This is a genomic window from Pseudomonas sp. S60, from assembly GCF_016647865.1.
In the GTDB taxonomy this organism is placed as follows: Bacteria; Pseudomonadota; Gammaproteobacteria; order Pseudomonadales; family Pseudomonadaceae; genus Aquipseudomonas; species Aquipseudomonas parafulva.
Genome location: NZ_JACVVH010000001.1, coordinates 115,344 through 209,199 on the forward strand (window position 1 = coordinate 115,344; position 93,856 = coordinate 209,199).

A 93,856-nucleotide genomic window follows, 5' to 3' on the forward strand; every position below is an offset into this window, starting at 1 on the left:
CACCCCCACACCCCAGCAATTGCTGTCGGAGCAGGTCAGGCGCATTCTCGCCGCGCCGGTGTATGACCTGGCCATCGAAACACCGTTGCAGGCCGCGCCGGCCTTGTCTGCCAGGCTCGGTAACCCGGTGCTGCTCAAGCGCGAAGACCTGCAACCGACCTTCTCATTCAAGATCCGCGGCGCCTACACGCGCCTGGCGCGGCTAAGTGCAGCGCAGCGCGCGCGCGGTGTGATCACGGCCTCGGCCGGCAACCATGCCCAAGGTGTGGCACTGGCCGCCTCACACCTTGGCATGACGGCGACCATCGTCATGCCGACCACCACGCCGTCGCTGAAGGTGGAGGGGGTACGCTCACGGGGTGGGCACGTGGTGTTGCACGGTGAGAGTTTCCCCCACGCACTGGCCCATGCGCTGACCCTGGCGGACCGCGGCGGCGCCACCTTCGTGCCGCCGTTCGACGACCCCGATGTGATCGCAGGGCAGGGCACCGTGGGCATGGAGATACTGCGCCAGTGCCAAGGCCCGTTGCACGCCATTTTCGTGCCGGTGGGCGGCGGTGGCCTTATCGCTGGCATCGCAGCCTATGTGAAATACCTGCGGCCGGATGTGAAGGTGATTGGTGTAGAACCGCAGGACTCGAACTGCCTGCAGGCGGCGCTGCAAGCCGGGGAGCGGGTGGTACTGCCACAGGTGGGGGCGTTTGCCGATGGCGTTGCCGTTGCCCAGGTCGGCGCCCACTGCTTCGAGCTGTGCCGGCATTTTGTCGATGAAGTACTGACGGTCGGCAACGATGCGCTGTGCGCTGCCATCAAGGATATCTACGACGATACCCGCTCCATCACAGAACCCTCCGGGGCACTGGCCGTGGCAGGTATCAAGCAGTATGTGGCCCGTGAAGGTATCCAGGGGCAGACGTTGGTGGCCGTTGACTCCGGGGCCAACGTCAATTTCGACCGCTTGCGCCACGTGGCCGAGCGTGCCGAGCTGGGTGAGCAGCGTGAAGCGATCATCGCCGTCACCATACCGGAGCAACCTGGCAGTTTCCGTAGCTTCTGCCAGGCACTGGGCAAGCGCCAGATCACCGAGTTCAACTACCGCTGCAACCCGGGCAAACCGGCGCGGTTGTTCGTGGGGGTGCAGACCCACCCGCAGCACGACCCCCGCGAGCAGCTGCTAGGCGGCCTGCGCGGGCAGGGTTATGACGTGCTTGACCTGACTGACAACGAACTGGCCAAGCTGCATGTTCGCCACACCGTGGGCGGCCATGCCGCGCCAGGCGCCCAAGAGCGTGTGCTGCGCTTCGAGTTCCCGGAGCGCCCCGGGGCGCTGCTGGCGTTTCTGGAACGGTTGGGCAAGCGTTGGAACATCAGCCTGTTCCATTACCGTAACCACGGTGCCGCCCACGCTCGTGTGTTTGCGGCACTCGAAATCCCGGAAGAGGAGCGCGGTGGCTGGCGTTCGGCGCTGGCGGAAATGGGCTACCAGTACTGGGACGAAACCGACAACCCGGCCTACAGGCTGTTTCTAGGCTGATGTAAGGGCGAAGCCAGCGCCGGGGTGGCGGCCTCAGCGCTCGCGCATGAAAAAACCGGCGACAAACTTGCGGAAGGTTTCGGGGCTCTTGAAGTCGGCATAGCGCTTGAAGTTGTCGGCGTCCGGCTCGGGGCCCATGGGCTTCTCCAGCAATGAAACCGAGAGCACACGGTCCTGGTCCGAGGTCATCACTAGTTCATCCATGACCTGGCCGCCGATAACCGGCCGGCGCATCTGCACCTTCACGCCCTTGCCGGCCATCCAGTCCACCAATGCCACCAAGGCCTTGAGCGGTTCACGCTCCTCGTCGCGGTATACGGGGAACAGATGCCTGCGTGACAGCACAGGCACGCTTGCCACGTGGATCAGCTCGTAGAACTGGCTGCCGGGCGTGGCTGGCGAATACAGCACCAGGGCCAACAGTGGGCCGCTGGTGCGTTGCCCGCCCCAGTACAGGTGGTGACCTTGGAAATCGACGCCTTCGACGCTGCGGTTGCTGAACAGCTTGCGGCCCTTGATCTGATCGATGCAGTCGAGCAGCAGGCCGTGCCGCCGGTGGTTGCCGAACACCGTGGCCTCTCGCAGCCGCGCCTTGAGCATCATCATGTGCTTCATGTCCAGGCGGGTTTCCAGGTAGTTGCTGGCCGGTACCCGTTCAAGCAAGGGATAGCGGCTTGCCACATTGCGCAACTGGGCGAATTGCCCAGTGAGGTCCTGTTTGAGGTGGGTGGCATACAGGTTCAGGCCGCTGGTTTCGATCCAGGTCAGCAACAGGGACAGCAGCCGCTGTTGCTCACGGCGGTCCGCGCTCTCGCCGCCGCTGCCTGAGGATGCTGGGCGAAAGTCGCCGATCAGGCGCAGTGGGGTATCCGGTGCCAGCCAGGCCGCCGGCTGCACAGGGGCGCTGTCGCGCTCGGCCGCCTCTTGTTCGTTCTTGGTGAACGGGCACCCCGGGGCGTGCTCGGCAGTGCCGGGGTTGTTCTTGAGAAACAGCGTGCCGGTGTGGCCGTTGAGTGTGACGTTAAGCACCGGCAGCGCATCGCTGCGGCAGTCGCACGCCAGCCAGTGGTTGGCGTTACGCACGTGCATCAACAACTGGTTGGCTTGCAGCAGCCGAGGCCCGGTAAGGCTGCCGCTGGCAAACCCCTCCAGCAGCGCTTCTTCAGCAGGCGTCAGGCTACGCACCTGGGTGGCGGTCTTGTCGATGATGCGCATGCAGCAGCTCCTTGCTCAGAACCTCAAGCTTCAAGCAAAGCGCTGCTGCTTTCAACCGTCAGAAGATGTAATCGGTGGTCAGGAAGCTGGACTGCCGGTTGCGGATGATTTCGCTGATCAGCGCCTTGTTCGCGTCCTGGAAACGGGTGGCGACCAGGGTTCGAATCGAGAACACACGCAGTGCGTCGTGTACCGAAAGCGTACCTTCGGCGCTGTTCTTGCGCCCGTTGAACGGGTAGGTATCCGGGCCGCGCTGGCACTGTGCATTAATATTGATACGCCCAACCTGGTTGGCGAATGTATCGACCAGGCTGCCGATGGTGGCCGGGTCATTGCCAAACAGGCTCAGTTGCTGGCCGTAGTCGGAGTCCAGTACATAGTCGATGACGGTTTGCAGGTCCCGGTAGGGCACCACCGGCACCACAGGGCCGAACTGCTCCTCGTGGTACACCCGCATGCCCGCGCTCACCGGGTAGAGCAGCGCCGGGTAGAAGAACGACCCACGGCTGCGCCCGCCGTGCTCGTTCAGCACCTGGGCGCCGTGCGCGGTTGCATCGGCTACCAGTTCGTTGAGATACGCCACCTTGCCCGGCTCAGGCAACGGCGTCAGCGCCACGCCCGGTTCCCACGGCATGCCGGCCTTGAGGTCGGCCAGCTTGCGCTTGAATTTATCCAGAAACGCCTCGGCCACGTCCTCATGCACGAACAGTATTTTCAGCGCGGTGCAGCGCTGACCATTGAATGACAGGGCACCGGTAACGGCTTCTTCCACCGCATTGTCGAGGTCGACCTGAGGCAGCACGATGCCGGGGTTCTTGGCGTCCAGCCCCAATGCCGCGCGCAGGCGATGGGGCCGTGGGTGCAGCTTCTTCAGGTCGCTGGCCGCCTTGTGGGTGCCGATGAACGCGAACACGTCGATCTTGCCGCTGGCCATCAGCGCACTCACCGTTTCCCGGCCACGGCCGTAGATCACGTTGATCACCCCTGGCGGGAAGCTGTCGCGGAACGCCTCCAGGAGCGGGCGGATCAGCAGCACACCAAACTTGGCTGGCTTGAACACTACCGTGTTGCCCATGATCAGCGCCGGGATGAGCGTTGTGAAAGTTTCGTTCAAGGGGTAGTTGTAAGGCCCCATGCACAACGCTACGCCCAGCGGCGCCCGGCGAATCTGGCCCAGCGTGCCCTGTTCCAGTTCGAAGCGGCTGGAGCGGCGGTCGAGGTCCTTGAGGGCATTGATGGTGTCGACGATGTAGTCGCAGGTGCGGTCGAACTCCTTCTCGGAGTCCTTGAGGTTCTTGCCGATTTCCCACATCAGCAACTTGACCACGGCCTGGCGCTGTTCGCGCATGCGCGCAAGGAACGCTTCGACATGCTGGATACGCTCGGCCACGCGCATGTTCGGCCACTTGCCGCGACCCTTGTCGTAGGCATGGACGGCGGCGTCCAGGGCGGTAAGTGCGGTATCGGCATCCAGCAGGGGGGCGCTGCCCAGCATCACCTGGCGCTCTTGGCTGCCTTCCTTGAGCCACACCGGGCTGTAGACGGTGTTCAAGGGGCCGTCCCAGCGCCTCAGCTCACCGCCGACCAGGTAGTCCCGTTGTTCCAGTGGGGCACCCAGCCGCCAAGCGTCCGGTATGTCCTCCAGGCGGGGGAAGAGTGAATCGAGCAGACGTTCCATGGTTGCTGCACCTCATGTTCGTGACGGCGTTGCGTACGCCAGGTGAAACGATTCAGTTCGAGCATGCGCTGGCTGGCGAAAAAAAACCAGTGTGGCCCAACTTGGAGCATTGTGCCTGCGGGGCGAGCGCCCCGCAGCGCCGGGGTGTTACAGCGGCAAGTTGAACAGATCGATTGCGGGGCGGCCCAGCCACTGCTCGCGCAGCGCAGGGTGGGTGTCGATCAGGGTAAGTCTGCGCCAGAATTCGGCGTGCGATTGCTGCGGGTGTGAAAGAAACGGCTCGGTGTCGAGCAATGCCCGCAGGTCGCGGCGGTATTGCAGCGGCAGGCGTTGCCACACCGCCGACTCGGCGGCGCCGGTGCCGTCGAAGAAGTCCAGATAATCGCTTTCGCAGACCATCAGGTCGACATGGTGAGACGCATTGTAAGCCTCGATCTGCGCCACCACGGGCGCGCTCAACCCCTCGCTTTCCAGGCGCAGAGTATCGGCAATATGAGTCGGCAGTTCGAAGCCTTCAGGTAATTGCGCCAACTGGTTGTCCGAGAGGTCCAGTACGAAGGGTTCGATCATCTGTTCCAGGCCGCGTGGCAGGTCAGTCAGCGCGCACCCTGAAAGGAACAGTGTCTTCAGCTCAGGGTGCAGGCGCAGGTCGGGTGCGCGCAGCAGTGGGTTGTCGGTGAGGTCGAGCACGGTCAAGCCGGTGTAGCGCTGGAAGGTCTGCTGGCATAGGTCGTCCCAGGTTACCCGATTGCTGTCCAGGTCCAGCCAGCGCAACGCTTCAGGGTGCGTTACCAGGGGGAGATGGTCGAACCGGCAGTCTGTGAGCAGCAGCCGCGTGAGGTTGGGGAAGTGCTGGCAGAACACAGTGGGCAGGTGCTTGAGGGAGCGGTTGCCGCTTAACGACAGGTGCTCGATATGCGTGAAGCCTTCGCCCAGCGGCATGCTTGCCAGGTCATCGTGCTGGAGGTCCAGCTTTGACAGATCGAGGCTGAAGAGCCTGCCTCCGCCTTCGAGCGGCAGGCGTGTCATGCGTCGCCAGGCGTTGATGAGCGGCTGGACCGCCAAGTGCCGTTGATGGGGGCGGAGGGGGTTGGGGCGTGCCCATTCGGCCAGCTCGGCACGCAGGGCCACCAGCCGCTCTTGCAGCGCGCGCAAGCGTTCACTGGTAGAGCGCATATCGTCGAGGTCGTCATCTTCCTGGTCTTCGCTCAACCAATCGGCGATCTCGGCATCGGTGGCCTCGGGATAGATTCGCCGGAAGGCCGCCGCCAGTGAGTGGGTTTGGCGGGGGGCCGGCGGCAGCGGGTCGAGGGGGCGCCCACCGCGCAACCACCCCTGAGGCACGGCGGGTTGCCGGGGCACCCTGCCCAGCCGTCGCAGCAGGTCTGCGCGGTGCTCGCTGGCCCAGGCCAGTACCGTCTGGCGCAATGCATGGGGGTTGCCTAGCTTGATGCCCAAGCGGGCGTGCAGCGAGCGCGGCAGGGCCTGTTCGATCGCTCGGCAGAGGTCAAGGCCCTGCGGCATGGGGGCCGGGCGCTCGCCCAGGTAGGCCTCATAGCCTTCGGTGGATTTGATTACCCGAGCCAGGGTGGTGGCGTGGCCGCTGCCGACGGCGTCCAGCACAGGGCCCTGCGGCCCCCCGGCGCGCAGCTCCAGGCGCAGGTCAGCCGGCCACGCGGGCAGGGCATCCAGTGCGCTGAACAACAGCCGTTCGCTGTCCGCGCTGGCACGCGCGGGCAGCAGCACGCCCTCCAGGCCCCGCACCAGCGGGAGCTCACTGTGCACGTCTGCGACCTGCTGCCGGATAGCCGCCGGGAGCGTCTGAGCCTGCTCCCAGGCCGCCCGCTCAGCCGGCCCCAAGGGTTTCAGCAGACGCCTGGCCAGGGCCGGAGAAAGCCTGGGGTAAGCTGCCAGCAACGGTTCGCAGGCTAGGTCATTTGCCGACAAGCCGTTGTAGCGTTGGTCAAACAGCCCAGGTTGGGCATCAGCGCCCAAGGCCTGTAACTCGTCTTCGATCTGCATGCGCTGCAGCACATCCAGCAGTAGCGCGGGCGCCGGCTGGCCCAGAAGGTGTACTCGGCGCAGGTGCTCGGCATCGACACCGCACAGGTTGCAGGCTTGTTCAATCTGTTCGGCAGTCAACCCTGTGAGCGGCTCACCGAGCCTGCGCACCAGCGTGGTCAAGGACCAGTCGCCAGGTTGTTCGTGCTGACCCCGCCAGGCGCCTTGACGATTGTGTTCAAGCGGGGGCTGCCAGGCCTCAGGCGTTTCGGGGTGGATGATGCGCCATTGCTGTGTCTGCGGGTCCAGCTGATGTTCGTAGAGGTGCCCGTCCATACGGAAGAAGTAGCGCCCCTCATGCAGGTACTGGCCCTGAGGGTTGGCCTGCAAGCCAGCGGGCAGCTCGACAGGGCTGCGATAGGGTGCCAGGTCCTGGTTCCACAGTTTGTAAGTGCCGTCGGCAGTGCGTATTTCCTGGAGGTTGGCCATCAGTGGCCCGTTGAACAGCTTTGGCAAGGCGTGACCTGCTGCCCCCAACCCGCCCAGCAATGCCAGGTTCACGCCCAGGTTCTCCAGGTGCTGGAGCGCCTGGTGACGGTCCCCAGCTTCCCAGGCTTCATACCCCTCGAACGCCTCGCCCAGCAGTTGGCAAGCCGTTACGGCCATCATGGCGGTGCCCACCACCGGTATGAAAAAGCCAGCAACGTTGAGCAGGTCCAGGCCAATGGCTTCCCACTCCTGCAAGCGCCGCGCCCGAGCGCTGGCATCGGCATCTGCGGTGGGCACGGCCAGCAGCCTGGCTTCATGCTTCATACGCGCCAGCTGTTGGTCACAGCCGAAGCCGAATGGATCCGTTTCGATGCGCTGACGAGTCGGCCGCAGGTCGGCATCGGCAGCACGCTGCCACGTCGCGTTCGGGGTGCTTACGCCAGTGGCGTCGAGGTTCTGTTGCAGCACGTCAAGAAAATGCCCGCAGGCATCGCGCACCACATAGGCGGTGAAAGCGCTGCGCGCATCAGGCTCCAGTAGCAGCGTTGCCAGTGCTTCGTGCACGGCTTGCAGGTCGTTGCACTGGCGTAGGGCAGGGGTGTGGTTGGGCAGGAACAGGCCCAACCCGTCACGCCCCAAGTCGATCAACATCACCTCGTGCAGCGTGACCCCGAACAGCGCCAGCTGCCAGCATTGTACCGGCCCACCCGCCAGCAGCCGGGTCACGGTGTCGACGCTGTCGCCGCTCAGCAGATGTCGCATATGGGCCAGGCCGGCCGCCAGGCGCAGGCGTGCTCTGAACACTTCGGCCATCAATGCCCTGACCTGGGGCTGGCCGAAGGAGTGCTGCAGGTGCGCCTGATAGGCGCCGCCCAGGTCCTGTTCACGGCAATGGGCGGCGAAGGTTTCCGGTGCAAGGGGCAGGGGCTGTACCTGGTAGCGCTCGGAGTCCAGCATGAAGTGGGCGGCAGGCGTCTGCATGCCGATGATCGCCGACCCCCGCACGCGAATGGGTGTGACCTGGATGTCGGCGCTCAGGGCCAGGGCGCTTGGCGGTGTGAAGGTTTCGTCATCGGCAAAGTTCTGCAGTGCTGCCTGCAGCAGGCTGTCGCGCCGGTGGCTGAACAGGTAACGCAGGCCCACCCAGTGCCAGCGGCGTTCCACCCGTAGCAGCTCACAGTGCTCAAGCGGTGCTTGTAGCCCTTGGCGGGCAAGGTAGGCCTGCAGTGCAGGCTGTGCGAATTCCACCACCTGCTTGACGCCCCGAAGTGACCGGGCCAATGCTGCCTGGGCCATCAGCAACCGCCGATGGCTGGCGTTCACCACCTCCCGCAGGTCCGGGCTGGCATTGTTGAACCAGTCGCTGTGTTGCCAGGGGGCCAGTTGGCTTTTGTGCAAGGCAGCCCACTGGTCGGGGGTAGTGTGCTGGGCCCAGGCCGGTAACTGCCGTTCGCCTTGCAGGTGAGATAAAGACATGGGTTAGCTCCTTCATGAGAAGGAGGCATCAAACGGTATTTATCGGCCACCAAGTGGTAATCGGGTATTGCCGGGCCTATAGCCAATAGCCGATATAACACGGTCGTTGGGCAGGAAATTTGGCGCCATTAAACTTCTTGGGCTGCGGCAACAACTTTGCTTGCCAAAGTGTTTATCCGCATCTTAAATTGTTTCTACAGGTGATGATAAATAGCCATTACCGCTTTATTAATCAATGGTTTAGATGCTTAAAGCGGATTGTTCTCTTTTTCCGATAGGCCGCAGGGCACCCCACAGGACCTCGAAGAAGAAATGAAAAAGACGTTGACGGCTGTAGCGCGTCGCCATTTATCACCCTCTCTGCGCTACGACTTGCGGCTGTGGGCCAGTAAAGCTGGCGAGGTAGTGGCGCGCGCCTGTTTCTGGCGCTGGGAGATGAGCCGGTTCCGCCTGCAGCCTACCAGCCCGTACGAAATTCTCTACATTGGGCGCAAGCAGCAACGTGAGATGGCCAAATTGTTGATAGGCGGCAAAGGCCACGTGGCGCGAGCCGTGGATGGCACCCCCCAGCGCGATGCCGGGCAGGTGGTAGTGGTCAGCGAAATGCCGACAGCGGGTGCCTTGTCAGTGCCGCATTACCTCAGCGCAGTGGTGCCACTCGGGCGGGCGCTGGAAGATATTACTGCGCGCTACGACAGCGAGCTGCGGCGCAGCATTCGCAAACATCGCCCGTTGTATGCAATGCGCCAGGCTGCAACGGATGAGGAAATCGCCATGGCGGACCGCGAACTGTTGCGGCCGTACGCCACGGCGCGGCAGGGCATTCATGCGGCGCAGTTTCCCACCGAAGAGGTGTTTCGGATCGCCAAGACGGTCGGCAGGCTCGACCTGATCACCTTGGGTGACGAGGTCATTGGCTGCCACCTGGGGTGCGAAGTGGTGCGCGACGGCAAACGGTATTGGAGTACGCTGCGGTTCGGCTATTGCGAAGCGGTTTTCTCCGACGCCAAGCGGTTGCGCGAAGTGAACTCGATCACCACCTTCATGGCCCTTGAATGGGCGTTGGCCCAGGGCTTTGATTATTACGACATCGGCCTTTGCCTGGCGCGACCAGACGATGGGTTGTTGAAGTGGAAGCGCCGTCGTGGCGGTGATATCGATTCATTGGGCAACCACGCCTACCTGTTTGTACGCCTGCCCAAAAAAGGTACCGCAGACTTCCTGTGGGAAACGCCCCTGTTCGCGGTGGAGGGGAACAAGTTGACCCTGCACCTGGGCCTGCCCACTGGCGCCAGCGCCGAGCAGGTTGCCAGCCGCTACCACGAGATGGTGTTCGGCGGCCTGCACAAGATTTACCTGTACGGCCGCGAAGAAGCCGTACAGGGCCTGGAGCAGGCCCTGCAGAACCGTTATGCCAATCTGCAAAGCAGCCCTGTGATGCAAAGGGTGCTGTGTAATTGAACTCACGCCACCAGGCAGCACAATGAATCTGGGTGCTGCGGCGGTTCCTGAACTGTTCCGCTTCGGAGATGCTTCATGGCAGGCGACCTATCGCAGCACGATGCAGTGCCGGTAACCCGGTATGCTGGTTGGACTCTTGCTGCCTACCGGTACATGGCGCGCAAACGGTTGAGCCAAGCCCAGCCCCTGGATATCAAGGCGGTTGCCGCGAAACACTGGGACATCGCACCGGCTGAAACAACAGTGTCGCCACCGGCGCTGTTTTTGCCCGGCCAGCTTGAACGGGTGACCGGCTGGGAAGGCAAGCGTTTCTATCCCTATGTGCACCCGGCCAGGACCATGCAGGGCGGCATCGAAACAGAGCAGGGGCCAACCCGTGGCTATTTGTTGAAAGATGTCTGGCTGGTGGACGGGGCGTTATATAAAGGCCGGGCCAGCCACTGGCTGTCACTCAAGCCCTCGACGTTTCCCACTATCAGGGTAGAGCATGAACTGGACCGGGCAGCCATCTACTGCACGCAAAATGGCAACACCTGGTTCGGCACCTGGTTGATGGAGGATTGCCCCACCTATGCCCTGGCCTGCGATGAAGGCGTACCGGTCACCACCGCGCCGTCCACCCGTTACCCCCTGTTCACCCAGACGTTGGCGTACGAACACTGGCTGGGCATGCAACCTGCCCGCTTGCGCAGCGCGTTTTTCCGCGAACTGGTTCTTTTCGACGACCAGAGCAACAACCACAACCGCCACGCCCGGTACCGCGCCATGGGCGACAAACTGCTCGCCCACGTGCCGCACACGCCACACCCTGGGGTTTTTCTGCTCAGGGGTGGTGATGGCGAACGGCGGATGTTGCGCAACGAACTGGAAATCGCCGAGCACCTGCGCGCCACTCGCGGTTTCCGTATCGTCAACCCGCTGCAATGCGACGTGCCAGGTATCGTCGCCGCGTGCGCAGGTGCGCAAGTTGTCATCGGCGTTGAAGGCAGCCAGTTGGTTCACGGCGTGAATGTATTGCAGGCCGGCGGTTGCGTGCTGGCCTTGCAGCCGCCGAACCGTTTTGTCAGCTACTACAAGTACCTGACCGACCGTGATCATCAGTATTTCAGTTTTGTAGTGGGTACACCTGATGGAGACGGGTTCACCATTGACATCGATGAAGTCGAGCGCACGCTCGACCTGTATCAGGCGCGCAGGGTGTAGTATCGCGGCACGCGAGGGTAGAGCCTGCCTTGGCATCAGTTGCTAAAGGTTTGTAATAGTTTTGCGCTAACTGAAAAACCTGCTGTGCTTGTAGGATTATTTTCCCTAATTGTTATCCAGGTCATCAATGAGCACCTTCGTGGCGCCCCACACTCTCCGGCCTTCCTGGCCCTGCTTTACCTTTTCTGTTGCCCTTTCCCACGTGAGTATCCGCTAATGGAATGGCTTGCCGATCCCACGGCCTGGCTAGGCCTGCTGACGCTTATCGTGCTTGAACTGGTACTGGGTATCGATAACCTGGTGTTCATTGCCATCCTGGCAGACAAGCTGCCCCCTCATCAGCGCGACCGCGCGCGGGTCATTGGCCTGAGCCTGGCCCTGATCATGCGCCTGGGCCTGCTGGCCAGTATTTCCTGGATGGTCACCCTCACGGCGCCGTTGTTCGAAGTGTTCGACAAGAGCTTCTCGGGCCGTGACCTGATCATGCTGTTCGGTGGTGTGTTTCTGTTGTTCAAGGCCACCATGGAACTGCACGAGCGGCTGGAGGGCCATGTGACCCAGGCCAGCGGGGCTGCCCGGCATTCGGCTTTCTGGCCGATCGTCGCGCAGATCGTGGTGCTCGATGCGGTGTTCTCGCTCGATGCTGTGATCACGGCGGTGGGTATGGTGGAACACCTGTCGGTGATGATGATCGCGGTGATCTTCTCGATCGGCATCATGATCGTCGCCAGCAAGCCGCTGACACGCTTCGTCAACGCGCACCCCACGGTGATCATGCTGTGCCTGGGCTTCCTGATGATGATCGGTTTCAGCCTGACCGCCGAGGGCCTGGGGTTCCACATTCCCAAAGGCTACCTGTACGCGGCCATTGGCTTCTCGATCCTGATCGAACTGTTCAACCAGTTGGCCCGGGCCCGCCGCAAGCGCAGCCTGCAACAGCACCGGCCGCTGCGTGAGCGTACCGCGCACGCCGTGCTGCGCCTGTTGGGCGGGCGCCGCGTGGAAGCGGACGAAGTGGGTGAGGAAATCGCCGACCTGATCGAGGGCGGCGAGGAGCAGGTGCTGTTCGACCGCCGCGAGCGGGTGATGATCAGCGGGGTACTGAACCTGGCTGAACGCCCCATTCGCACGGTGATGACGGCACGTGCCGAAGTCGACCTCCTCGACCTGGCCCAGCCGGCTGACGCCATTACCCGCGCGTTGGTCCATTCGCCTTACTCGCGCTTGCCGCTGATCCGCGATGGCCGCGTGGACGAACCGCTGGGCTTTGTGCACAAGAAGGAGCTGCTCAAAGAGTTGCTGTCTGGTAGCCAGCCGGATCTGGAAGGGCTGGTGCGGGCGCCGTTGAACCTGCTGGAGAGCTTCAGCATCCTCAACGCGCTGGAGCAGATGCGTGGCAAGTCCACTCACATCGCGTTCGTGGTCAACGAGTTCGGTGACTTCACCGGCCTGCTGACCATGACCGATATCCTCGAATCCATCGCTGGCGAGTTGCCGGACGCCAGCGAAGTCGAAGGCCCGGGCTTTGTCCAGGACGGTCAGGGTTTTGTGATCAGCGGTGCAATGAACCTCAGCCAGGTCCACGCCCGCACCGGCTTCAGCGCCCGGGCCACCGAGGACTACCAGACCCTGGCGGGGCTGGTCATGAGCTTGCTGGACCGCCTGCCCATGGTCGGCGACCGCCTGGCATGGAACGGCTGGACGCTGGTGGTCGAAGCCGTGGAAGAGCGGCGGGTACGTCAGGTACGGCTCATACCGAGCGACGACGCTGACGCATCAGGTGCTTGAAGCCTTCAAGCACCAGCACCAGCACCGCCGCCCAGACGGGCAGGTAGGTGAGCCACTGGTCCGGGCCGATGGTTTCACCCAGCAGCAAGGCTACGCCCACCAGCAACACGGGCTCGACGTAGCTGAGCAGGCCGAACAGGCTGAACGGCAGTAGCCGGCTGGCCAGTACGTAGGCGATCAGGGCCGAGGCGCTGATCGCCCCAAGTACCGGAATGAGCAGGTACAGGCCCGGGTGAGCCTGCATGTCGGCACTGGACAGCGGCCCCTGGGCAACGAAGTACAGCGCCCAGGGCAGCAGCAGGCACATGTCGCACCACAGCCCACCCAGGTGGTCTGTGCGGCAGCGGCGGCGCAGCACGAAGTAGATGGGGTAGCCGATGACCACAACCAGGGTTTCCCAGGCGAAACTGCCGTGCTGGTAAAACTCGTGTACCACGCCGAGCGCGGCGCAGCCCACCGCTATTTTCTGCAGCCGCGACAGTTGTTCGCCATACACCATGCGCCCTGTCAGCACCATGGCCAGCGGCAGCATGAAGTAACCCATCGACACCTCCAGGCTGCGCCCGTGCAGCGGTGCCCAGAGAAACAACCATAGCTGCACGCCCATCAGCCAGGACGTGCCCAACATGCCCAGCAACAACACTGGTGTGCGCCGCACGCGGCCGAGCAACTCGCCCACCCTGGCCCAGTCGCGGGAAATCAGCATGAACAGGGTAAGGCATGGCAGCGTCAACAGGGTGCGCCAGCCGAAGATCTCCTCACCATCCAACGGCTTGAGCAGGGACGTATAGAAATACATCACGGCAAACAAGCAGGATGCCATGACCGATGAAACAATTCCTTTTGACACGAGTGCCTCGAATACAGGATGGGAGCGGTGGAATCAGCCGCGCATGATCTCAGGGGCCGCGCCTTGCGGCAACCGGGTGGGGCCAGGTTGTGCGGCCAGGGCTTCCAGAAATTGGTCGGCGGGCATGGGCCTGGCGAACAGGTAGCCTTGCTGAAAGTGCGCGCCATGGCGCGCCAGATAGTCCCGCTGCGCGGGGGTTTCCACGCCTTCGGCCACGATACCCAGCCCCAGCTTGGCCGAGAGCTCGATGATGCTGTCCAGAATGTGCACCGACAGTGCGTCACCGCCGATCAACGCCACGAAGCTGCGGTCGATCTTCAGGTAGTCGACCTTGAATTGGCGCAGGTAGTTGAGGCTGGACTGGCCGGTGCCGAAGTCATCCAGGGCAATCATCACGCCCATGTCGTGCAGCTTCTCGAACAGTTCCAGGGTGGCGGGGGTAGGCTCGATCAGCTTGCGCTCGGTCAGTTCCAGCGTCAGGGTCACTCGACCAGGCGGAAAATGTTGCAGGAATGTGCGGCAGTCCTCCACTAGGCCAAGGTCGCGGCAGTGATCGGCGGTGATGTTCACGCCGATATGGAAGCCGTCCTCCATGAGCCCGGCATAAGGGGCCAGGCCTTGCGCCGTGTGCATCATCAGCGCCCGCGTCATGGCCACGATCTGGCCACTGTGTTCAGCGTAAGGAATGAACAGATCAGGGCTCACCAGCCCCTCCTGCGGGTGGTTCCAGCGCATGAGTACTTCAACCCCGGCCCATCGGTAGTCCCCTTGGCGTACCACTGGCTGGAAGTAGGGCACGAACTCATCGGCCTCCAGCGCCCTGCGCAGTTCGGCCCGTGGTGAGTTGGCCCGGCGGATCTGCCAGTGGCAGGCAAGGCCGGCACCTACGCCAAACACCAACAGCAGCCCGAGCAGGGCCAGGTAGTGGCTGCGCAACAGACGGCCCTGTTGATCGGCGGGGTAACCCCCTGCCACGCTGAACGGGTAGCGAGCCGAGCCCAGCACCACGTAGGCCTTGGCCGCAGGTGCAGGGGCGCCCCGGTGGACTGCGCCGTCCTGGCCCATCCACGCATCGCCCACGCGCAGGATCAGGGCCTGGTCCGGGCCAATCAGGCGCAATACCGTGAGCAGGTGCTCACCATCGACGGTGCTGATGACGCCTTGGTCACCATCGCTTGCGCGGTACAGCAGCAACGGATGGTTGGGCGTTACCGAATTGCCGGTCATCAGCCACAATTGGCCGTCGGCGTAATCGTCAGGGTTGACGCGTTCGTCGTAGTCCCCGAGCAATGATGTGCAATACAGCCGGTTGTAGCGGAACAGGTTGGTGGAGCGCACGTAAGCGTTGCGGGTTACTTCGGCGCGCAAGCGCAACTGCGCTTGTGAACATGGGGTGCTGGCCAGGGGCAGAAGTGTATGGGCAGCGCTCGACAGGCTGTCGAGGATACGCTCGATGTGCACCATGGCCTGTTGAGTGGTGGCTTGGCTGCTGGCCTGCATCTCGCGCTCGACCTGCCAGCTCATCACCGCGAACCCGCACAAGGCCGGCAACGCCCCTACGAACCAAGGTAACAACGAACGCCAGCCGAAGCCTGGCCGGGTTTTTCGGGTGAGGGGCATGCTCTGGCCTATCCGCGCGGCAGTCTCAAGAGCATAGCCTTGGTCTGCCTGGCTGAGGAACCAGATGGCGACAAAAGATTTTACGCTGTGTAGAATCGATTTACGAAAAGAACAATAAATCCTTCCACACCGGAAGGATCAAGCCCCCCGGAATGCGTCGCTATGTCAGACCATGGGTTCAGATTGATCATCGGTGATTTCCTCGCCCGCAGCGTGCGGGGCATCCCGTGCTCACCGCCTTTTTCATTCCACATCACTGGCAATTAATACTTTTCGCTGCAGATGAGGACACGAACATGGCTGATATCTTCGAAAACCCGATGGGCCTGATGGGCTTTGAGTTCATCGAGCTGGCATCCCCGACCCCCGGCCTGCTTGAGCCGGTTTTCCAGATGCTGGGCTTTACCAAGGTCGCGACCCACCGCTCCAAGGATGTGCACCTGTACCGCCAGGGCGACATCAATCTCATTTTGAATAATGAGCCCAAGAGTGTTGCATCGTATTTTGCCGCCGAGCACGGCCCATCGGTGTGTGGCATGGCGTTCCGGGTTCGCAATGCGCACCAGGCCTATGCCCGCGCGCTGGAACTGGGTGCGCAGCCGGTCGAAATCGAAACCGGCCCTATGGAGCTGCGCCTGCCTGCCATCAAAGGCATTGGCGGGGCGCCGTTGTACCTGATCGATCGTTTCGAAGAAGGCAGCTCGATCTATGACATCGATTTCAACTTCATCGAAGGAGTCGACCGCCACCCTGCGGGGGCGGGCCTGAAGATCATCGACCACCTGACCCACAACGTTTACCGCGGGCGTATGGCCTATTGGGCAGGCTTCTACGAGAAGCTGTTCAACTTCCGCGAAATTCGCTACTTCGACATCAAGGGCGAATACACCGGCCTCACATCCCGCGCGATGACGGCGCCTGATGGCATGATCCGCATTCCGCTCAACGAGGAATCGTCCAAGGGCGCCGGGCAGATTGAAGAGTTCCTGATGCAATTCAACGGTGAAGGCATCCAGCACGTCGCATTTCTCACCGACGACCTACTCAAGACATGGGATGCCTTGAAAGGCTTCGGCATGCGCTTCATGACAGCCCCTCCGCAGACTTACTACGAAATGCTGCAAGAGCGCCTGCCTGGGCATGGTGAACCGGTGGATCAGTTGCAGGCGCGCGGTATTCTGCTCGATGGGGCCGCAGAGTCTGGCGACAAGCGCCTGCTGCTGCAGATTTTCTCCGAAACGCTGCTGGGCCCGGTGTTTTTCGAGTTTATCCAGCGCAAAGGCGACGACGGCTTCGGTGAGGGCAATTTCAAGGCACTGTTCGAGTCCATCGAGCGTGATCAAGTGCGCCGAGGTGTATTGAGCACTGACTGACCAGGGCCGGGGCTGGGCGCTTAGTGGTGGCCCTCCGGGGCTTCCAGCGTTCTGCTCCGAACCCGTCCAAGCGCGAAGTAAATCACTGCGCCGGTCATGAGCCCAACCAGCATCAGCGAGGGCAGAATGTTGAGCATCGATTCGCGGATCTCGCGCGCGGTGTAGCCCGCTGCGTAGCCCCCGACAACCCGGTACTCGTACTGGGCCGAATCAGCCTGACGGTTGAACTCGCTGAGCGATGGGCGCATGCCGCTCAGGCTGTCGCCATTGCTCCACAGGTAATGCTCATTGAAATCCAGCATCAGCGTCAGGCCGTCCTGAAACGCGCTCAATTCCGTTCGCAGTTGGGTGGTATAAACCGTGGCGACCACGCCATGGCGACCCTGGGGCAGGTACAGGTTCACCAAAAGGTGGTCATTGCGATCCTGCAACGTACTCGAAAGCGTCACCAGCCGCCCAGGTGAGGCGAGGGTAGAAAGTACACTGAGTGGATCGGACGTGGTACTGCAGTAGGCCTGGCCATCACTGACCAGTGTCAGTGACCTCAGCATGGACCGGCTGGCAACTTGGTCCAGCAACGCCTCTTTGACCTGTTCGCAGGTTTGCCCGGCCAGTGGAAGGGCCCTTGCCGCTACCTCATGCACGCGGTCCAGTGCCTGGTCAACGCTGAAAACCGCCTCTTGCACGGAGATGGCGGCATTCTCCGCAAGTTTTACCTCTACCTGGTAGATCATCACCAACAGGCCCGAAAAAACAGGCACCAGGCCTACGGCCATCAACAGCACCAGTTCCAGCATGCTGCGCCCGGCGTTCATGATTCTGTGCATGGTGAGGTGGGCCCCCGGCCTGTTGCTGATCGACATGAGCAGCCAAACGTCGAGCCTAAGTGTTCATGGGCGTACAGGCTGTAGGGCAGCCGCCTACAGCCTAGGGGAAAGCGGTGAGTGTTCGGTTGTGATCTACCCCAGGTGCGTGCGTCAATTCTTGCGGGTGCTGTGCGCGGGCCGGCAGCAGGATCACAGCCTTTGGGGGAGGGTGGGGCCACGCTGTGCTAACGTCAGTACTGCAGGCAAACGAGCCCTTGCGCGCGCTTGGCGCCGTGGACGCCTTCGGCCCACCCAGTGGAGTGATGATAGTGGTTGCAAAAGACAAGCCGCGGGCGGCTGCGGCGAACCCGGTACAGCAGGCTCAGCGCGCTGCCGCGGCTGCTCTGGCACAGGTGTCGATCACTCAGTTCGACTGGTCGCGCACATCTCTGGGGCCACTCCCACGCTGGTCGGCGTCGCTGCGCATTGCAGTGGACATGGCGCATTTGTCCCCGTTTCCCTGTGCAGTGGTGTGGGGGCCAGACATGACGGTTGTCCCCAACAATGGCTACTGCGCCCTGAGGCCAACCGTTGACGCCCAGGGCAAGGCGTTCGACGCGGTGTGGGCTGAGGTGTGGGACGCCGTAGGCCCTTGGGTATTCGACGTACTCAACGGGCGCAGCAGCTTTGTCGAAGACCCGCCCGTGCGCATCAACTGTGGGGAATGTGCCGAACAAACCTGGTGCACGTTCGGGTACACACCCTTGCATGATGAGCGCGGCGAGGTTGCTGGCTTTTTGCATACGGTGGTCGAAACCACGGCCAGCATCGAAGCGCGCGATCACTGGCGCAGGCTTGCAGAGGGTTTTGAGCGCGATATCCAGCGCCACGCGGCCGAGCGCGAACAGATATGGCAACTGTCGCACGATGCCATGATGACCCTGACCCCTGATCTCAAATTGCATGGCGCCAACCCGACCTGGTTCCGCATCCTCGGCTGGGCCCAGGAACACGTGCAGGGCATGCCGATCCTGGAGTTGGTTCACCCAGCCGACCGCGCCGAGGTGCAGCTGGCAGTGGACGGCCTGCTTCAGCACAGGCATGCGGACCAGGTGGAGACCCGCCTGCGCCACTGCGATGGCCACTATCACTGGTTTACCTGGCGCGCGCGTTTCGAGGCAGGCTTGATGACCGTGGTGGGGCAGGACATTACCGAGCACCACGAACTCGCCATGCGCCAATCCGAAGCTTTGTTACGCAATAACGAACGCATGGAGGTGGTCGGCCAGTTGGCGGGTGGCATGGGTAATGAAATGAACAACCTGCTGGCAGGTATCGGCGGTAGCCTCGAACTGTTGCAGAGCCGGCTGAACGAGAGACGCCTTGAGCGGGTAGACGACTACGTCAGGGTGGCGCGTGATTCGGTGCAGCGTGCAATGGAGTTGACCCACCGCCTGCTGGCCTTCTCCCGCGAGCGGCCGCTGGCCCCCAAACCCATTTATTTCAACCGCCAATTGCGCCAGAGTGAACCGCTGCTGGCGAGCACCCTGGGCGCGGAGATAGGCCTGAAATGGCAGTTGGATGTTGCACCGTGGGCGGTGAATGTTGACGTTCCCCAATTCGAAAACGCCTTGATCAACCTCTGTGCCAATGCACGTGAAGCCTGCCTCGGCCGTGGCAGCGTTACGGTGCGTACCGTCAATGAGCGGCTGACGGCGTGGCTCCCCGACGAAACCGGGGTGCCACCCGGTGATTACGTGGCATTGCACATCGAGGACACCGGGCACGGCATGCCGGCGCGAGATGTGGCCAGGGCTTTCGAGCCGTTTTTCACCACCAAGCCCATGGGACGTGGGTCTGGGCTCGGTTTGTCCATGGTGTACGGTTTTGTCCGTCAATCCGGAGGGTATGCCTGGATCGAATCATCGGTGAATGAGGGCACCAAGGTTTGCATGCTGTTCCCGCGGAGTCTGCATGCCATTGCTCAGGAGCAACCGCATCTGGGCCGGTCGGTGAGCCGGGCCAGCGGCGAGCGGGTACTGCTTGTCGATGATGAACTGAATCTGCGTGCAGTGATGCGCGAGTACCTGACCGAGCGTGGTTTCGACGTGACGGACGTGCCCGACGCCAATACGGCACTGGAGCGGTTTCATCAGGGTGACGTGTTTGACCTGGTGATCACCGATATCGGTTTGCCTGGCGGCTTCAGTGGTAGGCAGGTGGCCAAGGCGATACGGATGGAGCTGCCACAGCAGAAAATCCTGTTTATCACCGGCTACGCCCAACAGCAGGTCGAGCCGGAGTTTCTCGAGCAGCCGGGCACGGCACTGATGAACAAGCCGTTCATGCTGGCTGAACTCGCCGATAAGGCCCTCGGCATGCTTGATACCTGAGGGCGCTCAGGGCCTTCCGAGAATCTGAATCACGTAGGCTTGCAGCTGTTGCAACTCGAAGGGCTTGCCAATCAGGTGCATGCCTGGGCCCAGAAACCCTTCACGAGCCATTGCCGTTTCTGCATAGCCTGTGATGAACAGCACGGGCAGTTGCGGGTCCGTACTGCGCGCGATCTCCGCCAACTGCCGGCCGTTCATGCCGGGCAAACCTACATCGGTGATCAACAGGTCCACGGGTTCCCCCGAGCGCAAGCGGCTTAGCCCCTCAGCGGCGTTGCCTGCGGTGCAGCAAGAGAACCCTTCGTCCTCGAGCGCCTGGCATAACAGCTGGCGAACATCCGGGTCATCTTCGACCACCAGTACGTGGTGACCGCCGCTAGGTTGCAGTGTCTGCGCCGATTCTGCATGGCCAGGATCACGCTCAAGGTAGCGGGGTAGATAGAGGCCTACCTCGGTACCGTGCCCAACCCGGCTGCGCAGCGTTGCATGGCCATGGGACTGCTTGCTGAAGCCGTACACCATTGATAAACCCAGCCCAATGCCCTGGCCGATGGCCTTGGTGCTGAAAAAAGGTTCGAAGGCATGTTCCAACGTGCTTTGGGCCATCCCCTGGCCATCGTCGATGATGCGAAGGTGAACATAGTCGCCCGCGCTGAGGGTGCCGGCAGGAAACTGACCGGCCTGGACATGCTGGTTGGTCGCCTCGATGCGCAGCCGGCCACCACTGGGCATGGCCTCACAGGCGTTGAGCAGCAGATTGTCGAGGGCTTCCTGCAACTGCTGGCCATCCACTTCGACCGGCCAAAGGTCGTCGGGTACATCGGTGAACAGCGTCACAGCTGGCGGCGTGCTCACATTTCGGGGCTGATGCTGGAGCATGGCGTGCAAATCAACACGCTGGCTGTGCAAGGACTGCCGCGAAGAAAATGCCAGCAGACGGTGGGTAAGGCGGGCCGCGCGTGTTACCGCATCGCGGCCCATCTGCACCACACCGCCCAGGCCTTCACGGCGATCTTGCTTCAAGCGGCGGTCAATCAGCTCGAAACTTCCGCCTATGCTGGTGAGCAGGTTGTTGAAATCATGGGCGACGCCGCCTGCCAGTTGGCCGATGGCTTCCATCTTGCGCGCCTGATGGCGCGCGAAGTCGCTGCCAGATGTGGCCTCGGGTGCAAGTGCATCCTGGGTGTCGAGCCGCAGCTGCAAGGCGCGTAATTGGTCCCGCGCGCTGTACTGCTTTTTGCGGTGACGTAACGCAGACTGCGTGACGTGCAGCAGTTGGGCTGCTGCAAAGGGCGAAATCAGCGGGATCAGGTTGCCCGTAGGATGGTTGGGTTGCCCGCCCAACGACGCCTGGTTCTCTAGCACCAGGACGATTGGCAGGTCTGACCAGCACGGTTGTTCATCAATGAATGCTTGCAGCGGCAGGCAAGGCCCCTGCACAAACGCCTGCTCGGCAATGATTGCCAAGCCAGCCCCTTCAGCCAGGCAGGCGTGCAAATTCGCCAGGTCCACTGCGCACAGGCTGTCGATACCGGCCGAGGCGAGCAAGCGTGAAGTTTCCGCAGCCACAGGCTGGGGTGCCAGTATCAAGGCACGATGGTCTAGCGCCGGTGTACTGGCCAAGATGGCTCTCCTGAAATGGCAGCCCGATATGCTCTCGACCTTGTGCCAGAGGGAGGGTTCAACAAAACAGTCGGATTGCTATAGCCCTTGTTGCAAGAACGGGTCGTCAGGGTTCTGCCGCTCCAGCTCGGCCAGTAACACCTGCACATTTTGCAATTGCCCTGACTCTTTCCAGTACTTGATCAGCAGCAGGCGGGCGCGGCGGTTGGCCGGCTCACGGGTGAGTACGGCCTCCAGTTGCTTCTGCGCCGCATCATGTTGCTCCAGGTCGTGCAGGGTCACGGCGAGCGTGTAGCGGTAGTCGGCATCGTCCGCATCGAGCTCCACGGCGCGTGACAGGGCCAGCAGGGCGTATTCGCGTTGCTCGTGACGGATTAGCCAGAGGCCAAGCTCGTGCTGCAGGAAGGCTGAGTCAGGCCTCAGGGCCAATGCCTTACCCAGCACCTGGCGTGAGGCGTCGTGCTGCCCTTGCCGTTCCAGCAGGCGGACTTGGGTAGCCAGGGCGTCGAGGTCATCGGGGGCGGCGGCCAGCGCGCGGTCGATGGCTTTGCCCGCCTGGGCGTAGTCGGCCTCGTGCAGGTAAAGCCGTGCCAGGTGTACCTGGGCATCGACATCTTCCGGTTGTTGCTCCAGTACCTGCTGGTATTGCGCCACGGCCTTTTGCAACGGGCCGAAATACAGGCCGATGGCATCGGGGTCGAGGCCTACCAATGCATCCACTGCAGCGAAGCGGACGCTTTGATCGCCGTCCTCCAGCAGCGGGCCAAGCACCAGGCTACGCTGTGCGGCGGGCAACAGCCGGCGGATACCCGCGATGGCTGCCCGCCGTACCATCGGCTCATCATGCTCCAGGTCTGTGCGGGCGAGTTTCAGCGCCTGCGGCGACGGATAATTGGGCAGCTCGGTATAGAGTGCGGCACGGCGGATGGGCTGCAGGTCATCCCGTTGCAGTTGCTGATACAACACACGTGCCGCCCCCGGTTGACCGTCATGGGCCTGGCGCAGGGCTTTCACATAGCTGTGAGCCGGCAGCGAGGGTTGCGCAGGCTTCACGTCGCGCCACAGGTAGCCAAACGAAGCCACCACCACGATCAGCAGTAGCAGGGCGATCAGGTAGCGGTTGCGTCTGGGCATCGGACGGTCCGTAGCGGCGGAAGGGCAGAGCTTGGGCCAGCAGATTGGGAAATGCAACCGCGTCCCGAGAACAGGAGCCATTGGCATTGGGTGCGCACGCAACACTGTAGGAGCGAGCGCAGCTCGCGATGCGCCGCGCGAGCGGCGCTCAATCAAATCGCCGCAGACTCCGTTGCAACGACCACTCACGGCACACCCAGCAAAAAAAGCCCCGCAGACACAAGCCGGCGGGGCAAACGCTGGCTGGACGAGCCAACCAAAGGAGCCTGGAACAGGGACCTCAGTGTGCGCTGGCGAGCGTTTCAGGTTGCCAGCCGCCACCCAAGGCCTTGTAGATGGCGACAATGCCGCGGTACAGGTCGACTTCACCCAGCGCCTGGGCATCTTCGGCGCTCAGCCGTTCGCGCTCGGCATCGAGCAAGACCAGGTAGTCCACCGTGCCTTCGCGGTAACGGATCGAGGCCAGTTCCGCAGCCTTGCGGCTGGCGTCGCTCTGACGCATCAGCGACAGCAGCCGCTGCTGGGTCTTGTCGTAATCGCTGAAGGCGTTGGCCGACTCTTCAAGGGCCAGCAACACCTGTTGCTCATAGTTGGCCAAAGCACCCTCGGCGTCGGCCTTGGCACCCCGCAGCCGCGCACGCACGCTGCCCAGGTCGAACGCGGCCCAGGTGATGCTCGGCCCAAGCGCCCAGGCGTTGGCCGCCGACGAGCCGATCTGCGAGCCCCGGGCCGCGGTGAACCCCAGGAACCCGCTGAGGCTGACCCGCGGGAACAGGTCGGCGGTGGCAACGCCCACGTTGGCCGTGGCAGCGGCCAACTGGCGCTCGGCACTGCGGATATCCGGGCGCCGGCGCAGCAACTCGCCGGGGTCGCCCACCGGCAGGGCCTTGGCGATGGCAGGCAGCGCCTTGGGCGCCAGGTCGACGCTGAGCGCTTCGGGGCGTTGCCCGAGCAGCGTGGCAATGCGGTGCCGTGCCCGGGCCTGTTGCGCCTGCAGTTGCGGTACGCTGGCTTCCACACCGGCCAGGCGGGCATCGGCACGCACCACATCCAGCTCGTTGCCCACCCCCGCATCGCGCAGGGTTTCGGTGATGGTGCGTGATTGCTGCTGCGTCTTGAGGTTGGCCAAGGCGATCTTTTCGCGCAATTGTGCCCCGCGCAACTGGCCGTAGGCATCCACCAGCTCGGCAATCAGGCTGACCTGCAACTGTTGCAGGTCTGCGGCTGCCGCCGCCTCCTGCGCCTGGCTGGCTTCTATCTGACGCTGGATGCGGCCGAACAGGTCAAGTTCCCACGCCATGTCCAGGCCCAGGTCATAGCGCTCGGTGTTGACCCGGCGCTCCGTCTGGCCTGGCACCTGGCCTTTGCCAATCTCACTGCTGGCGCGGCTGGTGACCACGGGGAAGGGGTCGTTCTCGGCGTCCTCACGGATCGAACGCGCAGCCTTCAGCCGAGCAAAGGCTACCCGCAAGTCGCGGTTGCCCTGCAACGAAGCCTGAACCAGCTGGTTCAGCACCGGGTCGTCGAACTGCTTCCACCACAGGGTTTCGAAGCGGCTGCGGTCATAGCCCTGGGCCTGGCCGTCACCCGCCAATTGCGCAGGGGCTGTGGCCGGGGCGTTGTAGTCCGGCCCCACGGCGCAGGCTGCCAGGGCCAATGCCAACAGGCTTGGGGTCAAGGGTTTGAGCAGGTTCATGCGTGGCTCTCCAGCGAAGGCGCGTGCTGGGCCTTGCGGGCCTGGCGACGTTCGACGAAACGGCGGATCAGGAAGAAGAACACCGGGGTGAGGAACAAGCCGAACACCGTCACGCCGATCATCCCCGAGAACACTGCCACACCCATGGCATGGCGCATTTCCGAGCCGGCCCCGGAGCTGAACACCAGCGGCACCACACCCATGATGAAGGCGATCGATGTCATCAGGATCGGGCGCAGGCGCAGGCGGCATGCTTCGAGCACGGCTGCCAGCGGGTCGAGGCCCTTGGCCTGTTCGTCCTTGGCGAACTCGACGATCAGGATGGCGTTCTTGCAGGCAAGGCCCACCAGTACGATCAGGCCGATCTGGGTGAAGATGTTGTTGTCACCGCCCGACACGATCACCCCGGTGATGGCCGACAGCAGCGTCATGGGCACGATCAGGATCACCGCCAACGGCAGGCTCCAGCTCTCGTACTGGGCGGCAAGCACCAGGAAGGCCAGCAGCACGCACAGCGGGAACACAAACAACGCCGTATTGCCCGACAGGATTTGTTGGTAGGTAAGGTCGGTCCATTCGTAGGTCATGCCGTTGGGCAGTTCCTGCTTGAGCAGTTTTTCGATGGCCGCCTCGGCTTGGCCCGAGCTGTAGCCGGGGGCTGCTGCGCCATTGATCTCGGCGGTGATGAAACCGTTGTAATGCATCACCCGATCAGGCCCGGATGTGTCGCTGACCTTGAGGAACGTGGCCAGCGGGATCATTTCGCCCAGGTTGTTGCGCACCTTAAGCTGGCCGATCTGCTCCGCATCCAGGCGGAACTGCTGTTCAGCCTGGACGTTCACCTGGTAGGTGCGCCCGAAGCGGTTGAAGTCGTTGGTGTACAGCGAGCCCAGATACACCTGCAGGGTGTCGAAGATATCGGTGATCGCCACGCCATGGGTCTTGGCTTTTTCCCGGTCGATGGCCGCGTCCACCTGAGGCACATTCACCTGGTAGCTGGTGAACAAGCCCGCCAGCTCTGGCACGTCGTGGCTCTTGGCGATGATGTTCTGGGTTTCTTTGTACAGTGCTTCATAACCCAGGTTGCCGCGGTCTTCGATCTGCAGGCGGAAACCGCCGATGGTGCCCAGGCCTTGTACCGGCGGTGGCGGGAAGATGGCGATGTAGGCGTCCTGGATGTCGGCGAACTGGGCGTTGAGCGCAGCAGCAATGGCTGCAGCAGACTGGCTCGGGTCCTTGCGCTGGTCGAACGGCTTGAGCGGCGTGAACACGATGCCGCTGTTCGGGCTGTTGGTGAAACCGTTGATCGACAGGCCAGGGAAGGCCACCGAGTCGGCCACGCCGGGTTGCTTGAGGGCGATTTCGCTCATGCGCTTGATGACCGCTTCGGTGCGGTCCAGGCTGGCGGCGTCCGGCAGTTGGGCGAACGCCACCAGGTATTGCTTGTCCTGGGCGGGCACGAAACCCGTCGGGGTCGACGAGAAGCCCAGGTAGGTCAGGCCCATCAGCCCGGCATACACGAACAGTGCAATGCCACTGGAGCGGATGACCCGGCGCACGCCGCCCACATAGCGGTGGCTGGCACGGTCGAAGAAGCGGTTGAACGGCGCGAACAGCCAGCTGCCCAGCAACCTGTCGAGCAGGCGCGAGAAGCGGTCCCTGGGCGCATGATGTTCCTTTAGCAGTACCGCAGCCAGGGCCGGAGACAGGGTCAGGGAGTTGAACGCCGAGATCACGGTGGAAATCGCGATGGTGAGCGCGAACTGTTTGTAGAACTGCCCGGTGAGGCCGGAAATGAAAGCGGCAGGCACGAACACTGCGCACAGCACCAGCGCAGTGGCGATGATCGGGCCGGTGACCTCGCTCATGGCTTTCTGGGTGGCCTCCAGCGGTTTCAGGCCCAGGCCGATGTTGCGCTCGACGTTTTCCACCACGACGATGGCGTCGTCCACCACGATACCGATCGCCAGTACCAGGCCGAACAGGGACAACGCGTTGAGCGAAAACCCGAACAGGTGCATGACGGCAAACGTACCAATCAGCGAAACCGGTACCGCCAGCAGCGGGATGATCGAGGCGCGCCAGGTCTGCAGGAACAGGATCACCACCAGTACCACCAGCACCAGCGCTTCGAACAGGGTGTGCACCACCGCCTCGATGGAGCCGCGGACGAAGACGGTTGGGTCGTAGACGATGCTGTAGTCCATGCCCTCGGGGAAGTCTTTTTTCAGTTCGGCCATCTTCGCCCGCACCTCGTCCGAGATGTCGATGGCATTGGAGCCTGGGCGCTGGAAGATCGGGATGGCGACCGCCGGCTGGTTGTTCAGCAGCGAGCGAAGGGCGTACTGGCTGGAACCGAGCTCCACCCGGGCGATGTCCTTCAGGCGCGTGATTTCGCCGTCCGCGCCAGCGCGGATGATGATGTTCTCGAACTCTTCTTCGTTGACCAGCCGGCCCTGGGTGTTGATCGACAGCTGGAAGCTGGTGGAGCCCGGTGCGGGCGGTGCGCCCAGCTGGCCTGCCGCCACCTGACGGTTCTGCTCACGGATTGCGGCCACCACGTCGCTGGCGGTCAGGTTGCGCGAGGCGGTCTTGTTCGGGTCCAGCCAGACGCGCAGTGAGTAGTCACCCATGCCAAACAGCTGCACGTCGCCCACACCACCCAGGCGCGCCAGTTCGTCCTTGATGTTGAGGATGGCGTAGTTGGACAGGTACAGCATGTCGTAGCGGTTGTCCGGTGAGGTCAGGTGCACCACCATGGTCAGGTCCGGGGACGCCTTGTCCACGGTAATACCGATGCGGGTCACTTCTTCTGGCAGCTTGGGCTGGGTGCGGGTCACGCGGTTCTGCACTTGCACCTGAGCGTTGTCCAGGTCGGTGCCCAGGGCGAAAGTGATGGTCAGCGTCAGCTTGCCATCGGCGGTGGACTGGGAGGACATGTACAGCATGTTCTCCACCCCGGTGATGGCCTGCTCCAGCGGCGCCGCGACGGTTTCGCCGATGACCTTGGGGTTGGCACCGGGGAAGTTGGCGCGCACCACCACCGTGGGCGGCACCACTTCGGGGTATTCGCTGATCGGCAGCTGGAACAGTGAAATCGAGCCGGCAATCAGCAGTACCAGCGACAGCACCGCGGCGAAGATAGGCCGGGTGATGAAGAATTTTGAGAAGTTCATCGGTGTGTTCCCTTAACCGCGCGGCGCTTGGGCACTGGCAGCTTTAGCGTTATTGCCTGCCACCTTGGGCGCGGGGTTGCTGGCTTCCAGTGCCTGGCGCTGCTGGGCGAGTGCAGCCAGCGTCTGTTCGCTGGCCATCGGCGTCTCCTCTGGCGTTACCTGGGAGCCCGGGCGTACGCGTTGCAGGCCCTTGACCACGATGCGGTCGTCCTTGCCCAGGCCACTGCGCACGATGCGCAGGCCTTCGAGCTTGGGCCCCAGTTCGACGGCGCGGTACGCTGCCTTGTTGTCCTTGTCCATGACCAGCACGAACTTCTTGCCAAGGTCGGTACCCACGGCTTCATCGTTGATCAGCACAGCATCGTACTGGGCACTGCCCACCAGCTTGAGCCGGGCGTACAGCCCCGGGGTGAAGCCGCCGGCCTTGTTGTCGAACACCGCGCGGCCACGGATGGTGCCGGTGCGCGGGTTGACCTGGTTGTCGACGAAGTTCATCTGGCCCAGGTGTGGGTTGCCGTTTTCGTTGGTCAGCCCCAGGTACACCGGCGTGGTCTGGCCGCGCTGGCCGTCGCGGGCCAGCTGGGTGTACTTGAGGTAGACGCGCTCGTCGGCATCGAAGTAGGCGTACACCTTGTCGGTCGAAACCACACTGGTGAGCGGTGTGACATCGGCGGTAACGATGTTGCCGGCGGTGAATTCAGCGCGGCTGACCCGGCCACTGATGGGCGCGGTCACGCGGGTGAAGCTGAGGTTGAGGCGGGCCAGGTCGAGCTGCGCCTGGATCGCGTCGACCCCGGCACGTGCCTCGGCGGCCGCGCTGCTGCGCGACTCGGCCAACTCCGCAGAGATGGCGTTGCTGTCACGCAGCCGTTCGCCGCGGCGGGCTTCGTTGGCACTGCGAATGGCGGTGGCCTTGGCCTGTTGAACCTGGGCCTCCAGGCGCCGTACTTCGGCCTGGAACGGCCGTGGGTCGATCTGGAACAGCAGGTCGCCCTTGCGTACCTGGGCGCCTTCGGTGAACGCCACCTGGTCGATCTGCCCCGATACCCGTGGGCGTATTTCGACGGTTTCCGGCGCTTCCAGGCGCCCGGTGAACTCATCCCACTCGTTGATCGGCTGTTCGATCACCTTGGCGACGGTGACCTTCGGCGCAGCCGGAGCCTGCGCGGTGTCGGGGGTACGACCGCACGCGCTGACCACCACGACTGCCAAGGCAGTGAGGGGCAAGCGCAGGGATTTGAGTGATGGTTCCATGGAGAACTCCGCCAACCTATTAGTAATGGGCGGAGTGTGAGTGTGTTGCGCGTAGGGCACGAATCGAACGGGCTGAACTTTATTATCACGGCGAATGATAGGCGGGGCTCATTCACCGTGATGCAACCCATTGTCAGGGTTTGGCAGCACCCTGGCCGCTCTTGCCTGCACCTTCCGAACCGGTGGCATCCATGCCCGGCAAGTCGCGGTTGTCGTTCTGTATGGCAGGCGGGCTGTCCGGGTCATGGCCTTGCAGGCGAGGGTCGGTGTCGGTAGGCACGGGCTTTTCAATCGGGTTGAGCGTGCTGTCCACGCCAGGTTTGGGCGCTTGGCTGTGCGGGTCGTCCGGGTACGTGGGGCCGGTGCCAGCGGCGAACGTCAACGGCGAGGCCAGCAATGCGACCAGCAGGATGCTCGAACGGGTCATGACAGTCTCCTTGGCTTAGGGCAGGGCGGTTACGCAAGGTTTGGCCCTGCCCACGGCGTCAAGGTGCCATTACCCCGATCAACGGTCACACCACCAGCGACAGCAACATGATGAAGATAATGCCGACGACCGACAGAATGGTCTCCATCATGCTCCAGGTCTTGAAGGTTTCCGCCACGGTCATGTTGAAGTACTGCTTCACCAACCAGAAGCCCGCATCGTTCACATGCGACAGGATCAGCGAGCCCGCGCCCGTCGCCAATACCAGCAGCTCACGGTTCACCCCGGGTACGAGGTCGATCACCGGCGCGACGATGCCGGCCCCGGTGATGGTTGCCACCGTGGCGGAGCCAGTGGCGATACGGATTACCGCCGCTACCAGCCAGGCCAGTAGAATCGGGGAGATTTCGGCCTGCACGGCCATCTGCCCGATCACGTTGCCCACGCCGGTATCCACCAGCATCTGCTTGAAGCCGCCACCGGCACCCACGATCAGCACAATGGCTGCGGTGGGCGCCAGGCTGTGGTCGAGCATCTTCATGATCTGCTGGCGGTTGAAGCCGCGGGCCGAGCCGAAGGTGTAGAAAGCCAGCAACAGTGCCGCCAGCAGCGCGGTAATGGGGTGGCCGATCAGGTCCATCCACTGACGCACGATATGCTCGGCTGGCAGTACCACGTCGGCGAAGGTTTTGAGCAGCATCAGCACCACCGGCAGCAACACGGTGATCAGGGTCACGCTGAAGCTGGGCAGGTTGCCCTGGTCGGATTCCTTGGCAATCTGGTCCATCAGCTCCTGGGATGGCTGGCCCGGGATGTAGCGAGAGATGAAGTTGCCGAACAGCGGGCCGGCGATGATGGCGGTCGGCAGCGCTACGATCAGGCCGTAGAAGATGGTCTTGCCGATGTCTGCATGGAAGATGCCGATGGCCAGCAGCGGGCCCGGGTGCGGTGGGACCAGGCCGTGCACCACTGACAGGCCGGCCAGCAACGGGATGCCGATCTTGATCAGCGAGACCCCGGAGCGCCGCGCCACGATGAATACCAGCGGTATCAGCAGCACGAAGCCGATTTCGAAAAACAGCGGGATGCCCACCAGGAAGGCGGCGAACATCATGGCCCAATGCACGTTTTTCTTGCCGAAGGCGCGGATGAGGGTCTGGGCGATCTGGTCAGCCCCCCCGGAGTCGGCCATCAGCTTGCCGAGCATGGTGCCCAGCGCCAGCACAATGCCGACGAAACCCAATACGCCGCCAAAGCCGTCCAGGAACGACTTCATGACCTTTGCCACCGGCATGCCGGAGGTCAGGCCGAGAAAGCCTGCGGCCAAGGTAAGGGCGACGAAGGGGTGAACCTTGAAGTGGGTGATGAGCAGGATCAGCCCGACGATGGTGACCAGCGCGTCGAGCAGCAGGAAGGTATCAGTAGCCAGTCCGAACATGATGTGAAGGCCTCGGTCTTATCGTTGTTTTGGCAATGCTGTTGTTGGATCAACCCTTTGGCGAGGGTGGGGTAGCGCTGTCTCTGGTGATCAGGCAAACGCCGCGTCAGGCGCTTTGCGCCAGTACCTGATCACCGCAGCGCTTTAGCCAGGTGTCTACGGCTTCGGCCAGGGCGGTGATGGGTTGGGTGGCATCCAGTGCCAGCGTGCGTGGCTCACCGTGGGGCGGCTCAAGCGCCGCGAACTGGCTGTCGATCAGGCTGGCGGGCATGAAGTGCCCGGGGCGCGCCAGTACCCGTTGTTCCGCTTGGGCGGGCGACAGTTCCAGAAACACGAACACCAGGCCCGGCATGGCTGCGCGCAAGGTGTCGCGGTAGCGCTGTTTGAGCGCAGAGCAGGTCAGGATGGGCCGCTCGCCTGCCTGGGCGCTGGCTTGCAGTTCTTGGCCCAGGCGCACCAGCCAGCCTGCGCGGTCATCGTCATCCAGCGCAATGCCGGCGCTCATCTTGCGAATATTGTCGGCGGGGTGGAAGGCGTCGCCCTCGATCAGGCGGCCGCCGCTTCTGGCAGCAATAGCAGCGCCAATGCTGCTTTTGCCGCAGCCGGCCACTCCCATTACCACAATGGCGGGCAGGGAAGAGTTCATCAGTACCTCCTGCGGGGTGAGATAGCGCTGTCTCGTCGAGGACGAAACGCAACCTCCCCGGTGTTATTGGTCTTGTGCAAACGCAGTATGGACGCCCATCTGCAAGCGCGTGTGGCGCGATGGCCAAAGACACGTTGCCTGCTTCTTGGGACAGCGCTACCTTAGAGGCCGTTCCCACTCCTTGCAAGTAGTAAAATTACAACATCATGTCCCGCATTGGCTCCCGCAGCACCGGCCGTCCCACCCTGGCAGAAGTGGCCAGGCTTTCCGGGGTTTCCCCGATTACCGCATCCCGTGCCCTGCGTGGGGTCAGTACCGTGGCGCCAGAGCTGGCGGCCAAGGTTGCTGCTGCTGCTGCCAGCCTGGGTTATGTGGCAAACCCGGCTGCCCGTGCTTTGGCGTCGGCACGCAGCCAGTCGGTGGTGGTGCTGATCCCGTCGCTGTCCAACCAACTGTTCATCGACACTTTGGAGGCCATCCACGAGGTCATGCGCCCGCGTGGGCTCGAGGTGCTGATCGGCAATTACCACTACGACCTGGCCGAAGAAGAAAACCTGATCCGCAACTACCTGGCCTACCAGCCGTGCGGCATGTTGCTTACAGGCTTCGAGCGCAGCGAGCCTTCCCGCCAGATGCTGGCGGCCAGTGGGGTACCTTGCGTGCACATGATGGAACTCGACGAAACGTCAGAGGCATTTTCCGTCGGTTTCTCGCAGCAACAGGCTGGCCGGGCAGCAGCGCGCCACCTCATTGAGCGCGGCCGCACCCGGCTTGGCTTCATAGCGGCCCAACTGGACCCACGGGTGATGCAGCGCGCCGAAGGTTTTCGCCAGGCCTTGGCTGAAGCCGGCCTTCACGTAGCCGAACGGGAGGTGCTGACGCCTGAGCCGTCTTCCATCGCGCTGGGCGGCGAGCTGTTCAGCCAGTTGCTGGAACAGGCGCCGGATGTCGACGGTATCTTCTTCTGCAACGACGACCTGGCGCAGGGCGCGGTGCTGCAGGCGCTGCGCCAGGGCGTGCAGGTGCCCCAGCGAGTGGCCATGGTCGGCTTCAATGACCTGCCGGCGTCCGCGCACATGGTGCCCAGGCTCACGTCCATTCGTACCCCTAGAGCTGCCGTTGGTCGGAGCGCTGCCCAGGTATTGCTTGCGCTGCTTGATGGCAAAGCGGTGGCGCCAAGCCAGCAGGACTTGGGCTTCGAGCTGATGGTGCGCGAAAGCACCTGACGCCCATGGCGGCGCATGGGCCTCACGCGGTGCAAACGGCGATCTATGCTCTGAACACCGAGCGGAAAGGAGGCCGGGGTATGTTCGATTTCCATCGCAAGTCCGACCTGGAAGAAATCCAGCGCAGCCACCAGGCACTGGCTGATGCCAAGGCCAAACTCGCCGCCATCAGCCAGTGCATGGCAATGATCGAATTTACCCCTGACGGCATCATCATCGATGCCAACCCGCGCTTTTGCCACGCCATGGGCTATGACGCCGAAGAGCTGCGCGGTCGCCACCACCGGTTGTTCTGCGCGCCCGATTATGCCGACAGCGCGCAGTACCGGCAGTTGTGGCATGACCTGGGGCAGGGCACGCCTGTCAGCGGCACCTTCGAGCGTATCGACAAGCAGGGCCGTGAGGTATGGCTTGAGGCCAGCTACATGCCTGTGCTCGATGCGCAGCAACAGGTAGTGAGCGTGGTCAAGGTGGCCGCAGACATCAGCCAGCGCGCAGCACTGGAACATGAGCGCGAACGTTGGCTGAACGCCATAGGCCGGTCGATGGCCGTGATCGAGTTCACCCCGGCAGGCCGGGTGATGCAGGCCAACCAGAACTTTCTCGACACCATGGGCTACACGCTGGACGAGGTGGTGGGCAGGCATCACGGTCTGTTCTGCCTGCCGGCTGAACGCGAATCCCCTGCTTACCGTGAGTTCTGGGCATCGTTGAACCGTGGCGAGTACCATTCCCATCGCTTCGAGCGGGTCAGCAAGTCGGGCCAGACGGTGTTCCTGGAGGCGTCCTACAACCCGATCTTCGACAGCAAGGGCCGCTTGTACAAGGTGGTGAAGTTTGCCAGCGACATCACCCATCAGGTCAGCACCCAGCAGCGGGCGGCCGATGCCGCTCATGCCAGTTCCGTACAGGCCGATGCCTGCGCGCGCAAAGGCACCGAGGTGGTACAGCAGGCGGTGCAGGTCATCGAACACATCTCCCAGGAGCTGAACCAGGCGGCGCGCAGCCTGGATGCCGTGAGCAAGCAGTCGGATGAAATCGCCCAGATCGTGCTGACCATTCGTGGCATTGCCGACCAGACCAACCTGCTGGCCTTGAATGCTGCCATTGAAGCGGCGCGCGCCGGTGAGCATGGGCGCGGCTTCGCCGTGGTGGCCGACGAGGTACGCAACCTGGCGGCCAGGACCAGCCAGGCCACCCTGGAAATTGTCGATGTGGTGAGGCAGAACCGTGAACTGTCAGGTATCGCAGTGTCCAGCATGCAGTCGAGCCTTGAACGCACCGGCCATGGCGTTGCCCTGGCCAACGAGGCGGGCACGGTGATCATGGAGATTCAGCAAGGCTCACGTCACGTGGTGGATGCCATCGACGAGATCACCTCGACATTGCAGTTGCACTGAGCGCGCTGCCCAGTTCATCCAGCAGGGTCTGCAGGCTGGCTTGCAGCAGTTGTTGCTGCTCGCGTGTGGGCTGCCCGTTGGCCACAGCCTGCTCCACCGCTTCGCAGCGAGCCACCACGGTGCGCACGCGGATCATCTTGGCGCCACCTTTTATCCGGTGAACCAAGGCCCGCAGCGAGTCGTCGGCGGCGTCGGGCGCCAAACCGCGCAACGTGGCCAGGTCCTCGGCTACGCTCTGGGACAGTTGCTCGAGCAGATGACGGGTCAGCTGGGCGTCATTGCGGGTCAGGTGGTGCAGTTCTGCGAGGTTGAAACTATTGCCAGAGGTGCTCGCAGGGGGGGGGCGTGACAGCGGCGTCGGCCTGGGGGAGGTGGGCTTTCAAGGTGCGCAACCCGATGGGTTTGAACAGGCAGTCATCCATACCGCTGGCCAGGCAGCGCGCCCGTTCCTCGGCCTGTGCGTTGGCGGTCACGCCCACGATACGGCAGGGTGGCAGGCCGCGCTCGTGCTCCATGGCGCGGATGCGCTGGGTAAGTTCATGGCCATCCATCACCGGCATGCTGCAATCGGTGATCACCAGGTCGAAGTGTGCTGCCTGCCAGCGCTCCAGCGCCGCTTCACCGTTTTGCGCCAGGGTGACGCGGTGGCCCAGCGTGCGCAGTTGCCTTTCGAGCAACAGCAGGTTGGCGGGGTAGTCGTCGGCTACCAGTACGTCCAGGGGAGCGCCGCTGCTTTCGAGCGCCAAGTGCGTCGGCTCCGATGCTGTCGGCGCAGCGCACGCCGGCAAGGCCAGGCTGACCTGCACCTTGGTGCCCACGCCCTCGACGCTGTGCAGGGCCAACGTGCCACCCATCAGTTCTGCCAGTGCCTGGCTGATCACCAGCCCCAGGCCTGCACCCTGCTGGGCACGTGGCCCGTCGGCCTGGACAAAGGCGTTGAACAGGCGGGCCTGGTCGGCAGGGCTGATGCCGATCCCTGAATCGCGTACGCACAATTCGACCTGCACCTGGCCTTCTGGAGCTGAGCCCGCCAGCACCAGGCTGGTCTGAACCTCGCCGCGCTCGGTGAACTTGATGGCATTGCTGAGCAGGTTCGACAGCACCTGCTTGAGGCGCAGCGGGTCGGCCGACACCCACACCGGCAGCGGCGGCAGGGCGCCGTGCAAGTGCAGCCCCTTGGCCCTGGCGTTGCCTTCGAACACCCTCAGTGTGGCCTGTACCAGCTCGACCAGGTCGGTCGGCACCGGCTGCAGGCTGATATGCCCCGACTCGATGCGCGAGATGTCCAGAATATCGCCGATCAGCGCCAGCAGGCCCAGGGCCGAGTCGTGGGCAGTTTGCAGGGTCTGGGTATCGCAACGCCCGTCTCGGCTGTCTTCCAGGGCCAGCTCCAGCAAGCCGATGACGGCGTTCATTGGCGTGCGGATTTCGTGGCTCATGGTCGCCAGGAAGGTGCTTTTGGTCTGGCTGGCCTGTTCGGCTTCTTCCTTGGCGTGCCGCAGCTGCTCCAGTAGCCCGCGGCTCAGGGCCAACTGGGCCTGCAAGGCGTGCTGTGCCTCGGTGCGCTGGTTGATCAGCTTGCGCAGGTAGCTGTTCCAGAACACTACCCCGGCCAGCAATAGGGCGGCCAGTACCAGCACTTGAAGCGCTAGGTCACGGTAGTTGCGCCATGGGCTGTCACTGACCAGCGTGCTGGTACGCCAACGGTTGATCAGCCGCTCAAGTTCCTCGGGTGGGATACTCAGCAATGCCTTGTCGAGGATAGCCTGCAACCGCGGCTGATCCGGTGCGACCGCAAACGCGGCAATGGCCGGGTCTTCGTCCAGGACGCTGGCTATCTTCAGGCGGTTCTTGAACACGTGACTGATGTAGTAGGCCGCATTGATGTGGCTACTGAGTGCCACGTCCGCAGCACCTTTGATCAGTGCTTCCATGAGGTCGAGCGGGCTGTCCAGCTCGATCAGCGTGGCGTGGGGGTAGCGGCGTCGCAGCATGTCGCGCTGGGGTGAGCCCCGCACCAGGGCGATACGCTGTTGGCCAAGGTCCTTGACCCGCGACGAGGAGGCGTCATCAGCGCGGGTGATCAACACCCGCGGGCTGACCAGGTAGGGCCGGGTGTAACGCAATTGCCGGGATCGCTGCGCGCCATAGCCCAAGGCCCCGATCATCTGCGCCTCACCGCGTGCCAGCCGTTCGACGATATCCTGCGCCGATGCACCCTCGACAGGGTTGAACTGCAAGCCGGTACGCAGGCCGATCTGCTTGAGCAGCTCCAGGGTGATGCCGGTGGGGCGTTGTTCGGCGTCGTTGAACGTCAGGGGGGCCAGCGCCGGGTTGATCAACACATCCACAACGGGGTGGGCGATGATCCAGGCTTCCTCTTCGGCAGACAGGGCGCTGAGGTGGCGCTGCAGCAGCAGGCTGGTGTTGCCGCTGCTCCAGCGCCGCAGGATGTTCAGGCGCTCACTCTCGCCAATACGCGCCAGGGCTCTGTCTACCAACTGCCGCAGGTGGGGTGTGTCGCGGGCGATGGCAAAGGAAAACGCCTCGGGAATCACCTGGGAGAAGTGGTCAATTTTCAAAGTGCCTTGAAAGGTCTTGCCGATGAGAAAGTCAGTACTGATGGCGTCGCCCAGGTAAGCATCCGCCTCACCCAGCTCCACGGCAGCCAGCCCGGCCTGGGTAGAGCGATACAGGCTCAGCTGCGCAGTGGGGTACAGTGCCCGCACGCGGTTGGCCGGCAGGTAATGGTCTACCATGGCAAGGCGCAGGCCAGCCAGGTCGGGCGTGTCCTTGAGGTTGCGGCCCTCACGGGTGACCACCACGGGCAAGTCGTCGGCGTAAGGTGCGCTGAGGCTGAGCTGAGCATCGGCGGCCTCAAAGCCGTTCGAGCTGCCCAGCAGGTCGATTCGCCCGTCGTGCAGCGCAGCGATGGCTTCGTGGCGGCTGTCGAAGCGCAGCACCTCGATAGGCGCGCCCAATTGCTCGGCGATGATGCCGGCGTAGTCTGCGCTGATGCCTTCATAGTCTTGCGGGCTGACGTTGATCTCGAATGGCGGATAGTCGGGCCTTGAGCTACCGAGGACGATACGCTTGCGCTGCTGCAGCCACTGGCGTTCTTCATGGGTAAGCGTCATGGGTGGCGTGACGCTCACCGAGCGGGCCAGCAGCTGGCGGGTTTCGCTGGCGGCCAGCAGCCAGCCGGGGCCGGCCAAAGCGAGCAGCAGCAGGGCGCCAGCCAGCAGTCGTTTCATGGCCGCCCGCCGCTCAGTAGACGCTGTTGCGTTTGGCCAAGTCGACCATTTCAACCAGCGACTCGGTCTTGAGTTTTTCCATGATGCGGCCCCGGTAGGTGCTGATGGTCTTGGCGCTGAGGTTCATGCAACTGCCGATGTTCTTGTTGCTCTCGCCACGGGCCAGGCGCCGCAGCACTTCCATTTCGCGGTTTGACAAGCTGGCCAGGCGTACCGGCTCGCTTTCCAGCGAGTTGCTGTTTACCGACATCTGCGGGAATGTTGAATAGCCCTTCACCAACGCCTTGAGGGCGAACAGCAGGGCGTCGTGGTCTTCTTCCTTGGTCACGAAGGCACCAATGCCGGCATCCAGGCAGCGCCGTACATACAGATCGGTAGCCTGGCCCGTCAGGACCATGATCTTGGGCACCGGCTCGATGGCCTGCAGGCGCTTGATCACCTCCATGCCATCCAGGCCGGGCAAGCCGATGTCGAGGATGACCACGTCAGGCTTCAGTTCACGGGCTACCTGCGCCACTTCACTGCCATTACCGACTTCGCCGATGACGTGGAAGCGTTCACGCTCAAGGAGCATGCGCAGGGATAGCCTGACGATGGGGTGATCGTCGACGATCAGCACGGTAGTCATTAGGAAAACTCCTGTGAGGGTGTGGTGCATTTCCTGGAGCACCCAGGAATACTTCTGCAAGTGAGTCAATCAGAAGCGCAGCAAGATACGACCATTACGGAAGTTTGGTAATGCCGAGTATAGAAGTGTTGATAAACCTTGGCCGTGCTGTCGAAAAATCCTACAAAACGAGGCGGCGGCGCGCGCCCAGGCAGGCGCTGGAGCCTACCTGCCGGTCTCAGGCGCAAGCCGGGTGATGTTTATTGACGCGCAGGGTGGAGGCCGGGTTGTTCGCCAATGCCTGGCCCACCCTTGCAGGGCGGCTGAGCAATTGCCCGCCGCAGTTGGGGCAGCGGTGTTGCAGGCGGCCTTCGGCGCAGCCGCGGCAGAACGTGCACTCGAACGAACAGATAAACGCGTCAGTGCTGTCACCGGGCAGGTCGACGTCGCAGCATTCACAGTTGGGGCGCAAGTCCAGCATGGGGGGAGGGTCCGGTAACAGGAAGGGGTTGGTCAGTCTGCTACCGGATTGCAGTGCCTTGCAACACTCAACCCGCTGGGCGATACAGGTGTGCGTGCCCGGCGCGATACAGGGCGGATTCAGCGAACGGCGTTTCGCCCAGCACGTGGCCGACCAGAATCAGCGCGGTACGGCGGAAACCCTTGGCCGCCACACCTGCGACGATGTCCGCCAGCGTGCCACGTACCCAGTCCTGGTCGGGCCAGGTAGCACGGTGCACAACCGCGACGGGGCACTGTGGCCCATAGTGCGGCACCAGCAACTCGACAATACGCGCCAGGTGCTTGACCCCAAGGTGAATGGCCAGCGTGGTGCCGTGGCGTGCAAGGTCTTCCAACTGCTCCCCGGCCGGCATCGGGGAGTTTTCACCAAAGCGGGTCAGAATGACGCTCTGGGCAACCTCTGGCAGGGTCAGTTCACACCCCAGCAGCGCGGCGCTGGCCGCAGTGGCGGTTACGCCGGGGATGATCTGATAGTCGATGCCCAGCGCCTGCAGATGACGGATCTGCTCGCCGATGGCGCCATACAGGCTTGGATCACCGCTGTGCACCCGGGCCACGTCCTGGCCCAGGGCGTGGGCTGCCTGCATGGCCGCGATGATCTGCTCCAGGTTCAGCGCAGCGCTGTTGATCACGGTTTCGGCTTGGTGACCTTCCAGCACGGCTGCAGGCACCAGGGAACCGGCGTAGATGATCACGGGGCATTGGCGGATCAGCCGCTGGCCCTTGACTGTGATCAGTTCCGGGTCGCCGGGGCCGGCGCCGATGAAGTAAACCGTCATGAAAATCCTTGGATGTAAATAGATGAACAGGCTAGCCTGCGATGGCCAGTGTTGCCGGGCCCATGACCCGGCGCGGCAGCAGTAGCTCGGCGTGCCCTGCCGCCTGGCAGGCCAGCGCCAAGGCCGTGCTTTCTGCGACCCCCCAGCAACCGCTGTGGGTATAGGCAGCGGCTGAGCGATGGCTGAGCAGCGGCTCGTAGGCCTGCAGCTGCACCGCAGGGTACAGCACCAGTGGCAGGCCGAGGCGCTCGGCCAGCTGGTGCAGGCCGGGTTCGCCAGCCTTGAGCGCGATGCTGGCGATGCCGCGCACGTCGCTCAAGGCGAGGCCCCGTTCGGCAAGGCCGGCGAGCAGAAGCGCCTGCAAAACGCCCACCGGGCACCCCCGCCGGCAGCCAAGCCCCGCATACAGTGCGGGCATCAGGCCTGGCTGTGGCGGCGGTACAGCCACGCAGTGAGCAGGCCCAACGCCAGCCAGAACGCAGCGTTGGTCAGCCACGAAGCCAGTTTGAACTGAGCTTCCAGCGCCTCGGGCGCCAGGCTCTCGTGCACTTCGGGTTGCGGTGCACCAATCAGGTGGGGCACTGCCAGCAGCACCACGCCAAATACCTTCAGCAGCCAGTGGCGGGCGAACACTACCAGTGCCAGGCCCAGGGCTGTTGCGCTGGCGGCGCCAACCCACCAGGCCTGGCGCTGGCCTAGGTCCGCTGCAGCGGTGCCCGGCAGTTCTGGCGGCAGGCCTAGCGTGGGTGCCAGGCAAAACACCGCAAAGCCGGCCAGGCCCCAAAGCGCACCGGTGCCAACACGCTTGGGCTCCCGTAGGCTGTAGAGGGCTGCGAGGATAAGAGCGAAGCCCACTGCGACCACAAGGTTGCCACCGGTGGTAGACAACACTCGCTGCCAGCCATCTTCCGGCGACCAGGCCTCAGCACTGTGTTCGTGCGCCGCTGCGCCCTCGCCATGGGCGTGCTGTTCGGCGGGGGCGGCGGTTTCGTAGGTTTCGGCCTGCAAGATGAGCGGGCTGACCCAGAAGCTTTGCAGCAGGGTGAGCAACAGGGCCGCAAGCAACCCGCTGAAACCCGCGGTACGGGCGATACGCGTGATCATTGGCGGTTACTCAGTGGCAGGGGAAGGCGGCGCTGTGGCGCGTATCGTGGGCAGCGTTGTGTACGGCTTCGATATGCGAAAAGCCAGCAAAGTAGACCAGGCAAAGCCCCAGCAGGCTGGCGCCTACCGCAACTGCAATGCGCTGGCTGAGTGTGACGGGGGTGGCGATACTTGGGGTGTTGGCGCTGGTGACGGGCATGACGCGTTCCTCTGCTTTTTGTGGGCAACGGGCAAGCGCGGCAGCCCCGGGCGGCGCCCAGGGGTATGCGACAGCGCCCGCCCACCGCGGGGTGTTCATAGGCGCAAGGCCGGTCTCCGGGCTGGCGAGGAGGAGGTTGGCTCCTTGAAAACGTCACCTTCCCATGCCAAGGGTGATGGCACAGTGGTACAGACGCTTCGCTCGCTTACCGTTGCGGGGGCAGCACCGGCTTGGTCAAAGCCCTGTTGCAGGCCTGTGACGCACCGGTTTCCCGTTTCACCCCCATAGGGGCACCTTGACGCAGGGCACTAGAAAAGCACGAGGTGGGCCAGCCGTCAATTGCCTGTCAAACCGGCAAGCCGTCACGGACAAACGCTTGCAGTTGCTCTCCCTCCAGGCGGTAGCGCACCCACTCATCCTGCGGCTGAGCGCCCAGCGATTCGTAAAACTTGATGGCTGGCTCGTTCCAGTCCAGCACGCTCCATTCCAGGCGGCCCCAGCCATGGGCCACGGCCTCCCGGGCGATGTACCTGAGCATCTGCTTGCCGGCACCGTCCCCGCGCTGATCCGGGGTGATGTACAGGTCTTCGAGGTAAATGCCGCTGCGCCCCAGCCAGGTGGAATAGCTTTGGAAATACACGGCAAAGCCAATGGCCCGGCCGTCACGTTCGCCGATCAGGCACTGCACGGTGCTGTGCTCATCGAACAGGCTGCGTTCAATGTCCTGCAGGGTGGCCAGCACTTCGTGCCGGGCACGCTCGTATGCCGCCAGTTCGGTGATGAACGTCAAAATCTGCTGCGCATCGGTGCGCACCGCCGGGCGAATAACCACGCTCATGGTGAATACCCCTGTTTCGAAATTGGCAATACAGTGAGGTGTATCTCATTAATTAAAGGTAACTGTACCGGTCGCTCGGGTGGCGGACTCCGGTAGTGTGACGGCATACCGCACCTACTGGAATGCCTGGCCATGTTTGCCTCTGTCGACCTGCTCGCTGCTTTTATCCTGTTCGCCTTCGTTTCGTCCATCACCCCGGGACCCAACAACACCATGTTGCTGGCCTCCGGGGTGAACTTCGGCGTGCGCCGCACGATTCCGCATGCCATGGGGGTAAGCATCGGTTTCATGGCGATGGTGCTGGCGGTGGGGCTTGGCCTGGGCGAAGTGTTCAAGGCGTGGCCATCCCTGTATACCGTGCTGCGCTACGCGGGTGCGGCCTACCTGCTCTACCTGGCCTGGAAGATTGCCAACGCTGGGCCTGTGGGCGCAGCGGCCAGGCAAGGGAGTAAGCCATTTGGCTTCTGGGCAGCTGCTGCTTTCCAGTGGGTCAACCCCAAAGCCTGGGTGATGGCGGTGGGCGCGATTACCACGTACACACCCGCTCAAGGCTACGTCACCAACGTGGTAGTGATCGCGGCGCTGTTTGCGTTGGTGAACTTGCCCAGCGTCGGCATCTGGGTGATGTTTGGCAGCGCGTTGCGCAGCGTGTTGCAGAACCCGCGCTGGCTGATGCTGTTCAATGTCCTGATGGCCCTGCTGCTGGTGATTTCGCTGTACCCACTGCTGTTTGTAGAATCGGCGTTTCACTAGCACTACAGGTAGCGCGCCGCGATGCAACTGATTCCATGGTCCCATCAATGCGACGAGGGCTTCACCCTGCGTGGCTGGCGCACAGAAGCCAGTGGGCGACCGCTGTTGCATTTTCTGCACGGCAATGGCTTTTGCAGCCTGGCTTATCAACCCATGCTGGCGCGCCTGGCCGGCCATTTCGACTTGTGGCTCAGTGACGCGCAAGGGCACGGCGACAGCGACCACGGTGGCGTGTTTCGCGGTTGGAACCGCACCGCTGCGCTGGCCGTCGAGGCCTTCGAATGCGGGCGGAGCGAGTATGGCGAGGTACCCCGCGTGGCCCTCGGGCACAGTTTTGGCGGCGTGCTTACCAGCCTGATGCTGGCGGCTGAGCCCCAGCTGTTCCAACGCGCTGTATTACTGGACCCAGTACTGTTCAGCAAGCGCATGTTGGCTGTGCTGGGTGCAGCAAGGGTGGTCGGCCTGCACCGTCACCACCCCATGGCACGCCAGGCTGCGCGGCGGCGCAGTTTCTGGCCTGACCGGCCTTCGGCGCATGCTTCGCTGCAGGGCCGGGGTATTTTCAAGGGTTGGCACGATGCAGCGCTGCAAGCCTACATCGACCATGCCTTGGGCGAATGCGAGAAGGGCGTGGTGCTCAAGTGCAGGCCCAGCCGCGAGGTGGAGATCTTCAGCTCATTTCCTCGGCGCTTGTGGCCAACCTTGTTACGCATCGCCGTCCCCACGCGCATTCTGTACGGGGAACATACCTACCCCTTCGTGCCGGTCTCGGCAAACCGGCTGGCGAGCCTCAACAGCCACGTGAGTGCTCGGCAAGTGGCGGGCGGGCATTGCTTCATGCAGGAAGACCCAGGCAATGCTGCTGACCTGGCGACTGGTTTTTTACTCGGCACTGTCCCATAGGTGGGACGATGCATGCCATGGCGGCAGGCTACTCAGCTATAGGCACCATTGCTAAGGTGTTCTCAGCCAATGAGGACCTCCCCATGAAAACGATTCTCGGTATCCACCGCAGCCCCCAACCCCACTGGGTGGGTGACGGTTTCCCGGTGCGCAGCCTGTTCACCTACGACAACCTGGCTAGCCGTATAAGCCCGTTTTTGCTACTGGACTATGCCGGCCCTCACACCTTTTCACCCACCCAGGTCCGGCGCGGGGTGGGTGAGCACCCTCATCGTGGCTTCGAGACGGTGACCATCGTGTACCAGGGCGAGCTTGAGCACCGTGACTCGACGGGGGCTGGCGGCTTCATCGGCCCCGGTGATGTGCAGTGGATGACGGCCGCAGACGGCATCATCCATGAAGAGTTTCATTCGCCGCGGTTTGCGCAAACGGGTGGAACGCTGGAGATGGTGCAGCTGTGGGTAAACCTGCCGGCCCGTGACAAGCGCGCGGCAGCGGGCTACCAGACCCTGTTGGCGCAGGATATCCCGGTGGTGCCGCTGGGCGGCGAATCCGGGAGCCTGCGCGTGATCGCCGGCAGCTACCAGGGCGCTTTGGGCCCTGCACGCACGTTCACGCCGATGGATGTATGGGACATGCGCCTGCAGGCAGGGGCGAGCGTCACGCTACCCGTCGCCGCTGGCCGCAATGCAGCGCTGGTGGTACTGCAGGGCACGGTCACCATCAACGGGGCGCAACAGGCGGGGCCCTCGAGCCTGGTGCTGTTTGATCCGGCAGGGCAGGATCTGCAGCTTGAAGCAAGAGGAACTGCAAGCGTTCTGCTGCTCAGTGGCGAGCCGATCGACGAGCCGATTGTGGGTTACGGCCCGTTCGTGATGAACAGCCAGGCCGAGATCATCGAGTCTTTCGAGGCTTTCCAGGCCGGCAAATTCGGGCAGATGCAGGGCGATCGCGGTGGTGCCTCGCATTGATGCACCGCTCGTCGCAGGGTGGTGATTCTGCCCGAACCTAACCTCACCCCAGGGGTTCTTCAGCTAAGGTGCTAGATGAACCCCTGCATGCTCATCACTGCAGCGCATCGACGTTTGGCCAAAGATGCTCATTATCAATTGGCGCTCAGCCTGATACAGGCGTACTTACATTGAACAGGCCATCGCCAGAGAGGGTCGTACCATGTCGTTGATAGGCGTTTCGATGCTGGAAATGCGGCAGATGATCGAGCATGCCTGCCTGCCAGATCGTTGTGAAATCAGCTGCGCTGACGGTAATAACCTGACCATCCGCCTTGCCCAGGGCCAGAACTTCGAGCGCGGTGTGAGCCTGAGCGGTGTACCGCTGCACAGTCTCAACAGCTGCCGCGACCTGGTGAACTTGGTTGGGCAGCTGCATGCGCTGCGCTGCAAAAGCTCTGCGCGGGCGAAGGCGACTGCCTGATCACGCCCGATTGATGTACGCGCTTTAGCCGTTAGCGCAGCTCCAGCAGCAGGTTCAGGCCGCCGTCCCCGCATTTGCCTTTGTCGCGCACTACGCCATGGTAGCTGCGCCCGTCCAGCATGAATGCAACGCTGTGCGCCCTGTCGACCTTGTCTGGCAGCGGCGGGCAGATGTGCATGCGCAGCGCAGGTCGCCCTTGGAGGCTCAGCGGTGCCAGCTGGCACTGGCACTCCACACTCAGCGCCACGGGGCCGAACAGCGTGTCACGCACGTAATCCAGTTGCAACGATGCATTGGGGGCGCGGCCTGGCATCTTCATGGTCGGGTGCCTCTGGTGGAAAGTGGCGGGACGGCGTGATGCTGGGTCATGACAGTCTCCTGTGAGCTGACGATGGTGCCTGGTGGCACACGTTTCGGCTAATGCACTATCCACAACCCGCCTTGCGGAAGGTCAGGTTGATCCGGCGCTCGCCCATGCGCGGGTGAACCCCGGGCTTGATCGGCAGCACGCCGTGAAAGCGTAGACGGTCTTCTCCGCCCCAAACCAGTACATCACCATGGCTAAGCGGGATGCGCTGAGTCTTGTCAGCCCGTTGTTGTCCCCCGAATAGAAACACGGCCGGAAGCCCCAGGGAAACCGACACGATAGGCTGATCGAAATCGCGCTCGTCGCGGTCCTGGTGCAGGGTGAGGCGGGTGCCTGGCTGGTAGTGGTTGACCAGGCATGCGTCTGGAACGAACCCGTCGAAGCCGGCAACAGCCGCGCTGCGCGAGGCAAACGCAGTGAGCACATCGGGCAATGCTGGCCATGGCTGGCCACTGACGGGGTCGGTGGGGCTGTAGCGGTAGCCTTTGGCGTCACTGACCCAGCCCAGTTCACCACAGTTGGTCAACGCCACCGCCATGTGCAGGCCGCCCGGAGTGCGCATGTGCCGGAACGGCGCAGCCCTCAGTACCGGGCGCAGGGCGTCCAGCATCGCCTCCAGGCCGGGCAGGGCGAAGCCTGGCAACAGCACCGTATGGCTGGCCAGGCGATGCGGCTGTGGGCCGAACAGGTCAAGGTCGGACTGAATCATCAGGGGTCAAATCCCTCCGCCGAGTCAATATCGCGGTTTCATGCAAACTTATTGGTGTCAATTCGACATTAAACTCAAAATGTTTCTGAACGCCGTTCGTCAGTGAGCGGTCTTGATCATTGGGCCCGGCCGAGGCCGCTTACCGATGATGAGGATTAGAAATGTCTGAGCACGTACCGGACAACCCCCGCAGGGACTTCCTGCGTAAGACCTTGACCCTGATACCTGTGGTAACGGTCGCCAGTACCGGCCTGGGCCTGGGCGCCAGTGCGGTGATAGCCGAGCCAGCTCGCAGCCCCAACGTGCCAGAAAAAACCGACGCCGCCCAGTACCAGCCGGCATTTTTCACCGTGGACGAATACGCCTTCCTCCAAGCCGCGGTGAGCCGCCTGATCCCGGCCGACGAGTTGGGCGCCGGCGCCCTGGAGGCCGGTGCCGCCGAGTATATCGACCGGCAGATGGGCACCCCCTATGCCAGCGGGGCCTTGTGGTACATGCAAGGCCCCTTCAATGCAGACGCCGCACCCGAGCTGGGTTACCAGTTGCAGCTCAACCCGCAGCAGATCTACAGGCTAGGCATCGCCGGTGTGCTGGGCTGGTGCAAGGCCCAGTGCAGCAAGCCGTTCCATGAACAAAGCGCTGCCCAGCAGGACCGTGTGCTCGCCGCACTGGAGGCGGGCGACCTGGTGTTGCAGGACGTCCCTGCCAAGGCCTTCTTCAGCCTGCTGTTGCAGAACACCCGTGAAGGCTTTTTCTGCGACCCCGTGCATGGCGGTAACAAAGGCATGGTCGGCTGGAAGCAGATCGGCTTCCCCGGTGCCCGCGCCGATTTCATGGACTGGGCCGAGCGCAACGAGCGCTACCCGTTCCCACCGGTGTCCATTCGTGGGGAGAGGGCCTGAACCATGGCAAACACGTTGAAGAAAGTGGATGCGGTGATCGTCGGGTTTGGCTGGACCGGCGCCATCATGGCCAAGGAACTGACCGAGGCAGGGCTGCAGGTGGTCGCCCTGGAGCGCGGCCCAATGCAGGACACCTATCCAGACGGCAATTACCCCCAGGTGATCGACGAGCTCACCTACAGCGTGCGCAAGAAACTGTTCCTGGACCTGTCCAAGGAAACCGTCACCATCCGCCACACGGTCAACGACGTAGCCTTGCCGTACCGGCAACTGGGCGCTTTCCTGCCGGGTAAAGGGGTAGGCGGTGCCGGGCTGCATTGGTCCGGTGTGCACTTTCGTGTAGACCCGATCGAGTTGCGCATGCGCAGCCATTACGAAGAGCGCTATGGCAAGTCGTTCATTCCCCAGGACATGACCATCCAGGACTTCGGCGTTACCTATGAAGAACTGGAGCCGTATTTTGATTTTGCCGAGAAGGTCTTCGGCACCTCTGGTCAAGCCTGGACCGTGAAGGGCGAAGTGGTAGGGCGGGGCAAGGGGGGCAACCCATACGCCCCAGACCGCTCCAACCCCTTCCCGCTGGTGTCACAGAAGAACGTGGTATCCGCCCAGCTGTTCCAGCAGGCCACCTCGGCGCTGGGCTATCACCCCTACAACCTGCCGTCGGCCAATACCTCGGGCCCTTACACCAATCCCTATGGCGCGCAGATGGGACCGTGCAACTTCTGCGGTTTCTGCAGCGGTTACGTGTGCTACATGTATTCCAAGGCCTCACCCAACGTGAACATTCTGCCAGCGTTGCGCCAGGTGCCTAACTTCGAGCTGCGGGCCAATGCCCACGTGCTGCGGGTGAACCTGGACGACAGCAAGCAACGTGCAACCGGCGTGACCTACATCGACGCCCAGGGCCGTGAACTGGAGCAACCGGCCGACCTGGTGATCCTGGCCGCGTTCCAGTTCAACAACGTGCGCCTGATGCTGCTGTCCGGGATCGGCAAGCCTTACGACCCTGTGAAGAACGAAGGTGTGGTCGGGCGCAACTTCGCTTACCAGAACATGGGCACGGTCAAAGCCTTTTTCGACAAGGACGTGCACACCAACAACTTCATCGGTGCAGGTGGCAACGGTGTTGCCATCGACGACTTCAATGCCGACAACTTCGACCATGGCCCCCATGGCTTTGTCGGCGGCTCACCCATGTGGGTGAACCAGGCAGGCTCGCGGCCGATTGCCGGTGTCGCCAACCCCCCGGGTACACCTGCCTGGGGCAGTGCCTGGAAGAAGGCCACCGCCGACTACTACACCCACCAACTGTCGATGGACGCCCATGGCGCACATCAGTCCTACCGGGGCAATTACCTGGACCTGGACCCCAGCTACCGCGATGCCTACGGCTTGCCGCTGTTGCGCATGACCTTCGACTGGCAGGACAACGACATTCGCATGAACCAGTTCATGGTCGACAAGCTGAGCAAAATCGCCCAAGCGATGAACCCTAAATCCATCGCCGTGCTGGGCAAGCAGGTGAAAGAACATTTCAACACTGCCAGCTACCAGACCACCCACCTGAACGGTGGTGCGATCATGGGGACCGACCCCGCCACCAGTGCACTGAACCGCTACCTGCAATGCTGGGATGTGCACAATGTATTCGTCCCGGGCGCCTCTGCGTTCCCTCAGGGCCTTGGCTACAACCCGACCGGGCTGGTGGCCGCGCTGACGTACTGGTCCGCCCGGGCCATTCGGGAGCAGTACCTGAAGAACCCCGGCCCGCTGGTGACGGTTTAAGGAGCGATGAACATGAACAGAATGTTGATCGCGACTTTGCTGATGGGCACCGGGCTTTGCGCCCAAGCGGCGCAGCCCGACCCGCAACAGGTGCAGCAAGGTGAATACCTGGCCCGCGCGGGCGACTGCGTGGCCTGCCACACGGCCAAGGGCGGCAAGCCATTTGCGGGCGGGCTGCCTATGGAAACCCCCATCGGCACAATCTACTCCACCAATATCACGCCGTCGCCCGAGGGCATCGGCAGCTACTCCTTCGAGGACTTCGACCAAGCGTTGCGCCGCGGCATCGCCAAGGACGGCAGCACGCTTTACCCGGCCATGCCGTACCCGTCCTACGCGCGCCTGACCGAAGACGATATGCAGGCGCTGTATGCCTATTTCCAGCACGGCGTGCAGCCGGTGGCCGAGCCCAACAGGGACAGCGACATCCCCTGGCCGCTGAGCATGCGCTGGCCGCTGGCGATCTGGCGTGGCCTGTTCGCCCCGGATGCCAAGCCCTGGCAGGCGGCCCCGGCCAGTGACCCGGTCATCGACCGCGGGGCGTATCTGGTCGAAGGCCTGGGCCACTGCGGCGCGTGCCACACCCCACGGGCGCTGACCATGCAGGAAAAAGCCCTGAACCCGCAGGAAGGTGAGGCGTTTCTGGCCGGTAGCGCGCCGCTGGAGGGCTGGATTGCCAAGAACCTGCGCGGTGACCACAAGGATGGCCTGGGCAGTTGGAGCGAGGCCCAGCTGGTGCAGTTTCTCAAGACCGGCCGCAGTGACAACAGCGCGGTATTCGGTGGCATGAGTGACGTGGTGGAGCACAGCATGCAGTACATGACCGATGCCGACCTGACTGCAATTGCCCGTTACCTGAAAACCTTGCCGCCAAGCAACCCGAACGACAAACCGCATCAATACGACAGCAAGGTGGCCGATGCCTTGTGGCAGGGCGATGACGGCAAGGCAGGTGCTGCGGTGTACATCGACAACTGCGCGGCTTGCCACCGCACCGACGGCAAGGGCTACACCCGCGTGTTCCCGGCACTGGCCGGCAACCCCGTGGTGCAGACCGCCGATGCCACCTCGCTGATTCATTTGGTGCTCAAGGGTGGCACGCTGCCGGCAACCCATACGGCACCCTCCAGTTTCACCATGCCAGCCTACGCCTGGCGGCTGAATGACCAGCAGGTGGCGGACGTGGTCAACTTCATCCGCACCAGTTGGGGCAACCAGGCAAGTACCGTCAAGCCCGGCGATGTAGCTGACCTGCGCACCAGCGACATGCGCCAGACATCAGGCGATGACCTGGGGCAGGTGACGGACCACTAGGCCCTGCCGAGGTGTGACCCGACAGATGGCAGATTGACGAATGAGCCGGTTTTTGGTGTATTGAAACCGGTTTCATCGCCCTAACAATAACGATCAGGAACTGCCATGACCGACGCGCCTGCCCATGCCCGCGAACGGGTCACCATCAGCGAAGTCGCCCGTGTTGCCGGGGTCTCCAAGGCAACCGTGTCGCGTTATATCGGCGGCGACCGGCAGTTGCTGGCCGACGCCACCGCCGCGCGGCTGGCCCAGGTCATCGAACAGCTGGGCTACCGGCCCAACCAGATGGCCCGTGGCCTGAAGCGGGGCCAGACGCGGTTGATCGGCATGCTGGTTGCCGACATCCTCAACCCGTATTCAGTGGCCGTGATGCATGGCGTTGAAACCGCCTGCCGCCAGCACGGCTACAGCCTGGTGGTGTGCAACACCAACCGTGACGACGAACAGGAGCGCCATCATCTGCGGGCGTTGCAGTCGTACAACGTCGAGGGGCTGATCGTGAACACCCTCGGCCATCAGCCTGGCGAGTTGCTGAACCTCATGCGGGACATGCCCATGGTGCTGGTGGACCGACAACTGCCCGAGCTGAAGGTGGACCTGGTTGGCCTGGACAACCTCGACGCCGTGGAGCAGGCCATCGCGCACCTGCATGCACGCGGCTACCGGGACATCCTGGCCGTCACCGAGCCGCTGGACGGTACCAGTTCGCGGGCGGAGCGGGTTCAAGCCGTCGGCACCTCTGTCGGTCAACGCCCCGGCATGCGCCAGCAGGTCCTGCACACAGGCCCTGGCCTCGATGCGGGGCTCGCAGCATTCCTTGCGCAGAGCGGCCATGGCCCGCAGGCCATCTTCACCTGCAACGGCGTCGCCACCCTGGAGGTCACTCGCAGCCTGCGTGCTGCAGGCCGTGATCTGTTTGCCGACGTCGGCCTTATCGCCCTGGACGACCTGGACTGGTACCCATTGGTCGGCAGCGGCATCACGGCCTTGGCCCAGCCCACCGAACGCATCGGCATGGCGGCGTTTGACAGCCTGCTGGGCCGGCTGCAAGGCGACAGCGGCATCGCCAGGCGCATCGACTTCAAAGCCTCCTTGCTGATACGAGGCTCGACTTCCCCACGCTAACTACCGGCAGCCTCCGCTACGGCGAATACTGCTGGCGAAAAATGAAACCGGTTTCAAAAGGACAATAACAATGCACCCGATCCCCGTTTCCATCAGCCTCTCCAGCTACGGCGCGGACTATGTTCGCCAGCGTGGCCAGGAGCAATTCATCGATCTGCTGGCACGGGCCGGCGCCCGACGGGTGGAGTTGCGCGAGGAGCTGTTCTCCTGCCTGCCAGACCCACTTGCCCTGGGCGCCGTCATCGCCGCGGCCGGCCTGGACTGCGTGTATTCCACGCCGCTGGAGCTGTGGGCGCCAGACGGCCTGCCCGATACACGAGTGACCCAGAAGCTGCACATTGCGCACGAACTGGGTGCAGCAGCGGTCAAGGTCTCCCTGGGGCATTACCACACCGGCTGCGACCTGGCGGCCTTGCGTGAGCTGGTGCCAGCGCAGGGGCCAATGTTGCTGGTAGAAAACGACCAGACTTCTCAAGGTGGCCGCATCGCAGCGCTGCTGGCGTTCTTCCAGCGGGCGGATGAAGCTGGGCTCGGGGTGGGCATGACTTTCGACATCGGCAACTGGCAGTGGCAGGGCGAAGCCGTGGAACAGGCTGCCAGCCAGCTGGGCCGCTGGGTGCAGTACGTGCACTGCAAAGCCGTTCGACAGCTTGCCGACGGCCGTTTGGCCGCGGCACCACCGCAAGTGGCTGACCTGCAGGCCTGGGACCGGCTGCTGGCGCAGTTCAGCCCGGGTGTGGTGCGTGCCGTGGAGTACCCACTGGTGGGCGATGACCTGCTGCAGGTTACCCGCGACCAGGTGCGCCATCTGGCCGTACTGGGGCTGGGCGCACGGGCCGAGGAGGTGAGCCATGCTTAAGCAGGATGTGCTGTGCTTTGGTGAAACCATGGCCATGTTCGTGGCCGAGCAACTGGGCGACCTCGCCAGTGTCAGCCTTTTCAACAAGCGTATTGCCGGGGCCGACAGCAACGTGGCCATTGGCCTGGCACGCCTGGGCTTCAGCGTACGATGGGTGAGCCGGGTAGGGGATGACTCGTTGGGCCGCTTTGTGCTGGACAACCTGCGCGGCGAAGGCCTGGACTGCTCGGACGTACAGATAGACCCGGCTCACCCCACTGGCTTTCAGCTCAAGGGCCGCTGCGACGATGGCAGTGACCCCGCAGTGGAGTACTTCCGCCGGGGCTCGGCGGCCAGTCACATGACCCCGGCCCTGCTGCAGCCGGGCTGGCTGCAGGCCCGGCATGTGCACGCTACCGGTATTCCGCTGGCCCTGTCCGAGGGCTGCCGCAGCCTGTCGCACACGTTGGTGGATGCCATGCGCAGTGCCGGGCGCAGCGTCTCCTTCGACCCCAACCTGCGCCCTTCGCTGTGGCCGGACCTGCGCACCATGGTGCAGCAGACCAATGCACTGGCAGAAAAGGCCGACTGGGTGCTGCCGGGCCTTGAGGAAGGCCGCTTGCTCACCGGCCAGCAGACCCCGGCCGACATCGCCGGCTTCTACCTGGACCTTGGCGTCGAGCTGGTGGTGATCAAGCTGGGGGACGCAGGCGCCTATTTCCGCAGTGCCAACAGCGAAGGCCAGGTCGCCGCCGTGCGCGCGCCCCAGGTTGTGGACACCGTGGGTGCGGGTGACGCATTTGCCGTCGGCGTGCTCAGCGCGCTGCTGGAAGGGCGTGACATCGGCCAGGCGGTTGCCCGTGGCAACTGGTGCGGCAGCCGCGCCGTGCAGTCGCGGGGCGATATGGAGGGCCTGCCCCGGCGCCACGAACTGGAGGCCTACGAACGGCTGCCACAGCCCTGAAGTTGCCCCAACCAATCACCTGTCGCGACAAAAACAACAAGCTCAGGAGAACCACCCCATGAACAGCAAAAGCCTGGCCCCACGCCGTTGGTGGTACATCATCCCCATCGTGTTCTTCACCTATAGCCTTGCTTACCTAGACCGCGCCAATTACGGCTTCGCAGCTGCCTCAGGCATGGCCGATGACCTGCGCATCACCCCCGTGCTGTCGTCGCTGCTGGGGGCACTGTTTTTCCTCGGGTACTTCTTTTTCCAGGTGCCTGGGGCCATCTACGCCGAGAAGCGTAGCGTAAAGAAGCTGATCTTTGTCTGCCTGATCCTCTGGGGCGGGCTCGCCACGCTCACGGGCATGGTCAGCAACGTCTACATGTTGATCGGCATCCGCTTTCTGCTGGGCGTGGTCGAGGCGGCCGTGATGCCGGCGATGCTGGTGTACCTGTGCCACTGGTTCACCCGTGCCGAGCGCTCACGGGCCAACACGTTCCTGATGCTGGGCAACCCGGTGACCATCCTGTGGATGTCGGTGGTTTCGGGGTACCTCATCAAGCATTTCGACTGGCGCTGGATGTTCATCATCGAAGGCCTGCCGGCGGTGATCTGGGCGTTCTGCTGGTGGCACCTGGTGGACGACCGCCCGGCCCAGGTCACCTGGCTGAGCGACACGGAGAAGCGCGACCTGCAGCACGCACTGGCTGCCGAGCAGCAGGGCATACCGCCGGTGAAGAACTACCGTGAGGCGTTCCGGTCGCGGCAAGTGATCATCCTGTCGCTGCAGTACTTCTGCTGGAGCATCGGCGTATACGGCTTCGTGCTGTGGCTGCCCTCCATTCTCAAGCAGGCTGCCAACGTGGATATCGTCGAAGCCGGCTGGCTGGCCTCGGTGCCTTACCTGGCGGCGGTACTGGCCATGGTGGGTGTGTCGTGGGCATCGGACCGCCTGCAGAAACGCAAGTGCTTTGTGTGGCCACCGCTGCTGATCGCCGCCATTGCCTTCTATGGCTCGTATGCACTGGGCAGCGAGCACTTCTGGTTGTCGTATGGGTTGCTGGTGGTGGCGGGTGCCTGCATGTACGCACCCTACGGCCCGTTCTTCGCCATCGTGCCGGAAATTCTGCCGGCCAACGTGGCCGGCGGCGCCATGGCCCTGGTCAACAGTATGGGTGCGCTGGGGTCGTTCGGCGGCTCGTGGTTGGTGGGTTACCTGAACGGCGCCACAGGCAGCCCGGGCGCTTCGTACCTGTTCATGTGCGGTGCACTGCTGTGCGCCGTGGCACTCACTGCGGCCCTCAACAATTCAACCACCTCCGGCCGGGCCAAGCGTCAGCGCCCGCGGCTGGCGATGAACCACTAGGAAGCGATCATGAACAAGCGCATCGTGCTGTACAAACGCCTTTCACCAGACCTGCTCGCGCGGCTTGGGCAGCACGTGGAGGTGACCTTCGTAGACTTGGCCCAGCCCGATGGGCTGGCCAGGCTGCGCGAGGCATTACCGGGCGCACAAGGGCTGTTGGGCGCAAGCTTGCGCCTGGATGCCAGCCTGCTGGACCTCGCGCCCGACCTTGAGGTGATTGCCAGCGTGTCGGTAGGGGTGGACAACTACGATATCGCTGACCTCGATCGGCGCGGGGTAATGCTCACCAACACCCCGGACGTACTCACCGAAACCACTGCAGACACGGGCTTTGCGCTGATCCTGGCGACAGCCAGGCGCGTGGTGGAGCTGGCCAACTGGGTGCGCGAGGGCCACTGGCAGGCCAGCCTGGGGCCCGCCCATTTCGGCTGCGACGTGCACGGCAAGACGCTGGGTATCGTGGGCATGGGGCGTATTGGCGAGGCCCTGGCTCGGCGCGCAGCGGCGGGTTTCGGTATGCGCGTGGTGTATCACAGCCAGCGGCCCAAGCCTGAGGTGCAGGCGCGATACAACGCCCATCGGCGCGACCTGGACGCGCTGCTGGCCGAGGCCGACTTCGTGTGCCTCACCGTGCCGCTCAGTGCCAGTACCGAAGGGCTGATCGGTGCGCGGGAGCTGGCCCTGATGAAGCCTGGGGCCATTCTGGTGAACATCTCCCGGGGGCGCGTGGTGGACGAAGCAGCATTGGCCGAGGCGTTGCAGGCCGGGCGTTTGCGCGGCGCCGGCCTGGATGTGTTCGTGCACGAGCCATTGGCGGCCGACTCGCCGTTGCTGAAACTGGACAAGGTAGTGGCCACACCGCATATCGGTTCGGCCACCGAAGAAACCCGCCAGGCCATGGCCCGCTGCGCGGTAGACAACCTGCTCAGCGCGTTGCGGGGCGAACGGCCAGCCAACCTGGTGAATGGCTAAGCGTCGGGCCCTGGCTGTGACGGGCTTGGCGGGTCAGCGGCAGTTGCCGGCCTTGCGATAACCGGCGGCCTGCGCCTCGCCTTCGCTGGCGAAGTTCACCTGGTTCTTCGACGCGACCTGGTGATAGCCCGGGCAGCCAGAGGCCAGGTGATACACATGGCTGTTGCGGTTGCCAAGCACCGCGCCGACTGCGACGGCACGGGCCTGGCCTGCTGGCTGGCGCGCTGCTGGCACAGCCTGTACCACGCCATCGCCCACGGGCTGGTAATTGGCGGTCCACTGGCGTTCGCCAGTCACGAACGGGTTCGCGTGCCCCATGATTGCGGCAATGCGCCGGTCACGTTCCTTTTCCCAGGCCGAAACCGGGTGTTGCTTGTCCCAGGCCATCAGCAGCTGCTGTTGCTGGCGCGACATGTTCAGCCGGTAGCGGTCGAACATGTAGAACGTGGTGCGTGCTACCAGGCCTTTCACTTCATCGCGGGGCTCGGCGGCGCGCTGCACGAAGTCGACCTTGGTGGTGCACCGCCCGTACTCGCCGGCGTTACCGGCGACCACGCCATAGTTGAAATTGCTGCGGTCGCCGTTCACTTCACCCACGGCCGGGTACAGGTTGAACAGGTCCGCTTCCATGGCGCGGAATACCGGGTCGGTGTCTACGCAATGCTCACGGCCGCCGTTTCTCCAGCACTGGCGCTGGTTGCCGAACGTGTAGGCAGGCACGATGTGCTCCCACTCGGTACGCTCGGCGCGGTTCTGCTGCTTGCGTGTCTGGTAGCCGCAGGAGGCTGCGTCGATGCGCCCGCCAGACTTGCCCACCCAGGTCCACTGGCAGCCACAGTACAACTCGCCCATAGCGCTGCTGGCCTGGTCCATATAGACCCGCTGTTTGGCCACAACCTTGGCTTCGGTGAAGGTGGAGGGCGGGTTTGCCCAAGCTGTGAAGCTCAGAAGCAGCAGTAGGTTCAGGGCGTAACGCAATGATTTCATGGCTAAACAACACGCGGTTCTAACAGGGGCGCGCATTGTAATGCTTTATGTCTGGCTGAACAGCCCGCTAGCCGCGAGGCGCAGCGGGCCCTGTGCGCCAGGCTTATTTAAACCCGGTTACCCCGTGGGGCACGTAAGGGGCCTGCAGGCGCGCGATGTCATCCTCGCCAAGGTGCAGCGCCAGCGCGGCCAGGGCGTCATCCAGGTGCGCGGGCTTGGAGGCGCCGACGATCGGCGCCGACACACCGGCCTTGCCGAGCACCCAGGCCAACGCCACCTGTGCCATGGGCACCCCGCGTTCCCCGGCTATCTGCTCGACCACGTCGATGACCCGGCCGTCCTCCAGCTCGGTTTTTTCATAGAACGACTGGCCGGAAATATCGGTGCGCGTGCGTTCGGTCTGCTGGCCATTGGGCCGGGTCAGTCGGCCGCGTGCCATGGGGCTCCAGGGCATCAGGCCAACACCTTGGTCGAGGCACAGCGGGATCATTTCGCGTTCTTCTTCGCGGTACAGCAGGTTGAGGTAGTTCTGCATCGACACGAACCGGCTCCAGCCGTGGCTGGCCGCCACCTGTTGCGCCTTGGCGAACTGCCAGGCGTACATCGATGAGGCGCCGATGTAGCGGGCCTTGCCGGCCTTCACCACATCATGCAGGGCTTCCATGGTTTCCTCGATGGGCGTGTGGTAGTCCCAGCGATGGATCTGGTAAAGGTCGACATAATCGGTACCAAGGCGCTTCAGGCTGGCGTCGATGCTGGTCATGATGGCCTTGCGCGACAGCCCTTGCTCGTTGGGCCGGCTGGCGCCTTGCCACATGTTGGCGGGGTAGAACACCTTGGTGGCAATGACGGTTTCGTCGCGGCGGGTGAATTCCTTCAGCAGCTTGCCCACGATCACTTCCGAGGTGCCGGCCGAGTAGCTGTTGGCGGTGTCGAAGAAGTTGATGCCTTGTTCCACCGCGTGGCGGATGATCGGCCGGCTGGCCTCTTCACCCAACGTCCAGGGGTGGGTGCCGGCATCTGGTTCACCGAAGGTCATGCAGCCCAGGCACAGCCTAGAGATGTCCAGCCCGGTGCTACCCAGCTTCACGTATTGCATCGTTGTCTCCTTCAGGGGCGCTAATGAGGGGGTCAGCGTACCGACATCGGGCCTGGGGGCAAATCCCGCAGAGGTGCAGGTCTAGCCTGCAAAAATTCACAAGCGCAGCAGCGGCTTCACCTGCTGCTGCAGAAAGTCCGTAACGGCTTTGATACGTGGCGTAGCACGCACATCTTCATGCACGGCCAGCCAGATTTCGATGCTCATGGTCTGGTCGGCGCGGCCCGCCTCGGACAAACTCTGCTCCTGAGCCATGAACGCGGGCAGGCAGGCGATGCCAATGCCGCCTGCGCAAGCCTGTGCCTGTATGCGCAGGTCATTGCTGCGCAGGGCAAACGGATGGCCTACCGCCTGGTGGTCCAACCATTGCTGCTGCGGTGCGCTAGCCTGGGACTCGTCATAGCCGATGTACCGTCTTGCTGCGCCACTGGCCAGATACGCTGGCGAGGCATACAGCCGGTAGTCCAGGCGCCCCAACAAGCTGACTACCAGGGTGGGTTCCACTGGCCTGGCCAGCACGATACTCACGTCTGCCTCGCGACGTGCCAGCGAGGCGCGGGATTTGCTGCCTACCAGCTTCAGCCGCAACTGCGGGTAACGCTGGTAAAGGTCACCCAAGCGTCGCGCGACGATGCTGCCAAGCAGAGCAGGGGGAGCCGACAGGGTGACCTCGCCTTCCACGGCCTGCTGGCCAGCACTGGCGAAATGCTCCAGCGCAAATGATGACATGGCCATCTGCTCGGCCAGCTCCCCCACCCGTCGACCTTCCTCGGTCAACGCGTACGCGCGCGGGCGCCTGTCCACCAGCTTGAGGTTGAGTGAAGCCTCGAGCGCAGCAATGCGCCGGGCAACCGTGGCGGGATCGACACCCAGCGCTCTGGCGGCAGCCGACAAAGAACCGGTGGTGGTGAAGATGGAAAAATAGCGCAGGTCTTCCCAGTCAAACATAAAGGCTCGGTGATTGAGGGGGGGTAGTCGAGGTTAACGGCTAACACTAAAAAGAGAAAACACCCCAGGGCATGGCGCTACGCCGTCGGCACGCGCACACCGGTCTTGACGTTGCTCATGGAAACCAGCGTATTGAAGCGCTTGACGTTGTTGTTCTCGAAAAACAGCTCACGGGTGAGCTGGGTGTACTGCTCCATGTTGCGCACCAGCAGGATCAGCACGAAGTCATAGGCACCCGTGACGTAGTAGCACTGCTGCACCTGAGGGCAGGCCAGGAAGGTGCGCTTCATGGCATCGAGCAGGTCCAGGCGCTCGTTCTCCACCTCAACCTCGGTGATCACGGTCAGTACGTAGCCCAGTTGCACGGGGTCCACCTGGGCCACCGTTGCTGTGATCACGCCATCGGTGGTCATTTTTTTCAGGCGGCGGTTGACCGCGGCCGAGGACAGGTTGACTTGGGTGCCCAGCTGCATTTGCGAGGTGGTAGCGTCTTGCTGTACCGCATCGAGCAAGGCGAGGTCGAAGTGATCGAGGGGCATGATGCGCGTCCAGGGCAAACTGAAGGTAATGCGTAATGAAAGTGCGTCAAGCACTCGATAATCAAGCTTTTATTGCACTGGCAGTGAATAGAATCTCCCCATTCGGATAAATGATCCTTATGGGCGGAGAACGGTATGGACACGGAACCTGCACTGCGCCTGGATGGCGCACTGCTGCTGCGGCAGCTTCACGCGCTTGGCCAGGTGGGCGCGGACCCTTACCAGGGCGGCCGCACGCGCATCGCGCTCACTGATGCAGACAAGGCCGGGCGGGACATGCTGGTGGGCTGGATGAAGGCCCTAGACCTGCACGTGCAGGTGGACCGCATTGGCAACATCTTTGCCACCTTGCCTGGGCGCGGCAAAGGCGCCGGGCAAGCGCCGTTGATGATGGGCTCGCACATCGACACGGTCACCAATGCCGGCGCCCTGGACGGTTGCTACGGCGTGCTGGCGGGCCTTGCGGTACTGCGCGCCTACCGGGTGGCTGGGCGGCTGCCCGAGCGCCCGCTCACCGTCGCGGCGTTCACCAACGAGGAGGGCGTGCGCTACCAACCCGACATGATGGGCTCGCTGGTGCATGCTGGGGGGCTGGCGCTGCAGCAAGCGCTGGACACCAAAGGCAGTGACGGTACTCGCCTTGGCGACGAACTGGCACGCATCGGCTACGCGGGCCAGCTTGAGCCAGGGGCGATCGCTGCCCATGAATATGTCGAGCTGCACATCGAGCAAGGCCCGATCCTGGAGGCAGAAGGCGTTCAGATTGGCGTGGTGGAGCGCCTGCAGGGTATTTCGTGGCAGCAGGTGCAGGTCAAGGGCCACGCCAACCACGCCGGTACCACCCCCACCGCATTGCGGCATGATGCCGGGTTCGTCGCCTGTGCGGTGGGGGCAGCGCTGCGTGACCTGGCAACGGACTGCCCAACCACGCTGGCAACGGTCGGTTGCATGCAGTTCGAACCCAACGTCATCAATGTCATCCCGCGCAAGGCAACGTTCACGGTCGACCTGCGTGATCCTGACGAAAGCCGCCTGGCGGCTGCCGAAGCGCGTCTTGAACAGCTGCTGGCCGACCTGGCGGAACGCGAGCAGGTCAGCATCAGCAGCGAGCGCCTGGCGCGGTTTGCGCCAGTGGTGTTCGACGCGGGCCTGGCGGATGCCATCGAGCAGTCAGCGGCCCGCCTGGGCTTGAGCCATCGCCGCATGGTGTCAGGTGCCGGCCATGACGCGCAGATGATCGCCCGCACGGCACCGGCAGCGATGATCTTCGTGCCCAGCCAGGGCGGTATCAGCCATAACCCGCGTGAGCACACCGATGACGCGCTGTTGATCCAGGGTGCCAACGTGCTGCTGGACGTCGTGGTCCAGCGCTTGAGCAGGGCCTGACCCACGCCTGTGTGGGCTTTTCACTGACTATTGCTATCGCTGGCTTGCCAGCAGGAGCCGTACTGCATGTTCGTTCGTAACCCCAACGCTTGCCGCCAGCCTTACCCACGTGCCCTTCAAGCGGTGATGAGCATCGCCATCGCCCAACAGAGCCGCCACTGGCTGGGCGGGTGGGCTCGCCTGAACCAGAAGCCCACCCCGCTGTACAGCTTGCCCGGCCTAGCCGCCGAACTAGGTGTTGCGCAGGTAGCGGTCAAGGATGAATCTGTGCGCTCGGAACTGGGCAGCTTCAAGGCACTGGGTGCGCCTATCGCGCTGCTGCGCCTGGTACTGGGAAGCTTCCCCCTGCAACGCATGCACCCGTACGGCGTGCTTGCGGGGCACCACGCTCAGTTGCTCAGCGCGTTCACCGTTGTCAGTGCAACCGATGGCAACCACGGGCGGGCCCTGGCTGCGGCAGCGCAGAGCATAGGTTGCCGCTGTGTGATCGTGCTGCATGCGCACGTGAGCATCGAGCGTGAGCGCGCCATTGCCGCGTACGGTGCCCTGATCGTGCGTATTGCCGGCAATTATGACGCGTCGGTGGCACACGCCGCTGCGCTGGCCGCCAGCAACGGCTGGCACGTGGTGTCCGACACGTCCTATGAAGGTTACGAGGTAATCCCGCGGGACGTGATGCAGGGTTACGCCACCATTGCTGCAGAAGTCGTCGAAGCCAACGCCGCGCAGCCACCGTTCACCCATGTCTTCCTGCAAGGTGGGGTGGGCGGCCTGGCGGCAGGTGTTGTCAGCTACCTGTGGGAACTCTACGCGGAGCACCGTCCGGTGTTCTTGGTGGTTGAGCCCGAACAGGCCGACTGCCTGTACCAGAGCGCGTTGCGCGGTGAGCCGGCCAAGGCTACCGGGTCGGTGGACTCGGTGATGGCGGGGCTGGCCTGCGGCGAAACATCACCGCTGGCGTGGCGCTTCTTGCAAACCAGCGTCGATGCCTTCATGACCATCAGTGATGCCGAAGCGATAGCTGCCATGCGTCGCCTGGCAGCCGGCAGTGAAGGTGACATACCGGTGTTGGCGGGTGAGTCCGCCGTGGCCGGGCTGGCAGGCGCCATGCACTTGCTTGAACAAGCGCCCGACGTTGCAGCGGGCCTGGCCCTTGGCCCTGAAGCACGACTGCTTGTGATCAGTACCGAGGGCGCCACAGCCCCGGGTGTGTATGCCGAACTGGTGGGGGAGCGCGCCGAATCGGTACTGGCGCGTCAGGCTGCGTGGGCGGCTGCCTGACCCTGGTAAGGTTCAGTGGCCGCCCTTCATCCGCCGGGCGATGAAGTACAGCCCAAGGCCTGCCAGGGCGGTAGCCGCGCCAATGAAACCGGTGCTGGTCCAGCCCATGCCTGCCGTGATGGCCATACCGCCCAGCCAGGGGCCCAGGGCATTGGCCAGGTTGAATGCCGCGTGGTTCGAGGCAGCGGCAAGGCTCGGCGCCTCGTGGGCGATGTCCATCAGGCGGATCTGTAACGGGGCTGCCAGGGCGATCATGGTGCCCACCAGGCCCACGCCGAGCAGCAGGCTCCACAGGGCGTGGGCAGCGAAGGTAAAGAACAGCAGTACCGCGATGGACCATGCCAGCACCAACCCCACCGCCCGGAACTGCAGCCGGTCAAACAGCTTGCCGCCGGCAATGTTGCCGATGATACCGCCCAGGCCGAATGCGGCCAGGCCAAAAGGGATCCACTGCGGGGCTACCCGGGTGACTTCCAGCATGGTGGGTGCCAGGTAGCTGAACACGCAGAACATGCCGGCGAAGCCAATGGAGGCGATGGCCAGCGCCATCCACACCTGGGGCAGGGTGAAGGCCTTGAGTTCCTTGCGCGGGTCGCTGCGCACTTCATCGTGCCGCTGGGGGACGAAGCGCCAGACCATGGCGATGGTGCACAGGGCAATTACGCCCACCAGCACGAACGCAGAACGCCAGCCGAAGTATTGGCCCAGGAAGGTGGCGACCGGGTTGCCCAGCAGCATGGCCAGCGTCAGCCCCATCATGACCCGTGCTACGGCCCCCGCCCGCTGGTTGCTGGCCACCATGCTCGAAGCGACCACGGCGGCGATGCCGAAATAGGCGCCGTGGGGCAGGCCGCTGACGAAGCGGAAGGCCACCAGGCCAGCGAAGGAGGGCGCAAAGGCAGTGGCCAGGTTGCCCAGTGCATACAGCGCCATCAACAGCAGCAGCATGTGCTTGCGCAGCAACTTGGCCCCCAGTATCGCCAGGGTCGGGGCGCCCACCATCACCCCCAGTGCGTAGGCACTGATGGCGTGGCCAACCTGGGGCTCGCTCAACTGCAAGTTGCTGGCGATATCGGGCATCAGGCCCATGATCGCGAATTCGCCGGTTCCGATGGCAAAGCTGCCCAGGGCCATGGCGGCTTCCATCCTGGCGACGGTGCCTTTGGTGGGCAGTGGGGGTAATTGCTGAACTGACATCGTGGTCCTTAATGCAACAAGCTGAAACGATAAAGTTTAATCTTAGAGAATCATGGGCCTTGACGTCGAGCGTGTCTGACGGCAAGGCCTACGGTCTGACCGTGGGAAAGGAGGGAAGTGCAGATAGGAGTACAAATGTGCTCTTGCCGTTCAACGCTCCAGGTATTGGCTTTGCGCGGCAAAGTCGATGAACCGTTTACTGGCCAGCGATAAGTAATCCCCGGCCCGCCAGCACAGGCGAAAGCTCATCTGCTGCGCGGGTTTGAACGGCACCCCGACGATGCCGGGGGTGCGCAGTTGCACCGAGCGCAGCAATGTCGCGACGCCAAGGTTGTCCAGTGCCGCCTGCACCACCAGCGACACAAAGTTGCTTTGCAGGGCCACCTGGTAGGTGATGCCATGTTCTGCAAAAAACGCATCCAGCAGTTGGCGCTGTACGAAGGTGCGGTCGAACACCACCATGTCGGTGTTGCGCAGGTCCTCGGCCGTCAGGCTGTCTTTACTGGCGTATGGGTGGTCCGGGTGCATGCAGGCCAGCATCTCGTCGCTGCCCAGCAGGATCGACTGTTTGTCAGGGGGTACTCGCCTGGATTCAAGCAAGGCCAGGTCGATGTCACGTTGCTCCAGGCGCTGGCCAATGTCCTCGGCGCTGCCCTCGAACACGGTCATGGCAATGCCGGGGTAGAGGCGGCGAAAGGCGTTCATCAGGCCGGGCACATAGTGCAGGCCGAACATCGGTGGGATGCCCAGGCGCACTTCACCGCGCTTGAGATCGGCCATGTCGCGCAGTTCCTGGCGGGCCACGTCCATCTCCCGCAGGGCCGAAGCAATACGCGGCAGAAACTGCTCGCCTTCGGCCGTGAGCACCACTTTGCGGGTGGTGCGGTTGAACAGGCTGACGCCCAGCTCCTCTTCCAGGCGCGTCACCGCCATGCTCAATGCTGGCTGGGCGATGTGCAGGTGCTGGGCGGCTTTGGTGAAGCTGCCCTGGCGTACGATTTCGACGCAGCAGCGCAGTGCTTTGAGGTTCATCGGCGGGCTTTACCATTCATAACGTTTTGTGATGCTGAGCATCATAACAATATATTTAATATTATTAACGCGAAGGCCTACGATGCGCGGCACTGAGACATCCTGCAACATCTCAGTCACGCCGCTTTAACAAGCCGCAATTCCTCCAAGATTTCGAGGTAGTACCCTAAATGGCCAAGGCCGCCGATGTCGTTGTGCAATGTCTGGAAAACGAAGGTGTCGAGTATGTATTCGGCATCCCTGGTGAGGAAAACCTCGACCTGCTCGAATCCCTGCGCAAGTCGAAGATCAAGCTGGTACTGACCCGCCACGAGCAGTCCGCAGGCTTCATGGCGGCCACCTATGGCCGCCTGACCGGCAAGACCGGCGTCAGCCTGTCTACCCTCGGCCCCGGTGCTACCAACCTGGTCACCGCCAGTGCCTATGCCTATCTGGGCGGCATGCCGATGATGATGATCACCGGCCAGAAGCCGATCAAGAAGTCCAAGCAGGGCCGTTTCCAGATCATCGACGTGTGCGGCATGATGGACCCCATCACCAAGTACACCCACCAGTTCGCTTCGGCTGACAACATCCCGGCGCGCATGCGTGAAGCCTTCCGCCTGGCAGAAGAAGAAAAGCCCGGTGCCGTGCACCTGGAGCTGCCGGAAGACATCGCCGCCGAGCAGACCGACAGCCTGCCGATTCCCCCCAGCCTGCACCGTCGCCCGCTGGCTGAGCACAAGGCCATCGAGGCAGCCGTGCAGAAGCTGCAGAACGCCCGCAACCCGATCCTGGTGATCGGCGCCGGCGCCAACCGCAAGATGACCGCCAAGGTCTTGAAGCAACTGATCGACAAGACCGGTATCCCGTTCATCACCACGCAGATGGGCAAAGGGGTGGTGGACGAGCGTCACCCACGCTTCCTGGGCAACGCCGCGTTGTCTTCGGGTGATTTCGTGCACCGCGCCGTGGAAGCCGCCGACCTGATCGTCAACATTGGCCACGACGTGATCGAGAAGCCGCCGTTCTTCATGGTGCGCGGCGGCACCGAGGTTATTCACATCAACTTCCGTTCGGCCGAAGTGGATGCGGTGTACTTCCCGCAGGTGGAAGTGATCGGCGATATCGCCAACGCCGTGTGGCAGATTGGCGAGGCCCTGACCGACACCAGCCACTGGGACTTCACGCGGCTGATGGCCATTCGCGAGGCCAACGAAGCGCAGACCGCCGAAGGTGCCGACGACGACCGCTTCCCGGTCTACCCGCAGCGCCTGGTGGCCGACATCCGTCGCGTGCTGCCGTCCGAAGGCATCGTGGCCTTGGACAACGGTATCTACAAGATCTGGTTTGCCCGCAACTACAAGGCCCACAAGCCTAACACCGTGCTGCTGGACAACGCCCTGGCGACCATGGGCGCCGGCCTGCCTTCGGCCATGGCGGCGCACCTGGTGTACCCGGACCGCCCGGTGATTTCGGTGTGTGGCGACGGTGGCTTCATGATGAACAGCCAGGAGCTGGAAACTGCCGTACGCCTGGGCATGCACGTGACCGTGGTGATTCTGCGCGATGACGGCTACGGCATGATCCGCTGGAAGCAGGCGAACATGGGCTTCACCGATTTCGGCCTGGACTACGGCAACCCGGACTTCGTGAAGTATGCCGAGGCCTACGGTGCCAATGGCCACCGTGTGGAAAGCGCTGAAGGTTTGCTGCCGTTACTGGAGCACTGCATCAAGACCCCAGGCGTGCATGTGATCGACTGCCCGGTCGACTACAGCGAGAACGACCGCATTCTCAACAGCGAGCTGCGCGAGCGCGCATTGGCTATCTGAGATTAAGGTGGCGGGCGAACGCGACCCGCCGCCTGCCTCTTTCCGGGTGCTCTGCGCCCGGGTTGCCAGCTAGATCTGTTCTCATGAAGTTCACATAACCTATTGATTTACGGAGACTCTGTGGGAGCGGCTTCAGCCGCGAACACCGGCGAAGCCGGTGCCATGTATCGCGCTGACTGCTTCGCGGGTGAACCCGCTCCCACAGGGTTACTGTGGCTTCAACAAGCTCTGCAGATTTGCCAGGATGGTGCTGGTGTCATAGGGCTTGCGTGTGACCGGGATGTGCTTCAGGTGCGCGGGGATGCTGATGCCGTCGCCGTAACCGGTGGCGAACAGGAAGGGTATCCCACGGCGCGTGAGCTCATCAGCCACGGAAATCGACGTGCTCCGCCCCAGATTCACATCCAGAATGGCTGCATCCGGCTGGCGCACTGTCAGCAACTGCATGGCTTCGTGCTCGGAACTCGCCGTCATCACGCAGTCCACACCCGCGTCAGTCAAAATCTGCTCCAGGCCCACGGCAATCACCAGCTGATCCTCCAGAATCAGCACGTTCAAACCTGCCCGAGCCGCAAAGCGCTCCCCTGACGATGCCGCCGTTGTGCCGGCTGTCGCCGCAGCCTCCGCCTCGCCAAGCGCCAGGTGTTTATCGGGGATGGTGAAACAACCACGCAGCCCCTCCGGGCAATACTCGACCTGGCTGGTACCGCCCAGGTCGAAGGGGATGCTGCGGCTGATCAGCACCGAGCCAAAACCATTGCGGCTGGGCGCGCGCACAGGCGGGCCGCCGCGTTCCTGCCACTCGATGGTGCAGGCGCCTGCCTCATCCAGTGCCCAGTTGACCGACAGGGTACCGCCCGGGCTCGACAACGCCCCGTACTTGGCCGCGTTGGTGGCAAGTTCATGCAGGACCAACGCCATCACCGAATAGGCCCGTGCATCGAGGATCACATTCGGCCCCTGCAGCTCGATCACCCCACTGGCGGTGCGGTAGGGCGACAGCTCCGCGTCCAGTAGCATCGCCAGCCGCCCACCGCCGTCGCCGCGCACCACCTGGTCGTGCGCCAGCGCCAGTGCCTGGATCCGCCCCTGCAGCGTGGCCACATAACCCTGGAGCGTCTGGCTTTCGGAGGTGGGGTGGGCGACCAGCGCGCCAATCAGCGACAGGATGTTCTTGACCCTGTGGTTCAGCTCTTCGTTGAGAATGCGCTGGCGCACCTCTGCCTTGGAACGCTCGCTCGCCAGCAACTCGCTGTTGTGCAGCACGACTTCGACGATGGCAGTGCGGATGGCATCGCCGAACTGACGGTCCTGCTCCGTCCAGGGCAATGACTGCTGGTGGACCGTTTCTTTCCAGATGGCAAAGCTTTTGCGTGGCGTCAGGCGGTCACCCAAAGCGCCGCTGATGTAGGTTTTATTGGGGTCGCCCGCCCAGTCGAGGGTTTCCACTACCTCCTTGCGGAAGAAGATGATGTAGTCCCGCGGGCGCTGCGATATAGGCAGTATCAGCACCCCGGACACCTCGGTGAAGTACGCCTGGGCTGCCGGGTGAGCCGTTGCCAGGCGATGGGATGCCCAGGTTCTGCCTTCGGTGATGCCGTCGGCAAACCGCAACAATTCGGGTAGCGCGGTTTTTGGCGGCACCGTGCCGGAGGACGACCAGCGCCCCTGCAACGACAGGCCAATGCCATCGCACGGTATCAGCGCCATCAGGCGCGGCAGACGCCCCTGGAAGAACATGTCCATATCGGCGGCATGGTTGGCATCGCGCAGCATTACGTCGAGGGTTTCGTGCACCTGCACGGCGGCTTCGAGTTTTTGCCGGCTGTGCAGGGTCTCGATGTGCAGCGAGAAGAACTCACCGAACATCTCCGCTGCCACGCGTTGACCCATGTTCAACGTGCGCGGCGAATAGTGATGGCAGGCAATCAGCCCCCACAGCTCACCTTTGACGATGACGGAAATCGACATCGAGGCGCCCACACCCATGTTGTGCAAGTACTCGCAGTGCACGGGGGAGACGCTGCGCAGGTGCGCGTACGAGAGGTCCAGCGGCTCACCTGAAGCGTCGACCACAGGTTCGATGGCGACTGGCTCGAAGCCTACATCCGGGATGACCCTGATCAGGTTGCGCAGGTACAGCGAGCGTGCCTGGGGTGGAATATCGGAAGCAGGAAAGTACTGCCCCAGAAAGCTCTCCAGAATGCTGCGCTTGGCTTCGGCGATGACCTTGCCGGCACCGTCACTGTCCAGTTGGTAGATCATCACCCGGTCATAGCCCAGCACCGCCCGCACAAAGCGCGCCGCATCACGGAACAGGCGGTTGGTCTTGTCGATTTCCCGCAGCTCGGCAATCAGGGTGCGGGCCAGCTCGACGGGTTCGGCGCCACTTTGGCCGGCCAGCTCGAACTCCAGCAGCGCATTGCCCTTGTACAGGTGGGCGGTCACGTCCACAGCCACGCCGTTGGGCAGCACCTCTGCGAAGCGAAGCGCAGGGCGGGAGCCTTCGCGCAGGCGTGCCAGGGCATTGCGCAGGGTATGAGCAAGTTCGGCACCGAGGACGGCGTCCAGCTTCTGGCCATTGATGGCACCCTCTACCCCCAGCAGTTGCGGGGCGTTCAGCGAATGACGCAGGAGGGTGGTTGCGGACGCGTCGCAGGTCAGCAGGCAGCCATGGGGCTGGATGCTGCCTGGAATCTGGATGGGCTCGTGGTCGCAGTTGCTCAGGTTTACCAGTGGGTCGGAGGTCATTAGCCAGGCCTGTGAAAAATGTAAAGGCTGCCCGCTGGGCCGCCTTGGTCAGCCTAGCAGGCCGGCTGGCCCGGGCATAGCTGGCGGTTGCAGGGCTAGCGGTTTTTTTGACGGTCAGCTGTTTGAATGGACGGTTGGCTTGTCTGAACACGGGGTTCGGTGGTCTCATGCCGCCCACTGCTCAACGGGTAACCCTAATGAACCGACCGCTTTTCATTGCCATGGACGGGCCCAAAGGCACCGGCAAGACCACATTGCTGGAAGCCGTGACCCACGCGCTGAGGGCAGGCGGCAGAAAGGTGATCAGGCTCTGTGAGCGCAAGTGCGACCCGGCACGGGGCGACACCATGGCCTTGGTCAATCAGCTTGCCCGGCACCCCGGCGCCGAGCTGGAGCTACGCGTGTGCGAGCGCCTGGCGCACAGCCGGGCCTGGATCACCCGGCACGTCCTGCCCCGGCAACCCCAAGACAGCATCATCCTGATTGACCGCTGGTACCCGTCTGATGCAGCGTTTCGCCGAACCCTGCCGTTCAGCCAGATTCTGCAACTGAACCGGCAGTACGGTGTACAGGTACCCGACCTGCACATCGCCGTGGTCACGGCCCCGCAGGTTTCCTGGGCCAGGGCTGCCTCACGCACCCGTGGGCTGGGCAGCACCGTGATCCATACCTTGGAGGAGCAGGCCGCGTGCACGGCCGCGTTCACACTCGCCGCTCAAGAGCATGGCTGGCTGCTGTGCCACAACGACGGGCCGATCGATGTGGCTGTGGCGCAAATCGTGGCTGCAGTCGAGCGCGTACACAGCGAGCGCTAGCGCATCGATTAAGGGTTAGAACCCCTCAAGCACAATCTTGCCCCACGCCTTGCCGCTTTCGATCACTGCGTGAGCGCGTTTCAAGTTGGCCGCATCGATCTTGCCAAAATGCTCGCCCAAGGTGGTCTTCAGCACCCCGTCATCGACCAGTTGCGCGACACGGCACAGCAATTGGTGCTGCTTGATCATGTCGTCGGTCTGGTACAGCGAACGGGTGAACATCAATTCCCAGTGCAGCGACAACGACTTACGCTTGAGCGGCATCACATCCAGCTGTACCGGGTCATCGATCAGGGCCAGTTGCCCCTGAGGGCGCAGTACCTCTACCAACTGCTCCAGGTAGGTGTCGGTATGGGTCAGGCTGATCACGTGGTCGATGGGCTCCAACCCCAGTTCGCGCAACTGCGGCGCCAGCGGCGCGCTGTGGTCGATCACGTGGTGTGCGCCAAGGTCCTTGATCCATTGCCGGGTTTGCGGGCGTGAGGCCGTGCCTATTACGGTAAGTTGGGTCAGGCGCCTGGCCAGTTGCACCAGTATCGAACCTACGCCACCGCCGGCGCCAATCACCAGCAGGCGCTGGCCCTGGCCGCCTTGCTCTTCGACGCGCAGGCGGTCGAACAGCAGTTCCCAGGCGGTGATGGCGGTCAAGGGCAGGGCGGCGGCCTCCGCTACGTTCAGGCTGTGCGGCTTGGCGCCAACGATGCGCTCGTCGACCACGTGAAGCTCGCTGTAGCAGCCCGCGCGATCAATGGCACCGGCGTAGAACACCTCATCGCCCGGCTTGAACAATGAAGCATCAGCGCCCACCTCGCGCACCACGCCAACGGCGTCCCAGCCCAGCACCTGCGGCGTGTCGCCACCACGGCTGGCCCTGATCTTGGTGTCGACCGGGTTCACCGCGATCGCTTTCACTTCTACCAACAGGTCACGGGCGCCTGGCGTTGGGATGGGCAGGTCTGCGTCATACAGCGATTGCGCATGCTCGATCGGTAGACCGGGTTGCGAGTAAACGACAGATTTCATGGGGCTGGCCTTGAGCAGATAGGAAAGAGAGTCAGGGTATTCCTGTCGCTGAAAGAGAAAAATAGCCTTGAAGCATTAAGACTTTGTCTTTGGCAGTGAAAGTCGGTCGCGGGCCAGCAGCCGGGCGGCGTCTACCGCGAAATAGCTCAATATTGCGCTGCAGCCAGCACGCTTGAAGGCCAGCAGGGCTTCCAGCACCGCGCGTTCCGGGTCCAGCCAGCCATTGTCGATGGCGCCTTTGATCATGGAATACTCGCCGCTGACCTGGTACGCCAATGTGGGCACGCCAAAGGTGGTCGTTACCCGGTGGATGATGTCGAGATAGGGCATGCCCGGCTTGACCATGACCATGTCGGCACCTTCATGCAGGTCCAGGGCCACTTCCCTGAGCGCCTCGTCACTGTTGGCCGGGTCCATCTGGTAGGTACGCTTGTGGCCACGCAGCGCCTGTGCACTGCCCAGCGCGTGCCTGAAGGGGCCATAGAAGGCCGAGGCGTATTTGGCTGCGTAGGCGATAAGCCGTACGTGCTGCAAGCCGGCATGGTCCAGCGCAGCCCTGAGCACGCCAATGCGTCCATCCATCATGTCGGAGGGGGCCAAGGTATCGAAGCCAGCCTCGGCTAACACAACCGCCTGTTTTGCCAACAGCTCCACGCTGGGGTCATTCGCCACCGTGCCACCGCGTATTACACCGTCATGCCCATGGTCGGTATAGGGGTCGAGCGCGACATCGCCGATCAGGCCTAGGGCAGGGAACGCGGCCTTGAGCAACCTGGCTGCCCGGCACATCAGGTTGTGGGGGTTCAACGCCTGTGTGCCCTCGGCATCCTTGTGTTCGCTTGCCAGGCAAGGAAACAGCGCAATGGCCGGTATGCCCAGCGCCACCGCCGCCCCGGCATGGTCGACCAACTGGTCCAGTGACACCCGCCACTGCCCAGGCATGGTCGCAATGGGCTCCCGTTTGCCTACCCCGTCCATGACGAATATGGGCCAGATGAGGTCGTCTGCCGACAGCGCGTGTTCGGCCACCACGCGCCGTGTCCAGTCATCTGCACGGGTGCGGCGCAGGCGCACAGCCGGGTACCGGCCGGGTAGGTAAGGGCTGTTCATGGTGACCCCTCACGCTTCGATCGACGAATGATGCCCGGTGATAAGCCATTGTTCATCAAGGCGTTCGAAGGTGAACAGAAAGCGCGCCGGTACGGTGCGCTGCTCGCCACCGTCCCGGTAGACGAACGTGTAAAGCCCACCCACCACCACGGTGCCCAACTTGCGGCTGACACGTTTCTTGAACACCTGGATGTCGCACACCAGGCCATCGTTGGCCAGGAAGTTTTCGAAGTAATTACGGCGGCTGTCGTCGCAGTCGCGTACCAGGTTGGACAGGGTAGGGACCAGGATCGCGTCGGCAGCATACAGCGCCAGCACCTTGTCCACATCACGCGTGGCTACGGTTTCGGCCCACCTGTACAGGGCTGCCTTGGCGCCTGCCAGGCAAGCCATCTCCGTGTCAGCATAGGGTGCCTGGGTGGCAGGTGATGGGGGGTTCTGGCTCATGAAGGCTTACCTTTTTTATGGCTGACACGAGGGAAGGGAGGCTGAAAAGACCAAAACATATGTTATGTTATAACACATGCATTTTACTCAGGTCCCAGTCTATGTTCACTACCCTCGAGCACGCACGAGCGGGCGGCCGCTTTCCCCTGGCCGATGTCATCGGCCATATCCCCTGGAACGACCAGGGGCTGGTGCCTGCCGTCGCCGTGCAACACGACACCGGCGAGGTACTGATGCTGGCGTGGATGAACCGCGCCGCCCTGGATGAGACCTTGCACACCCGCCGTACCTGCTACTGGTCCCGTTCGCGTCAGGGCCTTTGGCGCAAAGGCCTGACCTCTGGCAGCGTCCAGCACGTAAAAGAGGTGCGCCTGGATTGCGACGGGGACGCCTTGCTGCTGTTGGTCGACCAGGTTGCGGGGGCTTGCCATACCGGTCGACGCAGCTGTTTCTATAACGTCATCGACGGTGATGAGGTGGTGGTGCGGGGCAACCCGGCGGTGTCGGTGCCATGAGCAGCGTTCTTATCCGTAACGCCCGGGCGGTCAACGAAGGGGCAGTGTTCGACGCTGATGTCTTCGTGGCTCATGGCCGAATTGAAAAGATCGCCTCCAGCATCAGCAACGGCTCGGCCGAGGTGGAAATCGACGCCGAAGGGCGCTGGCTCATCCCCGGTATGATCGATGACCAGGTGCACTTTCGTGAGCCGGGTGCCAGCCACAAGGCGACCATCGCCAGCGAATCCCGCGCCGCCGTGGCGGGCGGTATCACCAGCTTCATGGACATGCCCAACACCAACCCGCCCACGCTCACCCTCACCGCACTGGAGGACAAGAAGCGCCGGGCGGCTGCCTCATCGATGGCCAACTACGGCTTCCACTTTGGCGTGAGCAATGACAACCTCGACACCGTGGCCGCGCTGGACCCACGCCAGGTGGCAGGCGTGAAGGTATTCATGGGGGCATCCACGGGCAACATGCTGGTGGATGACCCCAAGGTGCTTGAGCGGCTCTTCGCGCAGGTGCCTACAGTGCTGCTGGCGCATTGCGAGCACACGCCCTCGATTCTGGCGAACGAGGCGCGTTACCGCGAGCGCTTCGGCGACCATGTGCCGTCCGCGATGCACCCGCTGATACGCGACGCCCAGGCGTGCTGGCGCTCGTCCAGCCTGGCTGTGGAGCTTGCCAACACCCACGGCACACGGCTGCATGTGCTGCACCTGACTACCGCACGGGAGCTGGCGCTGTTCGAGCCTGGCCCGGTGCGCAACAAGCTGATCACCGCCGAGGTCTGCGCGCACCACCTGCTGTTCGATGACAGCGACTACGCCGCCTTGGGCCACCTGATCAAGTGCAACCCGGCCATCAAGGCCCGCGAAGACAGGGATGCCTTGCGCCGGGCATTGCTCGACGACCGCATCGATGTGATAGGTACCGACCACGCACCGCACACCTGGGCTGAGAAGCAACGCCCCTATGCGTCGGCACCCTCCGGGTTGCCCCTGGTGCAGCACGCCTTGCCGGCCCTGTTCGAGCTGGTGGAGGAAGGCCTGTTACCCCTCACACAGTTGGTGCGCAAGACCAGCCACGCGGTGGCCGACCTGTTCGGCATCCAGCATCGCGGCTACCTGCGCGAAGGCTACTGGGCGGACCTTGCACTGGTCGAACGGCTGGCCGTGCCACGCCCGGTTCGCCTCGACCCTGTCCTTGCCCACTGCCAATGGACGCCGTTCGAACACCACAGCCTGCGCCATCGGGTTACCACCACCCTGGTGTCCGGCCAACTGGCCTGGCATGAGCAGCGCCTGCACGGCAGCTGTCAGGGCCTGCCATTGGCCTTCGCTGCCTCGCGTCGCTGACCTCACTACACGCAGAATCAAGAGATAACACCATGACGGAACAAGAACTGCTGGGCATGCCTGCCGAGGCCTACATGGACGCCGCCCAACTGGCGTTTTTCCGCGACCTGCTGCTCGCCCAGCGTACCGATTTGCAACAGCGCATCGACCACGAGTTCGAACAGATGCGTGACTACGAGCCCAGCAGCGACCCTTCCGACCTGGGCACTGTGGAGGAGCAACGGCAGTGGCAGCTACGCCTGCTGGAGCGGGAGAAAAAGCTGCTGGACAAGATCGACGAATCGCTTGAGCGCATCGCACGCGGGGAATACGGCTGGTGCAAGGACACCGGCGAGCCTATCGGGCTGCGCCGCATGCTGTTACGGCCAACGGCCACCCTCAGCATCGAAGCCAAGGAACGGCAGGAGAGAAAGGAGCGCCACCTGCGTGACGATTGAACAGCCCTGGCGTGCCTGATGCAGTGGCCAGGGCAGGGCGCGGTTATTTGCCGGTGAACGCCGCGAAGCGCTTGTTGAAGCCAGCAACGCGGCCTTCGGTCTTGGCCTTGCGTTCCTGCCCGGTATAGACGGGGTGGGAGGCACTGGAGATGTCGAGTGTCACGTACGGGTAGGTCACGCCGTCGCTGTGGGTGTGCGTCTTGTCGGTATCGATGGTTGAACCGACCAGCCAGAAGGCATTCGCAGAGACGTCATGGAACAGCACAGGGCGGTAGTTGGGGTGGATGCCAGGCTTCATGAGTAAGGTCCTTGAAATGATATAAAGTATCAATATAGATGATATTCACTCTCATTCCAAGGTCGGCACTCTCAGTTCGCCAGTTTCAACGCAGGGCCGAATGCAGCAGACCTGGCGTCAGCCTCTTTGATGTAATCCAGCAGCCGCTCGCAAGCCGGGCTCAGCCGCTGCTCGCGCCGCTGGATGACTGCATAGCGGGCAAACGGGCGCAACCCCTCTTCCAGTTGATCCAGGGGTTGAACGCCGAGCGCGGCCATTTCCGCTTCAAAGCCGGCCACGTGCGTGAGCCCGATCAGATCGCTGCTTGCCACCACCCGCAGCAGCCCGTTGGCAGTATCGCTTTCCAAGGCTACCGCTGGGGGCTGAACCCCCAGTACCCGGGCCATGTGGCCGAACACCGGGCGTGCACCGGCTGGTAGCGCGACCGGGAAGCTGAACAACCGCGCGGCTGTCAGTCGGCCAGGCTGTTGCAACAGTGGGTGGCCCGCCCTGCAAACCAGTGCCATGCGTTGGGGGTGCAATGGGGTTACTTCGTACTGCTCATCCAGCGTGAAGGGTTCCGAGGCCGTGATGAGAAAATCCAGCGTGTCACGCTTCAGCCCACGCACCAGTCCTTGCCAGTGCGCCACCTCAAGGCGTACCTGCATGCGCGGGTAATCGCCCAAGAAACGCGAAATAGCGGGTGGCACAAGCAGTTCGCTGGCAAACGGTGCGCAGCCCACACGGATTTCGGCGGCCTCCAGCCCAGCCCCGTCGTGCAGTTCGCGGGTGAGGCGCGACATGCCCTCCAGCACGCTGCGGGCATGCTCAAGCACCCGCTCGCCCTGTACCGTAGGCTGAAAGTTGCGGCCGGAGTGGCGATCGACCAATTGGCAACCTAGCGCCTCTTCAAGGCCGCGAATGCTACGGCTGAAAGCTGGCTGGGTGATGTTGCAGGCTTCGGACGCCCGCACGAAACTGCGGTGTTCGATGAGGGCGACAAAATGGCTGAGCTGTTTAAAGTTCATGGCGCGGTCGACGGTAAGGAAGGCGCCGGCACTAAACATGCCGGCGCTTGGGACGACCAGAATAAGGAAATTATTTATTCCTAAATAGAATCAATATTCATATTCTTATGCGCCTATATTTACTGCCTGCTACCTGATTGTTTTTGCTCAGAAGTCGACTGACGCGCTCAGGGACAAGGTGCGTGGCGCACCCAGTACCAGGTAGTTGGAACCCGGGTAGCCACCGGCCGACGCCCAATAATTACGCCCGGCAACGTTATCCAGGCGTGCACGCAGGGTCACGTCCTTGTCGTCCACCTTGAAACCGTAACGCGCACCCAGGTCCAGGCGGGTCCAGGACGGGATTTCCAGGCTGTTGGCGTTGTTCACGTACTGGCGGCTGGTATAAATCACCCGGCTGGTCAAGGTCAGCCCATTCACGCCAGGTACGTCCCATTCACCACCCACGTTAGCCTGGGTTCTGGGCACGCCAATGGGTTCGTTGCCATCATTCTGGCCGTTCTGGGTCTTGGTCAGTTCAGCGTCCAGCAGCGTCACACCCCCCAGCAACCGCACCCCAGGGGTTGGTTCGCCGAACAGCGAGAGCTCGATACCGCGGTTGCGCTGTTCGCCACCGTCCTTGAATACCTGGTTCTCGACAATACCCACCGGCTTGCGGGTCTCGAACACGGCCAGGCTACCGCCCAAACCGCCGCCGTCGTATTTCACGCCGAGCTCAGTCTGTTTGGCCACATAGGGTGCCAGGGAGGCGCCGGCGTTGAGGACGGGAGCCTTCGAGCCGTCGGGCAGGGTAGTGGTGGCACCCGCCGTGTCGCCCTTGGTCAGGCCTTCGATGTAGTTGGCGTACACGGAGAACTGCTCATTGAGCTGATACACCACACCGGCTACAGGGGTGGTCTCGTAGCGGTTGTACTGGGACGTTTTGTCACCGGAGTTGTAGTCGTAACCGGTCACGTCCAGGCCCTGGCGGCGTGCGCCGAGGGTAACGAGTAACTGGTCATCGAAAAAGCCGAGTGTGTCGGCGATGGCAAGGCTCTGGGTGTGGGTGCGCGAGGTGATGTGTGGGTCGGACATCGAGCCGCTGAAACTGGTGTTGCCTGGCTTGGCCACGGTGAAGGGGTCGTACAGGTCATTGGCAAACCCGGTAAAGTTGCCAGCCCAGGCATTGCGGTCCTTGGTGTCGTACATTGCGCCGGATACCACCCACTGATGCGACACGGGGCCGGTCTGCAGGCTGTAACGCATGCCCACCTCACCGGTGGTTACGGTTTCTTCCCGGTAATTGTCAAAGCGCGTGGAGCGTGTCACGCCGTTTGCATCGGACGACGGGTTGGCCAGCACGTTTTTCTCTTCGCCCTTGCGCATGCCCACCGCCGCCCAGGTGGTGAGCGCGTCGGACAGGTCGTACTCGGCGCGGAAGGTCCCGAACGTCTGTTTTTCCTTGGAATAGGTCCAGGGTTGCCCGTAGTTCTTGTCGGCATCCGGTGGGCTGGGCACCCGGCCGGTGGGGGTGACGCTGGGCAGCGGGTTGTCGATGAAGTGGTACTGGTTGCCAAGGTCCGCCGACAGGCGCAAGCGCTCACCCTGGTAATCCAGGCCCAGGGCGAACATGTCCAGCGAGCGGTCCTGGTCCTGCACCGCCGTTTCACCGCCGCGTTTGGCCACGTTCACGCGTACGCCAAAGCGGTCCTCTTCACCGAAGCGCCGGGCCACGTCGGCGGCCACCGTGCCGAACCCGCGGTTTTCCGCGCCCACGGTCAGCCGGGTGAGCGGGGTATTTGGTGCGCGTTTGGGCAGAATATTGATAGCCCCGCCAATGCCCGTCCCGCCCGGGGCTGCGCCGTTGAGGAACGCGCTGGCACCACGGAACACTTCAACCCGCTCGATGAATTCCGAGGCCACGTATTGCCGAGGCAGCAGCCCGTACAGCCCGTTGTAGGCGATGTCATCGGAGTACAGCGGGAAGCCGCGCATCATGTACAGCTCCTGGAAGTTGCCGAACCCCCTGGCGATGCGCACAGAAGGGTCGTTTTGCAGGATATCCGCGACGCTGTGGGCCTGCTGGTCCTGGATCAGCTGGTTGGTGTAGGAGGTGGAGGTGAACGGCGTCTCCATGTAGTCCTTGTTGCCCAGAATACCCACCCGCCCACCGCGGGCCACCTGGCCACCCTCGTACTCAGGCACAAGGCCGTCCCTGGATGCGTCTGCACTGGCCGATACCGCTGTCTCGTCCAGCTCCAGTACCGCCCCCTGTGCCCCCTTGGCGCTGGCCGGTTGCGTAGTGGGTACGGGGATTTCCAGGCTCTGCTGTGCCAAGGCCATGGGGGATGCAACGCTCGCAACAAGCCCAAGGGGCAGCCAGACAGCGCGCAACGCGCATTTGCGCGGGAAGTTCGGGACGTACATGAGTCGACCTGCTTGAGGAAAAGGGGATGACGGGATCCAGCCTGGCGGCGGAGAACCGCATGATAGCGATTGCGAATCATTACCGCTTAGATTTTATGTAACGACACGAACGGCCGTTTGCAAGCGCGGGCATGTCATCAGAAGGGATCGGGAAGGGCAGGCAGGTCAAATCGCGGGCAAAAGAAAGCCCGCTGCTAGGCGGGCAAGGTCTATCACACGTAGGGATAGCTTCAGGATCGCGCAGAGGGGGTGAAAATTAAGTGAAAGGAACGTCTTGGGTTTGTTTATTTTTGCGGTAGCAGGCAGGCCCTCAGTGCATCCGCCTAGTGCGCATGTACTAGATAGCCCTTTGCCAACCAACGACCGTGCAACGCTTGCAGTTTTTCACTAATGGCAAAGGAATGGCTCATGATGCGCTTTCCAACATGGCGATTGCTGCCGCTAGCACTGCTGTGCAACGCCCTCTCGGCCCAGGCAAGTGATGTGCTGATGGGCGACTACTGGGTGGTTCACTATCAGGGCGGTCTGGGCAAGCAACAGGTGTTCCTCGCCGATGGCGACCCCAAGAATATCTTTGCCCGCCCGGGTGGTGCACAGTCGTTGGGGGTGTACCGGCTTTACGAAGAGCCGGGAAAACCCAATTTCACCGCCTATGACGTCGAAATCGACTGCAAGAAGAATCTTGCACGCGTCATGGGCGCGCAGGACTTCAGCAGTGTGTCCAATCAATTTCGCAAGGGCAAGTTCAATGCCCAGTGGCAAACCAAACCTGAGCCTTGGGTGGCGCAAAGCCGCGATTTTGTTTGTAAGCCAGGTGAACGCCCAGCGAAGAAAATGGAGCGCCTGGGTGTGATGTCTGCATCGCAAATGACCAAGGCGGGCCCACAACTGTTCGAGATCCTCAACCGTGAATCGCTCAAGGTCGAGCTGATCAAGCAGATAGACGAAGCCTTTGCACAGATGCCTGCCAAGTAAGCCGGCTTTCAGGGAGAAAAAACCTAATGCACCGATTGTTCATGCTGTGCCTAGGCGCGGCCTTGCTCAGCGGCTGTTCTTCACTGGAGGCCACCAGTGCCTGGAAAGGCCGGCCTGTTGGCGAATTGATCGACCATTTCGGCGTGCCGCGGGTGATCATGATTGCGCCGGACCAGGACCTGGTGGTGCTCAGATACGTGCGAGACACCGACTACATCACCCGCGAGGCGGCAGGCACGTACACCGGGCCAATGAACGGGCAACTGGTACACCAGGAATACTGGGAAGACGTGCGGCATTCAGGCAGCTGCGAAATCAATGTATTCGTGAACCGGGCGCACATCGTCGAGAAGGTCAGGGCCAATGGCCGGTGCGCGGTTGTGCAGATGGCACCGAATACGTAGCCAGGCATGCTGACACGCCTTTGCCAATTAGCTCGGTCTACTGCCGGGCAATGGCGCTGACGACAAAACCAGCGCCTGCAGCCGCGCTTTGTCTTCCTCCAGCGGTAGCGCGCGTTCAGCGCGCTTGACCAGCAGGGCGGCATGCATGGCGCAGGCCTGCCCAAACTTGTCTGCGTCAATAGCCGCCAAGCTGGCGAGTGCCTTGATAAAGCGGATATCGATTTCAAGCAGGCCCGCTCCGTCGCGCGCGATCAGCGTGAAAAAGTCATCGAACATGTCATCCACACTCAGCGCACGCACGTATACATCCCTGCATGGGTGTTTGGCTTCCTGCTCGGGCGCCTGTTGAGCCCACTGGGTGAAACAGCGTACCCCCCGGCCTATCACGTCTATCACGGTGCCTGAGTCGTTGGTGGCGGGTGACAACGCGCGCGATGCGATCTCTGCCAGCACCGACAGCCCGAAGCGTGGGTCTTGCTCATAAGTGCGGCGCAAGCCGATGGTGAGCGCGGCCAGTACCGCAGTTTGTAACTCAGCGCTGACCTCCTGGCTCCCTTTGCCCACGATGTGCGCAACCACGGCACCCAGGTGCAGGAAACTGCCTGGCAGCACTTCCAGGTAAATGGCCACACCATGCTGTTTGGCCGCAAGCGCCAGGGCATTCACATCCACGTGCTGGACGTAGCCGGTGCCAGTACTCACGAGGGTGCTGGCATGGGCGGGCAGGGCAAAGTCGCGGGGGTAGGCTTCGCCGCCCAGAAACGGCCAGCGCGCCCGGTTTTCCAGCGCCGTGATGGTGGCGACCTCCACACGGTCGATGGTTTCACCGACGCGGCCGAGCTTGGACAGGTGATCGATCCAGCGCAGCAGCGTGTACACGATCAGAATCACCATCACGAGGGTGACCGCAAACAGCACCACCCGGCCCTGCGCGCCATAGGCGCCGGTGCTCAAGGCAATGATGCCCACCAGGCTGAACAGGAACGAGCCGATGAACGTGGCCAACGCATTCTGGGTGGTGGAGTCTTCCATTACCAGGCTGGTGGCCCGTGGCGTCACCCCGCTGCTGGCGGCGCCATAGGCCGACACCATGGTGCTGAGGGAGAACGTGGTCACGGCCAGCATGCTGGAGGCGATGATACCGAGGATCTTGTCTACCGAATCCGCACCGACCTTGGCCGGCAGCGAGGGCGGCACGAAGTCGCGGAAGGCGATAGCCAACAAGGCGGTGAGCACACCGATGAAGGAGAACAGGGTGGCGCGAAACCACAGCCGTTTTGTGGTTTGTGCCAGTGCCCAACGCCAGCGAGCGATCATGGGGGTGCCCTTGTTTCGTGGTCAACCATCGAGAAACGACAGAACTGCCGCGGTATTGGCCGATTGAGTGGGATCAAGGCGCAATAGTTTCATCACCGTGGGTTGAGAAACGCATCCACCATCGGCATCAGCCATTGAGGCCGGCTTTCATGGGGGGAGTGATCGGCAAAGGCGAGGTTGAGCAGCTGCGCCCCAGGCACTTGGTCTGCCAGTTCCAATGCATTGATGCGGGACACCAGCGGGTCTTCGTCACCGCGCACCACCAACAAAGGGGCGGTGATGGCACTGACGCTGGCGCCTGGGTACCCCGCCTCGCTGGTATCGAGCCAAAGTGCTTTGACTGCATCCATCAAATGGGCAAAGTCAGGTTCCGGATTCAATGATTCGTACTGTTCGACTTCTTCTGCAAACAGCCCTCGCCACTTCGCAGCGGTTATGCCTGCATACAACCCACGCGTGGGGTCATCCTGCTTCAACGCCCAGTGGGCACCCAGGGTAACCAGCTTGTCCACTCGAACCTGCTTGGAGGCAGCAAGGCGCAGGCCGACAATGCCGCCATCGCTGTGCCCAATGATGCTGACCGATGTAAGCCCCAGGTGCTCAATAACGCGCTCTACATCCTGCTGCAAGCGCTGGTAGGTGAGGCCGGCACTGCCCAACGTGGATTTCCCTTGGCCTCGGCTGTCGATACCGATCAGGCGCCAGTGTTCGGCAAGGTATGGGGTGATGGTATTGAAGGTTTCGATGTGGCCGAGGCCGCCGTGCAGCAGAATCAGTGCAGGGGCGTCTTGCGCACCCAGTTGTTCGAAATAGATACGGGCGTCGTCGATATCGAGGTACGCGCCGTCACGGTGATTGAAGACATTCATGTCAGAACCTTCCCTGTTGCAAAGCGGTGAACGGATAGAGGGCGGCATTGTATGTTGGATTGCGGTTGGGCCCAATCAAACCGAGCCGGTCAAATCACGCCGCACTCAGTCATGACCGAGCATCAGGTCGTGCGCCCTGATAGCCTGCAGAACCTCGCCAATCAAACCGCTGACCTTCTGCACCACCGGGTCACGCGTGCTGTCCACCCGCCAAGCCAGTTCGACCGAGTACCTGGGCAAGTCGATGGGGCAGGGGCAGCAGACCACCGCACTGGTTTTCGCCAAGGCGTGGGCTGCATGGCTCGGGAGCGTGGCCACGCAATCGGTACCTGCCAGCAGGCTGGGCAGTGCGGCGAAGTGGGTGGTGGAGGCCTCGACCGTGCGTGACCTGCCCAGCGCTGCCAGGGCTTCATCGACCACGCCTACGTACCCACCCGACGACACCAGCAGGTGGTTGCGCTCGAGAAACCCGTCCAGTGTCAGCTCAACCGGTTGCTGATCGGCTTGCCGGGCGATCAAGCAACTGTAACCGCCGGTGCCCAGCACCTTGCGGCCCAGCGCCCGCGAACCGAGGGTACCTGCGGTCAAGGCCAGGTCGATATGCCTGCCCATCAAGGCATCGCCTGCCACCATGCTGTGGGTCTGCTTGAAGATGATCCTGAGCCCCGGCGCGCTGCGCTTGGCCAGGTCGACCAGTTGCCTGCCGATGGCCAGTTCGTGGTCATCGGAGAGCCCGAGCGTCAGGGTGCGCCCCGTGAACCCGTCGCCATCGGGGCTGGCGAGCAACAGGCTCTGACGGCACTTTTCCAGGGCGCTGGCGATCACCGGCCGCAGTTCTTCGCTCTTGGCCGTGGGGCGCAGGCCCCGGCCGGTCCGCTCGAACAGGTGGTCTGCGTACACCACACGCAAGCGCGTCAACGCAGCACTGACGGCGGGTTGCGTGATACCCAGGCGGATCGCGGCGCGGCTTGCACCGCCTTCTTCGTACAGGGCCTCGAATACTTTCAACAAGTTGAGATCCATGCCCAAGATATCATTATTGCTCATATCAGTTAGTCAGCCATGCGGATTGATTGATAGTTGGCGCGGACGGACTATACCCATATTCCAGCCATAACATGCGAGATAACGACCATGGCCACCACTACCGTTGCTGCACTGCAAATTGGCTCCAGGCCTGAAGGCAAAACCAGCACACTCGAGGCCATCCTGGCCTACGAATCACAGATCAAAGGGGCGGGCGCCAACCTGGTGGTCATGCCAGAGGCCGTGCTTGGCGGTTACCCGAAAGGTGAAGCCTTTGGCACCTACCTGGGCTATCGGCTGCCAGAGGGGCGGGAAACCTTCCAGCGTTATTACGAGAACGCCATCGATGTGCCGGGCGTGGAAACCGACGAGCTGGCCGGGCTTGCCGAACGCACCGGTGCTCACCTGGTTGTGGGTGTGATCGAGCGGGGCGGTAATACCCTGTACTGCACGGCATTGTTTTTCTCACCGGAGCAAGGGCTGGTCGCTAAGCACCGCAAACTGATGCCAACCGGGACCGAGCGCCTGATCTGGGGCCAGGGGGATGGCTCGACCTTGCCTGTGCTTGAGGCGCCATTCGGCAAGGTGGGCGCGGCGATCTGTTGGGAGAACCACATGCCGCTGCTGCGCACTGCGATGTACGCCAAGGGCGTGCAGGTCTGGTGCGCCCCTACGGTGGACGAGCGGGATGTATGGCAGGCGTCAATGCGCCACATTGCTCACGAGGGCCGGATGTTTGTGGTCAGCGCCTGCCAGGTGCAGCCTTCGCCCAAGGAACTGGGGGTGCAGGTGCCGCATTGGGACGAGGACCGGCCACTGATCCAGGGCAACAGTGTGATTGTGGGACCACTGGGCGACGTGCTTGCCGGGCCGTTGCGCGGAGAGGAGGGGTTGTTGACAGCGCAGGTTGATATCGAGGAATTGACCCGGGCTCGGTATGACTTCGATGTGGTTGGGCACTATGCGCGGCCAGATGTGTTTTCATTGGCTGTAGATGAACGGGTCAAACGTTCGGTGGTGTTCAACTGTTGATCACGGGGCGGTGATGTCGGCGTAGGCTCGGCCAGCGCGCTGTTCCCAGCGCGCCCGTCGGTTCCTCCTCAAGCGTCTGCCAACTGTCGCAACAGCCGCTGTTTGAGATCGTGCAGAAGCTCACTGTCCCGCTTGCGGGGATGAGGTAGATCGATGCTTATGTCTTCCTTGATTCTGCCTGGCTGCGCATCCATCACCACTACCCGGTCACCCAGGTACAGTGCTTCCTCGATGTCATGGGTCACCATGATCACCGTGCAACGCTCCTGCACCCAGATGCGTTGCAGCTCCTGCTGCAAGCGTACCCGGGTCAGGGCATCCAGTGCGCCGAGCGGTTCATCCAGCAGCAGCACCTTGGGCTTGTTCACCAGCGCCCGGGCAATCGCCGCGCGCTGGGCCATGCCCCCAGACAACTGGTGCGGGTAGGCCTGCTCATAACCACTCAGGCCTACCAGTTCGATGTGCTCGGACACCAACCGGTCCTTGTTGGCTGCTGGCAATTGATGGTTTTTCAATGCCAGGGCAATGTTCTGCTGCAGAGTCATCCATGGGAACAGGCGATGGTCCTGGAACACGATGCCGCGCTCCAGGCCTGGCCCGCGCACGAGGTTTCGGTCCAGTAGAATCTGCCCCTGGTAGTCCTGGTCTAGCCCGACAATCAGCCGAAGCAGGGTGGACTTGCCGCAGCCGCTAGCACCGAGGATGCTGACGAATGCGCCAGGGCGGATATCTAGGTCGATGCCTTGGAGCACCTGCACCGGCTTGCCCTTGAGCCGGTACGTCTTGTTCAGGCCACGGATGGTCAGGGCGCCAGTGCTGGCGGTGGTGGGTACAGCGTGGGCGATGGCGTTCATGGACGGGCCTTTCAATGGTGGGTGCGCCAGCGCAGCAGGCGGCGGGTTAGCAGGGTGCATAGCCAGGACATCAGGTAGCCACTCAGGCCGATGCACAGCACGCAGACCATGATGATCTCCATGCGCGCAGCAGCTTCGGCGTTCATCATCAGGCTGCCGAGGCCGGCCCCGGCAGACAGGAACAGCTCGCTGCCTACCGAGGTTACCCAGGCGAAGGCCAAGGCTTGCAGCACTCCTGCGGCAATGCCTGGCAGTGCGGCGGGCAGCAGGATCAGCCAAAGCTGCTGCCAGCGGGTGAGCATCAACACGCGTGCTGCTTCGCGGTGCTGGCCGCGGACCTGGCGCAGGCTTTCAAAGGTGTTGAGCACCATCGGGTACAACGCTGCCAGGCTGACACTCAGCAACTTGGCGCCTTCACCATTACCCAGCCACAAGGCGATCAGCGGGATCCAGCCCAGCATCGGCACTTGACGCAGGGCGTGGAACAGCGGGGCGATCAGGCGATTGGCGGGGGTGGACAGGGCCATCAACGCCCCCAGCCCGACCCCGCCGACGATGCCGATGGCAAGCCCGCTGCAGGTGCGTAACAGGCTGGCCCACAGGTTGACCAGCAATTCGCCGCTGCCCAGCAGTTCGGCCAGTGCTGTGCCCACCTGCGCCAGGGGCACGAACGCATAGGCACCGGCCGCCCCTTGGCGAGAGGCATACTCCCAGGCACCGATCAACACCAGCGGCAGCACCAAGCCTCGCAAATCAGGTCGTTTCATCACAGCCTCCTCAACGGCATTGCCAGGCTGACAAGTGGCGTTCCACGCGTCGCAGGGTGAAGTCCAGGCTGAAGCCGATCAGCCCGGTCAGCACCACGCCGACCATAACGACATCGATGCGCAGCATCTGCCGGCCCATTTCGATCATCTGGCCCAGGCCGCTGTCGGCTGCCAGCAGCTCGCAAGCTACCAGCACCACCCAGGCGCGGGTCAGGGCCACGCGTATGCCGGTGACAATGGCCGGGACTGCAGCGGGCAGGGCAATCCGGCCCACCAGCGTGGGCCAGCGCAGGCGGTACACCGCAGCCACTTCGAAATGGCTTCGCGGGATTGCGCGGATACCTTCGCAGGTGGCCAATGCCACCGGGAAAAACGCAGTCTTGGCGACGATGACCACCTTGAAGGTTTCGTCCACGCCAAACAGCAGCACGAACATCGGGATCAGCGCGATGCTGGGCACCTGGCGCAGGGTGTGGAACAGCGGGGCGCAGTAGGCCTCAACGGTTTTCGACAAGGCCAGCGCCGCGCCAAAGCCTAGGCCGGCCAGTGCGCCGCCAGTGAAACCCAGCGCCAGCCGTGACAGGCTGCCGGCCAGGTGCTCTTGCAACTCGCCGGTGGCCAGCAGGTCGGTGAGGCTGTGCCACACTTCAAACGGCGGGATCAGCAGGTTGGCCGGGAACAGCCCGGCATTGGCCACCACGGCCCAGACAGTAAGCAGGGCCAGGGGTGACATGAACCAGGAAAGACGAGAGAGCACGCGCATGGCTGGCCTTGGGAAAGCAGAAGGTAGAGCTGTATCGCAAGAGCTGTGCCAGGCGGCGCGGGCCCCAGTTTGGCAGGCTGGAGGGAGAAGGGTGATGCTGGGGCAGCAGTCAGGTGCTTCCAGAGCAGCAGTAAGTCAGCAATATCGGTGCTGGCATCTTCGCGGGTGAACCCGCTCCCATAGGTACTACGCAGGTTCGATGATCAGCACTGCCCTGTGGGAGCGGGTTCACCCGCGAAGAAGCCAACCCGGTTTCAGCTTAGAAGTCGTAACTCACGCTGGTGTAGTAAAACGCCCCCTGTGCGCCCTCCGGGCTGGTAATGGAGTATTTGGGTACCCCATAAAGCTGGGCCCCCTCTAGCTTGTCAGGATGGCTGTCGAAAAGGTTGATCGCGCCCGCCGACACTGTCAGGCCAAGGTTGAAGCGGTACGAAACATCCAGGTCCGTCACCCACTGCGGGCTAAAGGTCTGATCGAGCGCGGGGTTGGCGGCATTGCGGTTTTTCCATTCGCCATAACGACGCTGGGCAACGGTGACGCTCCAGCCGTCATACAGCCAGTTGGCACTGAGGGTGAGCTTGTCTTTGGGGGTGCCGTCTTCAATCAGCCCCTGGGTATTGCGGCCGATGATCTGGTTGCCGGGGATGTTGCCCACGTTGTCCAGCCCGGTGATGCGGGTATTGTTGCGTGCATAACCACTATTGAAGTCCACACGCCCCCAACGGCCCACATCGAGTTGGTAATGGCCGGCCAGTTCGACGCCATCGGTGCGGGTGTCGGCGATGTTGGTGTAGAACGCCGCACTTTGGATGCTGGCGTAGGGCGTGCCGGCGAAAATCGGGCCCACCACGGACGCAGGCAACTGATCGGACAGGGTGATGCGGTTGTCGATATCAATCCGGTAGGCATCGATGGTCACCGAGGCATTGGCCAGTGGCTGCCAGACCAGGCCAACAGAGAAGTTGGTCGACTCTTCCGGCTTCAGTGCCTTGCCGCCGAGCAACGCAGCTTCCGCACTATCGGCACGCAGGGTGCGCTGTTGTACCTCGACCCAGTTATCGCTGCCTGGCGGCTGTTCCACCACCTGCACGCTGAACGATGACAACCCGCTCTGCACAAGCGACGGCGCCCGGTAGCCTGTGCTGGCGCTGGCGCGGGCAGCGATCTGAGGGGTGAAGTCGTAACGCATCGAAAGCTTGCCATTGGTGGTGTCGCCGAAGTCCGAATAGTGCTCGCTGCGCACCGCCACGCCGGCTTGGAATTGCTCGGTCACTTGCGCTTCCACATCCAGATACGCGCCGATTACGCGGCGGTCCAGCGATACTGCGTCGACCTGGGTGATGCCTGAGTAATAGCCAGGAATGCGCCGCCCGGTTAAGGGGTCACGCGTGTTGAACAATGGCCCGTTGGACCACCCGGCAGCATCGCCCTCGTTCAGGTCGTAGTTTTCCTGGCGCCAGGCCAACCCGGCAGAAACGGTCAATGGTTTGAACAGCCAGCCGTCGGCGAAGTCGCGTGTCCAGTCCAGGGTCAGGTTGGTCTGGTCGGCTTCGCGGCGGCCGGTGTAGATGGTTGACGGGCTAGCGGATCCCCAGCTCGGGTTGATCGCATCGTGGTCGGTGGAGTCGACCCGGTTGGCACCGTAGTTCAGCGCGAGGTCGAAGTTGCCCAGGGGTTGGCTTTCAAAGCGCAGCCCCCCGGTGACGGCAACGTCTTCCAGGCCGTAGCGGGTGATCGGCAGGCGGCCGTCAGGGTAGCGCGCCAAGGCCACGCTGCCGTAGTTGTTGCGCAACGTGGTAGGCGGGTCGAAGAAGTTCTCGGCATCGGTATTCTTGTGCGCATAAGTAGCAAAACCGTAGGCGCTGAGGCCCTCGCCCAGACCCATCTCGGCATTGGCGGTGAAGTTGTATTGGTCAGAGACATTGCCCGACCCCCAACGCCAGTTGCGGTAGCGATTATTTTGCTCGCGCGCGGTGCCGACGCTGGTGGAGCCGGGGTAGAAGATGCGGTTGTCGTCGCGGGTGTCGCTGGCCGGGTCCTGGCTGCCGGCGTCGAAGGCTAGGGTCAGGAAGCCATCGTTGGGCAAAGCGAAGCCTTTCCAGCCGCCCAGTTTGCGTTGCAGGCCGTCACCTTTCTTGTAACCGCCGAAGCGGTAGCCGGCGTTACCGCCTTCGTCGCGCTCCTTCAGCACGATGTTGATCACCCCGGCGATAGCGTCGGAGCCGTACTGGGCGGCCGCGCCGTCACGCAGGATTTCCACGCGTTCGATAGCCGACAGCGGGATCAGGCTAAGGTCCACGGCAGCCGCGCCACGGGCATTGACCAAGCCCTGGCGGGTGACATTGGCGCTGGTGTGGCGGCGCTTGCCGTTGACCAGCACCAGCACCTGATCCGACGCCAGGCCGCGCAGCGAGGCGCCCTGTGCGATGGAGCCGGCAAAGGCGCCTTGGGGCGACTGCGGGAAGCTGAACGAGGGCGACAGCGCAGTGAGCGCTGTGGACAGGTCGCTGGCGCCGGTTTCCTGGAGTTTTTCACCGCTCAGCACATCGACGGGCGCGGCGCTTTGCAGGGCAGTGATGTCGCTGCGGTGGGTGCCGACCACGACCACGGTATCGAGACGGTCGTTGGGTTCGGCGGCGAAACCGGGCGCGGCGAGGCCGGTAATGGCCAGGGCAATGGCGCTGGCCAAGAGGGTGTGATGGGGCATGGCGTAGTCCTTCCAAACAGCGTGGGGCTGTGGGCCGCGCTGCGGCCACAGTGGTTTTCAAATCAGAATCGGCTGGTAACGCTGACCCCGACGGTGCGTGGGTCGCCGTAGGTGATCACGTACTGCCCAGCGGTGCCGTTGGGCCGGCCGTGTACCTGGTAGCGACGGTCGGTAAGGTTGTTGACGAAACCGGTCACGCTCAGCTTGTCATCGTGGCTAAACCAGCTCAGACGGGCGTTGGCCAAGGTGTAGTGGGGCTGGCTGAGGGTTTGGTCGGCGCTGCTCTGGCGGTCGGCCAGGAAGTACTCCTTGTCACGGAAGCTAACGTCCCCACCGGCCACCAGTTTGCCCCCCACTTCCAGCGGGATGGTGTAATCGCCACCCAGCGACACCACGTTGCGCGGTGAACGCACGAAGCTGTTACCGCTATAGTCGCCGGTTACCGCACCGGTGTTGGGGTTGGTGTTCTTGAAATCGGTGTATTCGGTGTCGAGGAATGACACCGCTGCGCGCAGGTGCAGGCGCTCGGTCGGCTGGCCTTCGACCTCCAGCTCTGCGCCCTTGACCTTGCCCTTGGCGCCATTGGTCAGCGCGGTAGTGAGCACGCCGTTGTTCACCGTCAGCAAATTGACCTGGATGTCGGAGTAGTCGTAGTAGAAGAAGTTGGCGTTGACGGTCAGGCGGCGGTCGAACCATTCCGACTTCAGCCCTAGCTCGTAGGCGTCCAGCTCTTCCGGGTCGACCGTGGTCAACTGCGCCAGGCTGGTGGAAAGCCCGGTGTTGAAGCCGCCCGAGCGGAACCCGTGGGCGTAGCGAAAGAACACCCGCAGATTGTCACTGATGCGGTACTCGGGCGTGAGGTCGTAGGTCCAGGCTTCCCAGGTCTTGTTTTCCTGGCGGTTGCCGTTGGTGCCCGCGCCGCCCAAAGGGATCAGCGGGCCGTTGGCGCTGGCGCGAGTCAGCTGCAGCAGGTCCAGGTCGATGTCCTTTTTCTCTTGTGTCCAGCGCAGGCCGCCGGTGACGCTGAAATCGTCGGTGAAGTCGTAGGTCAGGTTGCCGAACAGCGCGTAGCTGTCGGTGCGGTGGTCGAAGCCCATGTCGCGCAATGCCGTGGTGCCCACCTGATTCGAGCCGGTGCCGTTGGGCGTAGGGCCGGGGGTTACCACCCGCTGCGCCGAGCTGTCGAGGTCTTCGTGGAAATAGTGCGCACCCAGCAACCAGTGCAGCGGGCGGTCTTCCGGCGACGCCAGGCGTAGCTCCTGCGACCATTGGCGGTAGCTGTTGTCGGTGATCGATGCACCGTTGACCTCGTAGGGGGTGTAGTCAGCGTCACTGGTGGAGCGGTTGCGGATGTAGTCGTAGGCACTGATCGACGTCAGCGTGTAGTCACCCAGGTAGTAATTGAACGTCAGCGAGGCGCCGTCGTGGTCCAGCCGGTAGTCTTCGTTGACGTTCAGCGAAATGTCGCGCCCATGCGGGCGTTGGTAGCCGACGTTGTAATAGCGGCCCACAGGTAGCGAGCCATTGCTGCCGTCGCCCTTGAACTGGCGGCTGTGTACCTTGAGCAGCGCGTCAAGGTCGGGGTTGAGCTGCGCCAGGAACTGCAGGCGGATGGCTTTCTTGTTCACATCGCCATAAGTGTTGCCGTCGAAGTCGTTGTTCTGGAAACCATCACGCTCCTCGGAGTACAGCGCCACGCGCCCGGCCAGTTTTTCGTCCACCAGCGCGCCGCCGATGGCACCGGTGACGATGCGCTCGTTCTTGCTGCCAAAGCCGACGGTGCCATACCCGTCGGTGTCGAAGGAGGGCTTTTTCGAGATCACGTTCACTGCGCCGGCCGTGGTGTTCTTGCCATAGAGGGTGCCCTGCGGCCCTCGCAGGATTTCGATGCGCTCCAGGTCGAACAATGGCCCGCCGCCGGCAACGGGGGCGTTGAGGTAGACGTCATCGGCGTAGATGCCGACCGGAAAGACCGTTGCCGCGCCGGTGTCGCCTGTGCCCAGGCCGCGGATGTACCAGCGCGGACGGCCGTCGCCGTCGGGGTTCTTTGCCGAGGCGTTGGGCACAAAGGTGGTGATGTCGCCCATCGAGCGCACGCCATCGGCGGTGATGCTGGTGCCTTTGATGGCCGATACGGCTACCGGGACTTCCTGCAAGGTCTGCTCGCGGTGCTGGGCCGTGACCGTGACCGTTTCCAGGGCCGGTTCGGTTTGGATCTCTTCGGTCGCGGCGAAGGCCTGGCTGCCGGTGCCGCCCAACAGCAGCGCGAGGCTGATCTGGCGGGCAAGAGGGTTGAGCTGGTGCATGGTGGATCTCCCCGTATGTAAAGCGTTGTTGGGGAGAGCTAGAGCAGGGACTGTGCCAGCTTGTTAACTATCTGTTTACAAAGGTCTTTTTCAGATTTCTGGAAAGGCCTTGCCTACTGGACAACAGTGGACTGCTGGGCGGGTGCTGCTGGGGCAGCAGCGCGGCCCTAGAGTGCCTGGGGCTGCGCTGCAGCCCCAAAAACTCATACGGCCAACCGAGAGGTCGAACCGATTACACTTTCCAGTACGCGAAAATCAATCCACGCCTTTACGTCGAAACGCCGTGGTATGAACCCCCACCTGAAGAGAAACTCGGTAAAGTCCTGCAGCGCCTCGATCGAGCGGCTGTCCAGGGCAGTACGCAAGCGCCGGTGTGCATCATCGCCATAGGCCGCCGCCACCCAGTACTCGCTGGTGTTCAACTCCCGCGCCAGAAAACGCCGGGTCTCGACAGGGTTGGCCCAGGCCCATTGCTCGGTGCGCAGCACCGTGTCGACCAGCGTACGGCTGGCATCGAAATGGTTTTCCAGCAGGTGCCGGTCCACGGTCAACGTGCGCGGGGTACCGTTGTTGCTACGGATCAGCGGGTCAGGGTGGCTGCCGGTGTCGACCACCACACGCAGGCCGAACTCATGGGCCAGATGCACCGCATGCGCACCCTTGAGAAAGATGGCGTCAATATCGCCGCGCAGCAGGCCAATCAGCTCGTTGTTGCGGCGGCTGACGCGGCTGGTGCCCAGGCTTACTTCGGCGCCGTACAGGTGCCGCTTGGCATCGTCGCTGTAAGTGCCGCCATAGGGGTAGTCGACCAGCTCTACATCGCCAACCGCCAGGCCTTCGAGCTTGAGGGCGTTTTCCAGCCCCCGCAGGGCTTGGGCACGGGTGAAGTCGATCTGTACGTTAGCCCACTTGGGTATGCCGAAGCGGCGGTTCTTCAGGTCGCGAATGCTGCGTACGCCACTCTCTTCAGTGGTGAGGATCAACTGCACTTCATCGCTCCACGACAGCCCCAGCACACGGGTCTCGACGCCGCTGGCGTATGCCCAGATCGCCGGGATGTTGCCGCCGTGGCGCACCGAGTTCTGCAGGTGATGGTCGTAGTGAGCTTCGCGCACCTCGCGTTCGCTGGATTCACGCAGCGACTGGATGTTGGTGCCGAACGGCGTGAAAGCCTCGGCCAGGCGCCCCGACTGCACGGCGATGCCGAGGCCGGTGGGCACGGGGCTGTGGGTGTACCAGAGCGTTTCCAGGGGCTTGGTCATGGGGTAACGGTTTTCCTGTCCATGGGGAGGGGGGGCAGCAGCTGTTCCAGTGGTTGCCGAGTGACCCAGTCGTGTACTTCGAAGCGCGCCGGGATGAAGCGCCAGCGCTGGAGAAACTCGACGAAGTCCTGCAGGGCATCAATGGCCTCATCTTCCAGCCGCGTGCTCAGGCGCAGGTGGGCGTCGCTGCCGTAAGCCACTTGCACCCAGTACTCGCTGCTGTTGGTTTCTCGCGCCAGGTAGCGACGGGTTTCGTCAGGGTGCTGGTGTGCCCAGCGTTCGGCGCGCAGTACCGAACCGAGCAGGGTACTCACCACCTGCGGGTGCTGCACCAGCAGGTGGCTGTCCACCGCCAGGGTACGTGGTGTGCCGTTGTTGCTGCGGATCAGCGGATCGGGGTGGCTGCCGGTGTCGATCACCGTGTGCAGGGCAAAGGCGTGGGCCAGTTGCACGGCGCTGGCACCCTTGAGAAAGATCGCATCGACCTCGCCGCGCAGAAGGCCGGTCAGCTCCAGGTTGCGGCCTTCGCTACGTGTGCTGGACACCGGCGTACCGGCTACGTTGCGCACCGGGCGGTCGCTGAAAGTGCCGTTGTAGCGGTAATTGACCACCTCCACGTCACCCACTTGCAACCCTGTAAGCTTAAGGGCGTTTTCCAGCCCGCGCAGGGCTTGGGCACGGGTGAAGTCGATTTGTGCCGCAGGCCAGTCGGGCAGGCCGAAGCGGCGGCCCTTGAGGTCTTTTACGGTGCGGATGCCGCTGTCTGGCCGGGTCAGGATCAACTGCACCTCATCGGCCCAGGAGAGGCCGATGACGCGGGTGTCGCGGCCTTGGGCACGGGCCCAGATGGCCGGGATGCTGCCGCCGTGGCGTACGGAATTGAGCAGGCTATGATCGAAGTGCGATTCACGCACCGCCTGCTGGTCGGCCTCACGCACGGACTGCACCTGGGTACCGAGCCCGGCCAGGTCTTCCTGCAGCCAGCCTTGCTGCACGGCAATGCCCAGGCCGGTGGGCACCGGGCAGCGTGTGTACCACAGGGTATCGAGGGGTTGGCTCATGTTCAGCTCCGATGGGTTTCAGGCTCTGGCCTGCTCAGGGGTGGTGGCTGCCTGCTGCACAAGCGGCAACACCTCCTGGCCGATACGCAAGGCTTCTTCCAGGTGCGGGTTGGCGGCGAGGATGAAGGTGCTGAAACCGGCATCTCGGTACTCAGCCAGGCGCTCTGCGATGTGTTGATGGCTACCCACCAGGCCTACGGTGGGGCCGGGCTTGGCCTTGGCGAAGCCGGCCCACAGGTTGCGTGCCAGGATAAGTTCGTCAAATCCCTGCAGGCCTTGGTGATAGGCCGCCTGGCGTGCACCACCCACAGAGTCCGAACCCGTCACGAAGCCCTTGGCGCCGGCGCTGGCCTTGCCCTCCAGGCGCTCGAACTGCTGGCGCAGCTCGCGCCAGGCTTGTTCTTCGGTCTCCCGGGCGAATAGGTCGACACGCAGGCCAAAGCGCAGGTTGCGGCCTTGCTTGTCGGCCAGCTCGCGTACCCGTTCGATATGCGGCTTGAGCTTGTCGATGGGCTCGGCCCAGTTCAGGTACACATCGGCATGGCGCGCGGCCACGTCCAGCGCGGCATCGGAAAAGCCGGAGAAGTACACGCCCGGTTTGCGTTCGTGTTGCAGGCCCGGTGGCAGGCTGCCGTTTTCCAGGCGGTAGATATCGCCTGCGTAGTTGAACTTGTCCTGGGTCCACAGGCCCTGGATCACGTCGAGGAATTCGCCGGTGCGCTTGTAGCGCAGGTCATGCTCCAGGAAGTCGCCATTGGCCCGTTGGCTGGCCGGGTTGCCGCCGGTGATGATGTTCCAGTCCAGCCGGCCACTGCTGAGGTTCTGCAGGATAGCGGCCTGCTGGGCGGCGTAGGCGGGCAGGGTCCAGGTGGCCTGGAAGGCGATGAGGAAGCGTATCCGACGGGTTTCTCGGGCCAGCGCGGCGGCCGCGATCCACGGCTCAGGGCCGGTGGGCAGCAACGCGCCTTCGAACCCGGCCAGCTCGGCGGCCTTGGCCACCTGGGCGATGTAGTCGATGTAGGTGAAGCCGTCGGCCTGGCCATCGGGCAGGCGGCCGGGGGCGATGTTGCCTGGGCGGTGCGCGGGGTTGCCGCGGTTGTGGCGGTCGGTGGACAGCTGCGGCCCATCGGTGCCCAAGGGCAGGCGCCAGAAGAATTCGGTGGTCATGGGGGCTCCTGAAGGGAGAGGGTGTGCGAGTGTGGGAGGTGGTGCAACGGCTGTGCCATGCGCGTTGCATGGCCCGTGGGGCGGGGGGTTGAGGCGTGGACGGGGGTAGGGGTGCTGCTGTGGCAGCAGTGCGGCAGCAATGGTTGCTGGGGTAGCAGCATGAGGGCCGCCAGGTGTAGGGCTTGGGTGATGTGGCGGCTGGGGGGGGGGGGCCCCCCCCCCCCCCCCCGCCGGCCCCCCCCCCCCCCCCCCCCCCCCCCCCCCCCCCCCCCCCCCCCCCC

At 63.1% G+C, this 93,856-nt stretch carries 76 protein-coding genes, 3 pseudogenes and 1 riboswitch (1 of these 80 running past the window's edge); of the genes and pseudogenes, 31 read left to right on the plus strand and 48 right to left on the minus strand.

The annotated features are described in order from the left end of the window. Positions 1-1,534, plus strand: partial view of a threonine ammonia-lyase, biosynthetic gene (gene ilvA, locus IAE33_RS00460; RefSeq protein WP_201161658.1) — the 3' portion only. It extends 29 nt beyond the left edge of the window; only the last 1,534 of its 1,563 coding nucleotides appear in the window; its start codon lies beyond the left edge, outside the window; the stop codon is at positions 1,532-1,534. A 33-nt stretch (positions 1,535-1,567) separates the two neighbouring features. Here the strand turns inward: ilvA and IAE33_RS00465 are convergent, their stop codons facing one another. From IAE33_RS00465 to IAE33_RS00475, 3 genes are all read right to left on the minus strand, one after another. Then, on the minus strand, positions 1,568-2,749 hold the full coding sequence (locus IAE33_RS00465) for a hypothetical protein (protein ID WP_201161659.1): 1,182 nt from the start codon (positions 2,747-2,749) through the stop codon (positions 1,568-1,570). Positions 2,750-2,807: 58 nt separating this feature from the next. Further along, the gene (locus IAE33_RS00470) at positions 2,808-4,427 is read right to left on the minus strand and encodes an NADP-dependent glyceraldehyde-3-phosphate dehydrogenase (RefSeq protein WP_201161660.1); all 1,620 of its coding nucleotides are present in this window, start codon (positions 4,425-4,427) and stop codon (positions 2,808-2,810) included. A 147-nt stretch (positions 4,428-4,574) separates the two neighbouring features. Next, positions 4,575-8,393 carry a dermonecrotic toxin domain-containing protein gene (locus IAE33_RS00475; RefSeq protein ID WP_201161661.1) on the minus strand — a complete coding sequence of 1,273 codons (3,819 nt, stop codon included), beginning with the start codon at positions 8,391-8,393 and terminating at the stop codon, positions 4,575-4,577. Between the two features lie 312 nt (positions 8,394-8,705). Between IAE33_RS00475 and IAE33_RS00480 the strand changes: the two genes are divergently transcribed. From IAE33_RS00480 to IAE33_RS00490, 3 genes are all read left to right on the plus strand, one after another. Beyond that, positions 8,706-9,854: a hypothetical protein gene (locus IAE33_RS00480; RefSeq protein ID WP_201161662.1), complete on the plus strand. Its 1,149-nt coding sequence runs from the start codon at positions 8,706-8,708 to the stop codon at positions 9,852-9,854. 75 nt (positions 9,855-9,929) lie between these two features. Further along, a complete protein-coding gene (locus tag IAE33_RS00485) occupies positions 9,930-11,057 on the plus strand; it encodes a glycosyltransferase family 61 protein (RefSeq protein ID WP_201161663.1) in 1,128 nt (375 codons plus the stop codon). Between the two features lie 216 nt (positions 11,058-11,273). Next, on the plus strand, positions 11,274-12,845 hold the full coding sequence (locus tag IAE33_RS00490; RefSeq protein WP_201161664.1) for a TerC family protein: 1,572 nt from the start codon (positions 11,274-11,276) through the stop codon (positions 12,843-12,845). Here IAE33_RS00490 and rarD read toward each other — a convergent pair. Together rarD and IAE33_RS00500 are read right to left on the minus strand one after the other, a co-directional pair. Then, positions 12,808-13,695 carry an EamA family transporter RarD gene (gene rarD, locus IAE33_RS00495; RefSeq protein ID WP_201161665.1) on the minus strand — a complete coding sequence of 296 codons (888 nt, stop codon included), beginning with the start codon at positions 13,693-13,695 and terminating at the stop codon, positions 12,808-12,810. The two genes, IAE33_RS00490 and rarD, sit on opposite strands and share 38 nt — an antisense overlap. Positions 13,696-13,728: 33 nt before the next feature. Continuing rightward, positions 13,729-15,315, minus strand: a complete 1,587-nt coding sequence (locus IAE33_RS00500) for an EAL domain-containing protein (protein WP_201161666.1) — start codon at positions 15,313-15,315, stop codon at positions 13,729-13,731. Between the two features lie 296 nt (positions 15,316-15,611). Between IAE33_RS00500 and hppD the strand changes: the two genes are divergently transcribed. Beyond that, positions 15,612-16,688, plus strand: coding sequence for a 4-hydroxyphenylpyruvate dioxygenase (gene hppD, locus IAE33_RS00505; RefSeq protein ID WP_201161667.1), 1,077 nt, complete (start codon positions 15,612-15,614; stop codon positions 16,686-16,688). Positions 16,689-16,708: 20 nt separating this feature from the next. Here the strand turns inward: hppD and IAE33_RS00510 are convergent, their stop codons facing one another. Next, entirely contained in the window at positions 16,709-17,515 is an 807-nt protein-coding gene (locus tag IAE33_RS00510; protein ID WP_201161668.1) for a CSS-motif domain-containing protein, read from the minus strand. Positions 17,516-17,817: 302 nt separating this feature from the next. Here IAE33_RS00510 and IAE33_RS00515 point away from each other — a divergent pair, with 302 nt between their 5' ends. After that, positions 17,818-19,887, plus strand: a complete 2,070-nt coding sequence (locus IAE33_RS00515) for a hybrid sensor histidine kinase/response regulator (RefSeq protein WP_201161669.1) — start codon at positions 17,818-17,820, stop codon at positions 19,885-19,887. A gap of 6 nt (positions 19,888-19,893) precedes the next feature. On the opposite strand, the gene IAE33_RS00520 is transcribed toward IAE33_RS00515, so the two are convergent. From IAE33_RS00520 to IAE33_RS00555, 8 genes are all read right to left on the minus strand, one after another. Next, positions 19,894-21,510 (minus strand): response regulator, encoded by a 1,617-nt coding sequence (locus IAE33_RS00520; RefSeq protein ID WP_201161670.1) that lies wholly within the window; start codon positions 21,508-21,510, stop codon positions 19,894-19,896. 78 nt (positions 21,511-21,588) lie between these two features. Next, positions 21,589-22,644 carry a HEAT repeat domain-containing protein gene (locus IAE33_RS00525; RefSeq protein ID WP_201161671.1) on the minus strand — a complete coding sequence of 352 codons (1,056 nt, stop codon included), beginning with the start codon at positions 22,642-22,644 and terminating at the stop codon, positions 21,589-21,591. A gap of 280 nt (positions 22,645-22,924) precedes the next feature. Continuing rightward, complete coding sequence (locus tag IAE33_RS00530) at positions 22,925-24,340, minus strand: efflux transporter outer membrane subunit (RefSeq protein ID WP_201161672.1); 1,416 nt, start codon at positions 24,338-24,340, stop codon at positions 22,925-22,927. Beyond that, positions 24,337-27,516, minus strand: a complete 3,180-nt coding sequence (locus tag IAE33_RS00535) for an efflux RND transporter permease subunit (protein WP_201161673.1) — start codon at positions 27,514-27,516, stop codon at positions 24,337-24,339. Before IAE33_RS00535 ends, IAE33_RS00530 begins: the two co-directional genes overlap by 4 nt. Before the next feature lie 12 nt (positions 27,517-27,528). Next, the gene (gene mexE, locus IAE33_RS00540; protein ID WP_201161674.1) at positions 27,529-28,770 is read right to left on the minus strand and encodes a multidrug efflux RND transporter periplasmic adaptor subunit MexE; all 1,242 of its coding nucleotides are present in this window, start codon (positions 28,768-28,770) and stop codon (positions 27,529-27,531) included. A gap of 133 nt (positions 28,771-28,903) precedes the next feature. After that, a complete protein-coding gene (locus tag IAE33_RS00545) occupies positions 28,904-29,197 on the minus strand; it encodes a hypothetical protein (protein ID WP_201161675.1) in 294 nt (97 codons plus the stop codon). Positions 29,198-29,282: 85 nt separating this feature from the next. Next, positions 29,283-30,635, minus strand: coding sequence for a GntP family permease (locus IAE33_RS00550; protein WP_201161676.1), 1,353 nt, complete (start codon positions 30,633-30,635; stop codon positions 29,283-29,285). A 106-nt stretch (positions 30,636-30,741) separates the two neighbouring features. After that, on the minus strand, positions 30,742-31,281 hold the full coding sequence (locus tag IAE33_RS00555) for a gluconokinase (RefSeq protein WP_201161677.1): 540 nt from the start codon (positions 31,279-31,281) through the stop codon (positions 30,742-30,744). A 206-nt stretch (positions 31,282-31,487) separates the two neighbouring features. Between IAE33_RS00555 and IAE33_RS00560 the strand changes: the two genes are divergently transcribed. The 3 genes and pseudogenes from IAE33_RS00560 to IAE33_RS24845 all read left to right on the plus strand — a co-directional run. Beyond that, entirely contained in the window at positions 31,488-32,507 is a 1,020-nt protein-coding gene (locus IAE33_RS00560; RefSeq protein WP_201161678.1) for a LacI family DNA-binding transcriptional regulator, read from the plus strand. A gap of 179 nt (positions 32,508-32,686) precedes the next feature. Further along, positions 32,687-33,373, plus strand: a pseudogene (locus IAE33_RS24840) (PAS domain-containing protein); the annotation flags it as partial. Positions 33,374-33,475: 102 nt separating this feature from the next. Next, positions 33,476-33,907: pseudogene (locus tag IAE33_RS24845) on the plus strand (methyl-accepting chemotaxis protein); the annotation flags it as partial. Here the strand turns inward: IAE33_RS24845 and IAE33_RS00570 are convergent. The 8 genes and pseudogenes from IAE33_RS00570 to IAE33_RS00605 form a co-directional block, all read right to left on the minus strand. Beyond that, a pseudogene (locus tag IAE33_RS00570) lies at positions 33,882-37,161 on the minus strand (transporter substrate-binding domain-containing protein). The pseudogenes IAE33_RS24845 and IAE33_RS00570 sit on opposite strands and share 26 nt — an antisense overlap. A 13-nt stretch (positions 37,162-37,174) precedes the next feature. Next, positions 37,175-37,789 (minus strand): response regulator transcription factor, encoded by a 615-nt coding sequence (locus tag IAE33_RS00575; protein WP_028633925.1) that lies wholly within the window; start codon positions 37,787-37,789, stop codon positions 37,175-37,177. 217 nt (positions 37,790-38,006) lie between these two features. Further along, positions 38,007-38,249, minus strand: coding sequence for a DUF1272 domain-containing protein (locus tag IAE33_RS00580; RefSeq protein WP_201161680.1), 243 nt, complete (start codon positions 38,247-38,249; stop codon positions 38,007-38,009). Between the two features lie 67 nt (positions 38,250-38,316). Then, positions 38,317-39,069: a precorrin-4 C(11)-methyltransferase gene (gene cobM, locus IAE33_RS00585; protein WP_201161681.1), complete on the minus strand. Its 753-nt coding sequence runs from the start codon at positions 39,067-39,069 to the stop codon at positions 38,317-38,319. Positions 39,070-39,100: 31 nt separating this feature from the next. Then, positions 39,101-39,487, minus strand: coding sequence for a cobalamin biosynthesis protein (locus tag IAE33_RS00590; RefSeq protein ID WP_201161682.1), 387 nt, complete (start codon positions 39,485-39,487; stop codon positions 39,101-39,103). Next, complete coding sequence (locus IAE33_RS00595; protein ID WP_201161683.1) at positions 39,487-40,173, minus strand: CbtA family protein; 687 nt, start codon at positions 40,171-40,173, stop codon at positions 39,487-39,489. The genes IAE33_RS00590 and IAE33_RS00595 overlap by 1 nt, the downstream gene beginning before the upstream one ends. Before the next feature lie 10 nt (positions 40,174-40,183). Next, positions 40,184-40,372 carry a CbtB domain-containing protein gene (locus tag IAE33_RS00600; protein WP_201161684.1) on the minus strand — a complete coding sequence of 63 codons (189 nt, stop codon included), beginning with the start codon at positions 40,370-40,372 and terminating at the stop codon, positions 40,184-40,186. An 89-nt stretch (positions 40,373-40,461) separates the two neighbouring features. Continuing rightward, positions 40,462-40,685: riboswitch (cobalamin riboswitch) on the minus strand. A 33-nt stretch (positions 40,686-40,718) separates the two neighbouring features. Continuing rightward, entirely contained in the window at positions 40,719-41,210 is a 492-nt protein-coding gene (locus tag IAE33_RS00605) for a GNAT family N-acetyltransferase (protein ID WP_201161685.1), read from the minus strand. A 132-nt stretch (positions 41,211-41,342) separates the two neighbouring features. Between IAE33_RS00605 and IAE33_RS00610 the strand changes: the two genes are divergently transcribed. From IAE33_RS00610 to IAE33_RS00625, 4 genes are all read left to right on the plus strand, one after another. After that, on the plus strand, positions 41,343-41,963 hold the full coding sequence (locus IAE33_RS00610) for a LysE family translocator (protein ID WP_201161686.1): 621 nt from the start codon (positions 41,343-41,345) through the stop codon (positions 41,961-41,963). A 21-nt stretch (positions 41,964-41,984) separates the two neighbouring features. Next, a complete protein-coding gene (locus tag IAE33_RS00615) occupies positions 41,985-42,866 on the plus strand; it encodes an alpha/beta fold hydrolase (RefSeq protein ID WP_201161687.1) in 882 nt (293 codons plus the stop codon). An 83-nt stretch (positions 42,867-42,949) separates the two neighbouring features. Next, positions 42,950-43,837: a pirin family protein gene (locus tag IAE33_RS00620; protein ID WP_201161688.1), complete on the plus strand. Its 888-nt coding sequence runs from the start codon at positions 42,950-42,952 to the stop codon at positions 43,835-43,837. 202 nt (positions 43,838-44,039) lie between these two features. Further along, positions 44,040-44,300 carry a DUF1652 domain-containing protein gene (locus tag IAE33_RS00625; RefSeq protein WP_201161689.1) on the plus strand — a complete coding sequence of 87 codons (261 nt, stop codon included), beginning with the start codon at positions 44,040-44,042 and terminating at the stop codon, positions 44,298-44,300. 31 nt (positions 44,301-44,331) lie between these two features. Here the strand turns inward: IAE33_RS00625 and IAE33_RS00630 are convergent, their stop codons facing one another. Both IAE33_RS00630 and alkB read right to left on the minus strand, forming a co-directional pair. Continuing rightward, a complete protein-coding gene (locus tag IAE33_RS00630) occupies positions 44,332-44,619 on the minus strand; it encodes a hypothetical protein (RefSeq protein ID WP_201161690.1) in 288 nt (95 codons plus the stop codon). A gap of 106 nt (positions 44,620-44,725) precedes the next feature. Next, positions 44,726-45,376: a DNA oxidative demethylase AlkB gene (gene alkB / locus IAE33_RS00635; RefSeq protein WP_201161691.1), complete on the minus strand. Its 651-nt coding sequence runs from the start codon at positions 45,374-45,376 to the stop codon at positions 44,726-44,728. Positions 45,377-45,537: 161 nt separating this feature from the next. On the opposite strand from alkB, the gene IAE33_RS00640 reads away from it, so the two are divergent. The 8 genes from IAE33_RS00640 (at position 45,538) to IAE33_RS00675 (ending at position 54,630) form a co-directional block, all read left to right on the plus strand. Then, positions 45,538-46,278, plus strand: a complete 741-nt coding sequence (locus IAE33_RS00640; protein WP_201161692.1) for a gluconate 2-dehydrogenase subunit 3 family protein — start codon at positions 45,538-45,540, stop codon at positions 46,276-46,278. Between the two features lie 3 nt (positions 46,279-46,281). Beyond that, complete coding sequence (locus IAE33_RS00645) at positions 46,282-48,066, plus strand: GMC family oxidoreductase (protein WP_201161693.1); 1,785 nt, start codon at positions 46,282-46,284, stop codon at positions 48,064-48,066. A 12-nt stretch (positions 48,067-48,078) separates the two neighbouring features. Continuing rightward, positions 48,079-49,380 carry a cytochrome c gene (locus IAE33_RS00650; protein WP_201161694.1) on the plus strand — a complete coding sequence of 434 codons (1,302 nt, stop codon included), beginning with the start codon at positions 48,079-48,081 and terminating at the stop codon, positions 49,378-49,380. A gap of 105 nt (positions 49,381-49,485) precedes the next feature. After that, entirely contained in the window at positions 49,486-50,505 is a 1,020-nt protein-coding gene (locus IAE33_RS00655; protein WP_201161695.1) for a LacI family DNA-binding transcriptional regulator, read from the plus strand. Positions 50,506-50,575: 70 nt separating this feature from the next. After that, positions 50,576-51,364 (plus strand): sugar phosphate isomerase/epimerase family protein, encoded by a 789-nt coding sequence (locus IAE33_RS00660; protein WP_201161696.1) that lies wholly within the window; start codon positions 50,576-50,578, stop codon positions 51,362-51,364. Then, a complete protein-coding gene (locus IAE33_RS00665; protein WP_201161697.1) occupies positions 51,357-52,307 on the plus strand; it encodes a sugar kinase in 951 nt (316 codons plus the stop codon). Before IAE33_RS00660 ends, IAE33_RS00665 begins: the two co-directional genes overlap by 8 nt. A 58-nt stretch (positions 52,308-52,365) precedes the next feature. Further along, positions 52,366-53,658, plus strand: coding sequence for an MFS transporter (locus tag IAE33_RS00670; protein ID WP_201161698.1), 1,293 nt, complete (start codon positions 52,366-52,368; stop codon positions 53,656-53,658). Positions 53,659-53,667: 9 nt separating this feature from the next. Then, on the plus strand, positions 53,668-54,630 hold the full coding sequence (locus IAE33_RS00675) for a 2-hydroxyacid dehydrogenase (protein WP_201161699.1): 963 nt from the start codon (positions 53,668-53,670) through the stop codon (positions 54,628-54,630). A gap of 33 nt (positions 54,631-54,663) precedes the next feature. Here IAE33_RS00675 and IAE33_RS00680 read toward each other — a convergent pair whose 3' ends face one another. The 4 genes from IAE33_RS00680 to IAE33_RS00695 form a co-directional block, all read right to left on the minus strand. After that, complete coding sequence (locus tag IAE33_RS00680; protein ID WP_201161700.1) at positions 54,664-55,617, minus strand: endonuclease; 954 nt, start codon at positions 55,615-55,617, stop codon at positions 54,664-54,666. Positions 55,618-55,720: 103 nt separating this feature from the next. Next, a complete protein-coding gene (locus IAE33_RS00685) occupies positions 55,721-56,716 on the minus strand; it encodes an aldo/keto reductase (RefSeq protein WP_201161701.1) in 996 nt (331 codons plus the stop codon). Positions 56,717-56,812: 96 nt separating this feature from the next. Beyond that, on the minus strand, positions 56,813-57,664 hold the full coding sequence (locus IAE33_RS00690) for a LysR family transcriptional regulator (protein WP_201161702.1): 852 nt from the start codon (positions 57,662-57,664) through the stop codon (positions 56,813-56,815). Between the two features lie 77 nt (positions 57,665-57,741). After that, positions 57,742-58,203 (minus strand): Lrp/AsnC family transcriptional regulator, encoded by a 462-nt coding sequence (locus tag IAE33_RS00695; RefSeq protein WP_060481021.1) that lies wholly within the window; start codon positions 58,201-58,203, stop codon positions 57,742-57,744. A gap of 135 nt (positions 58,204-58,338) precedes the next feature. On the opposite strand from IAE33_RS00695, the gene IAE33_RS00700 reads away from it, so the two are divergent. Together IAE33_RS00700 and IAE33_RS00705 are read left to right on the plus strand one after the other, a co-directional pair. After that, positions 58,339-59,589: a Zn-dependent hydrolase gene (locus IAE33_RS00700; RefSeq protein ID WP_201161703.1), complete on the plus strand. Its 1,251-nt coding sequence runs from the start codon at positions 58,339-58,341 to the stop codon at positions 59,587-59,589. A gap of 66 nt (positions 59,590-59,655) precedes the next feature. After that, positions 59,656-60,870 (plus strand): diaminopropionate ammonia-lyase, encoded by a 1,215-nt coding sequence (locus IAE33_RS00705; RefSeq protein WP_201161704.1) that lies wholly within the window; start codon positions 59,656-59,658, stop codon positions 60,868-60,870. A gap of 12 nt (positions 60,871-60,882) precedes the next feature. On the opposite strand, the gene IAE33_RS00710 is transcribed toward IAE33_RS00705, so the two are convergent. Together IAE33_RS00710 and IAE33_RS00715 are read right to left on the minus strand one after the other, a co-directional pair. Continuing rightward, positions 60,883-62,067 carry an MFS transporter gene (locus IAE33_RS00710; RefSeq protein ID WP_201161705.1) on the minus strand — a complete coding sequence of 395 codons (1,185 nt, stop codon included), beginning with the start codon at positions 62,065-62,067 and terminating at the stop codon, positions 60,883-60,885. Between the two features lie 150 nt (positions 62,068-62,217). After that, positions 62,218-63,099, minus strand: a complete 882-nt coding sequence (locus IAE33_RS00715) for a LysR family transcriptional regulator (RefSeq protein WP_201161706.1) — start codon at positions 63,097-63,099, stop codon at positions 62,218-62,220. Between the two features lie 170 nt (positions 63,100-63,269). On the opposite strand from IAE33_RS00715, the gene IAE33_RS00720 reads away from it, so the two are divergent. After that, the gene (locus tag IAE33_RS00720; protein ID WP_028633953.1) at positions 63,270-64,913 is read left to right on the plus strand and encodes an acetolactate synthase large subunit; all 1,644 of its coding nucleotides are present in this window, start codon (positions 63,270-63,272) and stop codon (positions 64,911-64,913) included. A gap of 207 nt (positions 64,914-65,120) precedes the next feature. Here IAE33_RS00720 and IAE33_RS00725 read toward each other — a convergent pair whose 3' ends face one another. Then, positions 65,121-67,664: an HWE histidine kinase domain-containing protein gene (locus IAE33_RS00725; RefSeq protein ID WP_201161707.1), complete on the minus strand. Its 2,544-nt coding sequence runs from the start codon at positions 67,662-67,664 to the stop codon at positions 65,121-65,123. Between the two features lie 197 nt (positions 67,665-67,861). Here IAE33_RS00725 and IAE33_RS00730 point away from each other — a divergent pair, with 197 nt between their 5' ends. Continuing rightward, a complete protein-coding gene (locus IAE33_RS00730; protein ID WP_201161708.1) occupies positions 67,862-68,479 on the plus strand; it encodes a dTMP kinase in 618 nt (205 codons plus the stop codon). Positions 68,480-68,494: 15 nt separating this feature from the next. Here the strand turns inward: IAE33_RS00730 and IAE33_RS00735 are convergent, their stop codons facing one another. From IAE33_RS00735 to IAE33_RS00745, 3 genes are all read right to left on the minus strand, one after another. Beyond that, a complete protein-coding gene (locus IAE33_RS00735) occupies positions 68,495-69,502 on the minus strand; it encodes a zinc-binding alcohol dehydrogenase family protein (protein ID WP_201161709.1) in 1,008 nt (335 codons plus the stop codon). A gap of 75 nt (positions 69,503-69,577) precedes the next feature. Continuing rightward, positions 69,578-70,612: a porphobilinogen synthase gene (gene hemB / locus IAE33_RS00740; RefSeq protein WP_201161710.1), complete on the minus strand. Its 1,035-nt coding sequence runs from the start codon at positions 70,610-70,612 to the stop codon at positions 69,578-69,580. A gap of 9 nt (positions 70,613-70,621) precedes the next feature. Beyond that, positions 70,622-71,059, minus strand: a complete 438-nt coding sequence (locus IAE33_RS00745; protein ID WP_201161711.1) for a DUF4440 domain-containing protein — start codon at positions 71,057-71,059, stop codon at positions 70,622-70,624. Between the two features lie 101 nt (positions 71,060-71,160). On the opposite strand from IAE33_RS00745, the gene hisI reads away from it, so the two are divergent. The 3 genes from hisI to dksA are packed head-to-tail and all read left to right on the plus strand — an operon-like array spanning position 71,161 to position 73,354. After that, positions 71,161-71,574, plus strand: a complete 414-nt coding sequence (hisI, locus tag IAE33_RS00750) for a phosphoribosyl-AMP cyclohydrolase (protein WP_201161712.1) — start codon at positions 71,161-71,163, stop codon at positions 71,572-71,574. Next, positions 71,571-72,917, plus strand: coding sequence for a dihydroorotase (locus IAE33_RS00755; protein ID WP_201161713.1), 1,347 nt, complete (start codon positions 71,571-71,573; stop codon positions 72,915-72,917). Before hisI ends, IAE33_RS00755 begins: the two co-directional genes overlap by 4 nt. Before the next feature lie 32 nt (positions 72,918-72,949). After that, on the plus strand, positions 72,950-73,354 hold the full coding sequence (dksA, locus tag IAE33_RS00760) for an RNA polymerase-binding protein DksA (RefSeq protein WP_028633960.1): 405 nt from the start codon (positions 72,950-72,952) through the stop codon (positions 73,352-73,354). A 43-nt stretch (positions 73,355-73,397) separates the two neighbouring features. On the opposite strand, the gene IAE33_RS00765 is transcribed toward dksA, so the two are convergent. The 3 genes from IAE33_RS00765 to IAE33_RS00775 form a co-directional block, all read right to left on the minus strand. Next, positions 73,398-73,652, minus strand: a complete 255-nt coding sequence (locus IAE33_RS00765; RefSeq protein ID WP_028633961.1) for a type B 50S ribosomal protein L31 — start codon at positions 73,650-73,652, stop codon at positions 73,398-73,400. Between the two features lie 71 nt (positions 73,653-73,723). Beyond that, on the minus strand, positions 73,724-74,659 hold the full coding sequence (locus IAE33_RS00770) for a LysR family transcriptional regulator (RefSeq protein WP_201161714.1): 936 nt from the start codon (positions 74,657-74,659) through the stop codon (positions 73,724-73,726). 147 nt (positions 74,660-74,806) lie between these two features. After that, positions 74,807-77,065, minus strand: a complete 2,259-nt coding sequence (locus IAE33_RS00775; RefSeq protein ID WP_201161715.1) for a TonB-dependent receptor — start codon at positions 77,063-77,065, stop codon at positions 74,807-74,809. 408 nt (positions 77,066-77,473) lie between these two features. Here IAE33_RS00775 and IAE33_RS00780 point away from each other — a divergent pair, with 408 nt between their 5' ends. Beyond that, entirely contained in the window at positions 77,474-78,040 is a 567-nt protein-coding gene (locus IAE33_RS00780) for a hypothetical protein (RefSeq protein WP_201161716.1), read from the plus strand. Between the two features lie 26 nt (positions 78,041-78,066). After that, complete coding sequence (locus tag IAE33_RS00785; protein ID WP_201161717.1) at positions 78,067-78,444, plus strand: hypothetical protein; 378 nt, start codon at positions 78,067-78,069, stop codon at positions 78,442-78,444. A gap of 27 nt (positions 78,445-78,471) precedes the next feature. On the opposite strand, the gene IAE33_RS00790 is transcribed toward IAE33_RS00785, so the two are convergent. From IAE33_RS00790 to IAE33_RS00800, 3 genes are all read right to left on the minus strand, one after another. Then, the gene (locus IAE33_RS00790) at positions 78,472-79,761 is read right to left on the minus strand and encodes a DUF2254 domain-containing protein (protein WP_201161718.1); all 1,290 of its coding nucleotides are present in this window, start codon (positions 79,759-79,761) and stop codon (positions 78,472-78,474) included. A 92-nt stretch (positions 79,762-79,853) separates the two neighbouring features. Further along, positions 79,854-80,630: an alpha/beta fold hydrolase gene (locus tag IAE33_RS00795; RefSeq protein ID WP_236405883.1), complete on the minus strand. Its 777-nt coding sequence runs from the start codon at positions 80,628-80,630 to the stop codon at positions 79,854-79,856. A 105-nt stretch (positions 80,631-80,735) separates the two neighbouring features. Next, on the minus strand, positions 80,736-81,677 hold the full coding sequence (locus IAE33_RS00800) for a LysR family transcriptional regulator (protein ID WP_201161720.1): 942 nt from the start codon (positions 81,675-81,677) through the stop codon (positions 80,736-80,738). An 87-nt stretch (positions 81,678-81,764) separates the two neighbouring features. Here IAE33_RS00800 and IAE33_RS00805 point away from each other — a divergent pair, with 87 nt between their 5' ends. Then, on the plus strand, positions 81,765-82,688 hold the full coding sequence (locus IAE33_RS00805) for a carbon-nitrogen hydrolase family protein (RefSeq protein WP_201161721.1): 924 nt from the start codon (positions 81,765-81,767) through the stop codon (positions 82,686-82,688). Between the two features lie 68 nt (positions 82,689-82,756). Here the strand turns inward: IAE33_RS00805 and IAE33_RS00810 are convergent, their stop codons facing one another. From IAE33_RS00810 to IAE33_RS00845, 8 genes are all read right to left on the minus strand, one after another. Continuing rightward, a complete protein-coding gene (locus IAE33_RS00810; RefSeq protein WP_201161722.1) occupies positions 82,757-83,542 on the minus strand; it encodes an ABC transporter ATP-binding protein in 786 nt (261 codons plus the stop codon). 11 nt (positions 83,543-83,553) lie between these two features. Beyond that, positions 83,554-84,309, minus strand: coding sequence for an ABC transporter permease (locus tag IAE33_RS00815; protein WP_201161723.1), 756 nt, complete (start codon positions 84,307-84,309; stop codon positions 83,554-83,556). 10 nt (positions 84,310-84,319) lie between these two features. Next, positions 84,320-85,072 carry an ABC transporter permease gene (locus IAE33_RS00820; protein WP_201161724.1) on the minus strand — a complete coding sequence of 251 codons (753 nt, stop codon included), beginning with the start codon at positions 85,070-85,072 and terminating at the stop codon, positions 84,320-84,322. A gap of 259 nt (positions 85,073-85,331) precedes the next feature. Then, entirely contained in the window at positions 85,332-87,779 is a 2,448-nt protein-coding gene (locus IAE33_RS00825) for a TonB-dependent receptor plug domain-containing protein (RefSeq protein ID WP_201161725.1), read from the minus strand. A 62-nt stretch (positions 87,780-87,841) separates the two neighbouring features. Further along, the gene (locus tag IAE33_RS00830; RefSeq protein ID WP_201161726.1) at positions 87,842-90,085 is read right to left on the minus strand and encodes a TonB-dependent receptor; all 2,244 of its coding nucleotides are present in this window, start codon (positions 90,083-90,085) and stop codon (positions 87,842-87,844) included. Positions 90,086-90,288: 203 nt separating this feature from the next. Then, entirely contained in the window at positions 90,289-91,347 is a 1,059-nt protein-coding gene (locus tag IAE33_RS00835) for an ABC transporter substrate-binding protein (protein ID WP_201161727.1), read from the minus strand. Further along, the gene (locus IAE33_RS00840) at positions 91,344-92,408 is read right to left on the minus strand and encodes an ABC transporter substrate-binding protein (RefSeq protein ID WP_201161728.1); all 1,065 of its coding nucleotides are present in this window, start codon (positions 92,406-92,408) and stop codon (positions 91,344-91,346) included. The genes IAE33_RS00835 and IAE33_RS00840 overlap by 4 nt, the downstream gene beginning before the upstream one ends. 18 nt (positions 92,409-92,426) lie before the next feature. Then, positions 92,427-93,575 carry an LLM class flavin-dependent oxidoreductase gene (locus IAE33_RS00845; protein WP_201161729.1) on the minus strand — a complete coding sequence of 383 codons (1,149 nt, stop codon included), beginning with the start codon at positions 93,573-93,575 and terminating at the stop codon, positions 92,427-92,429. Positions 93,576-93,856 lie beyond the last annotated feature (281 nt).

Excerpts from the sequence above, each read along its gene's own strand:
- hppD (WP_201161667.1), top strand. The coding sequence starts at position 15,612 with ATGGCTGATATCTTCGAAAACCCGATGGGCCTGATGGGCTTTGAGTTC.
- IAE33_RS00705 (WP_201161704.1), top strand. The coding sequence starts at position 59,656 with ATGTTCGTTCGTAACCCCAACGCTTGCCGCCAGCCTTACCCACGTGCC.
- IAE33_RS00645 (WP_201161693.1), top strand. The coding sequence starts at position 46,282 with ATGGCAAACACGTTGAAGAAAGTGGATGCGGTGATCGTCGGGTTTGGC.
- IAE33_RS00640 (WP_201161692.1), top strand. The coding sequence starts at position 45,538 with ATGTCTGAGCACGTACCGGACAACCCCCGCAGGGACTTCCTGCGTAAG.
- IAE33_RS00745 (WP_201161711.1), bottom strand. The coding sequence starts at position 71,059 with ATGAGCCAGAACCCCCCATCACCTGCCACCCAGGCACCCTATGCTGAC.
- IAE33_RS00605 (WP_201161685.1), bottom strand. The coding sequence starts at position 41,210 with ATGAGCGTGGTTATTCGCCCGGCGGTGCGCACCGATGCGCAGCAGATT.
- IAE33_RS00700 (WP_201161703.1), top strand. The coding sequence starts at position 58,339 with ATGGACACGGAACCTGCACTGCGCCTGGATGGCGCACTGCTGCTGCGG.
- IAE33_RS00710 (WP_201161705.1), bottom strand. The coding sequence starts at position 62,067 with ATGTCAGTTCAGCAATTACCCCCACTGCCCACCAAAGGCACCGTCGCC.
- cobM (WP_201161681.1), bottom strand. The coding sequence starts at position 39,069 with ATGACGGTTTACTTCATCGGCGCCGGCCCCGGCGACCCGGAACTGATC.
- IAE33_RS00685 (WP_201161701.1), bottom strand. The coding sequence starts at position 56,716 with ATGCAATACGTGAAGCTGGGTAGCACCGGGCTGGACATCTCTAGGCTG.
- hisI (WP_201161712.1), top strand. The coding sequence starts at position 71,161 with ATGTTCACTACCCTCGAGCACGCACGAGCGGGCGGCCGCTTTCCCCTG.
- IAE33_RS00835 (WP_201161727.1), bottom strand. The coding sequence starts at position 91,347 with ATGACCAAGCCCCTGGAAACGCTCTGGTACACCCACAGCCCCGTGCCC.
- IAE33_RS00560 (WP_201161678.1), top strand. The coding sequence starts at position 31,488 with ATGTCCCGCATTGGCTCCCGCAGCACCGGCCGTCCCACCCTGGCAGAA.
- hemB (WP_201161710.1), bottom strand. The coding sequence starts at position 70,612 with ATGAACAGCCCTTACCTACCCGGCCGGTACCCGGCTGTGCGCCTGCGC.
- IAE33_RS00775 (WP_201161715.1), bottom strand. The coding sequence starts at position 77,065 with ATGTACGTCCCGAACTTCCCGCGCAAATGCGCGTTGCGCGCTGTCTGG.
- IAE33_RS00805 (WP_201161721.1), top strand. The coding sequence starts at position 81,765 with ATGGCCACCACTACCGTTGCTGCACTGCAAATTGGCTCCAGGCCTGAA.
- IAE33_RS00620 (WP_201161688.1), top strand. The coding sequence starts at position 42,950 with ATGAAAACGATTCTCGGTATCCACCGCAGCCCCCAACCCCACTGGGTG.
- IAE33_RS00795 (WP_236405883.1), bottom strand. The coding sequence starts at position 80,630 with ATGAATGTCTTCAATCACCGTGACGGCGCGTACCTCGATATCGACGAC.
- IAE33_RS00490 (WP_201161664.1), top strand. The coding sequence starts at position 11,274 with ATGGAATGGCTTGCCGATCCCACGGCCTGGCTAGGCCTGCTGACGCTT.
- alkB (WP_201161691.1), bottom strand. The coding sequence starts at position 45,376 with ATGATTCAGTCCGACCTTGACCTGTTCGGCCCACAGCCGCATCGCCTG.
- IAE33_RS00830 (WP_201161726.1), bottom strand. The coding sequence starts at position 90,085 with ATGCACCAGCTCAACCCTCTTGCCCGCCAGATCAGCCTCGCGCTGCTG.
- IAE33_RS00755 (WP_201161713.1), top strand. The coding sequence starts at position 71,571 with ATGAGCAGCGTTCTTATCCGTAACGCCCGGGCGGTCAACGAAGGGGCA.
- IAE33_RS00650 (WP_201161694.1), top strand. The coding sequence starts at position 48,079 with ATGAACAGAATGTTGATCGCGACTTTGCTGATGGGCACCGGGCTTTGC.
- IAE33_RS00725 (WP_201161707.1), bottom strand. The coding sequence starts at position 67,664 with ATGACCTCCGACCCACTGGTAAACCTGAGCAACTGCGACCACGAGCCC.
- IAE33_RS00600 (WP_201161684.1), bottom strand. The coding sequence starts at position 40,372 with ATGCCCGTCACCAGCGCCAACACCCCAAGTATCGCCACCCCCGTCACA.
- IAE33_RS00670 (WP_201161698.1), top strand. The coding sequence starts at position 52,366 with ATGAACAGCAAAAGCCTGGCCCCACGCCGTTGGTGGTACATCATCCCC.
- IAE33_RS00510 (WP_201161668.1), bottom strand. The coding sequence starts at position 17,515 with ATGCACAGAATCATGAACGCCGGGCGCAGCATGCTGGAACTGGTGCTG.
- IAE33_RS00485 (WP_201161663.1), top strand. The coding sequence starts at position 9,930 with ATGGCAGGCGACCTATCGCAGCACGATGCAGTGCCGGTAACCCGGTAT.
- IAE33_RS00630 (WP_201161690.1), bottom strand. The coding sequence starts at position 44,619 with ATGAAGATGCCAGGCCGCGCCCCCAATGCATCGTTGCAACTGGATTAC.
- IAE33_RS00655 (WP_201161695.1), top strand. The coding sequence starts at position 49,486 with ATGACCGACGCGCCTGCCCATGCCCGCGAACGGGTCACCATCAGCGAA.
- IAE33_RS00480 (WP_201161662.1), top strand. The coding sequence starts at position 8,706 with ATGAAAAAGACGTTGACGGCTGTAGCGCGTCGCCATTTATCACCCTCT.
- IAE33_RS00800 (WP_201161720.1), bottom strand. The coding sequence starts at position 81,677 with ATGAGCAATAATGATATCTTGGGCATGGATCTCAACTTGTTGAAAGTA.
- IAE33_RS00770 (WP_201161714.1), bottom strand. The coding sequence starts at position 74,659 with ATGAACTTTAAACAGCTCAGCCATTTTGTCGCCCTCATCGAACACCGC.
- IAE33_RS00515 (WP_201161669.1), top strand. The coding sequence starts at position 17,818 with ATGATAGTGGTTGCAAAAGACAAGCCGCGGGCGGCTGCGGCGAACCCG.
- IAE33_RS00690 (WP_201161702.1), bottom strand. The coding sequence starts at position 57,664 with ATGTTTGACTGGGAAGACCTGCGCTATTTTTCCATCTTCACCACCACC.
- IAE33_RS00610 (WP_201161686.1), top strand. The coding sequence starts at position 41,343 with ATGTTTGCCTCTGTCGACCTGCTCGCTGCTTTTATCCTGTTCGCCTTC.
- IAE33_RS00545 (WP_201161675.1), bottom strand. The coding sequence starts at position 29,197 with ATGACCCGTTCGAGCATCCTGCTGGTCGCATTGCTGGCCTCGCCGTTG.
- IAE33_RS00580 (WP_201161680.1), bottom strand. The coding sequence starts at position 38,249 with ATGCTGGACTTGCGCCCCAACTGTGAATGCTGCGACGTCGACCTGCCC.
- IAE33_RS00665 (WP_201161697.1), top strand. The coding sequence starts at position 51,357 with ATGCTTAAGCAGGATGTGCTGTGCTTTGGTGAAACCATGGCCATGTTC.
- IAE33_RS00535 (WP_201161673.1), bottom strand. The coding sequence starts at position 27,516 with ATGAACTTCTCAAAATTCTTCATCACCCGGCCTATCTTCGCCGCGGTG.
- IAE33_RS00810 (WP_201161722.1), bottom strand. The coding sequence starts at position 83,542 with ATGAACGCCATCGCCCACGCTGTACCCACCACCGCCAGCACTGGCGCC.
- IAE33_RS00530 (WP_201161672.1), bottom strand. The coding sequence starts at position 24,340 with ATGAACCTGCTCAAACCCTTGACCCCAAGCCTGTTGGCATTGGCCCTG.
- IAE33_RS00790 (WP_201161718.1), bottom strand. The coding sequence starts at position 79,761 with ATGATCGCTCGCTGGCGTTGGGCACTGGCACAAACCACAAAACGGCTG.
- IAE33_RS00575 (WP_028633925.1), bottom strand. The coding sequence starts at position 37,789 with ATGACTACCGTGCTGATCGTCGACGATCACCCCATCGTCAGGCTATCC.
- IAE33_RS00730 (WP_201161708.1), top strand. The coding sequence starts at position 67,862 with ATGAACCGACCGCTTTTCATTGCCATGGACGGGCCCAAAGGCACCGGC.
- IAE33_RS00525 (WP_201161671.1), bottom strand. The coding sequence starts at position 22,644 with ATGCCCAGACGCAACCGCTACCTGATCGCCCTGCTACTGCTGATCGTG.
- IAE33_RS00680 (WP_201161700.1), bottom strand. The coding sequence starts at position 55,617 with ATGAAATCATTGCGTTACGCCCTGAACCTACTGCTGCTTCTGAGCTTC.
- IAE33_RS00780 (WP_201161716.1), top strand. The coding sequence starts at position 77,474 with ATGATGCGCTTTCCAACATGGCGATTGCTGCCGCTAGCACTGCTGTGC.
- IAE33_RS00675 (WP_201161699.1), top strand. The coding sequence starts at position 53,668 with ATGAACAAGCGCATCGTGCTGTACAAACGCCTTTCACCAGACCTGCTC.
- mexE (WP_201161674.1), bottom strand. The coding sequence starts at position 28,770 with ATGGAACCATCACTCAAATCCCTGCGCTTGCCCCTCACTGCCTTGGCA.
- IAE33_RS00695 (WP_060481021.1), bottom strand. The coding sequence starts at position 58,203 with ATGCCCCTCGATCACTTCGACCTCGCCTTGCTCGATGCGGTACAGCAA.
- IAE33_RS00815 (WP_201161723.1), bottom strand. The coding sequence starts at position 84,309 with ATGAAACGACCTGATTTGCGAGGCTTGGTGCTGCCGCTGGTGTTGATC.
- IAE33_RS00615 (WP_201161687.1), top strand. The coding sequence starts at position 41,985 with ATGCAACTGATTCCATGGTCCCATCAATGCGACGAGGGCTTCACCCTG.
- IAE33_RS00625 (WP_201161689.1), top strand. The coding sequence starts at position 44,040 with ATGTCGTTGATAGGCGTTTCGATGCTGGAAATGCGGCAGATGATCGAG.
- IAE33_RS00735 (WP_201161709.1), bottom strand. The coding sequence starts at position 69,502 with ATGAAATCTGTCGTTTACTCGCAACCCGGTCTACCGATCGAGCATGCG.
- IAE33_RS00720 (WP_028633953.1), top strand. The coding sequence starts at position 63,270 with ATGGCCAAGGCCGCCGATGTCGTTGTGCAATGTCTGGAAAACGAAGGT.
- IAE33_RS00550 (WP_201161676.1), bottom strand. The coding sequence starts at position 30,635 with ATGTTCGGACTGGCTACTGATACCTTCCTGCTGCTCGACGCGCTGGTC.
- IAE33_RS00555 (WP_201161677.1), bottom strand. The coding sequence starts at position 31,281 with ATGAACTCTTCCCTGCCCGCCATTGTGGTAATGGGAGTGGCCGGCTGC.
- IAE33_RS00595 (WP_201161683.1), bottom strand. The coding sequence starts at position 40,173 with ATGATCACGCGTATCGCCCGTACCGCGGGTTTCAGCGGGTTGCTTGCG.
- IAE33_RS00825 (WP_201161725.1), bottom strand. The coding sequence starts at position 87,779 with ATGCCCCATCACACCCTCTTGGCCAGCGCCATTGCCCTGGCCATTACC.
- IAE33_RS00500 (WP_201161666.1), bottom strand. The coding sequence starts at position 15,315 with ATGCCCCTCACCCGAAAAACCCGGCCAGGCTTCGGCTGGCGTTCGTTG.
- IAE33_RS00590 (WP_201161682.1), bottom strand. The coding sequence starts at position 39,487 with ATGCCCGCACTGTATGCGGGGCTTGGCTGCCGGCGGGGGTGCCCGGTG.
- dksA (WP_028633960.1), top strand. The coding sequence starts at position 72,950 with ATGACGGAACAAGAACTGCTGGGCATGCCTGCCGAGGCCTACATGGAC.
- IAE33_RS00470 (WP_201161660.1), bottom strand. The coding sequence starts at position 4,427 with ATGGAACGTCTGCTCGATTCACTCTTCCCCCGCCTGGAGGACATACCG.
- IAE33_RS00820 (WP_201161724.1), bottom strand. The coding sequence starts at position 85,072 with ATGCGCGTGCTCTCTCGTCTTTCCTGGTTCATGTCACCCCTGGCCCTG.
- IAE33_RS00715 (WP_201161706.1), bottom strand. The coding sequence starts at position 63,099 with ATGAACCTCAAAGCACTGCGCTGCTGCGTCGAAATCGTACGCCAGGGC.
- IAE33_RS00785 (WP_201161717.1), top strand. The coding sequence starts at position 78,067 with ATGCACCGATTGTTCATGCTGTGCCTAGGCGCGGCCTTGCTCAGCGGC.
- IAE33_RS00840 (WP_201161728.1), bottom strand. The coding sequence starts at position 92,408 with ATGAGCCAACCCCTCGATACCCTGTGGTACACACGCTGCCCGGTGCCC.
- IAE33_RS00475 (WP_201161661.1), bottom strand. The coding sequence starts at position 8,393 with ATGTCTTTATCTCACCTGCAAGGCGAACGGCAGTTACCGGCCTGGGCC.
- IAE33_RS00845 (WP_201161729.1), bottom strand. The coding sequence starts at position 93,575 with ATGACCACCGAATTCTTCTGGCGCCTGCCCTTGGGCACCGATGGGCCG.
- IAE33_RS00660 (WP_201161696.1), top strand. The coding sequence starts at position 50,576 with ATGCACCCGATCCCCGTTTCCATCAGCCTCTCCAGCTACGGCGCGGAC.
- IAE33_RS00765 (WP_028633961.1), bottom strand. The coding sequence starts at position 73,652 with ATGAAGCCTGGCATCCACCCCAACTACCGCCCTGTGCTGTTCCATGAC.
- IAE33_RS00465 (WP_201161659.1), bottom strand. The coding sequence starts at position 2,749 with ATGCGCATCATCGACAAGACCGCCACCCAGGTGCGTAGCCTGACGCCT.